84 protein-coding genes (1 of these 84 cut by a window edge) are annotated in these 94,072 nt (G+C 43.9%); 44 read left to right on the forward strand and 40 right to left on the reverse strand.

The annotated features are described in order from the left end of the window. The 5 genes from H9628_RS06050 to H9628_RS06070 all read left to right on the forward strand — a co-directional run. Positions 1-793, forward strand: partial view of an aspartate carbamoyltransferase catalytic subunit gene (locus H9628_RS06050; protein ID WP_251833225.1) — the 3' portion only. Its footprint begins 98 nt before the window's first position; 793 of the gene's 891 nt are visible here — the last part of the coding sequence; its start codon lies off the left edge, out of view; its stop codon occupies positions 791-793. Positions 794-1,022: 229 nt separating this feature from the next. Next, positions 1,023-2,129, forward strand: coding sequence for a carbamoyl phosphate synthase small subunit (locus H9628_RS06055; protein WP_251833226.1), 1,107 nt, complete (start codon positions 1,023-1,025; stop codon positions 2,127-2,129). Beyond that, complete coding sequence (locus tag H9628_RS06060) at positions 2,122-2,481, forward strand: four helix bundle protein (protein WP_251833227.1); 360 nt, start codon at positions 2,122-2,124, stop codon at positions 2,479-2,481. Before H9628_RS06055 ends, H9628_RS06060 begins: the two co-directional genes overlap by 8 nt. Before the next feature lie 34 nt (positions 2,482-2,515). After that, positions 2,516-5,695, forward strand: a complete 3,180-nt coding sequence (gene carB, locus H9628_RS06065; RefSeq protein ID WP_251833228.1) for a carbamoyl-phosphate synthase large subunit — start codon at positions 2,516-2,518, stop codon at positions 5,693-5,695. Positions 5,696-6,011: 316 nt separating this feature from the next. Then, on the forward strand, positions 6,012-6,689 hold the full coding sequence (locus tag H9628_RS06070; RefSeq protein WP_251833229.1) for a hypothetical protein: 678 nt from the start codon (positions 6,012-6,014) through the stop codon (positions 6,687-6,689). 426 nt (positions 6,690-7,115) lie between these two features. Here the strand turns inward: H9628_RS06070 and H9628_RS06075 are convergent, their stop codons facing one another. The 3 genes from H9628_RS06075 to H9628_RS06080 form a co-directional block, all read right to left on the reverse strand. Beyond that, entirely contained in the window at positions 7,116-7,745 is a 630-nt protein-coding gene (locus tag H9628_RS06075) for an alpha/beta fold hydrolase (protein WP_317172621.1), read from the reverse strand. Continuing rightward, positions 7,745-7,903, reverse strand: a complete 159-nt coding sequence (locus H9628_RS11980) for a DNA-3-methyladenine glycosylase (RefSeq protein ID WP_394368178.1) — start codon at positions 7,901-7,903, stop codon at positions 7,745-7,747. The genes H9628_RS06075 and H9628_RS11980 overlap by 1 nt, the downstream gene beginning before the upstream one ends. Positions 7,904-8,256: 353 nt before the next feature. Continuing rightward, complete coding sequence (locus H9628_RS06080) at positions 8,257-15,468, reverse strand: T9SS type B sorting domain-containing protein (RefSeq protein ID WP_251833230.1); 7,212 nt, start codon at positions 15,466-15,468, stop codon at positions 8,257-8,259. Between the two features lie 301 nt (positions 15,469-15,769). Here H9628_RS06080 and H9628_RS06085 point away from each other — a divergent pair, with 301 nt between their 5' ends. The 3 genes from H9628_RS06085 to H9628_RS06100 all read left to right on the forward strand — a co-directional run bounded on the left by H9628_RS06085 (position 15,770) and on the right by H9628_RS06100 (position 18,175). Beyond that, positions 15,770-16,369: a DUF2911 domain-containing protein gene (locus H9628_RS06085; protein ID WP_251833231.1), complete on the forward strand. Its 600-nt coding sequence runs from the start codon at positions 15,770-15,772 to the stop codon at positions 16,367-16,369. A gap of 153 nt (positions 16,370-16,522) precedes the next feature. Then, positions 16,523-17,566, forward strand: coding sequence for a bifunctional transcriptional activator/DNA repair enzyme AdaA (locus H9628_RS11945; RefSeq protein WP_317172614.1), 1,044 nt, complete (start codon positions 16,523-16,525; stop codon positions 17,564-17,566). Between the two features lie 51 nt (positions 17,567-17,617). Next, entirely contained in the window at positions 17,618-18,175 is a 558-nt protein-coding gene (locus H9628_RS06100; RefSeq protein WP_251833232.1) for a GNAT family N-acetyltransferase, read from the forward strand. Between the two features lies 1 nt (position 18,176). Here H9628_RS06100 and H9628_RS06105 read toward each other — a convergent pair whose 3' ends face one another. Continuing rightward, positions 18,177-18,338: a hypothetical protein gene (locus H9628_RS06105; RefSeq protein ID WP_251833233.1), complete on the reverse strand. Its 162-nt coding sequence runs from the start codon at positions 18,336-18,338 to the stop codon at positions 18,177-18,179. A gap of 107 nt (positions 18,339-18,445) precedes the next feature. Here H9628_RS06105 and amaB point away from each other — a divergent pair, with 107 nt between their 5' ends. The 3 genes from amaB to H9628_RS06120 all read left to right on the forward strand — a co-directional run bounded on the left by amaB (position 18,446) and on the right by H9628_RS06120 (position 21,747). Beyond that, a complete protein-coding gene (gene amaB / locus H9628_RS06110) occupies positions 18,446-20,029 on the forward strand; it encodes an L-piperidine-6-carboxylate dehydrogenase (RefSeq protein ID WP_251833234.1) in 1,584 nt (527 codons plus the stop codon). A gap of 36 nt (positions 20,030-20,065) precedes the next feature. Next, entirely contained in the window at positions 20,066-21,400 is a 1,335-nt protein-coding gene (gene lat / locus H9628_RS06115) for an L-lysine 6-transaminase (RefSeq protein ID WP_251833235.1), read from the forward strand. Positions 21,401-21,501: 101 nt separating this feature from the next. Beyond that, positions 21,502-21,747, forward strand: coding sequence for a putative signal transducing protein (locus H9628_RS06120; RefSeq protein WP_251833236.1), 246 nt, complete (start codon positions 21,502-21,504; stop codon positions 21,745-21,747). Positions 21,748-21,880: 133 nt separating this feature from the next. On the opposite strand, the gene H9628_RS06125 is transcribed toward H9628_RS06120, so the two are convergent. After that, complete coding sequence (locus H9628_RS06125; RefSeq protein ID WP_251833237.1) at positions 21,881-23,254, reverse strand: AraC family transcriptional regulator; 1,374 nt, start codon at positions 23,252-23,254, stop codon at positions 21,881-21,883. A gap of 399 nt (positions 23,255-23,653) precedes the next feature. On the opposite strand from H9628_RS06125, the gene H9628_RS06130 reads away from it, so the two are divergent. Beyond that, positions 23,654-24,022 carry a hypothetical protein gene (locus H9628_RS06130; RefSeq protein WP_251833238.1) on the forward strand — a complete coding sequence of 123 codons (369 nt, stop codon included), beginning with the start codon at positions 23,654-23,656 and terminating at the stop codon, positions 24,020-24,022. A gap of 4 nt (positions 24,023-24,026) precedes the next feature. On the opposite strand, the gene H9628_RS11930 is transcribed toward H9628_RS06130, so the two are convergent. After that, positions 24,027-24,149 (reverse strand): hypothetical protein, encoded by a 123-nt coding sequence (locus tag H9628_RS11930; RefSeq protein WP_262891789.1) that lies wholly within the window; start codon positions 24,147-24,149, stop codon positions 24,027-24,029. Positions 24,150-24,251: 102 nt separating this feature from the next. Between H9628_RS11930 and H9628_RS06135 the strand changes: the two genes are divergently transcribed. The 5 genes from H9628_RS06135 to H9628_RS06155 all read left to right on the forward strand — a co-directional run bounded on the left by H9628_RS06135 (position 24,252) and on the right by H9628_RS06155 (position 31,464). Then, the gene (locus H9628_RS06135) at positions 24,252-26,681 is read left to right on the forward strand and encodes an alpha-ketoacid dehydrogenase subunit alpha/beta (protein ID WP_251833239.1); all 2,430 of its coding nucleotides are present in this window, start codon (positions 24,252-24,254) and stop codon (positions 26,679-26,681) included. 88 nt (positions 26,682-26,769) lie between these two features. Then, on the forward strand, positions 26,770-27,396 hold the full coding sequence (locus H9628_RS06140; RefSeq protein ID WP_251833240.1) for a DUF305 domain-containing protein: 627 nt from the start codon (positions 26,770-26,772) through the stop codon (positions 27,394-27,396). A 62-nt stretch (positions 27,397-27,458) separates the two neighbouring features. Next, positions 27,459-28,850, forward strand: coding sequence for a dihydrolipoyl dehydrogenase (gene lpdA, locus H9628_RS06145; RefSeq protein ID WP_251833241.1), 1,392 nt, complete (start codon positions 27,459-27,461; stop codon positions 28,848-28,850). 1 nt (position 28,851) lies between these two features. Next, positions 28,852-29,430: a hypothetical protein gene (locus H9628_RS06150; protein ID WP_251833242.1), complete on the forward strand. Its 579-nt coding sequence runs from the start codon at positions 28,852-28,854 to the stop codon at positions 29,428-29,430. A 90-nt stretch (positions 29,431-29,520) separates the two neighbouring features. Next, on the forward strand, positions 29,521-31,464 hold the full coding sequence (locus tag H9628_RS06155) for a S9 family peptidase (RefSeq protein WP_251833243.1): 1,944 nt from the start codon (positions 29,521-29,523) through the stop codon (positions 31,462-31,464). A 65-nt stretch (positions 31,465-31,529) separates the two neighbouring features. Here the strand turns inward: H9628_RS06155 and H9628_RS06160 are convergent, their stop codons facing one another. The 9 genes from H9628_RS06160 to H9628_RS06200 form a co-directional block, all read right to left on the reverse strand. Beyond that, positions 31,530-31,883: a diacylglycerol kinase family protein gene (locus tag H9628_RS06160; RefSeq protein WP_251833244.1), complete on the reverse strand. Its 354-nt coding sequence runs from the start codon at positions 31,881-31,883 to the stop codon at positions 31,530-31,532. A gap of 114 nt (positions 31,884-31,997) precedes the next feature. After that, positions 31,998-33,242 carry a DUF1015 domain-containing protein gene (locus H9628_RS06165; protein WP_251833245.1) on the reverse strand — a complete coding sequence of 415 codons (1,245 nt, stop codon included), beginning with the start codon at positions 33,240-33,242 and terminating at the stop codon, positions 31,998-32,000. 7 nt (positions 33,243-33,249) lie between these two features. Further along, the gene (locus H9628_RS06170; RefSeq protein ID WP_251833719.1) at positions 33,250-34,209 is read right to left on the reverse strand and encodes a D-2-hydroxyacid dehydrogenase; all 960 of its coding nucleotides are present in this window, start codon (positions 34,207-34,209) and stop codon (positions 33,250-33,252) included. Between the two features lie 24 nt (positions 34,210-34,233). Continuing rightward, entirely contained in the window at positions 34,234-35,289 is a 1,056-nt protein-coding gene (gene serC / locus H9628_RS06175; RefSeq protein ID WP_251833246.1) for a 3-phosphoserine/phosphohydroxythreonine transaminase, read from the reverse strand. Positions 35,290-35,363: 74 nt separating this feature from the next. Continuing rightward, a complete protein-coding gene (locus H9628_RS06180) occupies positions 35,364-35,714 on the reverse strand; it encodes a 4Fe-4S binding protein (protein WP_251833247.1) in 351 nt (116 codons plus the stop codon). A gap of 126 nt (positions 35,715-35,840) precedes the next feature. Then, complete coding sequence (xseB, locus tag H9628_RS06185) at positions 35,841-36,035, reverse strand: exodeoxyribonuclease VII small subunit (RefSeq protein WP_251833248.1); 195 nt, start codon at positions 36,033-36,035, stop codon at positions 35,841-35,843. Beyond that, on the reverse strand, positions 36,019-37,422 hold the full coding sequence (xseA, locus tag H9628_RS06190) for an exodeoxyribonuclease VII large subunit (protein ID WP_251833249.1): 1,404 nt from the start codon (positions 37,420-37,422) through the stop codon (positions 36,019-36,021). Before xseA ends, xseB begins: the two co-directional genes overlap by 17 nt. A 125-nt stretch (positions 37,423-37,547) precedes the next feature. Continuing rightward, positions 37,548-37,745, reverse strand: coding sequence for a hypothetical protein (locus H9628_RS06195; RefSeq protein ID WP_251833250.1), 198 nt, complete (start codon positions 37,743-37,745; stop codon positions 37,548-37,550). Positions 37,746-37,767: 22 nt separating this feature from the next. Beyond that, complete coding sequence (locus H9628_RS06200) at positions 37,768-39,285, reverse strand: FAD-dependent oxidoreductase (RefSeq protein WP_251833251.1); 1,518 nt, start codon at positions 39,283-39,285, stop codon at positions 37,768-37,770. 92 nt (positions 39,286-39,377) lie between these two features. On the opposite strand from H9628_RS06200, the gene H9628_RS06205 reads away from it, so the two are divergent. Both H9628_RS06205 and H9628_RS06210 read left to right on the forward strand, forming a co-directional pair. Then, on the forward strand, positions 39,378-39,869 hold the full coding sequence (locus H9628_RS06205; protein ID WP_251833252.1) for a CinA family protein: 492 nt from the start codon (positions 39,378-39,380) through the stop codon (positions 39,867-39,869). Between the two features lie 51 nt (positions 39,870-39,920). After that, a complete protein-coding gene (locus tag H9628_RS06210; protein WP_251833253.1) occupies positions 39,921-40,955 on the forward strand; it encodes an acyl-CoA reductase in 1,035 nt (344 codons plus the stop codon). A gap of 11 nt (positions 40,956-40,966) precedes the next feature. On the opposite strand, the gene H9628_RS06215 is transcribed toward H9628_RS06210, so the two are convergent. Further along, positions 40,967-41,281, reverse strand: coding sequence for a DUF4286 family protein (locus H9628_RS06215; RefSeq protein ID WP_251833254.1), 315 nt, complete (start codon positions 41,279-41,281; stop codon positions 40,967-40,969). Between the two features lie 147 nt (positions 41,282-41,428). Between H9628_RS06215 and gyrA the strand changes: the two genes are divergently transcribed. The 3 genes from gyrA to H9628_RS06230 all read left to right on the forward strand — a co-directional run bounded on the left by gyrA (position 41,429) and on the right by H9628_RS06230 (position 47,412). After that, positions 41,429-44,080, forward strand: a complete 2,652-nt coding sequence (gyrA, locus tag H9628_RS06220; protein ID WP_251833255.1) for a DNA gyrase subunit A — start codon at positions 41,429-41,431, stop codon at positions 44,078-44,080. 26 nt (positions 44,081-44,106) lie between these two features. Continuing rightward, positions 44,107-45,495: a tetratricopeptide repeat protein gene (locus tag H9628_RS06225; protein WP_251833256.1), complete on the forward strand. Its 1,389-nt coding sequence runs from the start codon at positions 44,107-44,109 to the stop codon at positions 45,493-45,495. 144 nt (positions 45,496-45,639) lie between these two features. Then, a complete protein-coding gene (locus tag H9628_RS06230) occupies positions 45,640-47,412 on the forward strand; it encodes an aminopeptidase P family protein (RefSeq protein ID WP_251833257.1) in 1,773 nt (590 codons plus the stop codon). Positions 47,413-47,461: 49 nt separating this feature from the next. Here the strand turns inward: H9628_RS06230 and H9628_RS06235 are convergent, their stop codons facing one another. Genes H9628_RS06235 through H9628_RS06250 form a run of 4 tightly spaced genes read right to left on the reverse strand, consistent with a single transcriptional unit; the run spans position 47,462 to position 50,923 of the window. Beyond that, positions 47,462-47,893 carry a phage tail protein gene (locus tag H9628_RS06235; RefSeq protein WP_251833258.1) on the reverse strand — a complete coding sequence of 144 codons (432 nt, stop codon included), beginning with the start codon at positions 47,891-47,893 and terminating at the stop codon, positions 47,462-47,464. Between the two features lie 24 nt (positions 47,894-47,917). Next, positions 47,918-49,081, reverse strand: a complete 1,164-nt coding sequence (locus tag H9628_RS06240; protein ID WP_251833259.1) for a M20 aminoacylase family protein — start codon at positions 49,079-49,081, stop codon at positions 47,918-47,920. A 23-nt stretch (positions 49,082-49,104) separates the two neighbouring features. Next, positions 49,105-50,571, reverse strand: coding sequence for an MFS transporter (locus H9628_RS06245; protein WP_251833260.1), 1,467 nt, complete (start codon positions 50,569-50,571; stop codon positions 49,105-49,107). 19 nt (positions 50,572-50,590) lie between these two features. Next, a complete protein-coding gene (locus H9628_RS06250; protein ID WP_251833261.1) occupies positions 50,591-50,923 on the reverse strand; it encodes a hypothetical protein in 333 nt (110 codons plus the stop codon). A 250-nt stretch (positions 50,924-51,173) separates the two neighbouring features. Between H9628_RS06250 and mnmE the strand changes: the two genes are divergently transcribed. Next, positions 51,174-52,556: a tRNA uridine-5-carboxymethylaminomethyl(34) synthesis GTPase MnmE gene (gene mnmE, locus H9628_RS06255; protein WP_251833262.1), complete on the forward strand. Its 1,383-nt coding sequence runs from the start codon at positions 51,174-51,176 to the stop codon at positions 52,554-52,556. 7 nt (positions 52,557-52,563) lie between these two features. Here mnmE and H9628_RS06260 read toward each other — a convergent pair whose 3' ends face one another. After that, positions 52,564-53,799 (reverse strand): McrC family protein, encoded by a 1,236-nt coding sequence (locus H9628_RS06260; RefSeq protein ID WP_251833263.1) that lies wholly within the window; start codon positions 53,797-53,799, stop codon positions 52,564-52,566. 3 nt (positions 53,800-53,802) lie between these two features. Further along, a complete protein-coding gene (locus H9628_RS06265) occupies positions 53,803-56,250 on the reverse strand; it encodes an McrB family protein (protein ID WP_251833264.1) in 2,448 nt (815 codons plus the stop codon). A 311-nt stretch (positions 56,251-56,561) separates the two neighbouring features. Between H9628_RS06265 and H9628_RS06270 the strand changes: the two genes are divergently transcribed. From H9628_RS06270 to H9628_RS06320, 11 genes are all read left to right on the forward strand, one after another. Further along, positions 56,562-57,341 (forward strand): ADP-ribosylglycohydrolase family protein, encoded by a 780-nt coding sequence (locus H9628_RS06270; protein WP_251833265.1) that lies wholly within the window; start codon positions 56,562-56,564, stop codon positions 57,339-57,341. A 41-nt stretch (positions 57,342-57,382) separates the two neighbouring features. After that, a complete protein-coding gene (locus H9628_RS06275; protein WP_251833266.1) occupies positions 57,383-58,486 on the forward strand; it encodes a hypothetical protein in 1,104 nt (367 codons plus the stop codon). A gap of 117 nt (positions 58,487-58,603) precedes the next feature. Continuing rightward, complete coding sequence (locus H9628_RS06280) at positions 58,604-59,239, forward strand: VWA domain-containing protein (RefSeq protein WP_251833267.1); 636 nt, start codon at positions 58,604-58,606, stop codon at positions 59,237-59,239. A 254-nt stretch (positions 59,240-59,493) separates the two neighbouring features. Further along, the gene (locus H9628_RS06285; protein WP_251833268.1) at positions 59,494-60,207 is read left to right on the forward strand and encodes a 3-ketoacyl-ACP reductase; all 714 of its coding nucleotides are present in this window, start codon (positions 59,494-59,496) and stop codon (positions 60,205-60,207) included. A 391-nt stretch (positions 60,208-60,598) separates the two neighbouring features. Beyond that, positions 60,599-61,033: a DUF1810 domain-containing protein gene (locus H9628_RS06290; RefSeq protein WP_251833269.1), complete on the forward strand. Its 435-nt coding sequence runs from the start codon at positions 60,599-60,601 to the stop codon at positions 61,031-61,033. A 44-nt stretch (positions 61,034-61,077) separates the two neighbouring features. After that, the gene (locus H9628_RS06295; RefSeq protein WP_251833270.1) at positions 61,078-62,166 is read left to right on the forward strand and encodes an ATP-grasp domain-containing protein; all 1,089 of its coding nucleotides are present in this window, start codon (positions 61,078-61,080) and stop codon (positions 62,164-62,166) included. Between the two features lie 142 nt (positions 62,167-62,308). Next, positions 62,309-62,911, forward strand: coding sequence for a tRNA methyl transferase PRC-barrel domain-containing protein (locus tag H9628_RS06300; RefSeq protein WP_251833271.1), 603 nt, complete (start codon positions 62,309-62,311; stop codon positions 62,909-62,911). A gap of 14 nt (positions 62,912-62,925) precedes the next feature. Continuing rightward, complete coding sequence (locus H9628_RS06305; RefSeq protein ID WP_251833272.1) at positions 62,926-64,671, forward strand: endonuclease; 1,746 nt, start codon at positions 62,926-62,928, stop codon at positions 64,669-64,671. 316 nt (positions 64,672-64,987) lie between these two features. Next, positions 64,988-65,596 (forward strand): DUF4142 domain-containing protein, encoded by a 609-nt coding sequence (locus H9628_RS06310; protein ID WP_251833273.1) that lies wholly within the window; start codon positions 64,988-64,990, stop codon positions 65,594-65,596. A gap of 168 nt (positions 65,597-65,764) precedes the next feature. Then, complete coding sequence (locus tag H9628_RS06315) at positions 65,765-66,445, forward strand: DedA family protein (RefSeq protein ID WP_251833274.1); 681 nt, start codon at positions 65,765-65,767, stop codon at positions 66,443-66,445. A 145-nt stretch (positions 66,446-66,590) separates the two neighbouring features. Continuing rightward, entirely contained in the window at positions 66,591-67,421 is an 831-nt protein-coding gene (locus H9628_RS06320; protein WP_251833275.1) for a hypothetical protein, read from the forward strand. A 4-nt stretch (positions 67,422-67,425) separates the two neighbouring features. Here the strand turns inward: H9628_RS06320 and H9628_RS06325 are convergent, their stop codons facing one another. From H9628_RS06325 to ku, 8 genes are all read right to left on the reverse strand, one after another. Further along, positions 67,426-67,932 (reverse strand): YcxB family protein, encoded by a 507-nt coding sequence (locus H9628_RS06325; protein ID WP_251833276.1) that lies wholly within the window; start codon positions 67,930-67,932, stop codon positions 67,426-67,428. Positions 67,933-68,007: 75 nt separating this feature from the next. Beyond that, a complete protein-coding gene (locus H9628_RS06330) occupies positions 68,008-68,295 on the reverse strand; it encodes a hypothetical protein (protein WP_251833277.1) in 288 nt (95 codons plus the stop codon). A gap of 35 nt (positions 68,296-68,330) precedes the next feature. Next, positions 68,331-69,437: a DNA topoisomerase IB gene (locus H9628_RS06335; protein WP_251833278.1), complete on the reverse strand. Its 1,107-nt coding sequence runs from the start codon at positions 69,435-69,437 to the stop codon at positions 68,331-68,333. Positions 69,438-69,468: 31 nt separating this feature from the next. Continuing rightward, positions 69,469-70,326, reverse strand: a complete 858-nt coding sequence (locus H9628_RS06340) for an SDR family oxidoreductase (protein WP_251833279.1) — start codon at positions 70,324-70,326, stop codon at positions 69,469-69,471. Positions 70,327-70,331: 5 nt separating this feature from the next. Beyond that, positions 70,332-70,496, reverse strand: a complete 165-nt coding sequence (locus H9628_RS06345) for a phosphatidate cytidylyltransferase (RefSeq protein ID WP_251833280.1) — start codon at positions 70,494-70,496, stop codon at positions 70,332-70,334. 30 nt (positions 70,497-70,526) lie between these two features. Further along, a complete protein-coding gene (locus H9628_RS06350; RefSeq protein WP_251833281.1) occupies positions 70,527-70,964 on the reverse strand; it encodes a DUF6526 family protein in 438 nt (145 codons plus the stop codon). Between the two features lie 71 nt (positions 70,965-71,035). Beyond that, the gene (ligD, locus tag H9628_RS06355) at positions 71,036-73,588 is read right to left on the reverse strand and encodes a DNA ligase D (protein WP_251833282.1); all 2,553 of its coding nucleotides are present in this window, start codon (positions 73,586-73,588) and stop codon (positions 71,036-71,038) included. Positions 73,589-73,609: 21 nt separating this feature from the next. Continuing rightward, positions 73,610-74,389, reverse strand: coding sequence for a non-homologous end joining protein Ku (gene ku / locus H9628_RS06360; protein ID WP_251833283.1), 780 nt, complete (start codon positions 74,387-74,389; stop codon positions 73,610-73,612). A gap of 72 nt (positions 74,390-74,461) precedes the next feature. Between ku and xth the strand changes: the two genes are divergently transcribed. After that, on the forward strand, positions 74,462-75,232 hold the full coding sequence (xth, locus tag H9628_RS06365; protein WP_251833284.1) for an exodeoxyribonuclease III: 771 nt from the start codon (positions 74,462-74,464) through the stop codon (positions 75,230-75,232). A gap of 72 nt (positions 75,233-75,304) precedes the next feature. Here xth and H9628_RS06370 read toward each other — a convergent pair whose 3' ends face one another. Then, the gene (locus H9628_RS06370; protein WP_251833285.1) at positions 75,305-76,855 is read right to left on the reverse strand and encodes a M20/M25/M40 family metallo-hydrolase; all 1,551 of its coding nucleotides are present in this window, start codon (positions 76,853-76,855) and stop codon (positions 75,305-75,307) included. Between the two features lie 213 nt (positions 76,856-77,068). Between H9628_RS06370 and H9628_RS06375 the strand changes: the two genes are divergently transcribed. Together H9628_RS06375 and H9628_RS06380 are read left to right on the forward strand one after the other, a co-directional pair. After that, positions 77,069-77,416 carry a phage holin family protein gene (locus H9628_RS06375; RefSeq protein ID WP_251833286.1) on the forward strand — a complete coding sequence of 116 codons (348 nt, stop codon included), beginning with the start codon at positions 77,069-77,071 and terminating at the stop codon, positions 77,414-77,416. Positions 77,417-77,657: 241 nt separating this feature from the next. After that, positions 77,658-79,652, forward strand: coding sequence for a S9 family peptidase (locus tag H9628_RS06380; RefSeq protein ID WP_251833287.1), 1,995 nt, complete (start codon positions 77,658-77,660; stop codon positions 79,650-79,652). Between the two features lie 56 nt (positions 79,653-79,708). On the opposite strand, the gene H9628_RS06385 is transcribed toward H9628_RS06380, so the two are convergent. Next, on the reverse strand, positions 79,709-80,257 hold the full coding sequence (locus H9628_RS06385; protein WP_251833288.1) for a hypothetical protein: 549 nt from the start codon (positions 80,255-80,257) through the stop codon (positions 79,709-79,711). Positions 80,258-80,327: 70 nt separating this feature from the next. Between H9628_RS06385 and H9628_RS06390 the strand changes: the two genes are divergently transcribed. From H9628_RS06390 to H9628_RS06420, 7 genes are all read left to right on the forward strand, one after another. Beyond that, positions 80,328-80,816 carry a DNA-deoxyinosine glycosylase gene (locus H9628_RS06390; RefSeq protein ID WP_251833289.1) on the forward strand — a complete coding sequence of 163 codons (489 nt, stop codon included), beginning with the start codon at positions 80,328-80,330 and terminating at the stop codon, positions 80,814-80,816. Next, positions 80,813-81,418: a hypothetical protein gene (locus H9628_RS06395; RefSeq protein ID WP_251833290.1), complete on the forward strand. Its 606-nt coding sequence runs from the start codon at positions 80,813-80,815 to the stop codon at positions 81,416-81,418. The genes H9628_RS06390 and H9628_RS06395 overlap by 4 nt, the downstream gene beginning before the upstream one ends. Before the next feature lie 128 nt (positions 81,419-81,546). Then, a complete protein-coding gene (gene queA, locus H9628_RS06400; protein ID WP_251833291.1) occupies positions 81,547-82,596 on the forward strand; it encodes a tRNA preQ1(34) S-adenosylmethionine ribosyltransferase-isomerase QueA in 1,050 nt (349 codons plus the stop codon). 88 nt (positions 82,597-82,684) lie between these two features. Then, on the forward strand, positions 82,685-83,719 hold the full coding sequence (gene rlmN, locus H9628_RS06405; protein WP_251833292.1) for a 23S rRNA (adenine(2503)-C(2))-methyltransferase RlmN: 1,035 nt from the start codon (positions 82,685-82,687) through the stop codon (positions 83,717-83,719). Then, complete coding sequence (locus H9628_RS06410; RefSeq protein ID WP_251833293.1) at positions 83,719-84,441, forward strand: YoaK family protein; 723 nt, start codon at positions 83,719-83,721, stop codon at positions 84,439-84,441. Before rlmN ends, H9628_RS06410 begins: the two co-directional genes overlap by 1 nt. Further along, positions 84,434-85,309: a hypothetical protein gene (locus H9628_RS06415; RefSeq protein ID WP_251833294.1), complete on the forward strand. Its 876-nt coding sequence runs from the start codon at positions 84,434-84,436 to the stop codon at positions 85,307-85,309. The genes H9628_RS06410 and H9628_RS06415 overlap by 8 nt, the downstream gene beginning before the upstream one ends. Positions 85,310-85,414: 105 nt before the next feature. Beyond that, the gene (locus H9628_RS06420; RefSeq protein WP_251833295.1) at positions 85,415-86,392 is read left to right on the forward strand and encodes a polyprenyl synthetase family protein; all 978 of its coding nucleotides are present in this window, start codon (positions 85,415-85,417) and stop codon (positions 86,390-86,392) included. On the opposite strand, the gene H9628_RS06425 is transcribed toward H9628_RS06420, so the two are convergent. The 8 genes from H9628_RS06425 to H9628_RS06460 all read right to left on the reverse strand — a co-directional run bounded on the left by H9628_RS06425 (position 86,389) and on the right by H9628_RS06460 (position 93,581). After that, complete coding sequence (locus H9628_RS06425; RefSeq protein WP_251833296.1) at positions 86,389-87,123, reverse strand: DUF72 domain-containing protein; 735 nt, start codon at positions 87,121-87,123, stop codon at positions 86,389-86,391. The two genes, H9628_RS06420 and H9628_RS06425, sit on opposite strands and share 4 nt — an antisense overlap. Beyond that, complete coding sequence (locus tag H9628_RS06430; RefSeq protein ID WP_251833297.1) at positions 87,113-87,715, reverse strand: hypothetical protein; 603 nt, start codon at positions 87,713-87,715, stop codon at positions 87,113-87,115. Before H9628_RS06430 ends, H9628_RS06425 begins: the two co-directional genes overlap by 11 nt. Before the next feature lie 17 nt (positions 87,716-87,732). Then, complete coding sequence (locus H9628_RS06435) at positions 87,733-88,269, reverse strand: type 1 glutamine amidotransferase domain-containing protein (RefSeq protein ID WP_251833298.1); 537 nt, start codon at positions 88,267-88,269, stop codon at positions 87,733-87,735. Positions 88,270-88,365: 96 nt separating this feature from the next. Further along, on the reverse strand, positions 88,366-90,903 hold the full coding sequence (locus H9628_RS06440) for a copper-transporting P-type ATPase (RefSeq protein ID WP_251833299.1): 2,538 nt from the start codon (positions 90,901-90,903) through the stop codon (positions 88,366-88,368). Between the two features lie 72 nt (positions 90,904-90,975). Beyond that, on the reverse strand, positions 90,976-91,536 hold the full coding sequence (locus H9628_RS06445) for a helix-turn-helix domain-containing protein (protein ID WP_251833300.1): 561 nt from the start codon (positions 91,534-91,536) through the stop codon (positions 90,976-90,978). Then, positions 91,520-91,930: an acyl-CoA thioesterase gene (locus tag H9628_RS06450; RefSeq protein WP_251833301.1), complete on the reverse strand. Its 411-nt coding sequence runs from the start codon at positions 91,928-91,930 to the stop codon at positions 91,520-91,522. Before H9628_RS06450 ends, H9628_RS06445 begins: the two co-directional genes overlap by 17 nt. A gap of 149 nt (positions 91,931-92,079) precedes the next feature. Next, complete coding sequence (gene yaaA, locus H9628_RS06455) at positions 92,080-92,838, reverse strand: peroxide stress protein YaaA (RefSeq protein ID WP_251833302.1); 759 nt, start codon at positions 92,836-92,838, stop codon at positions 92,080-92,082. A gap of 131 nt (positions 92,839-92,969) precedes the next feature. Then, entirely contained in the window at positions 92,970-93,581 is a 612-nt protein-coding gene (locus H9628_RS06460) for an L-threonylcarbamoyladenylate synthase (protein WP_251833303.1), read from the reverse strand. Positions 93,582-94,072: the final 491 nt, after the last annotated feature.

Raw genomic sequence — 94,072 nt, forward strand, 5'->3', positions numbered from 1 at the left:
TGTGTTTGTTGCCAATCTTTTCTTCGAAGACAGCACGCGCACAAAAACCAGTTTTGATATTGCCCAGCGCAAACTGGGTCTTCAGGTAGTGCCGTTTGATATCACTACCAGTTCCCTCAACAAAGGAGAATCGCTGTATGATACGGTGAAGACTTTAAAAAGTTTAGGCATTGACCTGGCCGTGGTGAGGCATCCCAAAGACAAATTTTACGAAGAACTGAAATCAATCGGTTTACCCGTCATCAATGGTGGCGACGGTACCGGAAACCATCCTTCACAGAATCTGCTTGACCTGATGACGATACGTCAGGAATTCGGTCACTTTAAAGGTTTGAAAATCGGAATTGTAGGTGACGTGAAGCACAGCAGAGTAGCGAACTCTAACGCCGTAGCGCTGCGCAAAATGGGTGCGAAGGTATATTTTTCAGGTCCGGAAAAATGGTTTGACGAAGGCACGATCATCAACGGAACCTATCTGTCCATCGATGATCTGGTGAAAGAAGTGGATGTTTTGATGCTTCTGAGAATTCAGCATGAAAGGCACGGCGAAAAGATGAAGATTTCGCTCGAAAGTTATCACCGCAAATTCGGTCTGACGGTTGACCGTGAGAAAATGATGAAAGAAAAGGCGATCATCATGCATCCCGCACCGATCAACCGTGGTGTTGAAATAGCCAATAGCCTCGTGGAATGCGGTCGCTCACGGATTTTCAAGCAAATGCAGAACGGCGTTTTCGCGCGGATGGCAATTTTAAAAGATGCGCTGGAAGCGGAAGGTTTTCAGTTTGGGTAAGAGTCGAGAGCCAAGAGCCGAGAGCCAAGAGCCAAGAGTCGAGAGTCAAGAGTCAAGAGTCGAGAGCCAAGAGCCAAGAGCCAAGAGTCGAGAGTCAAGAGCCAAGAGTCGAGAGCGAGGAGTTAGGGGCCGAGAGCTAAAACGAAGAATCGATAACACGTGATCGTTGTATAATCTCCAGAGCTGAGTCTTGCATCTTGATTCTTGTCTCTAAAAATCTAAAATAAGAATGAAAAAGAAATTAATATTAGAAAGCGGTGACGTTTTCCATGGTGAAGGTTTCGGCGCTAACTTTGAAACCAGCGGGGAAGTGGTCTTCAATACCGGAATGACGGGTTACCAGGAGCTTATTTCTGATCCGTCCTACTGTGGACAGATCGTCTGCATGACGTATCCGCTTATCGGAAATTACGGCATCAACCGCGATGATTATGAAAGTATTGAGCCCGCAATCAAAGGACTGATCGTAAAGGAACTGTGCGATTATCCGTCCAACTTCAGGAACCAACTGACACTTGACGAATTTTTCCAGAAGAAAAAACTGTCTGGTATTTCAGGAGTTGATACAAGAAGATTGACCCGTGTTTTACGCAGCAAAGGCGTTGTAAAAGGTAAAATTGTTCCTGCAGATGCAAATGAAAACGAAGTAATCGAATATTTAAGAACTACTGATTTTCCAACCAATCAGGTTGAAAGTGTTTCTACAAAAACTGCGTACGCCAGTCCGGGAAGAGGATTAAAAGTTGTTTTAGTCGATTTCGGTTCTAAACTCGGCATCCTGCGCGAACTTACCCAACGCGACTGCGACGTAACCGTGGTGTCGCAAAATATCACTGCCGAAGAAATTTTATTGATAAATCCTGATGGTGTCATGCTTTCCAACGGTCCCGGTGATCCCGAAGATGTGAAAGGTGCCTCAGAACTCATCAACGGTCTGCTCGGTAAAGTGCCGATTTTCGGAATCTGCCTGGGACACCAGCTGATCGGTTTGGCGTGCGGCGCAAAGACATTCAAACTTAAATTCGGTCACCGCGGCGGAAACCATCCCGTATTGGACTTGAAGACCAATAAAGTTGCCATCACTTCCCAGAATCACGGTTACGCAGTGGACCAAGAATCCCTCAAAAACACCGATCTGGAAGAAACCCACATCGCCCTGAACGACAGAACCAACGAAGGACTGAAACATAAAATCCACCCGTGCTTCTCCGTTCAGTATCACCCGGAAGCCAGCCCGGGCCCTGAGGATGCGAATTATCTGTTTGATGAGTTTATTGGTTTAATGGAAGGGTTTAAGAACGAAGAGCCAAGAATCGAGAGCCAAGACTATGCATAATTTTGAAAAATTACTTTTCTGGCAGAAATCAATTCTTCTTGCAAAGAAAATTTATCTTATTTCTCATAAAATATCATCTGAAGAAAGATTTGGTTTGATTTCTCAGATGAAAAGATCCGCAGTTTCGATTCCGTCAAATATTGCTGAAGGTTCTGGCCGGAACAGCGAAAAAGAATTCAATCACTTCCTCGCAATCGCACTGGGATCTGCATTTGAGCTTCAGACACAGTTAATTTTATCTAAAGAACTTGAACTTTTGGACGATGTTTCTGCTAATGACCTGATTGCCGATGTGTCTGAAATTCAAAAAATGATTTATTCCTTTAGAAACAACCTTGTAAAAAAATCTTGAATCTCGGTTCCTGATTCTTGAATCTACTATAAAAATGAAAAGAAACGACATAAAAACAATCCTCGTCATCGGCTCCGGGCCAATAATCATCGGGCAGGCGGCTGAATTCGATTATGCGGGCACGCAGGCGTGCCTGTCTTTGCGGGAAGAGGGCTATAAGGTGATTCTGATCAACTCCAACCCGGCGACGATCATGACGGATGTTGAGATTGCCGATAAGGTGTATATCGAACCAATTTCGCTGCAGTTTGTGAGCCACATCATCCGAAAGGAAAGGCCGGATGCGCTTCTGCCGACACTGGGCGGCCAAACCGGTCTGAACATGGCAGTAGAACTGGAGAAATCCGGGATTCTGGAAGAATGCAAAGTGGAGGTTCTCGGAACGAAACTTTCTGCGATTAACCAGGCAGAAGACCGCGATCTCTTCCGTGAACTGATGCGCGAACTCAACGAACCGGTGCCGGATTCAGATATCGTAAACACCGTTCAGGGCGCACTGGAATTTGCGCATAACATCGGTTATCCGGTGATTGTTCGTCCTGCATTTACCATGGGCGGTACCGGAGGCGGAATTGCGCACAACGACGAGGAACTGAAGGAGATTGCCAGTTTCGGGTTAAAATATTCGCCGGTAACGCAGTGTCTGATCGAGAAATCCATCGCCGGTTTCAAGGAAATCGAGTACGAGGTGATGCGGGATAAAAACGACAACGCGATTGTAGTTTGTAATATGGAAAACATCGATCCTGTCGGCGTACATACCGGAGATTCCATCGTAGTAGCGCCGTCGCAGACGCTCTCGGACAGAGAATACCAGATGCTCAGAAATTCATCCTTAAAAATTATCCGTGCACTTGGCATTGAAGGTGGCTGTAATGTTCAGCTGGCTTTGGATCCGAATTCTTTTGATTATTACATTATCGAAGTGAATCCACGCGTATCGCGCTCATCGGCTTTGGCGAGTAAAGCGACAGGTTATCCAATTGCGAAGATCGCGGCGAAGATTGCTGTCGGTTTGACTTTAGATGAAATTATGAACCCGGTGACGGGAAAGACATACGCGTGTTTTGAGCCTGCTCTTGACTATGTCGTAACGAAATTCCCAAGATTCCCATTTGATAAATTTGAAACTGCTGACCGCCGGCTTTCGACTCAAATGAAAGCGACAGGTGAGGTGATGGCCATCGGAAGAAACTTTGAAGAATCCATTCAGAAAGCCATCCGTTCGCTTGAAACCGGTTTGAGACATATCGGTTTAAAAACCAAAGACGCCGAAGCTCTGACCGATGCTGAAATTGAAAGAAGAATCCGCGTCTGTGATGACGAAAGACTTTTCATCATCGGCGATGCTTTAAGAAGAGGCTATGATTGGGAGCAGATCGTGGAATGGAGCAAAATCGATAAGTTCTTCATCTGGAAAATTAAGAAACTGATTGATTTTGAAAAGGTGATTGCCGAAAATAAATTCGATAAAGAAACATTACTGCAAGCCAAGAAACTCGGTTTTGCAGACCTGCATATCGCGCATCTTTGGGAATCTGACCAGAAAACGGTGTTCGAGTTCAGAAGAACACACGGCGTGATGCCGGTGTATAAAATGGTGGATACCTGTGCCGCGGAATTTGAAAGTGAAACGCCCTATTTCTACGGAACTTACGAAGAGGAAAACGAAAGTGTGCCTTCAGAGCGCGAGAAAATCATCGTTCTTGGTTCCGGACCTATCCGAATTGGGCAGGGAGTGGAGTTCGATTACGCGACGGTGCATTCTGTTTGGGCTATTAAAGAATTGGGTTACGAAGCGATTATCATCAACAATAATCCGGAGACGGTTTCGACAGATTTCTCCATTTCCGATAAACTTTATTTTGAACCGCTGACGGAAGAAGATGTGATGAACATCATCGAACTGGAGAAACCCAAAGGTGTAGTGGTGCAATTCGGCGGACAGACCGCCATTAATTTGGCAGATAAACTTGCCGCGCATGGCGTTCAGATCCTGGGAACTTCCCTGGAAGACCTTGACCGCGCAGAAAACCGAAATAAATTTGAAGCCGCCCTGCAGGAATTGGGAATCCCACAGCCATTAGGTAAAACATGTTTCACCAAGGAAGAAGCATTGGTGATTGCAAAGGAAATCGGTTATCCCGTTTTGGTTCGTCCGAGTTACGTTTTGGGCGGCAGGGCCATGGAAATCGTGTACGACGAGAAAGATTTGGCGCATTACATGACGAATGCGGTGAAAGAAAACTCCGAACATCCGATTCTGATTGACCGGTACTTAACCGGAAAAGAAGTGGAGGTGGACGCTATTTCTGATGGCCACACCGTGGTGATTCCGGGAATTATGGAACATATCGAAAGAGCGGGCGTTCACTCCGGAGATTCCATCGCGGTTTATCCGCCACAGAATATTACGCAAAAGCAAATCGACACTTTGGTCGATTATACACAAAGACTGGCGAAAGGTCTGAATGTGATCGGACTGATGAACATCCAGTATGTGCTTTCTGACGGTGAAGTTTATGTAATCGAAGTGAACCCAAGATCGTCGAGAACCGTGCCTTTCCTATCCAAGATCACGGAAATCCCGATGGCTAATCTTGCTACGAAAGCTATCCTCGGCCAGAAACTGAAAGATTTAGGCTACGAAAACGGACTGGCGCCTGTGAAGGCAGGTGTGTTCGTAAAAGTTCCGGTGTTCTCTTTCTCGAAACTGACAAAAGTGGATACTTCCCTCGGTCCTGAAATGAAGTCGACCGGCGAGGTAATGGGCAAAGATACGACGCTCGAAAAAGCACTGTATAAAGGTTTCGTCGCAGCCGGCCGCAAAATGCCGACGCACGGATCCATTCTATTCACTGTGGCTGACAAGCATAAAGAAGAAGCTTCAGAAATGGCCAGACGTTTCCACGAAGTGGGATTCAGAATCTGGGCTACGGAAGGAACGGCAAAATTCTTCGAAGAGCAGGGAATTCCGGTGAAAATCGGGTACAAGATCGGTGAAGAAGATGTTAACCTTATCGACCTCATCCAAAAAGGAAAAGTGCAGTACGTGGTAAACACGACCACGAAAGGAAAACAGGCGGAAAGAGACGGTTTCCAGATCCGCAGAATGTCGGTGGAGAACGGTGTTCCGTGCCTGACTTCGATGGATACGGTAGAAGCTATTTTAAAAGTGATCGAGAGCATGAGTTTTAAGATGGAGCAGATGTAAAATCTGGTTCTTTATAAATGAAGACGCGCCGGGGAGGGCGCGTTTTTTTTTGGGTTGGGTGGCCTCGAGGCCTTCGAGTCCTGCGATGGCCTCAGGCACCGAAGTCAAGGGCCCTTCGAGATCTGAAGGGTCCGGGCTAAGCAGACACGACGGAATCGGGAGATCAGTAGCAGATCAGCAGCAGTTTTCCCCGTACCTGCTGCTTCCTATTAAGGATTTCTATGCAGGTTATCAGGGGAATACTACACTTTAGCATACTATAACCATACTATATCTATTCAAATGCGTACCTTAGTTTTACTTTTAATTTAAGAATATGGCGGAACTTAAAGGTATACTGAAAATTACGGGTAAATTTAAGGGACTTTCGTTCTACGAAATGAACGGAAAGATTATTGTGCGCACGCCGGGCGGTTTTGACGGCGAAAAGATCCGGAATGACGCAAAGTATGTGAATGTAAGAAATAATGCCGCGGAGTTTGGGCGGTGTTCACAATTTGGCGGACGACTGCGGCGTGCTCTCCAGCCTTTTGTGAAGGATCTGAATGATCACCAAATTCACGGGAGAATGGCGAAGATGCTGCATCAGGTAATGAAGCATGATAAGCAATCAGAAAAGGGAAAACGCAGCGTGCTGTGCGGCCTGCAGGCGATGGAAGGCAGGGCAGAACTGGCCAGCTTTGTCTGGAATCAGCGCGAGGGCAATAATTGCCGTTATGATTTTGAGAAGCGGATGCTTTATTTTGACCACATTCCAGCAGGCAGCATCAAATCTTTAGTGACGCTGAGGTTTATCCATCCGGATGGGGGCGAGGGTTCCCTGGAGTATCTGGAAAGTATATTTGAAGTGGTGTTGCCGTGTGCGGAGTTTTCGGTTCCCGAGCATGCGTGTTTTGCGGATGTAGAAGAAGCTATGCTGAAATTTGCTTTGATCCGGTTTTACGATGCCAAGGGCCAACTGCTGAGCCGAAAAACCGCAGTGGTGGTGGGGTAGAGGCGTGCGGTTACATTACTGATAAGCGTGGGAAGTATGGTATCGACCCCACTACCGGAACCTGATTAATTTCAGTAATGCTCCGCAGTGAGGATACTTTAAAGCGGGGCCTTCGAGAGCCTCAGACACCGGAGCCAGCGGGCTCGGAGCGCGGCGTTAGCATGAGATGAGCCAGATGGCCAAAAATTTTTTGTCATTGTAAATGAATCTTCCCAAAGGCAAGTTTTGGTTTTGGCAGAACCTCTTTTCAACGACTTCAATAGCTACCATTTAAGCCACCCGAATATCCGAAAAACATTCACCGCTAAAAAAAAAACCTCCTTTAAATCTGGTTTCTGAGCGAAGCCAAAGAATAAAAGAGGTTGTTTTTTTATAAGGTTGTCAAACCTAAGCCGGAAAATTAGGGTTGTGCAACAGTTACCAATGTTATTTGCGGTTTTTTTTATTTTCGAGGAAATTCACGAGTAAATTATTCAAGATTTCAGGTTGGTCAAACGGAACATTATGTGTGCTTTTTTCAATAATTTCTAATTTTGAATTTTCAATCATTTTAGCAAGTTGTTCGGTATGTTCTAATTTTATTTCGTCATCATCACCTGCAATAACTAATACGGGATTTTTTATCTTATTTAAATCGTCTAATGTAATATTTGGATAATTGATCATTAAATTCAGTCTTCTTTTTTCTTTTTCATCCGTTGTACTATCATGCCTTTTTCTGATCGATTTTAATAATTCTTCATTTACTCCGTCAGGATGTGTATTTGCCCCAATGGTAACCAGTTTATGTACAAGTCCAGGATTTTTTGAGTTAAAAATCAAACCCGTAATTCCGCCATCACTCCAACCAATAATATTTACTTTTTCCAATTTAAGTACTTCTACAATTTGCAGTAAATCATCAGCAAGTTTCTCGTAACCGTAGTCATTTTTGGCAAAGTCTAAACTTTTCCCCAGTGCCCTGGTATCCATAGCAATCACACGAAATTGCTTTGAGAGAAAAGGAATCTGGTTATAAAAATCAGAAATTAGCCCATTATTCCCCTCGAATAAAATTAAAGGTTCTCCGCTTCCATATTCCTGGCTACCTGGGAATTTCCTGGTTTGCTGGCATGACTGGCCAAATCGTCGGAACCGAAATACGTTTCGGTTTCAGTGATCTGCGCCCGCAATTCACGCCCATCCCGAAATCTGCGTACCAGGGTTTTGCCCAATAACAGTTGAGCGAGTGCACCGCGTCATGTTTTTGAAACGAGGAGACAGGGATTCGATCAGTCATTTCAGATATACTAAAGATGAAATTAAAAGGTGTTATACACTGTAAAAACCTCAAAGCCAGTACGTTGCGATTGAGGTCATGCTTTGCCAGTCGTGCAATTTCTATGTGGGTCTATTAGAAGAACTCGTGGTTCAATTACGAAACCATTTAAATTGAATACCGAATCCGCGCCTGCCTTTTAAATAATAGTAATCGGTTATTCAAGTCTAAATTGGTCCTAAAAAAAGACGCTCCGGAAAGAGCGTCTTGTTTATATTTTTAAAATACTTGAAGAGTAGGATTAAAACCTTAATTCCGGATTTTTATCATCACATAACCCGACAGGATTCGGCCGTCTGAAACCACGATATAGTACCAGTAATTTCCGGTCGGCAGATGGCGGCTGAGGTGGCGGCCGTTCCAGGAGAATGCGCCGTTCACTTTCTGGTCGAGCACCACGGTGCCGAAACGGTCGATGACCCGCACGTGGCTTCCCGGATAGTTCTCGATGCCTTCAACGACCCAGTTATCATTAATACCATCGGCATTCGGTGTGAACACATTACTGATGATAAAGATGGTAAAGGCTTTTTGCGCCGTCGCGCAGGGCTGGGTGCCACTTCTTACAAATGCGGTATGATTGCCGGCAGGAACGTTATGGAATGTATTTGATGCCTGCCAGCTAACGCCGTCGATAGAGTATTCAAACATTCCGTTTCCGGCCACGATGATATGGACCGTCGTGTTTTCAATCTTAATGTCGCTGATCACCGGAAGTTGGACCTGTTTTACATTCACCGATTTTGTAGTGCTGCAACCCACCGCATTAGTCACTGTAAGGGTATAGACTCCGGTACGGTCTGCGTTTACGGTCTGCTGACTGCTTAGCGCTGTGCCATTATAAGTCCAGACAAACGTAGTTCCGGTAGGTTGATTTCCCGGATCTAACTTCACAAAACTGCCCGGGCAGTATTCTGCATCTGTCGGCAGGTTGACGATGGGCGAAGCTTTCAGCGGAAGCGTGAGTTTAGCCCGCGCGGCACATCCGGCAGCCGATTTGATTTCCACATACACGATATTCTGCCCCACCGACAGGGTGTATTGCCCAGGATTGTTAATAAGCACATTATTCCGGTCATAATACGTGAAAGTATAGGCCGCCGAGTTCGGAACCAAGTTCTCCTGATATTGTTTCAGATCTGTCTTTTTAGTCCCGATCTCATCCGCACAGTCGGAAGGGGCCAGGTAGTCTGTTGCCGGAATATTGGTGACCACAAGCGATACGTTAACTGCCAGGCGGTTTATACTTTCGCAGCCTTTTTCGGTCTGCGTGGCAAAGTATGTTGTACCATCCTGCAGCAGCGTACTGGCAGGCAACGGCGTAGAGGAGGTCGGACTGCTGAACCATTTTATCAGACTTCCGGTTACGTTCAGGTCTGATAGTTTTGCCAACTGACTCACACAGAAGACCTGCGCGGCTGGCCCTGTGGGTGCGAGGGTACTGTAAATGATGATTTTTACCGGCGCCCTTTCACTTTCGCATGATGACAGCGTTTGAGTTACATAATAGGTTGCCCCATCTACAAGGGAAGTGGTCACAGGCAGAGTTGTGCCGCCAACGGCAGCTGAATACCATTTCAGTTGGGTTCCGCTCGCCGTGAGATTACCTACTGTAGCGTGTTGCTGGACGCAGAAATTCTGAGTTGCACTGACAAGAGGTTTCGGCGTCGGATTGCTGAATGGAGTTACCGTAATAAGGCTCGTTTCGGAAATGCATCCCAGGGTATTCTTAATTTTAATCGGATACGTATTCGGTGTCAATCCGGTGAAGTTATTGCCGGATTGCCAGGTCAGTCCACCATCTTTACTGTATTGGGCAGCGCTTTGATTGACTACGATGGTGGCTGACGGATTTGCACAGTCGATTTGCTGGACTGTTGCGCTTGGCAGTGGTGGCGTGTCTGAAGGTACATTCACCGTTACCGATACTGCACCCGATTCGCATCCCGCACTGTTCTTCACTTTCAGGCTGTAGGTTCCGGGCGCAAGCGGTCCTGAAACCGGATTAGCGGAATAGGTCACGCCATTGTCGAAACTGTACTGATTTTCTGTTGAAGTGATGGTCACCGTACCAAACGGACTGGTACACGATACGGGCTGAACTACTGAAAACAGCGGAAGAGTTGGCGCGTTGGGTGGAGGGGCCACGGTGGCAAGTGTTGCCGGTGAAGAACATCCCGTTGACGACAGCTTGATTCGCACCTTGTAAACACCCGGCGCAAGGTTGACCGAAGACTGTGAAACCCACGTAGCTCCATCATCAAAACTGTAGAGTGCGGCCGCAGAAATAACAGAAACTGTACCGTTGGCCACGGCACAGCCGGAAGGTGCCGAAACCGCGATCTGTGGCGCAGCAGGTGTAATCGGCTGCGTATTCACAGTTGCAATTCCGGCCACGGAAATACATCCCGCAGCATCTTTGATCATCAGGCTGTAAGTTCCGGGTGCCACACCGCTTTTGGTATTCGAAGTTCCGTAGGTGATGCCATTATCAAAACTGTATTCTGCTGCCGGTGTGGTAATCTGCAGCGAGCCTAATGCATTGCCACAGTCGGGTTGCTGTATCGTAAATGCCGGAGCAGGCAGTGGTGCCTGTGGACTTACAGTTACCGAAGTTACATCCGAGAGGCATCCGGCGGCGTTCTTGATTTTAATTTTATAAACTCCGGGTGCAAGGCCGCTTTTTGTATTTGAATAGACAAAGGTGAGTCCGTCATCAAAGCTGTACGTGGCGGCGCCGGTGGTGACTGTAACAGTTCCTGTGGCGACGCTGCAGGTAGGGTTTGTCACGGTAACAGCAGGTGCGGCGATGGTTGTCCCCGAATTCAGCGTAACGGCAACCGGTGCGGATTCACAGCCGTAGGTGCTCGTCCTTATCCGGATGATATAGGTGCCCGCACCGATGTTACTTTTTACCGGATCGGTGGTCCAGCTGGCACCATCGTTAAAGGTATAGCTGATACCGGTGGCGCTGATGGTGATTTTTCCGTCGGTCGCATCGCAGGCTGTCGGTTGGGAAACCGTAAACTGAGGGGTTGGAGGCGTATTCGGTGCCGAACTGATATACACATATGCATTCTGTGAGACACAGCCCGAAGTGTTTTTCACGAGGACGTTATAGCTGCCCGCGCTGAGGTTGTCTTTCACCGGATTGGTGGTCCAGGTAGCCCCGTTGTCGAAACTGTACTGGTCTGCAATGGTATTGATGAAAATGCTTCCTTTCGGAACTGCACAGGTAGGCTGTATGGCGGTAACGCTCGGCGGATTAAGGAAAAATTTATTAATTGAAACTGATGTTGCTGTGGAGATGCATCCTGCCGAATTTTTAATCTTAATATTATAATACCCCGGTGCAGGATTGAGCATTACGGGGCTTGTAACCCAGGTGGTGCCATTGTCAAACGAGTATTGCGCGGCCTGGGACACGACAGTAATACTGCCGGAATCTGCGCACGTAGGCTGCACGGTCTTTACAAATGGATTCGGCAGGAAAAACTGAGTGATCGATACACTCATATCGAACGGATTTGAGGTACAACCCTGCGCGTTCTTTATGACCACTCTGTAGTAACCGGAGGTAAGACTGTTAATCTCATTCGAGGTTCCCCAGGTCTGTCCGCCATCAAAACTGTACATCGCCGCCGGCGTCATGATTTTGATGCTTCCCTTTATGGTACACGTTGGCTGCACAATACTTACATTGGGTTTCGGAAGATAGTATTTCTGCAGGCTGACCGAGACACCGTATGAAACAGATTTGCATCCCTGGGCATTCTGGATCACCAGTGAGTAGTACCCATCAGTGAGGTTTGTGAAGACAGGATTGCTGCTCCACGTCTGGCCACCATCGATGCTGTACTGTGCGGAAGGCGTGGTAAAAGTGATGGTACCGCCCGTGCCACAGGTTGGCTGTACAAGGGTAAATGTGGGATTTGGCAGGTAAAACTGCTTGATATTGACTGATGTACTGCTTGAGATGCAGGTTCCGCTCTTTATCATCACATAATAATAACCGGAAGTGAGATTGTCTTTGATTGGCGAAGTGCTCCAAGTGTAGCCGCCATCAAAACTGTACGATGTACCTGGCGTCTTAACAGTAATACTGCCATTAACTCCACATGAAGGCTGGATTACGGTAACATCCGGGCTCGCGAGCGCTGTATCGCTAAGCGAGATATAAATGACCTGAGAAGTACAGCCCGCTGCATTTTTTGTCATCAGATAATAAGTCACATTCGGGGCCAGACCGGTGAATACCGGATTAGTGGTCCAAGTAGTTCCACTGTTGATACTGTAAAACGCCGCCGGAGAAGTGAATGTGATGCTTCCTACATTGCCACAGCTTGGATTCACCACTGTATATTGAGGTTGTGGAAGATAGGTTTGATAAAAGTAAATATAATTAGCATCTGAGACACAATTCTGTGCATTCTTAATCATTACCTGATAACTGCTGCCTGTAAGATTTGTAAACACATTGGAGGCAGACCATGTGGTTCCGCCATTGATGCTGTAGAACGCGGCCGGGGTATTTACGGTGATGCTTGCTGGGGTGGTACATGTGGGAGAAACAAAAGTAACATCGGGTTGTGGCAGTTTTACTTCCTGCAGATACACCCAGGTCCCGGAAGATTTACAGCCAAGGCTGTTTTTCACCATGATTTGGTGACTTCCCACTGGTAGGGTTTTGGTATTTGCTGTTTCCCATGTCACACCGCCATCATAGCTGTAGAAATCTGAAACTGAATTGATTGTGATGCTTCCGCTAACGCCGCAGCTCGGGTGAACCACGGTATAATATGGACTCTCGATCTGAGGTTCATAAAGATATACCGTCGAGGTCTGCGAAACGCATCCCGCCGCATTTTTAATTTTAATCCGGTAGGTGCCTGCCGGCAGGTCTTTCATATTGCTGGTCGTCCAGGTTGCACCGTTATCGAAACTGTACATATCAGCTTCGGTGCTGATGTAGATCGTACCATCGGCACCGCAGGTAGGCTGGATCACACTGTACTGTGCAGAAGTGTTTTGAAACGGCCTTAGATAAATACTTGAGAAATAAGAAGTACAGCCCAGGCTGTTCTTTATGCCCACCGAGAAGTTGCCGGACATCAGGTTCGAAAGTGTATTGCTGGTAACCCATGTTTGTCCCGCATCAAACGTGTAAAAATCTGCAGGCGTATTGATCGTAATCGAACCTGGTACTGAACACGCCGGTTCAGTTACTGTAAAATCCGGATTTCCGAGTGTATTGCTCGTAATATTCACCACCTGTGCATTTGAAATACATCCCGAGATATCTTTGGTGCGCACCGAATAATTTCCCGGTGCCAAGTCGGTTGCCGTGGAGCTGGTTCCCCAGGTCACACCATTGTCGAAACTGTAATATGCCGCAGAGTTACTTACGGTGATCGTGCCTTTATCACCACAAAATTTAGGCTGCACTGCGCTGCAGCTAGGGTAAGCGGTAAGAACGGGCGTGATGACTGCTTCCTGCGCATACGAGGTACATCCGGTAGCGGTCTTGATCATTACTTTATATGTTCCGGGGTATAAGCCTGTTTTTACAGGATTGTTTACCCACGTGTTCCCGTTGTCGAAACTGTAATGCAGGGCAGGCGAAGTCACTTTAATGGTTCCGCTGCTTACAAAGCAGGAAGGTTGGGTAATCTCCAGCGTAGGGCTCACCGCCGTCTGGCTCGGCTCAATGCTCACCTGTGCCGTGCTAGAGCAGCCAAAACTGTCGGTTACGGTAACTGAATAAATTCCTGTAGCTGAAACGGTGATGTTCTGTGTGGTTTCACTGGTGCTCCAGAGGTATGTAGCGCCCGATGAAGCTTTCAGAACCGTACTTCCGGAACATACGTTCAGGATTCCGGTGATGGTCGCGGTAGGGTTTTTGACTTCAAGGTTTACCGGAATGATTTTATAACAGCCGGGATCTTTGCTGACTCTCGCATACAGTACCGCAGAAGCAGAACTGTAGTTGGTAAAATTTGAAATTGCACCGGTATTGTTAAAGGCACCATTGTAATCTGTAAAATAGCTAAAGGTCATACCGCTGGTGGCGGGCACAATCAGCGCGTTCAGGTCACTGAGGTTGAAGTTTTCGCTGCCGTTATGATCACTGTCACATTTTGAAAGTTTCGCGGGGGTTACGGCGATGTCGCAGCCACCGGAACAGTTGAGGAAACTGATGTCCCAACCCGGATTGGCATCCGAATCGGTGGCTGATGCAAATATTGCCGTATTGCCCGCGCTGCTTCCACAGCCCGTTCCGCCGCCTGTTGCTGCCACATCGAAATCCGCAGTGACACTTACATTGTAATTTGCGTTCGCGGTATTGGGGAAATTCTGCGGCAATAGCGTAAAACAGAACTTTTTATTCACCGTATCCAGTGTGGTGGGTGCGGTGGTCGTGTAAATTGCATTTCCGGCCGGATCGAGGAGTTTCAGCGTAAGTGTTTTCAAACTGGCCGCGACACCACCCGAATTCGGAAGGGTATAGCTGCCGCAAACCTGCAGTGGCAAAGCCGGGCAGATTTTGTAGAGCGGATCGGTTTCCACAGAACCTACGAAGCTTTCAGTGGACTGCAGCATGCAGATATCATCCACATAAGCATAGCCGAAATGTCCGCCCAGGCCGCATCTCGACGCCATAAATTCTACCGTGAACTCTTCATTGTTGGGAATAGAGGAAATATCCAGAATTCCCGACTGCCACTTTGCGGTGTACAGCGTGACATAGCCGTAGCCGCCCGAAGGAACTTTGGTGAAAATACAGTTTTTCTCGTCGCCCACCAGGCAGAATTCGCTCACCACAATGCCGTCTTTATTTATCACTCTGGCTTTGAAGTAGGCTTGGTTATCGGTATGGCTACTGTCATATACAGACTGCAGTACCGCCTTGTAATTAAACTTTAACTGGTTCTCATTGTTGGTTTTAAATCTTTTGCCCTGTACAATGGAACCATAGGTGCTCGAATTGGTGTGATTGATCTTTAAAGCATACTGGTCAAAGGCTTTGATATCGCCCATGAACTCATCGATAAGATTGGAAGGTACAGACGTTGCCATCAGCTGGGTATTTCCCGGACTGTACTGCGGGATATAACTTATCGCGCTGTTGGATATCGATTTGCATTGCGTGGGACCCGGTGGTTGACCGATATTATAGAGGAAATTTTTGATATACTGCTTGCCGCCCACGGTTTCGGTCTGTTCGAAACCGCCGTTCGTACACATTTCCACCGCCGTCTGGGTCGCTTTGTGCAGATGCGAATGTTCCTGCTGAACCTTTACAGCCCTTTCTTTCAGGAATTTTTCCTGAGCAGCGGTACCTTTTATTATTTTTCCGTTCGAATCTTCGAAAATTCCTTGTCGAAGGTCGTTGGACGAAATGGTTTGAGCAAAAGTAATTTGAAATAAGAGAAGTGAAACGAACAGGTAAAAATTCCTCATCAGCGGTGTTTACAAATGGAACATTAAATGTTAAAAAAATCTTAAAATATCGGACGCTAATATATACAAATTTGGAAAAGCTGAGGGTATGAATTAATTCATATCGCACGGTCTTCTAATGATCTGAATCCGAACGGAATACCCCAAAAAATAAATGAGTTTAATACAGATTTCTGAAACTTTACGTTCCCTTCAGATGAAATGAACAATTCCCTTATGCCTAAAATTCAAACTAAAGCGCATGCAAAAAAAATTTACTTGTGTCTGCCTGAAAATTTTTATCTTTAAAAAAAAATATCCCATGAAAAAACTATTGATTGCAGCTTTCATCTCATCCTCGCTGTTTGCGTTCGCGCAGCACAATCTGCCGGCAGCCAGCCCGCGACAGTCAGTAGAACAGCAGTTTTCTACCACCAAGATTTCAGTAGATTATGGCCGGCCGGGTGTAAAAGGCAGAAAGATTTTTGGCGACCTGGTACCCTATAATAAGGTGTGGAGAGCGGGTGCCAACAGTTCTACTAAAATTACCTTTGCACAGCCTGTCAACTTCGGCGGAAAAACGGTGCCGGCCGGAACTTACGGTTTGTTCGTGATTCCGACAGAAAAGGAGTGGAAAGTCATCCTGAACAAAGATGCGCAGCAGTGGGGCGCTTACGCCTATGACGAAAAACTGAATGTCACCGAAATTACCGTGCCTGTACAGAAACTCGCGGAAAAGCAGGAGTGGTTCGGTATCGAGCTCAATCCCGTGGACGATAATTCTGTAGATATGGTGGTGAAATGGGACCAGACCAAGGTAACGGTTCCTGTAAAAGCAGCAAATCCTGATGCCGTGGCAAAAGTGGTTGAAAAGCTGAAAGAAATCCGCCAGATTGAACGTGATGCGGCAGCTAAGAAATAAACGGAATATATTCCCCTAGTTTACCAAACTACATTTCAATTTGAATGGTCCGAATTTTTGGGACATTTTTTTATTTAATCTTAAAAAAATACCTGTTCAGTTTTCGGTTGTAAAGATTTTTCCGCGCGCTTAAATTTGCTTTAAATTTACGTGATGGAAATTTCAAACGAAATAATGTATCAGGCCTCGTTCGCCAAAAACCCCGAGTTTGAAGGCGTTTTTTGGATGGGCGTGAAAACCACCGGAATCTTCTGCCGGCCAACGTGCACCGCGCGCAAACCGAAGTTTGAAAATGTGGAATTTTTCAATACGACCAAAGAGGCCATCCTGAAAGGTTACCGGCCATGCAAAGTCTGTAAACCTCTAGAAAATCCCGACGAGACCCCGGTCGGAATTCAAAGTTTACTAAATGAACTGGCGGCTGATCCGTCCTTGAAACTTAAAGATTATGATCTGGTGGTAAGAGGTCTGGAGCCCGCCACGGTTCGCCGCTGGTTTTTGAAACATCACGGAATCACTTTTCACGCCTTTCAGCGGATGTTTAAGCTGAATTCGGCTTTTAAAAAACTGAATTCGGGCGAGAATGTGACCGCAGCGGCTTTTGACAGTGGTTATGAAAGTTTGAGCGGTTTTAATGACAGTTTTAAAAACATCTTTGGCGTGTCGCCGAAAAATTCAAAAAGTGAGAAGGTTGTCGATTTGAAAAGAATCGAAACGCCGCTTGGAACCATGATCGCGTGCGCTGACGACAACGGAATCTGCATGCTCGAGTTTTCCGACAGAAAAGCGCTGCCCACAGAATTAAAGGAGATTTCGAAGCATTTTAATGCGAATATCATTCAGGGTGAAAATCCACATTTTAAAATTTTAGAACAGGAACTTGGCGAATATTTCGCAGGCAAAAGACAGATTTTCACCGTGCCGCTTTCCCTTGTGGGTACTGAATTCCAGAAGAAAGTATGGGAAGTACTTCGCGGAATTCCGTACGGGACCACCAGAAGCTACCAACAGCAGGCGAATATTTTAGGCAATCCGAAAGCGGTGCGTGCCGTGGCGAATGCAAACGGCCTGAACAAAATTTCAATCATCATCCCATGCCACCGCGTGATTGGGACCAATGGTACGCTCACCGGCTATGGCGGTGGCATCTGGCGCAAGCAGAAATTGCTTGAGCTCGAGCAAGCCATGCTTTTCTAAGGCAAACTGCTTAATTCTGGCCAAAAGCCTTTCTCAAAATCATTATCTTTAATGAAAAAAGGTATGGAAAACTTTCTGCAGCCAACACTTGAAAATGAGGAGGTAAAACTTGTTCCGCTTCAGGAAATTGATTTTGAAATGTTGTACGAAGTAGCTTCTGACCCGAAAGTCTGGGAAATGCATCCCAATAAAAACCGCTACGAACGCGAGGTCTTCAAAAACTTCTTTGAAGGTGCGATACTTTCCGGCGGTGCATTTTTAATTTTCGATAAAACCAGTGGGGAAGTGGCCGGAAGTACACGGTTTTATGATTTTGATGAAGCGGAAAATTCAATATTCATCGGATATACCTTTTACGGCACAAAATTTTGGGGCTCCAAAATCAATCCGAAGGTCAAGAAACTGATGCTCGATTATATATTTAAATATGTGCGATTGGTTAAATTCCACGTCGGAGCAGAAAACTGGCGTTCGCGAACGGCCATGGAAAGACTTGGTGCAGAGCTGAAGGGCGAAATAGTGGTGGCCTACCACGGCGAACCCGACCGTAAAAATGTAGAATACTGGATTTCTAAAGAAGACTGGCTCACCAAGCCCAATCTGCATTGAATTATTTGGCGGAACACTGCTGCAAAAATTCAGCACCGTAATAAAAGATGAAAAGCCAGGCGATGCCTTTCAGCGTGAAAAAGATCAGGCCGCCAATCCCGACGCGTTTTAGCCATATTTTCATTTTCGAATTGGTGTCGCCGTTTTGTTGCTGATTCTCCATTTTTAAATTTTCTGCGGCAAAGATAAAATGATATTTTTAAGGTTCATTTAAATTTTCCCGTTTGGCAAAAATTTGTAAATTAGGGCATCTTTAAAATAAAATTAAACATGACCGAACAAACCACGGATTACGGTATTCCGCAAATGCTGAAAAATTTAGGAATCTCAAATGAAAATAATGGTGTCTCTGCTGGCGGAGCTTTTTTTGCCACGGGCGACATGCTCGAAAGTTTTTCGCCAACTGACGGAAAACTGATTTCTAAAGTTAAAACCGCCAATCCTGAGGATTATCAAACCGTAATTGAGAAAGCAAAATCTGCTTTCAAGGAATTCCGCATGGTTCCGGCCCCGAAAAGAGGGGAGCTGGTTCGTCAGTTCGGTTTGAAACTCCGTGAGTACAAGGATGATTTGGGAAAACTCGTTTCCTATGAAATGGGGAAGTCCTTGCAGGAAGGTCTGGGTGAAGTGCAGGAAATGATCGATATCTGTGATTTTGCGGTAGGACTTTCGCGGCAGCTTCACGGTTACACCATGCATTCCGAACGTCCCGGCCACCGCATGTACGAGCAGTATCATCCGCTCGGAATTGTCGGTATTATCTCGGCGTTTAATTTCCCGGTGGCTGTTTGGTCCTGGAATACGGCGCTTTCGTGGATTTGTGGAAATGTCACCATCTGGAAACCTTCAGAAAAAACCCCGCTTTGCGCCATCGCCTGCCAAAATATCATCAATGAAGTATTAAATGAGAACAATATGCCTGAGGGCATTTCTACGATGATTGTGGGCGACCATAAAATCGGTGAAATGCTTGTTAGTGATAAGAATGTAGCTCTTATTTCCTTCACCGGATCTACGAAAGTTGGTCGTACTGTCGGAAAAAATGTGGCGGAAAGATTCGGCAAATCAATTTTAGAACTTGGCGGAAACAACGCAATCATCATTACCGAAAATGCCGATCTGGATATGTCGATTATTGGCGCTGTCTTCGGCGCAGTAGGCACTGCAGGGCAGAGATGTACTTCGACAAGAAGGCTCATCATCCATACTTCTGTGTATGACGAAATGAAAAACCGCCTGGTACAGGCTTACGGCCAGTTGAAGATCGGGAATCCACTCGACGAAAACAATCATGTAGGTCCGCTTATCGACAAAGATGCGGTGAAGCAATACCTTGATTCAATTGAAAAATGCCGGCAAGAAGGCGGAAATTTCATCGTAGAAGGCGGCGTGCTGGAAGGTGACGGCTATGAATCCGGATGTTATGTGAAACCCTGCATCGCAGAAGTTGAAAACTCGTACGGGATTGTGCAGCACGAAACATTTGCTCCGATCCTGTATTTAATTAAATACAAAACGCTCGAAGAGGCGATCGCACTTCAGAATGATGTTCCGCAAGGATTGAGTTCGGCTATCATGACGCAAAACCTTCGCGAAGCTGAACTGTTTTTATCCCAAGCCGGATCAGACTGCGGTATTGCCAATGTAAATATCGGGACTTCAGGCGCTGAAATCGGCGGTGCATTCGGTGGTGAAAAAGAGACCGGCGGTGGCCGGGAATCGGGTTCCGATGTATGGAAATATTACATGAGACGCCAGACCAATACCATAAATTATACAGCCAGCCTGCCTTTAGCCCAGGGAATCAAATTCGACTTAAGCGGTGAAGCGAAGAACGAAACTGACGCTGTTTAATCCTTTTATATCATCTAACTAATTCAATTTTCAGCTATGAACGACGTACTCGCTTCTTCACCTCAAACTACCAATAAAGTAAAAGAAACACTTGGCAAACATATGCTTGCAGACGGTTTTGATTTTGTAATGGATTTCGAAAAATCTAAGGGCAGCTGGATTCACGACAGCCTGAGCGGCCGGGATTTCCTGGATATGTTTTCAATGTTTGGCTCGGCTTCCATCGGTTACAACCATCCTTATTTAATGGAAAGATCTGCGTGGCTCGGCAAACTTGCCGTGAACAAACCCACGCTTGCAGATGTGTATTCCCAGGAATTTGCAGATTTTATGGAAGTGTTCTCGCGCGTTGCCATTCCTAAAGAATTGCAGTACACCTTTTTTATCGAAGGCGGGGCCTTAGCGGTAGAAAATGCGATGAAAGCGTGTTTTGACTGGAAGACGCGCAAGAATTTTGAGAAAGGTCTCGATCTGGAAGCCGGAATCTGCATCCATTTCAAGCAAGCTTTTCACGGGCGAAGTGGCTATACATTAAGCCTAACAAACACGTCGGATCCGCGTAAACATCAGTATTTCCCGAAATTCGACTGGCCAAGGATCACGAATCCGCATCTCACTTTTCCGGTTACCGAGGAGAATTTGGAAGAAACCATTAAAAACGAACAGCTTGCGCTGCTGCATATTCAGGAAGCAATCATCAGTAACCCAAATCAGGTAGCGTGCATCATTATTGAACCTATCCAGGCCGAAGGTGGTGACCACCATTTCCGCGACGAGTTTTTCACCGGCTTGCGTGAAATCTGCGACGAAAATGAAGTATTGCTCATCTTTGATGAAGTGCAGACCGGAATCGGAATCACCGGTAAAATGTGGGCGTTCGAACATTTCACGGCTAAACCTGACATTATTTCGTTTGGTAAAAAGACGCAGGTCTGTGGTGTGTTGGCTAATAAGGAAAAGTTCAACGAAATACCGCAAAACGTTTTCCGTGAAAGTTCGAGAATCAACTCTACATTCGGCGGAAATTTTGTGGACATGCTTCGTTTCCAGCTGACTTTGGAAGTGATTGAGAAAGAAAACCTTGTAGAGAACGCCAGAATTGTTGGTGAATATTTGCTGGAAGGCCTTCAAAAATTAGCGGCAGACTATCCGCAGACTTTCACGAACGCGCGTGGGCGCGGGCTCATGTGCGCCATCGATTTGCCAACCGGGATGATGCGTGACCGCCTTAGAGAGATTCTTTACGATGACGGGTTGATTCTGTTGGCTTGCGGCGACCGCTCTGTGCGCTTCCGTCCACACCTGAATGTAACAACAAATGAAATTCAGATTGCATTGGATAAAATAGCAGCAAATATTGAGAAAATTTAAATTATGATTTAAGAAATTTTAAATTTTTTCTAATTTAATATTACTTTAACATTTATTTCAAGATTTAAATTGTAATTTTAGAATTCAAAAGAGAGCAGTGTATGGAAAGAGAGACAAGGGTATCGGTTTTTGAAAGCGAAAATGCGTGGGAAATCCAATTAATGAGGTCAAAGTTGGAAAATCAGGAAATCCCCGTATTTGTAAATGATAAATATATGTCTTTCACTACGACGCCCACTGCCAACACGATCCGTCTTATGGTAAACCTGAAGGATGAGCAGAAAGCTTTTGAAATCATCGATGAATTTTTGAAAAATTCAGACATTAAAATGAATACTAACCCCTAATTATAGATTCATAATTTAAATTTTACGTTTTACAGAAACCGGAACTCAACTATTTGAGTTCCGGTTTTTTTACAGGGAAATGTGTTTTTGGAGTTAATTAATTGCAGAGCAAAATATTTGGATTAAAGTATCTCTACAATTTTTCCTTCATCATCTTGATGAATACAGAGGGTTTCAGGTCGAACTTGCGGCGGAAATTATCCGAAAAGTTTTCCGCACTGGAGAATCCGGCAATTGACGCCAGTTCTTTCACATCCATATTCAGGTATTTCACGTCGGTTTTCAGGTGCTCAATGATATAATCGAGTCGCAGATCGTTGATGTAAAGCGTGAAATTTTTGCCTTTGTAGGTATTTATGATTTTTGAAAAGTAAGTGGAATTGGTTCCAAGCTCCTCACTCAGCAGCTTTTGCGAAACCTGGGAATCGAGGAATTTGTTTTCCTTCTCAAAAATTTCAAGTTGTTGCAGGATGTTTTCTACAAAAATTGGGTTGAGCCCCGGAATTTTGTTGTAAAAATCATAATCCAGTTTCTGGTGGTCTTCGAATTTTCCGTCTTCAATCACCGGTGCGCTCACTTCGGCGGGGTGATCATCCCGCTGAGCCAAGATCTCTTCGAAGCGTTTCTTGTAATTCTGCTTTTCATTATAAATCCTGAAGCCAAAAAACACAAAACCAGCGATGAGCAGTGCGACAAGTCCCGCGAACATGATCCGCTGTTTCTGCAGGGTGTTCTCGATCCGGTTTTTTTCTGCCACCAGTTTGTTGGTATCATATTCCTTCACGATTCTTTGGTACAGATACTTATAATTTTTCTCGTAGGAACGGTCGAGTACCATCAGCTTGTCAATGTATTCGAGCTGCTTTTCAGTATTTCCGGCGGCTTTATAGTAGGTAATTAAAATTTCATAGGCCGAACGGAACTGCGGATCCAGTTTTTTAGTTTTGGTATAATGTTTATCGATTTCCTCGAGGTATTTTATTGCCAATTTCTGCTTTCCCGTGTGCCAGTACGAAAGACCGAGGTAATAGACTTCGGTGTTATGCGGCCATTGGTCGTTGTAGAGCCGGATGGCTTCGGAAAGTTTTGAGATGGCGGTTTCGTAATCTTTCTTGTAGTAAGCGTCTGTTCCCTGAGAAGAAATAAAATAGGGTAAATATTGAGCTAAGTTATGAGCCCGCAGATAGGTGAAAGCCTCATTAAGTAAAACTTTATTTTCATTAAATTCACCTAATCGGGTATTTGAATCAATTAAACTAAGTAATGAAAAGATATAATGAGCCTGATAATTTTTTCCTAAAGAAGCTTCTGCATCAAGGTTTGCTTTAAAATAATTATAACAAATTTTCAGTTCAGTCTTTGCTTCTTCATACTGACCTAAATAAATTTTATTTTGTGCTATATAATATATTGTTTTATTGTAAATATATTCATCTCCGGACTCCTGGGATAATCTATTTGCAATTAAAATATCATTCAGCGCTTTTTGGTAAAACTCCTCGCTCATATTTATATTACCGCGATTAAGATAACCGTCTAGTAATATTTTTTTTCTCTTTGACCTTTCACCAACAGCTAATGCACTATCAGCATATAAAATATTTTTCGGATAGTCACTCTTTACACTGGCATATCTATAAGCATAAAACAATGCTTCCGGATTTGATTCCTTTTTTGATTTTGCTATGTAAAATTGTATAAGATCCCAAGTCTTTTTGGGATTTGTGTGATAAGAATCGATGAGTTTTTCTATTTCTTCGTTGCTCAGTTTTGAAATATTAGATGTTTGAGCACTAATATTTCGCGTAAAACAAACAGAGATTAAAATGAATAAGAAGAATATATGTTTCAGCAGCATAGAACCGTAATAAAATGATTAGCAGGTAGATAAATCATTTTTCATCATTTGTTTTACAATAATACTGCTATTTTTTTTAAAATCCGCCATCAATTTTATGAATTACTTGTTATTTTTTATAAACTAACGGTTACAAAACTTGCGGTGCATCTGGTGGCTGTCCTACATTTGTCAAAAATAAAACGCATGAAAAAATTTGCACTTATCGCAGCCGTAGTTTTCACTACCTATACATTAGAGTCTTGCAGACAGCCAGACGAAGCATTATCACCAACAGAAGCCGCTACTTTAAAAAGAGTACAGGATTCTACAAGTAAATTAGACGACAGCCACAACGTACAGGGAACAAATACAGATCCAGCCGGTACTTCAAACTTAGAAGTCGATGGAGAAATTGTAATCCCTCCAAAAAAGTAACCCCCTAATCTATATATTTTTTTTTCATCATTTGTGTTTGGTTCTTCCGCGCTTGTTGCGGAAGAATCTTTTTTATACCAACCTGTACGCCACGGGCGTTTTGTGGCTGCAAAAATAAATATTCCATAATGATAATTTTTACCTTGTTAAATTATTATTTCCGTAAAATTGGGAATTGGGCTGTGGCAAACCATATCATTTATTTATATTTGTAAAAACGAAGATTCATATGGAAGCCCCTTATATAGAAACACAGGAAGTCTCCTTCCGTGATTTCAGAAACTCGGTGATTGAAGATTACAGACTCGGCAGAATATCCCGCGAAATGTCTTATCTGGGCCGCCGTGAAGTACTTACCGGAAAAGCAAAATTTGGAATATTCGGTGACGGTAAAGAGTTGCCGCAATTGGCAATGGCTAAAGTTTTCCGAAACGGAGATTTCCGCTCAGGTTATTACCGTGACCAGACTTTTGCGATGGCGATCAACGCTGTAAGCGTCGAAAGTTTCTTTGCTCAGCTTTATGCTGACACGAGCGTAGACCGGGAGCCGGCTTCGGCCGGCCGCCAGATGAATGGGCATTATGCGACAAGAAGTCTTAATGAAGACGGTTCCTGGAAAAACCTGATGCAGCAGAAAAACATTTCTTCTGATATTTCCCCAACTGCCGGACAGATGCCGCGTTTGCTTGGGCTTGCATTGGCTTCCAATATATATAAGAGTGTAAAATTTGAAGGTTCTGAAAAATTTTCTAACGGCGGAAATGAAGTCGCATTCGGTACTATAGGTGACGCATCCACTGCGGAAGGACATTTTTGGGAATCTCTAAATGCCGCGTGTGCGCTGCAGGTGCCAATGATTGTATCGATCTGGGACGACGGATACGGAATTTCTGTCCCGACACAAAATCAGCGTGCAAAAGCCGACATCGCTGAAATGCTGTCGGGTTTTCAAAGAAAAGAAGGCGAGAACCAAGGTTGTGAGATCATTCAGGTAAAAGCCTGGGATTATCCTGCATTGCTCGATGCTTATGCACGTGCAGAACATTTTGCAAGAACCGAAAGTGTTCCGGTAGTCGTGCATGTGATAGAAGTTACGCAGCCGCAGGGGCATTCAACTTCGGGTTCACATGAGCGTTATAAAAATGAAGAAAGATTAAAGTGGGAAGGTGAATTTGATGGCCTGGCGAAGTTCCGCGAGTGGATCTTAGACTATGCGATCGAAATCGAAGGAAAAGACGAAAGCCTTGCCACTGCAGAAGAGCTCGATGCAATTGATAATGAGGCGAAAAGGTTCGTAAAAGAAGGGCAGAAAAAAGCTTGGGAAAATTACCAGAAGCCCATTAGCGACCTTACAAACACAATCCTACCGCTTGCAGAAAAATTAAAGGAAGCGAATCCGGAGGTATCATCGGAAATTGAAAAATTCAGTAAAATAATTGCCGTAGCCAAGAAAGATATCTTCCATCTGGCGAGAAAAACGCTTCTACTGACCCGTGATAACGATTCAGCAGACAGACAGGCACTTGCAGCCAAACTTGATGAGATCTATGCTGTAGAAAAGGACAATTACTCCTCACATCTCTACTCGCAATCGATGCTGAAAACTACCAATGTACAGGAAGTTCCGGCAGTTTACAGCGATAATTCGGAGACTGTGGACGGACGTGTAGTTGTTCGGAATAATTTTGATAAAATCTTTGAAAAATATCCTGAAACCTTAGTTTTTGGTGAAGACGCCGGAAATATCGGTGACGTAAACCAGGGACTTGAAGGATTGCAGGAAAAATATGGTGACGTTCGTATCGCTGATACGGGGATCCGCGAGGCAACCATCCTCGGTCAGGGTATCGGTATGGCGATGCGAGGCCTTAGACCAATTGCCGAAATTCAGTATTTAGATTATATTCTTTACTGCCTGCAAGGCATGAGCGATGATCTGGCAACCGTTCAGTACAGAACGAAAGGCGGACAAAAAGCACCTGTTATTATCCGCACGCGCGGACACCGACTCGAGGGCGTATGGCATTCAGGTTCACCGATGGCCGGAATCATCAATCTGTCAAAAGGAATTCTGATCCTGGTTCCGCGGAACCTTACAAAGGCTGCCGGATTCTATAATACGATGCTGCAAAGTGACGAACCCGCGCTTATTGTGGAATGTCTCAATGGTTACCGTCTTAAAGAAAAACAGCCTGAAAACCTCGGCGAATTCACCGTTCCGGTTGGAAAAATCGAAATTACGAAAGAGGGCAGAGACGTCACGTTAGTAACTTACGGTTCTACCTGGAGACTGGTAATGGAAGCCGCTACGGAGCTTGAGAAAATTGGGATTTCGGCGGAAGTGATCGATGTACAGTCACTTATCCCATTCGATTTGACTCACGAAATTGCTGAAAGCGTGAAGAAAACCAACCGTCTTGTCGTAATCGATGAAGATGTGGAAGGTGGAACATCCGCTTTCATCCTTCAGCAAATCCTTGAAAAGCAGAAAGCTTTCCGTTATCTGGATTCAGATCCACTCACGATCAGTGCCGAAAACCACCGTCCGGCGTATGCTAGTGACGGCGATTACTTCAGCAAACCGAGTGTGGACGACATCGTGGAGAAGGTCTATGCGGTATTCAATGAAAGCGATCCCGCGAAATTTCCGCAGATTTAATTTTCAGAAAACTTAAAATAAAAAGCAAACTTCGGTTTGCTTTTTTTCTGGCAGAGAGGTTGCATGGTTTTTTTTAAATATTAAAATTATGAATAAACTTGTCGTTTCGCTGTTAGTTGCTGCCTTAGCAGTGTCGTGCAGTAAGAAAGAAGACCCAACCAATACTGCGGTAGCCGAACATACCGCCATGACAGAAAACAGGCCCGTGCAGCAGAATAAAATGATTGCGGAGATGGAAGACATGATGGAAGAGATGCACAGCAATGCAATTACCGGGAACAATGACGCAGATTTTTCGCGGATGATGAAGGAACATCATGAAGGCGCGGTAGACATGTCCGAACTGCTGCTCGAAAAAGGTAAGGATGAGGAGCTGAAGTCCTTTGCAAGAAAAGTGATCGAAACCCAAAATAAAGAAATCCACCTGATGAAAAAGTATGAGGACCGAAAAGATGCGTCAGCTGACAGTAAAGAATTCGTGCAGGCACTCAATCAGTCGATGTCCAGTATGATGGATAAAAATATACCGGTTCACAATGACATCGATAAAGATTATGCACAGCAGATGATTCCGCATCATAAGAGTGCGGTGGATATGGCTAAAGTTTATCTAAAATATGGCAAAGAAAAGGAACTGCTGCAACTTTCAGAAGATATCGTGAAAACGCAAAACGCTGAAATTACTCAGTTAAAAGATTGGCTGAATAAAAACTAACGCACCCACGGCACCGCTTAGACGCGAATTTTTCGTAAATTCGCACTAAATTTTTTTAACACATGAACTACGATATTATTGTCATCGGAAGTGGTCCCGGCGGATATGTTGCCGCTATCAGAGCTTCGCAGCTGGGTTTCAAAACTGCCATCATCGAAAAAGAAAATCTGGGCGGAATCTGTCTCAACTGGGGCTGTATCCCAACCAAAGCATTGCTGAAATCTGCGCATGTTTTTAATTATCTGAAGCATACCGAAGATTACGGTCTTAATAAAATTGAAAATCCGGGATTCGACTTTACCAAAGTCGTTCAGCGCAGCCGTGGCGTTGCCACGAAGATGAGCGGCGGGATTTCATTTCTGATGAAGAAGAATAAAATCGATGTCATCATGGGTACGGCCAAAGTTCAGAAAGGCAAGAAAGTTTCTGTGACAGACAAAGACGGAAAAGCCACCGAATACAGTGCTGAACATATTATCATTGCAACAGGTGCGCGCTCGCGTGAACTGCCGAACTTGCCGCAGGATGGTAAAAAAGTAATCGGTTACCGCCAGGCATTAGCACTTCCTGAGCTTCCAAAGTCGATGATTGTTGTCGGTTCCGGTGCTATCGGGGTTGAGTTTGCAGATTTCTATAATTCAATGGGAACTAAGGTGACTGTTGTAGAATTCATGCCAAATATCGTTCCGGTAGAGGATGAAGAAGTATCTAAACACCTTGAGAAGTCGCTTAAGAAATCTGGAATTGACATCATGACAAACGCTTCCGTGGAGTCTGTGGATACCAGCGGAGCCGGTGTAAAAGCAAATGTGAAAACCGCGAACGGAAACGTAACACTTGAAGCTGATATCCTGCTTTCAGCAGTTGGTATTGCTGCCAATGTAGAAGGTCAGGGATTTGAAGAAATCGGAATTCAGGTTGAAAAAGGCCGCGTATTGGTGAACGAATGGTACGAGACTTCTGTACCCGGCTATTATGCGATTGGCGATATCCTGCCAACGCAGGCACTGGCGCACGTTGCGTCTGCTGAAGGTATCACGTGTGTTGAAAAAATCAAAGGTCTTCACGTAGAAAAAATTGATTACGGAAACATTCCGGGTTGTACTTACTGTCATCCTGAGGTTGCATCGGTAGGTCTTACGGAGAAGCAGGCAAAAGAAAAAGGCTACGAAGTGAAAGTAGGGAAGTTCCCACTTTCTGCAAGTGGAAAAGCAACTGCAAACGGCAATACAGACGGTTTTGTGAAAGTGATTTTCGATGCGAAATACGGCGAATGGCTTGGATGCCACATGATCGGCGAAGGCGTTACAGATATGATCGCTGAAGCTGTAGTTGCACGTAAACTCGAGACTACCGGACATGAAATCATTAAATCAATTCACCCGCATCCAACGGTTTCGGAAGCGATTATGGAGGCAGCTGCCGCGGCGTATGGTGAAGTAATACATATATAAAATGAAAAGGATCGCAGTATTTTTCGGAATTTTGTTTTCAATTTTAGGCGCCGCACAAAAAACACATCAGTTTAAGGATCATCAGTTTCCGGCCAGATATGTTTTGAAAAAATCTAATGATACCGTGCAAAGTCACATTCAGAATATGGGTGCGTTTAAGCTTTCCACATATTCACCGGCTACAGTCATAAAGAAACTTTACATGATTGACGACTTCGGCAAGAAGTTTAATCTAAAAGAAAACGATGTTGCCTATATCGAATTTACAGACACAGAAGATTTAAAACATGTTTTTGTGGCAGCGCCTGACCATTTGGATTTGGGTCTTGTAAAATCGCTTCACAAAGGCCGAATGAGCTACTTTATAGATTACTATTTTACCAATTTGTACGGTAATTATAGCTCTACGGAGTATTTGGTTGAAGATAATAAAGAGTTAATAAAGAGCGGTCTTTTCAACGCTTCCGGGAAAAAACTGAAAGAGAGATTCGCTGATTATCCGGATCTTTTGACGCTGGTTGATACAATGAAAACACGTGAAGATCTTGTAAATATTCTGAAATTATATGATCAGAAATAAAAATTATTCTGAAAAAGATAATTCTAAACCACTGTTTCTGCAGTGGTTTTTTCATTCGTAAAAATTCATATCTTCATAAAAATTATAATTATGAAATACAGCCTTCTCGTTCCGGCGCTGATTTTTTCCGGAACCTTGTTTTTTGCCCAGGAAAAAATCGACCTTATTTTGCCTAATGAGAATCTGATTGCCGAAAATATCGCACCTATTCCCAAAAGTTTGAGCGAAAAGATTAAAAAATATTCCGAAAGCCGCAGTGCAAATTTCAGTGCGATTCATCCGAACGGAAGTGAAATTATTATGGTGACGCGTTTTGCATCCACCAATCAGCTGCACAGACTTTCACGGCCGATGGGCGCGAGAAAACAACTTACTTTTTTTGATGAACCTGTGAACTTCGCGACCTATGAACCTACAAAAGGCGAATATCTGATTTATTCCAAAGATATTGGCGGAAATGAATTCGGGCAGCTTTTCCGGCTCGACCTCAAAACGATGGAATCTACGATGCTCACGGATGGCCGCAGATCGCAGAACGGTGGCGTCATGTGGAAAAAGGACGGTTCAGGATTTTATTTTTCGTCAACAAAAAGGAACGGCGGTGATCGCGATATCTATTTCATGAATCCGCTGAAGCCTTCGGAAGCAAAACTCGTTCTCGAACTGAAAGGCGGCGGCTGGGGAATCAATGATATTTCGGATGACGGTAAAAAACTGCTGATCGGTGAATACGTTTCGGCCAATGACTCTTACCTTTATCTGTTTGATACCGTGACAGGCAAGCTTGAAAGCATCACCGACAGAAATGAAAAAAAGGTGGTTCAGGGCAGCGCAAAATTCAGCAAAAATGCAGACGAAATCTGGTACGTTACTGATCGCGATAACGAATTTGACCGTTTAGCTACGCTTAATGTTAAGACAAGAAAGATCAGTTACTTCACGTCCGCAATTCCGTGGGAAGTTTCGGACTACGAACTTTCAAAAGACAAATCGAAAATTGCTTTCGAAACCAATGAAAGCGGCCTCAACAAGCTGTATTTAATGGATGCGGATTCAAAAAAGTACAACGAAGTAAAAACGTTGCCGAGCGGACTGATCAATAATTTTGAATTTACCAAGGACGGAAAGTCGCTGTTCATGTCGCAGTCAACCTACGATTCTTCCGCAGATATTTATAAACTCGATCTGGCCTCCGGGAAAACCGAACGCTGGACAGACAGCGAGCAGGGCGGAATGCTGAAATCTGACATGTCTGAACCGAAACTCATCGAATGGAAAAGTTTCGATCAGATGAAAATTACGGGTTTCTACTATCCGGTTTCGAAAAAATTTACGGGCAAACGTCCTGTGCTGATCAATATTCATGGCGGTCCTGAAGGTCAGTCGATGGCGTCATCTTTAGGTTCGGGAAATTATTACACCAACGAGATGGGCGTGGCACTGATCTATCCGAATGTCCGCGGTTCCTCAGGTTTCGGCAAGACTTTCATCGCAAGCGACAACGGTTTTAACCGGATGAACTCTGTAAAAGACATTGGAGCTTTGCTGGATTGGATCGCAAAACAACCCGAACTCGACAAAGACCGGATCATGATCATGGGTGGCAGTTATGGTGGATTCATGACGTTGGCAACCGCTTATGAGTATGCTGACAAGATCCGTTGCTCGGTTGACATCGTGGGGATTTCAGATTTCAATACTTTCCTGAAAAACACGGAGGAATACCGCCGTGACCTGCGCCGTGTAGAATATGGCGACGAGCGCGACCCGGAAATGAGCGCATTCTTTACCAAGATTGCACCGCTTCACAATACAGACAAAATCAGGAAACCGATGTTTATTATTCAGGGTACAAACGACCCGCGCGTTCCGGTGACAGAGGCTACACAAATGCGTGACAAACTGAAAACACAGGGAAATACCGTTTGGTATCTCGAAGCGAAAAATGAAGGCCACGGCTTCCGGAAAAAGGAAAATATAGATTTTCAGCGACTTGCGGTGATCCGCTTTATGGAAGAATATCTTCTGAAATAATAAAAACTATAAAAGCCATTTCATGACTTGAAATGGCTTTTGTTTTTATGTAAATGTTTTATTTCTCACAAAACATATTTAGGATAGATTAAAATTCCAACCACAACTGCACCCATGGCCAACAACAGAACTGCGCCGGCTGAAATATCTTTGATAATACCGATTCGCACATCGTAATCAGGTTTAACGATGTCGCAGATTTTTTCAATGGCTGTATTTAAAATCTCTGCGCATAACACGGTGGCACACAGCATTATAATGAGTGCTGCTTCTGCAGCGGTAACTTGTAAAATTAATATTAAAATGATATTGATTATTAAAGCTAAAAGTTCCAGCTGAAAATTGCGTTCATTTTTCAGCATCCAAACCAATCCCCGCAGGGAATTCAGCACACTTTTGTAAAATGGCGGTTTTCTCATTACCGGTTTTTGTCGATCATATAGATCAGTTGCGCCATGGTATTTTTATGAAATTAATCGTCATTTAAAAAAAATATAGATTTCAATTCAAAAGTACCGTTTTTAAATAAAAATTTATTGCTTCATGTCATACATTACCAGTGCCGTTACGAGTTTTGGCTCTATATACGTGCATTTTGGCGGCATCTTGATATTTTTGTCCGATACTTTCCGCAGGTCATTGAAACTTACCGGATAAATCCCGAAACCTACCTTGAAATCGCCGGAATCTACTTTTTCTTTAAGTAAATGAATGCCGTCAACCGATGAATTACCTTTCACATAGGTGATTTTATCGGTGGTTTTGGCATCCTCAATTCCTAAAATATCCTTTAAGATAAATTCTTCAAGCAAAAAGTGGTCAAGGTCATTCAACTCGCTTTGCTTTTTTCTCAGGTCATGCTTTACGTGCAGCGAATAGAATTTTCCACCCAGATACATTGAGATATGGAATTTCTGAGACGGATAATATGGCGTTTCGCCTTTCTCGTGAATCAAAAAGTTCTCGCTGATCCTGTGCAGGAACTCTTCTTCTGAAAGCCCGTTCAGATCCTGAAGAATCCGGTTGTAATCGTGAATTTTAATGCTTTGGTTTGAAACCAGAAAGCTGAAGACATAGTTATAATGCTCCGCGCCCGTATGTTTTTTATTCTTTTCACGCATGTTTTCGGCATTCAGCGCAGTTGAACCAATCCGGTGGTGGCCATCAGCGATGTAGAATGAATCAATTTGCTCTAAAACCTCCTTAAACTGCTGCATTTTCAGGCGGTTATCAATCCGCCAAACTTTGTGTCGAACCTTGCTGTCATCCAGATAATTCAGGATCGGAACATTTTTTTCCTCATGGTTCAGCAGCATTTCCACCTTAGGATTCGCCATATAAGTGAGCAGAACGGGTTCGGCCTGTATGTTCACTTTCTCGAGATAATAAGCCAGTTTTTCCTTTTTATGTGTGATCGTGGACTCGTGTTTTTTAATCTTTCCGCTTCGGAAATCATCCACACTCACCAGGCCAAGCAGACCGCGGTGCACCATTTTATTTGGCAGAACCTGTTCGTACAAATAGTAGGCTGAAGGGTCCTGAACAAGGGTTTTATCGTCTAAAAGTTCTTCAAAATTGGTTCGGATTTTTCGCAGATTCCTGTCGAGATCTTTAGATTTGCTCACCACGTAAGGCTTGATCATCTGGATATAAGAACTCTCAAGTTGTGCTTTTTTGTTGATTTCGTCCTGTGAAAAGTTATCGAGTGGGTGAGTTGGGAATACGTCTACATAATCTTCGCTGGGACGAACTCCCCGGAAAGGCTTAAAAGTTGGCATAAATTATTTAAAGTTTGTGTTTTAATTCTATGATTTGCGCGGCAAGTTCGGCACCTATTTTTTCCTGTGCGTCTACTGTGTTGCCGCCAAGGTGCGGTGAAAGCGAAAGGTTAGGGTTCATCAGCAACGGAAGTTCAGGTGTGGGTTCACTTTCGAAAACATCTAATGCGGCGCCGGCGATTTTGCCGTTGTCGATAAAATCGATAAGTGCCACTTCATTTAATACGCCGCCTCGCGCTGTATTTACGATGAATACACCATCTTTCATCTTCATAAACTGTGGTGTATCGAGGATATAGCCGTCAGATTTAGGCGTGTTGATGCTGATGAAATCGGTATCGCTTAAGAATTCATCCCAGTCGTTGCCTGTGGTAATCTGGAAGCTGACGCTCTGACCGTCATAGAAATTCAGGGATAAAGTTTCAGTTTTAATATTTCGTGTGAAGACCTTGATCTTCATTCCTAGTGAAATGCCCATTTTCACGACTTCCTGTCCGATACCGCCGAATCCGATCACGCCCAAGGTTTTACCCTCGAGTTCTATTGCTTTCGAAAAAGATTTTTTCATCGCACTGAAGTGCGTTTCACCCTCAAGAGGCATCAGGCGGTTCGATTCATGCAGGAATCGGGCAAGTGAGAAAAAGTGAGCAAAAACCATTTCGGCCACAGACCGCGAAGAAGCTTTTGGCGTATTGATGATGTAAATTCCTTTATCAATCGCGTATTCTACATCAATATTATCCATCCCGACGCCGCCACGGCCGATGATCTGCAGACCCGGGCAGCCATCAATAAGTTCGCGGCTGACCTTTGTGGCACTGCGCACAAGCAGTACGTTGATATTGTTTTCGTTGATATAAGCCGTTAGATGTTCCTGTGAAACTTTTGCGTCCAGCAATTCTATGCCCGCTTTTGCAAGGGCATCAGCACCGGATTTTGAAATTCCGTCGTTGGCTAAAACTTTCATCATACTGTCTATTTGCTTTTGGATTTATTTTAAACTGCTCATCACGTCCACAAGCACCTGCACACTTTCGATCGGCATCGCGTTATACATACTCGCGCGGTAGCCGCCAAGACTGCGGTGACCGTTCAATCCACTGATTCCAGCCGCTTTCCAGGCTGCATCGAAAGCATCTTTTTTGGATTCATCGGTAAGTTTGAATGAAATATTCATCAGCGAGCGGTCTTCAGCGCGGCAAAAGGTTTCGAAATTTGGATTGCGGTCAATCTCGTCATAAAGCAAATGGGCCTTAGAGATATTCCGCTGTTCGGCAGCGGCTATTCCGCCGTTTTTCTCGAGATGCTGCAAAGTGAGTAGTGACGCGTAAACCGGAAATACCGGCGGCGTGTTCAGCATTGATTCTTTATCGATATGTTGCTGATAGTTCAGATAAGACGGAATCACGCGGTCGGTCTTGCCCAAAATGCTTTTCTTCACCACGACCAGTGTAACGCCTGCAGGACCCATGTTTTTTTGAGCGCCAGCGTAGATCAGATCAAATTGCGAAAAATCAATATCCCGCGAGAAGATATCAGAACTCATGTCACAAACCATCAGCGTATCCACTTTCGGGAAAGATTTCATCTGGGTTCCGTAGATCGTGTTGTTTGATGTACAGTGGAAATAATCATATTCACTTCGCACCTCATAATCTTTCGGAATGTAAGCGTAATTATCAGCCTTTGAAGAAGCGATGATATCTATTTCTCCCACCATCTTTGCTTCTTTTATCGCGCCTGCAGCCCAGGTTCCGGTATCCAGATAGGCAGCTTTGGTCTTTAAAAGATTAAAAGGAACCATTAAGAACTGTAAACTCGCGCCTCCGCCGAGGTACAGCACTTCATAATCATCACCAAGTTTCATGAGTCTTTTCACGATGGCACGCGCTTCATCCATCACTGCGACAAAATCTTTGCTGCGGTGCGAAATTTCAAGTATCGAAAGACCGATATCATTAAAATTCAGGATGGCTTGGGCAGATTTTTCGAAAACTTCCTGCGGCAGGATACACGGACCGGCGCTAAAATTGTGAACATTACTCATGAGTTTATTCTTAATGTTAAATTGACTAAATTAATTGTGAAAAAAAAGCGCCCACAATAATGTGAGCGTCTTATTTATTCGCCATGTAAAAAAGCTTTTTTCATCAGCAGGCTCTCCTCAGATTCTACATGGTCTTCATCCGGAACACAACAGTCTACCGGGCAGACCGCCGCGCATTGCGGCTCTTCGTGAAAGCCGATACACTCGGTACACTTATCTGTTACGATGAAGTAGATATCATCACTCACAGGCTCCTGTGGCTCGTCAGCATCTACCGTAAGACCAGATTTCATCACCACGCGGCCTTTCAGCGCGGTTCCTTCTGAAGCCTTCCAGTCTACCGCTCCTTCATATATTGCATTATTGGGGCACTCCGGTTCGCAAGCTCCACAATTAATACATTCGTCTGTTATTTTGATAGCCATTGCTATGTCGTTATTTTAAATTTGCGCAAAGTTACAAATAATTCCGTGCACCTTAAAGCGTTGCGCTGCCATGTATGCAATATTATCGGCGCTTTCAGGAAGTTTTGTGGATTATGGTATCCACAATCATTCGAGGTCTTCCAGAATTTTATTTACATCTTCTTCAGTACTATATAATTTTTTTCGGCAAATTTTAATCAGTTCTGTGGCTTTTTTCACTTTTATGGCTAATTCGTCCACAGAAATTTCACCGGATTCGATTTCCGCTACAATCTCCTGGAGTTGGCGGAACGCCTCTGTATAATTAATGTTTTCTTCCATCTGTAATTTTCTCTGTTACTTTACTTTTTATGGTTCCATCAAGTAAAATGCTCTCGATGGTATCGCCGCTCATCACATTTTTTAATGATGAAACAGCCGAACCGTTGTGTTTGGTAATACTGTAACCGCGCTGTAGGACGTTTTCGGGATCAAGCGCGCGCAGCTGGTTTTCGGTCGTGTTTAGTTTGATGATTTGCTCATTTAGGGTAACTAATGATTTTGACTTTAAGACTTCGGAAATTTTCGAAAGATTACCCGCTGTAGCTGAAATTCTCTGACTGAACGCTGCTGAAGTTCTCTCTTGAAAGCTTTGGAGGCGTTCATAAGCGGATCTAATGTGAAAGCGTGTAGCCTGCGCGATCTGTTTCTGCTCAGACATCAGCGATTCGCTATTGCGTCGCACAGCCGTTTTGGTTTTAGATTGTAGTGCTCCCACAGACTGGCGAATCAATTCCTTGTTCCGGGACAGCTTCAGTTCTGCCTCGCGCTGGATTTTTTTGACGGCTTCTTCAACCGGAACGGAGAATTCTTCAAATCTTTTTATTAAAAATCCTGCAGATTGGGTTGGCGTAATGGCATTATAATAGGAAACCATCTCGGAAACCGTATCGTTTGTCGCATGTCCGATGCCAGTGATGACAGGTAAAGGGAATGTGGCAATTGCTTTTGCGAGTTCAAAATTATTAAATGTAGACAATCCCACATCGCCGCCGCCCCCGCGAATGATGGCTACCACATCAAAATGGTCTTTAACCTTCTCCAGCTTTTGCAGCACTGAAACAATCGAATCAACAGATCTGTCGCCCTGCAGATACGCCGGAAAGAGCATGTGGAAAAAAGTAAAACGGTGTGGATTGGTATCAAGGATTTTAATGAAGTCACTGTAACCTTTGCTTGTTTGAGCCGAAATGATGGCGATCCGCTTCGGAAGTAAAGGCAGCGGTCTGGATTTATTTAAATCAAAAATTTTTTCAGATTTAAGCTTCGCAACCGACTCATTTTTCTCGCGTTCCAGATCACCGAGAGTGAAAACAGGATCGATATCCTTTATCTGAAGTTGAATTCCGGAGATGGGATTGAAAGCAACCTTTACCAGCATCAAGACTTTGATGCCATCCTTCAGCGGAGTTTGAAGCTGCGTAATAAACTGTTGGTTGATTCGTACAAAATCATCTTTCCAAAGCACAGAACGGATCTCAGCCAGAATCTTTCCGTTTACTTTTTCCACAAGCTCAGGGTAGCAATGTCCCGAATGGCTGTAATGATTAAGCCTGTTGATCTCCGCCGTCACCCAAAAATGGCTGCTGTACCTTTTCTGTATCGTAGCCTGGATGCTCGCAGTTACCTGCGAGAGTCGAAATATTTTGACGGTCTTGTCGGGAGCCATTAAAAACGGTTTTTCAAGTAATAAATGTACGTTATTTTGAGTGCTGATAGTGGTTTTGAATCTAATCATCCTAAAAAAGCCCCGGAAATTTCCGCGGCCTAAAAGGTGTTGTTATTTTTAAATACTTATAGCGCCATGATCACCACTCGAATCTGTTCCGGCGTACCACTGGCGGTTGTAATCATTAATGAGTTTTCGTCCAGAATGGTAACACCAGCGTTCAGTTCGTTACAGGTGGCGACATTGTAAAGTGCAACAATTACATCTATACTGCCAAGATTGTGCGTCACGGTTGTGGTTTTCCCCGGGATGACTGTGGACATGCCGCGTGGGGTTTGTTGGTCATTATTTTGCATTGTCAAGTCGTTTTAATCCTGTTAATGAAGGTCCCGTAAGCAGGTTTCCCTGCGTGTCAAAACGTGAACCGTGGCAAGGGCAGTCCCAGGTGGTTTCTGCAGTGTTGAAATTCACCACGCAACCCATGTGCGGACAAATAGCGGATACAAGTTCGAGTTCTCCGGATTTATTTCTGTAGGCCGCCACTTTTTGCGACTCGTGTTCTATCACTTTCGCTTCACCGGCTTTCAGTTCCTCGAGTTCGGTTTTTTTATCTGCGGTAAACTGATCTGCAATCAGATGAAAAACTGCGTCCGTGTTTTCTTTCACGAATTCCTGCGCGCTGGCCATGATCTCAATTCGGGACGGCGCTACTATTTCTCCAAGTTCACTTTCGATTCCATCAATTGTATCGGCCAGGATTTCTGCTGCTAAAGTACTCCAGGTCATTCCGTTTCCGTTGTACCCGGTAGCGATGTACACGTTTTGCTCTCCCGGCATCTTACCGATGTACGGCAACCCGTCAGACGGTGCATAAAACTGCGCGGACCACTTTGAAACAATTTCCTCAAATCTGAAATTCTCCTTTGCATACTGAATAAGGTCTTCAAATGGTTTATGCGTGTCGTCTTCATGACCGGTTTTATGATCGAAACCACCGATTATCAGGTAGTTTTCATTCCCCGACCGGTGATAGCGGAAATAGTGATAAGGATCGTAAAGATCCGCCGACTGCGCCATTTGTTCGGGCGTGTAGCCTAAACGGGCTGCTAAAGCATAACTTCGGTAAGGTGCATTCAGCATGCTGAATCTGTTGATTCCAGGTGGAATGTGTGTAGCCCAAACAAGATTCTTGCATGTGAAAGTTCCGCCATTTTGGGTCTTCAGCGTAATGTTTTCACCGCTGTGGTCGTCTTCGGTAACTTGCGTTCCGGTCAAGATAACGCCACCTTTTTCCTCAAAGACTTTTGCTAATGCGTTGATATATTTGAGCGGGTGAAACTGTGCCTGGCCGTCTATTTCAATAGCTTTCCTGAAACTGATGTCAAAAGGAATTTTATCTACCTCGCGTGTAGGAACATCGAGTTGCTGATGCGCATCAAGAATTTTTTCAAGCTGCTTATCCTGTTTCTTTTCGGCACTGAACAGGTAAAATTTGCATTCGGCGAAATCGCAGTCTATATTGTAATCCTGAACATTGTTGCGAACCATCGTCGAAACTTTCATCGCGTTATCAGCAATTGTCTGGGCTTTGTCTTCGCCAAATTTGCTGATTAAACGGTCATATGATTCATCAAAAAAATTGTTGATATGAGCTGTGGTGCCGCCTGTAGTGCCGAAACCGATATTGCCCTGTTCCAGAATCAGACATCGGTGACCGCGGTTTTGAAGTTCGAGGCCCAACGAAATGCCGGTGATTCCTGCACCTACAATTACCGTATCAAATTTGTCGGTGGTAGCTTTAAATGTTTCATGTGGAAAAATCTCATTTTCCCAAATACTTTGGTTGTTGCCGTCCCTGTTCATTTGGAATTATTTTTGTTAGTTTATTTTTTATTAAAAATAGTGACGAAGTACCGTCAATGGCGTTTCTACAGCGCATCTACAGACTATCACTTATGAAAACTGAAACTAACAAAAACCTTGCCCAAGTAGCTGAATTACTTATTAAAAATAAACTGACCATTGCATTTGCGGAAAGCTGTACCGCCGGACTTTTGCAGAATATTTTCTCCCTTGCCGAAGATGCCATGACCATTTTCCAGGGCGGGATGACCGTCTATAATTCGGGGCAGAAAGCAAAACATTTATACATAAATCCGGTATTTGCAGAGCAGTGCAATTCGGTTTCTAATGAAATTGCCGAAAAGATGGCGTTTGAAATCGCTAAAAAATTCAACGCTGAAATGGGCGTAGCTATTACGGGATATGCGCAGCCGGTTCCCGAGGATGGGATAGAACGGTCATTTGCGTACATCGCGGTAACCCTGCACGGGAAAACCGTTCTTTCAAAAAAAATCTATGGCAAGGAAAACTTAGGGCTCGCCGCGAACCAACAGATCTATGCAGACAAGATCCTGCTCGAACTCATCAACTTGCTCGGCAAATAACAATAGAAGCAGAAAGGATTTTGTATTTTTGCACCGATGCAAAATTACGCAATGAACCAAAAGGCGCAGGTCGAGGGACTTTCTAAACTAAGTGATTATATTAAAGCTTTCCTTACGAAAGAAGAACACGAATATTCTGACGACGACGGGCTTTTCTACGCGACGCTGAAGCGTTCAGAAATCGAAAATCCCTGGTTTACGATCGAAAACCAGCGATATGCACTTCAAGAATGGGCAGAACAGCTCACGACTGAGAATCTTGAAAACTGGCTCAAACAATACCGGGTTACCAATAATCCGAAGAAAGTAGGGCTGATTTTGGCCGGAAACATCCCGATGGTTGGCTTTCATGATGTGGTTTCGGTTATCCTGAGCGGTCACATCCCAATGATTAAATTTTCATCCAAAGACATTCGCCTGCTCCCGTTTTTACTAAATAAATGGGATGAATTTTCGGGCGGGAATATCATATTTGAAGTTGCTGAACGTCTTGCGGGTTTTGATGCCGTAATTGCCACCGGAAGCAATAATACCGCACGCTATCTGGAATATTACTTCAAAGATCAGTTGAGCATCATCCGTAAAAACAGGACTTCCGTCGCAGTATTGCGCGGCGATGAGAGCGAGACCGAACTAAAACTACTTGCAGAAGATATTTTCCGCTATTTCGGGTTGGGCTGCAGAAACGTGACGCGCCTCTTTTTGCCCGCAGATTTCCTGATTGACCGGCTATTTGAGAGTTTTATCAGCTTTAAAGATGTCATTAATCACAACAAATACGCGAACAACTATGAGTATAACCGCGCTATTTACCTGCTTAATCAGGAAAAATTCTGGGACAACAATTTTGTAATGCTGAAAGAGGACGAAAATCTGTTCTCACCGCTTTCTGTAATTAATGTTTCACGTTATGACGACATTGCGGAAGTCGAAAAATTCCTGGCAGAAAATTCAGAAAACATCCAAACCGTTGTTGCAAAACCCGAACTTGGTCTTGCATCGATCAATTTTGGTGAAACCCAGCATCCGTCGCTCTCTACGTATGCAGATCACGTGGACACGATGCGCTTCCTCGAGGTGATTTAGTTTCCGGAATTTTAAAGTTTATTAATCTGCGGATTCAAATAGGTGGTGAAAATCATGATGCTGTCACCAAACTTTTGTTCTATCAGTTCTGAAATATTCAGCAGTTCGATTTCGACGAAGTCTTTGCGCTTTTCTGCACTGTCGAATATCAGCAGGAGGTTCGTATTGTGACCTTCGTTGATCATTTCGCTTTCCACGTCAGACAGCATATATTTTTCCACGTCCATCAGATTGCCGATCATTTCGGGCAGTACGTTTTGCGTATACTCCTGCCAGGCTTCCAGCTGGTCCAGAGGGGAATGAAAGGTCACACTAAGAATGCTCATCGCTATGCTTTTTTGTAAGTTTTGTGCTTAATTATAGGCGCAAAAATCGGTAATTTTTTCGTAAATTAGCACGTTCTAAATTTTAAAGTAAATAGAGCGGCAGATGGCCACCATAAAGGTCTGGCTGTTATTATATTAATAAAAATTATGCAAAAAGAAGGAGAAAGGTTAATTCCCATCAATATTGTTGATGAAATGAAGTCCTCTTACATCGATTATTCGATGTCGGTAATTGTATCCAGAGCGTTGCCCGATGTAAGAGACGGTCTGAAACCGGTTCACAGAAGGGTTTTGTACGGTATGTACGGGCTCGGCGTTTTTTCCAACCGAAAACATCTTAAGTCTGCCAGAATCGTAGGAGACGTTTTGGGTAAATATCACCCGCACGGCGATTCCTCGGTTTATGATGCTATGGTACGTATGGCCCAGCCGTGGAGCTTGCGTTATCCGCAGGTAGACGGGCAGGGTAACTTTGGTTCAATGGACGGTGACCCGCCTGCAGCGATGCGATATACTGAAGCCAAGCTTAAGAAGATTTCGGATGAGATCCTCGCAGATTTGGATAAGGATACCGTTGATTTCCAGAATAACTTTGATGATTCGCTCACGGAACCTACCGTAATGCCGACGAAGATCCCAAATCTTTTGGTAAACGGAACCTCGGGTATTGCAGTGGGGATGGCGACCAATATGGCGCCGCACAACCTTTCGGAAAGTATAGATGCCATCGTCGCATATATCGATAATAATGAGATCACGATAGATGAGCTGATGAAGCACATCATCGCGCCCGATTTTCCTACTGGGGGGATCATTTATGGGTATGATGGGGTACGTGACGCTTTCCATACAGGCCGAGGCAGAATAGTGCTTCGCGCGAAAATAAATTTTGAAGAGGTTGGCAACCGAAATGCAATCATCGTGACTGAGATTCCATATCAGGTCAACAAAGCTGAGATGATCGCGCGCACCGCTGAACTCGTAAAAGAGGAAAAAATTCCGGGCATCTACGAAATTCGTGACGAATCTGACCGTCAGGGTCTTAGAATTGTCTACGAACTTAAAAACGATGCGATTCCGAATGTTGTACTAAATATGCTTTATAAGTACACTTCGCTTCAGACGTCTTTCAGTGTAAACAATATCGCACTGGTAAAAGGCCGTCCGGAACAGCTTAACCTTAAAGATATCATTCATCATTTTGTAGATCACCGACATGAAGTAGTGATCCGCAGAACGGAATATGAGCTGAAGAAAGCCAGAGAACGCGCCCATATCCTTGAAGGTTTCATGAAAGTGATCGGAACGCAGGATGACCTTGATAAGGCGATCCACATCATCCGTCACAGTACGAATCCCGCGGAGGCGAAAGAAGGTTTGATGAAGGAATTCGACCTGTCAGAAGTTCAGGCACAGGCAATACTTGATCTAAGACTTGCGCGGCTTACGGGTATGGAACTCGATAAAATCCGCGCTGAGTATGAAGAGATCATGAATTATATTAATGATTTGGAAGACATCCTCGCAAAAGTAGAGCGTCGCTTTGAAATCATTAAAAATGAAATGTTGGAGATGAAAGATAAGTACGGTGATGACCGCCGTTCTGAAATCGATTATTCCGGTGGTGAGATGTCAATTGAGGACCTTATTCCGGATGAAAAGGTAGTACTTACCATTTCGCATGCAGGTTATATCAAACGTACGTCACTTTCAGAATATAAGGTTCAGAGCCGTGGAGGAGTAGGAAACCGCGCCGCGACAACACGTGACGAAGATTTCCTCGAGTATATCGTAGCTGCTACGAATCACCAGTACATGCTTTTCTTTACTGAAAAAGGTAAATGTTACTGGCTGCGTGTATTTGAAATTCCGGAAGGATCTAAAACTTCAAAAGGACGCGCTGTACAGAATCTCATCAATATCGAGCCTGATGACAAGATCAAAGCTTACATCAGAACAGATGATTTGAAAAATACCGAATATGTAAACCGCATGAATGTGGTGATGATTACGAAGAACGGTACCATAAAGAAAACGTCGCTTGAAGCCTATTCCCGCCCAAGAACTAATGGTGTAAATGCGATCGAGATCCGTGAAGATGACCAACTGTTAGGCGCAAGACTTACGGAAGGTGATTCTGAAATCATGATTGCTACGAAAAATGGTAAATGTATCAGATTCCCTGAAGAGAAGGCTCGTGCCGTCGGCCGTGGTTCCATCGGTGTTCGGGGTATCTCACTTGAAGATAATGACGAAGTTATTGGTATGATAGTTGTCAATGACGTTGAAAATGAGACCGTTCTGGTAGTTTCCGAGAAAGGTTATGGCAAGCGTACAGCCGTTGAAGATTACAGGATCACCAATCGCGGTGGGAAAGGTGTGATTACGCTGAACATCACCGAAAAAACCGGTGAACTGATCGCGATTCAGAATGTGACTGATGAAGATGACCTGATGATCATCAATAAATCTGGTGTTGCCATTCGTATGAGCATGACCGAACTTCGCGTTATGGGTAGAAATACGCAGGGTGTAAAAGTGATTAACCTTAAAGGGAATGATTCTATTGCAGCCATCGCAAAAGTGGAAAAAGATGACGATGTAGAGGATGAAACGGAAGAAACCACCGGTGAACTTCCTGCTTCCGTAACCAGTGACCTTCCCGAATTCAGCGAGACTCCAAAAACCGGAGATAATGCATTCACCAATTTAGGTGATGAAAAAACGCTGAAAAAAATCGAGGAAGATGAAGAAAAACAGAACCGCGAATCACAGGATGATGTTGACAGCGCGGATTAAGAATACTAATTTTTAATTTTACTTTAATGAGAAAAATATTTTTAAGCATTGCAGTGGTTTCTACAGCCTTTGCATTCGCACAGAAAAAAGAAGTTGCTGCAGCTGTGAAGGCTGTAGATGCTGGTGACCTGGCAGCGGCGCAGTCGCAGATTTCTGCTGCAGAGTCTGTGATTGGCGACAAAACTTATCTGCTGGAGCCTGCACTTTTAGAGCAGTACTATTATGCTAAAGGTTTGTCTTTGCTGAAAGCCGGAAAAAATTCTGAAGGAGCAGCTTATTTAGCTAAAATGAGCGATTTGGGTAAAAATAAGATTTACACAGGTCGTGACAATTCGAAAAACCGTGTTTATTTTGTTGGTAAAGCTGAAGCTGACAAATCCGGTATCCAGGGTTTGAAAGAAGAAACTTACACCCCTACATTAAGTTCGAAAATCGGAAATACAATCAATCCGATGATCGAGAAAGCCAATAAAACAGCGATGGATGCATATTCGGCAAAGAATTATGCTACTGCCGCTCCGAAGTTCAAAGAAGTATACGATTTACTCAAAGCAGGTGGACAGGATAACAAGCAATATCTGTATTATTCAGCGCTTAATTATGCATTAGCTGACAAGAAAACGGAAGCGATCGATATTTACAGCGATCTTATCCAATCTGGCTTTACAGGTGTTCAGACGACTTACTCTGCGACAAATAAGAAAACAGGTGAGTTGGAACCAATGGATAAAGTAACCTGGGATCTCAACAAAAAACTGGGTGCGACGTCAGAATATTCTGATTTTAAAACCCATACATCGCCAAGTATCGAACTGGAGCTGTATGAGACCAATGCTGCACTTCTAGTGGAGGCTGGCAGAACCGACGAAGCTTTGAAACTGATTGAAGCAGGTATCAAAAAGTTCCCGTCTAGCGCAAAACTCACAGAACTTCAGGGAACGGCTTATTACAAATCCGGTAAGATGGATGAGTTTGTAGCCAACTTGAAGGTCCTGACTCAGAAAAACCCCAACGATGCAAACAACTGGTATAACCTCGGTGTCCTTCAAAGTAAAGATCCAGCTACCACAGCTGATGCGGAAGCATCTTACAAGAGAGCTGTTGAGTTAAAACCAGATTTTGCGCAGGCTTGGCAAAACCTTACCTATCTTACGATGGGTGATGATGCGAAAGCTATCGATGATTACAATGCTGCCCGCAAAGCCGGTAAAACCGAGCAGGCAAACAAAATTATCGAAGCCAGACGTGCACGCCTTGCTGCCGCGCTGCCTTATGCTGAAAAATGGTACGAGAACGACCAGCAAAGCCTTGATGCTGTAAGCTTGCTTAAAGGTTTGTACATGTCAAACAAAAAAGAAGCGAAATTCCAGGAATTCAAAGCAAAAGAAGCCGCCATGCAGGCTGCAGGAAAATAATTGGAATTAATATTAGACCAACACAGAAGCATCGGAAATATCCGGTGCTTTTTTTATTCTAAAACTACTGAGAAGCGATTTTTAGGTCTTTTAGGTTTTCTAAAATCCCATTTCTTCGTACATTCACATTAAAATATTTTAAATATGACTTCATCTGAAAAAATAGCGGCGCTGCGCCGGAAAATGCTTGAAAATAATGTTGATGCTTTCATCGTCTATTCTGCGGATCCGCACATGAGCGAATATTTACCTGATGAGTGGCAGGAGCGTTCGTGGCTTTCGGGTTTTACGGGTTCGGCAGGTTTCGTGGTTGTTACGCGGGAAAAAGCAGGTCTCTGGACAGATGGGCGCTATTTTGTACAGGCGCCGAAAGAACTTGAAGGTTCAGGAATCGTACTGATGAAAGAAGGTGAGGAGTCTACACCGAATTATATTGATTGGATCATTTCGCAAACGCCCGAAAATGGTAAAGTCGCCGTAAACGCACTCGCCACATCCAACACCAACTGGGAAACTTTGGAGCAAAAACTGGCTGCAAAAAATATTACGCTTGTAGATCTGCCTTTGCTTAAAGAAGTATGGCTCGAAAGATCCCAAAATAAGAAGAAAAACCCTGTATTCGTACATCCTGTTGAGCGAGCGGGCAAATCTGTGAAGGAAAAACTCAGTGATATACGTTCGAAAATGAAAGAAATGAACGCTTCGCTGCACATCATTTCAAGTCTTGATGATGTGGCGTGGACCCTTAATCTGCGCGGCAGCGATGTACAGTCGAATCCTGTATTTTTAGGTTATATCGTTCTTTCGATAGATGATGCTGTCTTATTCATTGATCAGGAAAAACTTGATGATAACGCAATTCAGCAAATGCAGGAATCATCGGTAAAAGTGATGGATTATGATGGATTTTTCGGTTATCTGAATGAAATAAACGAGCAGAAGATTCTTATTTCACCTAACAGCAACCAGTCGGTTTTCGAAGCGTTGAAAAACAACAATACTTTCATTAAAGCTCCGGTTCCGGGCAATCTGATGAAAGCCATTAAAAATGAGACCGAACTCGAAGGTTTCCGCACGGTGATGCAGCGTGACGGCGTGGCTATGGTGAAATTCCTGTATTGGCTTACCCACACAGCCGGAAAAGAAGCCATGAATGAGTATTCCATCGGTGAAAAACTCCGCGGTTTCCGTGCGGAAGGTGAAAATTTCGTCGGAGAAAGTTTCGGCAGTATTGTCGGGTTTAAAGAAAACGGCGCCATCATGCACTATTCGGCACCCAAAGAGGGCAGCAAAGAAGTTACTAATGAAGACACAATTCTGGTTGATTCCGGCGGACAGTACCTTGAGGGAACCACCGATATCACGCGAACATTTGCACTCGGAACTGCTTCTGACGAATTTAAGCGAAATTCAACATTAGCTTTAAAAGGTTTGATCCAGTTGTCCATGGTTAAATTCCCGAAAGGTACGCGCGGCGTTCAACTTGATGCTTTTGCGCGTCTCGCGCTGTGGATGGACGGGAAGGACTATAATCATGGTACCGGACACGGCGTGGGTAGTTTTATGAACGTACATGAAGGTCCGCAAAATATTAGAAAAGACATGAATTTTCAGGATTTAATCCCGGGAATGGTGCTGTCTAACGAACCCGGATTTTACTACGAAAATCATTACGGCATACGCCATGAAAACCTCATCGCGGTCCAGGAAGTTGAAAAAACCGATTTCGGAACTTTCTATGCGTTTGAGACTTTGACGGTTTGTCCGTTTGACCGCAACGTAATCGAAGTAGATTTGCTTACGGAACCTGAAAAAATGTGGTTGAACGAATACCACGATTGGTGCCGTGAAAAACTTGAAAAAGATTTGGAAGGAGAAGTAAAAGCCTGGTTCCTTGAACAGGTGAAACCACTGTAAATATTTAAATTAAATAGAAGCGGCTGCAGATTGATTTGCAGCCGCTTTTTTATTTCATCAGGTCTAGTCCGTCGTGTGAAAGAACCAGACTTTCCGTAGCCAAATGGCTGTCGCCGGACATCAGCACTGGCCCGATATAGCGTGAGGGAAAAGCATTTCGCAGGCGCCACGTCATCACGGGCTGATGTTGGTAATCGAGCAATCGGATGGTGACGTCGCGCCGTTCCACATTACCGAAGCTGTTTGTCCTGATCCAGTCGTAGAACTGCTGGTCACCCTGCACGATATTCCGTTTGAGTACGACATCGGCGAACTTTGTGAGGCCTGGAATCTTTAATTCTGAATTTTCCGGCGAACTTCCATTTCGCATATTTACGACATCAATGTAAATTTCGAGGCCGCTAATTTCAGTGAATTCGACGCGGTTGCCACCCCATTCAGCAAGGAAGTGATAGCGGTTGATTGTTTTTAGAGGAGCCATGGTATTAGTTTTGGTTGAATTTTTTTACTGAAGATAATTCTCCACCAGCGCCACCCAGTAGCGCGCGCCCACTGGCAGCAATTGCTGGTCAAAAACATACTGTGGATGATGTACCATATAGGTGTCACCGTTCCCGACCATGCAGTAGTTTCCTTTTTTCTTTTCAAGCATAAAGGCGAAATCTTCACTTCCCATGTACGGATGGGCATCTGTAATCACATTTTCTGCGCCAAAAGTCTTTTTCGCCACTTCGGCAGCCCAATGCGTTTCTTCCTCAGCATTTACCAGCACAGTTCCGGGAATACCTTCGCGGATTTCCACTTCACAGTTAAAAGATTCGGCCTGGGCTTTTGTGATCTTCCTCACCTTATCAAGCACCATTTTACGGTCTTGTGGATCCATATTTCGTATACTTAGCCGAAGCACAGCCTTCTGCGGAACGGCATTACCGGCAATTCCCGATTGAAAGGAGCCGACATTCACTACGGAATTATGCCAGGGCGAAAGATTTCTGGAAACGATGGTTTGAAGCGCCAACACGAGCGATGAACCACACACGATCGGGTCAATACCGAGTTCAGGCATCGAGCCGTGGCTGCCTTTCCCCGTAATCTCGATTTCCCAGTTGTCTACCGCAGCCATGAATTTTCCTGTGTTGAAATAGAATTTACCCAGCTCCAATCCGGGCATGTTGTGCATCCCGAATACCGCGTCCACGGGAAAGCTTTCGAAAAGCCCGTTCGCAATCATGGCAGGCGCACCCTCCATTGTTTCTTCACCGGGCTGAAAGATAAGGCGTACGGTACCGCTGAAATTTTTAGTTTCGGCTAAATATTTGGCTGCTCCTAAAAGCATGGTCGTGTGCCCGTCGTGTCCGCAAAGATGCGCTTTGCCCGGGATGGTGCTTTTATAAGGCAATTCATTGGTTTCCTCGATTGGGAGCGCATCGAAATCTGCCCGTAATCCAATTGATTTTGATCCATTACCCACTGTCATTGAAGCTACGATCCCGGTTTTCCCGATGCCTTCAGCAATCTCCCAACCACCGATTTCGCGAAGTCTTTCGACAATAAATTTTGATGTATTGGTTTCAGTCATCGCCAGTTCAGGTGTCTGGTGCATGTGGTTCATCCATGAGGTAAGCATTTCTTTTCCCTCTTTTATTCTGTCTAAAACAGCTGTTTCCATTTTATTGATTTTAAATATTTTAATTAATTGTTATTGGTTTTCACATGTTTTGGAACGGTCATCAGGATTGATATAATGGCCAGAATTACCATCAATAAATTAAGTCCCAAAGCAACCAATGCGCCCTGCCGAAGTGCCAGATTATCCTGGCGTCCAGCGAAGTTAATCAATCCGTCCATCCATTCGATAGGGCCGGTTTGGCCACTTAAAGCCGTAAATACGGCGGCAGAGACAGCCACGCCTAAGGCCACGCCAAGTGAGGAAGCCATTTTATAAATCCCGGAACCTGCACCTGCCTGGTCATCAGGAAGGTTAGAAAGAGCAGCATCTGTCGAGGGTGTTGCGTAGAAGGCCAGACCAAGGCCAAAAAGGGTGTAGGCGATGATCGCCAGAATCTTATAGGTCTCCGTCATAACCTGTGTCTGCATCAGCAAAATGATTGATAATCCGACAATCAAGGAACCCCAAATCATAGGTTTGCGTGCCCCAAATTTTTGCAGAAGCTTTTCGCCAACACGTATGAACGCTACTATTGCGATCGCGTATCCCAATGTCAGCAAGCCAGATTCCTGGGAGCTTAATCCCGCGCCGAGCTGTACAAGCGAAAGCGAAACAATCAGGATGCCGGCTGTGGCGTTAAGCAGGAAATTTGATATGGTGGCGCCAGTGTAAATTGAATTCTTAAATAATTTAAAATCTACAAATGCATTACCGTTACCGCTTTCAATTTTGTAGAAAATCAAACCAAAAATCACGAAACCAGCTAGAAGACCTAGCGATAACAGGCTTGTCCAGCCAAAATCACTTCCCTTGCTCAGCAAAATCTGCAGCGCGATGATGGAAATCATAAATGTAACGATGCCTGCAAGATCAAATTTATAGCCGGGTTTGGGTTCGCCTTTACTTTCGGGCGTACCTTTTACCATTAAAAATCCAATTATAGAAATCACTACTGTGGCCCAGAAAATATAGCGCCAGCCAAGGTTAGAGGCAACCAATCCGCCAAATAATGCACAGAAGCCTGAACCTCCCCACGAACCAATTGACCATAAGCTCACTGCCCGTTGTCTTGCCGCGCCGTCCCAGTACGCTTTCACGAGGGCTAAACTCGCCGGCATAATCGCTGCGCCCGAAAGACCCTGGAAGATCCTTCCGGTCATCAGAACCGGAGTTGCCAAAGAACCTGCGGGCGTGAGTGCCACCAGTGCTGAACCGATAATACTGAAAATAAAACCGATCTGGATCATCTTGACGCGTCCGACGCGGTCTGCCAAACCGCCGAATACAACGATAAAGATCCCGGAGAATAATGAAGTGATGGAGACCGCGATGTTCATTGCGTTTTGTTCCATTCCGAGGTCTTTTGCCATCCCGACGTTAATGTTGAGCGTTGTTTGCGCAAAAAGCCAGAATGCCAGGACGCCGAGTATAATGCCGTACAGCAGGCGGTCATTACCGCGGAAGGTGTGAACTTGATTTGAATTTTCCATGCTAGTTTAGTTTAAAGTCTTATTTAAATTTACCACCGTTCTCAGGTGTTTTATTGCGGGCAGTGGGCGCTGACAGCACCTGAAAGTTCAGCCGATTGTATTGAGACAGAGATTTGTTCTGAGAATTTTTGCGCGGCTCGTCTGATCGCCATTCCGCCGAAAACCACAACGAGAATTTCTGAAAAAGTGCAACTGGGGACACCGCAATATTTATTGAGCTGGCACCGATACCGAGATCTCGGTTCACGAGCGGCGCAATATTGAGAATCGAATTGACGAAAAGGTAGAACGTTAGCACTGCCTGAATGAAACCGGTAAGTATCCGGTCGGTGCCCTGTATTGGATTTTCCATAAAATTCAGATTTTGATGAGAGGCTGTAAACTGCTCAATACCAATATGAAATTACGTCTTTTAATGTAAATCGGAAGTGGTGGATTTAATTATTTATATAAAAATTAACAATATCTTAAGCTAAGAATGATATAAGTTGATTCCTGAACGGTCTCACGAAAACCTACCGTTGGGTTACGGCGGTTCGTAGTCTCTTTTCCTTAAAACTTTAAACTTTTAGCTACTCAAACCAAATCCGTAAATTTGCGGTATGAAGCAAGACACGATTTGTGCGATCGCGACAGCGAACGGTATGGGCGCACTCGGCATCATCAGGCTTTCGGGCGATGACGCGGTGGAAATAACTAACAGGGTTTTCGAAGGTAAAAATCTGGAAAAAGTGAAATCGCACACCGTTCATTACGGATTTATAAAAGATGGCAGTGAAAGTATCGATGAAGTGATGGTTTCGGTTTTTTTGGCACCGAAAACGTTTACCACAGAAAATTCCGTTGAGATTTCCTACCACGGTTCGCCTTTCATCGGTAAAAAAATCCTTGAAGTTCTGCTCAAAAACGGTGCGCGGATGGCTAAAGCCGGAGAATTCACCATGCGCGCCTTCATGAACGGACGGATTGATCTTAGCCAGGCCGAATCTATTGCAGACCTTATTGCGTCTGAAAACGAAGCTTCGCGAAAAGTCGCTCTCAAACAGCTTAAGGGCGGCATCACGGATGAGATTTCCATTTTGAGAACCGATTTGCTGAATTTTGTTTCGTTGGTAGAACTTGAACTCGATTTCGCTGAGGAAGACGTAGAATTTGCAGACCGCACGGCGCTGACGGCGCTGCTGAATAAAATCGAATTAAAACTAAAATCCCTGATTGAAAGTTTCACGTACGGAAATGCGCTCAAAAATGGGGTAGCGGTCGCCATTCTCGGGAAACCGAATGCGGGAAAATCTACGCTGCTGAACGCACTTTTAAAAGAAGAACGCGCGATTGTAAGCGACATTGCCGGAACGACGCGGGACACGATCGAGGAAGTGATTCATATAAAAGGAAATGCGTTCAGACTTATTGACACGGCGGGTTTGCGTGAAACTACAGATGAAATCGAGAAAATTGGGGTAGAAAAGGCCAAAGAGAAATCTGACAAAGCTGATATCCTTATTTACTTAATCGATGCAGCTTCAACCGACATTTCTGAAGATATCGCGATGCTGAAAAGCCTGTTGCGTGATGATTTGGAGACCGTCATCTGCTTTACAAAAATGGACAAAAACTCGGCAGCCACACATTCATTTGAAGAGAAAATTAAAGCGGAAACCGGCCAGCAGAGCTTAAAATTCCTTGAAATTTCGGCTAAGGAAAATGTTAATCTGGACGAGCTTAAAAATTCACTTACTCACTTTGTCGAAAGCTTAAAAACTGACGAAAATGTGGTCATCACGAACCAGCGCCACTTCGAAGCTTTGCAGAAGTCGCTTCAGGCAGTAAAGGCAGTGGAGGATGCGGTTACTGAAAAAATTACAACAGAACTTCTGGCTTACGAATTGCGCAACGCACTGGAATACCTCGGCGAAATCTCCGGTGAATTCACCAATGATGAAGTGCTTGGAAATATTTTTTCGAAGTTTTGTATCGGGAAATAAAATTTGCTTAATCAATTTGTGACTCGTAAATCAGTTTATCCAAAACTTCATTTGCCACTATTTTACCGTTTTTAATGGATGTCTTATCGGTGATATCAATAAATCCGAGTTTGCATTTTTTCCCTAAGTTGTCAAAATGAAAGTTGCCGAAATCGCTGTCTGTTTGATTGGTTTTCGGGTAAAGCAGCAAGGATTTTTCGGCTTTCCAGTGGAGATTGTACACGAACATTTGTTTCAGGTCCTCGTCCGAAGGATTATTGGATCCTATTATTTTCCATTTGGTGTCGATTACGAAAGTTTCATGTGCTGTTTTTAAAATGATGTCAGGACGGATGCGCTTGTTTTCCCAAAACCTGTCGGAATTTTGAAACGAGATTTCAATTTCATCTTTTTTGTGCTTTTGTAAGATTCGGAAGATATATTCTTCCCACAATGTATTCATATCGAATAAAAGCGTCAACAGATTTTCGTTTCCATACTTTAGACTTGGCGAGTAATTCAGAATGATGATTTTGGCAATATCAAATGCTTTTTGATAATCGTGAGTTTTTCTGTCAATGATTACTCTGTCAAAATGCTGTTTTTGAATTTTAATATTTTCAAATTCCTGAAATTCAAAAAGTACACGGTTTAATCTGTCTTGAAGTGAATCACTTATGAAAGTCTTTAAAACCAATAAGCCTTTCAGCAAAATCTGATGCAGCAAATGGTTTCTGTCATAGACCATATGTTCACAAAAAAAATGCTCCTTGTGAACCAGGTTCTGCTGAATGTTTTGAGCGAAAAGCAATTTACCTTTCAGAGCATTTTTATTAGACTGGTTCTTTCGGTATTTTTTCACCAAACCTTTCTTCACCAGCCGTTCCACTTCGGTTAAATACAGTTCAAAATAAACATCCAGAATCGACTGGTACCGTTTCGTAAGGTGCGTTTCGGAAACAGATTCTACCTGAATATGTTTGCAGACCTTCAGCATATTCAGCAAAACATTCTGCCACAGGTTTTTATCTGCATCTTCTTTGTTGTCAGCCTTTGGAAGAATCTCAATGGTTAACCCACCTATCTGAATTACACCTACATAACTTCCGAAACGTATCCCATTGTGAATGACCGTAAAATATTTGTTTTGATGCAGTTCATTGAATTTTACCATTGCGTCAAAGTGATGTTTTCGGAAATTACCCGAATCATCATATCGCAATTTTTGATACTCAAAAACCTGTATGAATTTTTTTTTATTCATTCCTTAATCTTCGTAAACGGAAATAAAAGTCTTTTCATTCCAGCTTTCAAAAGTCGTAAAACGGTACACTTTTTTATCTTCTGCAAAGTCGTGTTCATACGTGAAGTTTTTCGGGAATTCTGCCGTCTTTTCGTCTTGATAAATAAACCTACCTCCCAACACTAAACCGATTTTCCCGAAATCTCCGTAAAAATATTCTTCTAAAAGAGGAATGATTTTATCTTTAAAAACGGTTTTCAAATCTTCTAAACTTTTGACTCCTATAAAATAAGAATGACCGATTTGGTGGTCTTTGTCAATCAATATCTCAATGCGTTGGTTAATTGTATGCAATAATAGCTTTAGATCCACATCGCGATATTCACAATCCATCAGTATTTCAGGGTTAGGCTGCATTTCAATAAAAGAAAAACGCCTTCTCAATGCCGTGTCCAACGCCTCTACACTTCGGTCCGCGGTGTTCATTGTGCCGATGATGTACAAATTATTTGGGACAGAAAATTTCTCTTTACTATACGGTAATGTAACTTCTAAAGCGTCCGAATTTCCAGCGCGCTTACTATCTTCAATTAATGTGATTAATTCTCCGAATATGGCTGATACATTTCCCCGGTTGATTTCGTCAATAATGAGGACGAAAGGGCGATGAGATCGCACATAGTCTTTTGCTTCTTTATACTTTTCTAAATTAAAATTAGTTGTCATATACTCAACGATATCTCTCATATCCTTCTGGAAAGCGCCTGACGGTCTTGCTTGCCTGTCATGATAAGTATCAAAAATATTTTGTTTTGTGATAGTGAATGTATATTGAGATGGAGAATTAACGGAGGAATATTTAAGAGAATCTTTAGAGGACAAACCATACTCCCATGAACCAATTTTTAATAATTTATTTTGAGCAATTTTATTCTTTACTTCCTCAATTAATCTATTCCAAACTTCATCAAAATTGTTACATGTATTCTTTGCTGTATTTGTATTTGCAATATTGCATAATTCCTTAAAAATGCCTTCTTTAACTTCATAAGCAACAGTTTTTATTCCTTCTTCATTTTCGTCCATAGTGGGCTTTATCCCTTCAATAAAGTCCTCATAGCTCAAACTCTGGTGAAATGTGGTGAATACGATCTGTTTTGCATTTATCAAGTCTTCATATTCCCTATTTGTTTCCTCTCGGGACCTTTCTTTTTGACCATTAATAATTTCAACGGCTATTTTTTTTGTGTTGTACGTTTTCCCCGTTCCCGGCGCGCCGTACAAAATTTGGTTCAATGGCATTTTTACTTCAGTGTGTGGTTTCGTAGGTGCGTTATCTGCAGGATGATTATGGAGCTTGCCGAGAATTTCATTTCTAAAATCGATATCAAAAGCCATTTGTTCCAGATCACCGTTATTGTACTTTGAATATCCGGAATTTTGAGTCTTCGTAAGTTCTTTTTCTATCGCCTCAAATACCTTGTTCTGCTGATTTGCAATCTCTAAAATAGTATCAGATTTGTTCCAGTAGGCGAGTAGTTCCCCTTCATACCCTTCGTAGTGGGGAGTTATAGCTTCACTGGCGATCACACCAAAAGTCATTTCTTTACTTTTTTTATCACCAACCCGGAAAATGTAGCGTTGTCCTATGGTAAAAGCAATCCATTTCTTTCGGAAATTAAAAACAAGTCGTGGATCATTGTGTTGCAACCCGAAATTTTCAATGATCTTATCTAAAAATCCATAATATTCCTGCAAATCTTTTACATTAAAATCCTTCAGCAGACTGACTAAATCTGCCTCTTTCAAATCTCTGAAAACGACATACAGAATATTCTGAATCATCAGATATTTATCATCCCAGGCAGGTTTTTGATAGAATTTTCTATAGGATTTAAGGAAATCATCATCCAGTAACTTTTCCTTAATGATCTGTCCTGCTAACGCTTGTAAATGCAGAAATCGCTGTCCCGATTTTTGGGATTTAATATTAAGATAATTACAAAGATCCTTATAATAATCTGCCTTGTACAAAATATATTTTTCAGGATACCGGAAAGCCAGATAAACCGAGATTGTCCTTTCATCCTGTTGAGTTTTAATATTGGTTCGGTTTAATGCCTGTCTGACCTTAGACAATATGCTTTCTGATTCAGCTTGAAAAGTTTTTATCCTTAGTGAAATCTCATCCTCTTCGTCATACAGATTTCGAAACATTTCTTTTGTTTCGGTCGGAAAGTGTAAAGCTGCTTTTTCAATAAATCCCCACGAGTTTTGATATAGCAGATTCGAAACTTTGCTGAAAGAAGCGCGGAACATCTGATAGAAATCCTCTTTTTCGAGATTCCAATTATCTTGAAACGTATTGATTGCTAAATATTTGTAGTTTTCATTCGGGTCACCTGTTTGTTCTAGAATGTCGATGTATCTCTCAGTCAACTCGGACGTTCGTTCAATTAAATTCTGTACCATTTGGTCAATATGATCTTAGCTGTGTTAATGTATAAATTTAGCTTTATTATATGAATTTTCATAATTCCTGAGCAATATCGATTATTCTTAATAGGGACGAACTGACGACAGGGTATCATGGTTTTTGCATTTTTCTGTCTGTTTATCATTTTTTATAAAACACACCCTTACATGTTTTTTACCCGTTTAAAGAGATGCTTCTTTCAAAGCGTTGTCCTTTTAGGAATCTTTATGCCTCCTGCGAGCCGCTGCAACCTTGCAAAACTTCAATCGGCCCTTACGGCAGTCTACCTTTGCTCAAAATATTTGATATGAAAAACACAATTATCGGCGCAATAGCCGGCGACATTATCGGATCACGGTTCGAATGGAAAAACTACAAGTCTAAAGATTTTACGCTCCTTAATAAAGACTGCAAATTCACTGACGATACGGTGATGACGGTGGCTGTTGCGGATGCTATTATGAACCGGAAGGATCTCGCTACGACGCTGAAATTCTATGGCCGCCGCTATCCGAACCGTGGGTATGGCGGTCTATTTAACAGGTGGATCTACACAGATTGTGCTGAAACGTACAACAGTTTCGGCAATGGCTCCGCGATGCGCGCCAGTGCTGCGGGTTTTTATGCAAAAACACTGCGCGAGGCAATCAATCTTGGACATAAAACAGCGGAAATCACACATAGTCATCCGGAAGGATTGAAAGGTGCAGAGTCCGTGGCCGCAGCAATCTTTCTGGCCAAAAGCGGAAAGAGCCGCTCGGAAATCCAAGAATTCATCACCGTGCTTTTTGGTTACGACCTTAATTTTACCTGTGATACAATCCGTGAGAATTACAGTTTTGATGAGACCTGCCAGGGATCTGTACCGCAGGCTATCGTGGCGTTTCTGGACAGTACAGATTATGAAGATGCTATCCGCAATGCAATCTCGATCGGCGGCGATTCGGACACTATTGCAACGATCACCGGCGGTATTGCGACTGCTTTCTATGGCGGAATTCCGGATGAGATACGGAATTTTTCAATTAATAAACTATCACCGGAACTGCGTAGAGTAGTGCTCGAATTTGAAAAACGGTTGTCTTAGCCACCGTTTTTTTGCTATTTTTAAAGGGTAAAATTATCCTATTGAAAGTTTACCTTATTTATTCGCCTGAGGTGCATCCGCAATCTGTGGATGCGGTTCTCGAAATCCTTACGTCGGTCCCGGGACCGCTGGAATTCAAAGTGGTACACATGCCGTGGACCTACGGTGACAAATTTCAGATTGAACAGCAGCGCTACCGCCCCGATTTCCGTTTCCGGATTGAGTCTGAATACAGGCTTCAGCATTATAAGGCACATCTTGGCTACCCGCTGAGCTGGAGCGAGTTGTTTTATCTCTGCGACCGTGCGCGAATGGATGCCTCCATTTCACAGGATGATTTCGTCATACTGATCACCAACAGGCGGAATTCAATGAATTTTTTCAGCATGTTTGATATTGGTGGGAAACGCAATGCATTCGTGCAGGCGTCGGACTGGGAACACTTCCTGAAGTCGCCCGAGACGTATCCGGTAGCGTATGAAGTGGTAGCGAACATGTTGCGCATTCTGAGCGAATTTAAACTCGATCAGAATATTTCTGAGCATTTCCATACAGACGCAATTGGCTGTATGAACGACTTCTGCGAAAACAAAAGCCAGATTATCCTCAAGCTCCGCACCGCGGATCTGTGTCATAGTTGTCTGGAAGTTTTGGAGGAGCGCGGTGCCGATCCACAGATCGTGGCACAGTCGCTGCAGATTTTCGAGAAGATACGTACCCGCTTGAAGTTTTCACAGGGTTTTGCAGGCAACATTAAACCAAAAAAAATCTCCGTGAGCGGACAGGGTACTATCACTGTTGCTGATAATGATTTAACGCTGACACCACTTGAAAAAACCATTCTCATTTTCTTTTTGCGGAGCCCCGAAGGCATCCGCCTTGCCGAACTCGATGATTATGAGAGCGAAATTTTCACCATATACCAGCAACTGAAGGCAAATGCCGACCCTGTAAACATTCGCAGACTGGTGGATAATATTGATGGTAATTTTTCTTACAACAAGTCGCGCCTCAACCGGAAACTGCGTGATCAGATCGGGGAACCGCTGGCTAATTTTTATGTGATCAATGGTCTGCCGGGCGAGCGTTTTTCGGTTGCGGTACCGCGCGAACTCATTTCGATGCCGAAAGGTTTTACACTGTAAATCTTAAATTGAATATAGCCGGAGCGAAATCGTGCTGCAACCTTGCAGAAAGTAAAACGCTCTGTTCTCACAGGTAATTTTGTCGTGTACAAATTATTCACTTCAAAATTTCAAGACATGAAAAAAATTCTGGTTCACAATCTGATCATCCTTGATGCCAGCGGTTCTATGAGTTCGATGTATGACGCTACACTTAACGGTTTCAACGGTTTTCTAAAAAACATTAAAGCAACTGCCGCGGAATTTCCCGAACAGGAGCACCGCGTCTCATTCGTAAGTTTTAATACGTATGGAATCACGTATATATCCGAAAACGTAAAACCAGACGGAGTGCCGACGCTCAGCCAGGTAAATTATCGTCCCAACGGTGGTACGCCCCTGCACGACGCGATAGGAACCGCCGCAAACCGTCTCCGTGTAAAAACCGAGTATTTTCCGGAAACCAAAGTCCTCGTGAGCATTTTCACCGACGGTTACGAAAATGCTTCGGTGGCGTATTCCGCAAAAAGTATCCGCGAACTTATCGTCAGACTCGAACAGAAGGGCTGGACTTTCACCTACCTCGGCACCGATCACGACGTTACTGCAGTAACAAATGATCTCGACATTAAAAACACAATGTCTTTTCACAAAAGCCAGCACGGACTGAATGTTATGTTCGATGAAGAACTAAAGCGCCGTAAACGTTATTACAGCGACCTAAATTGCGGCCGCCAGAATCGAACCGGAAAGTATTTTGAAGACGGAGAGTAAGTGTAATGCGGAATCGCTTTTATTAAGGAAACAAACGGTAGGCAGCAGTGCATGTTGCATCCTTTTTTCTTTCGTGAAAACCATTATCTACGATCAGCTTCTTTGGCTGCCGGAAGAAAATATACCAACGAAAAAGTGAGCATGAAGACTGTGGCGGTGTATCAGCATGTGTACTCGTATAGTTTTTCGTGAGAAGGTATCATTATCCCCCGCAACCCGCTCCGAATCACTAAATTTGCACAAAACATATTGTTATGAACTTAAAAGGAAAAAATGCCGTCATTACTGGCGGCGGTCGCGGACTGGGTAAAGCGGTCGCTATAGCCTTGGCCCGCGAAGGGGCAAATATTGGTCTTACGGGCCGCAATGAAGAAAACCTCAAATCAGTAGTCAGCGAACTTCAGGATCTCGGCGTGAAAGCGGCTTATGCAGTCTTCAGCATTGACGATGAGGCGCAGGTACAGAAAGGAATCCAGACACTGGCGGGCGAATTGGGAGGTGTGGATATCCTGGTGAATAATGCCGGCATCGGCGACTTCGGAAAACTGAATGAAATGCCCACTGAAACATGGGAGCAAGTGATAAAAACCAATCTCTTCGGGGTTTATTACGCGGCAAAAGCCGTTTATCCTTACCTGAAAGAAGCCGGTGCCGGTGATATTGTTAATGTCGCTTCAACGGCCGGACTGAAAGGCGGACCGAATATGTCCGCGTATGCCGCATCGAAAGCTGCAGTAGTATCGCTCTCACAATCCATGATGGCCGAATGGCGCAAGGAAAACATCCGCGTGATTACCCTTACGCCGAGTACCATCGCCTCCGATATGTCCATTCAGGGCGGACTCACAGACGGTAATCCCGATAAAGTGCTCCAGCCGGAAGATTTTGCCGAGTGGGTGCGCGATATTCTCAAAATGAACCGCCGCGCGCTGATTGCCAACGGCTCTATTTTCTCCACAAATCCTTAACCGGAACTTATAGTGCATACAACGACATAACGCACTCCTCATTTACAGAACATCATATTAACCACTTGACATTTTGGGTCAGGTGGTTCTATTTTTAATAATTCAGCAGATCATCCACACACCAACTTAGTGTCTCTGTGGTCAATATCTTTTCGCCGCCCCGGCCACTTTTTCGGAGCTGATTTCCAATATTTTTCAGCCACGTAAAATACTTTAACCAACTTATTTCTTTCTTTAAATTATTCAATTATTTAAACTTTCACTAAACAGGACCTCGCTTTTTGTTGTTTAAGTCAGTGGCTAACGGTCTTTTTGCAAGTGTTTAAACTCCATTAACCGATTATACTAATACCTGCGGAATGCCTTTTGCTGCGCATCCGAAAAAAATAAGATGTCACTCCAAAGATTTATCACTGCCCAAAACAATACCTACGCTGATGCACTTAACGAAATCAGCAACGGAAAGAAACAATCGCACTGGATGTGGTTTATTTTTCCGCAGCTGACAGGTCTGGGCCGCAGTGAAACCGCAAATTTTTATGGATTAGCAGATCTGCAGGAAGCACATGAATATCTGAAACATCCACTGCTTGGCGGACGTTTGCGCGAGATTACCGGAGCATTGAACTCACAGTCCGGGCGGGATGCACATGCAATATTTGGAAGTCCGGACAATCTTAAGCTTCAATCGAGTCTTACGCTTTTTGCTCTCGCAGATGGAAGTGCTGAGTCGGTTTTCACAGAGGCGCTGGCAAAATTTTTCAATTCGGAACCAGACCAGCGCACCCTCGAAATTTTAAATTATAATCAGCCGGATCGGAGTTAATTGTTTAAATAAAGTATCAAGTCCAGGCAAAAACATGAGTGGAAATGGCTGCTTTATTTATCTTTACGATCGGTATGCAGCTAAGACCCATTCTACACAAAATCGCGCACTGGGAGACCTGGGACTGGCGTATAAAATACGTCCCGATTGTTCCCATATGGGTCTGGAACTGCTTCCGTGCGCGCTCCTGGTGGTTTTTCACACCATCAAATCCCAAACTTGAATTCGGCGGATTCGAAGGTATGACGAAAATGTCGATTTATGAGCATTTGCCGCCCGCAACCTATCCAAAAACAGTAGGCGTGAAGGCGAATATTCCGTTCAGTGAGCTGGAACAGACAGTTTCCGAAACTTTTCAGTATCCGTTCGCTGTAAAACCCGATGTGGGCCGGATGGGTTTCATGTTCAGGATCATCAGCAGCGCGGCACAGCTCAGATTGTATCATGAGGCGATGCTTGTAAACTATGTGGTGCAGGAATTTGTGACGTATCCGCTGGAGGTGAGTGTCTTCTATTATCGCTTTCCTAATGAGGCAAAAGGGACCATTACCGGTTTTGTTCGGAAAGAATTCCTTGATGTGGTAGGTGACGGCACTTCGACATTAGATGAACTGATGACAGCGTGTCCGAAGTTACGCTTCAGGCTTCCAGAAATGCGGGCAAAACACGCAGACAGACTGCATTTTGTGTTACACAATGGCGAACGCATCTGCATGAGCAATGCGCTGAACCTGAGTCGGGGATGCTCCCTTAAAAGTCTTGATGAGGAGATTGATGCCCGTTTGGTTTCGGTTTTTGATGAGATCAGTTCATATTCCGATACGCTTTATTATGGCCGTTATGATATTAAATGTGCTTCCATTGAAGATTTGAAGGCTGGCCGGAATTTTTTAATCCTCGAATACAACGGTTCCGGTGCCGAGCCTCATCACGTCTATGGAAATGGTAATACACTTTTCGAAGCCTGCCGCATCCTCGCGCGTCACTGGAACATTCTTTATCAAATTTCAAAAGAACACCGAAAACGCGGTGTGCGCTACTACCGGTTTAATCAAGGTTGGAAAACTATGCGGAACTGCAGAAAATATTTCCATGAGCTGAAAAAAATCGATGCCAATTTCCCGGAATTTTGATAACAGAACCCATTTCTGGGAGTTAATTTGTGCCAATTTTGGATTTCTTACGCCGGAAAAAATTCTTTATTTGATAACATTTATCAGCTATTGGTCGTGATTTGGCAGAATGTGAGTTCTGTCATTCGCATAGTAATTAAAAATGGGTACTTTAGCTGCCCGTTATTTCACCCTGATCATCATACGCGGCGTTTTTCGGTTTTTAATGATAAATGAGCAAGGACAATTAGTCGAGATTCCCGCAGTATCGCCGCTATACAGCCAAACCATACCTGCAGATTTACCGCTGAAAGAGAAACTTTACGCCAGTGCTAAGCCTTACGCGTATTCGCTGTTCGATGGATTTTTAGTGGGGGCACATTCCGGTTTCCGGAATTTCAGACTTGGCCAACGCAAAGGCATCAGCGTAGGTGGTAAAGATCAACCGCTTTATGTCATAGGCATTGATGAGCAGGAAAACCGTGTTTTTGTAGGTGAAGGAAGCGGACATCCGGGTCTGTGGACCGAAGTGCTGGCTTTCGGGCCGTTAAATCCAGGCTTTGATGCTTTTAAAAATATTCAAACGGATTCTGCACTGCAGGTATCAGTGTCGTCAAACTCCCTGCAAAAAGCAGTTCAGGCACAACTATATATTTTTCCGGACGTGCTTTTTCTACAAGGCCAAACGTTATTTCCGCTGACAATGCGGGACGAAAATGTGACGGTTTTTTACCAAGATAAAATTTACACTTTAGACAAAAAATAAAAATTCAATGCATTATGAAGCTTAAATTATCCTTATTGGTAAGTTTGTTTTCATTCTTACTTCACGCCCAAAGCGCTCCCGCGTATTACAACTCAGTAAATTTTAGCAAAACAGGTAACGCCCTGAAAGGTGACCTGGCAACCCTCATCACCAACACGCACACTAAAGTAATTTCTTACAGTGAACTTCAGACTTTGATGAAAACCAGCGATGTGGATCCCGCAGTTCCCGGCAACCTTTTGTTGATCTACGGATCGCAGGCTTCCGGAACACACCAGAGAAGCCGTCCTGTGGGCGGAAGCTGGAACCGCGAACACGTTTACGCAAAATCGAAAGGTACCCCGAACCTCGGAACTTCCGGTCCGGGAGCTGACGGACATCACCTGAGACCTGCTGATACCTCGCTGAACAGCACACGTGGCAACCTTTCGTTTGACGACGGAACAGGTGCGGCTGCTTACAAAACCTCACGCGGTGGCTGGTATCCGGGTAACGAATGGAAAGGCGACGTTGCCAGAATCCTGATGTACATGTATGTACGTTACAATAGCCGTTGTTTGCCGTTGAACATCACAATGAATCCAAGCACTTACTCTTCAGACTTCCCGGATATCCTACTTAAATGGAATGTGGAAGACCCTGTTTCAGCATTCGAAATCCAGCGCAACAATGTGGTAGCTGCGACACAGAAAAACAGAAATCCATTTATTGATAACCCATATCTTGCGACTGTAATCTGGGGTGGCCCACAGGCGCAGAACAACTGGCCTGATACTTTCAGCGGCGGTACAGAAGGCGACACAGAAGCACCTACTGCACCTACCAACCTGGCGGTGACTGCGAAGACATCGAACAGTATTTCTCTGGCCTGGACAGCGTCTACAGACAACAATGCAGTAGGCAGCTACGAGGTTTATGCTGACAATGTGCTGAAAGCTACCGTTTTCAATCCGTTGACCACCGTTACAGGACTGAACCCTGCCACGACGTATACTTTCCACGTGATTGCAAAAGACAACAGCGGAAACCTCTCTGCCAGCAGCGCAACCGTACAGGGCACTACAGAAACGGCTTCTACAGGCTCGGGCACGAGCTGTGGAACTGAGGATTTCGAAAACCTCCCAAGTGCGTCTTCATCTTATGCAGACAGAACCTGGAGCAGTAAATCAATCGTTTGGACTGCCACCAATGCACGTACAGACGGACAAATCAGTATTGACGGTGCAAGCCGGGCAATCTGCATCAGAAAAGGCAGCCTGAAGTCGAGCACTATTTCCGGCGGTATCGGTTCGCTTACTGTAAAGACCTATTTGCCGTTCAGCGATTCAGACGGAAGCTATACTCTGAAGATCAATGGTGTGGTAAAAGGACAGATTCCATATTCTAAAACTGCAAAATCCACTACCATCCAGAATATTGATGTAGAAGGTAACTTTACTATCGAGCTGGTTGATGACCTAACACAAAACCGTGTGTCATTTGATGACCTTACCTGGTCTTGTTATGCGCCGTTAGGAACAGATTCTCAGGCCATCGCACCGAAGAAAATCACACTTTACCCCAACCCTGCAACCACTCAGGCTGTATTCATCAGCGGACTTAGCGGTACGGAAACAGTGAAGATCTACAACGCGGCAGGCCAGGTAGTACAGACTGTTGCTAATGTGACCAATAATACACAGCTTTCACTTAAGAATCTTCCGAAAGGCTGGTATTTTGTAACCACAAAAACGCAATCAGCAAAATTGATTGTTAAGTAATCTAAATTTCATTTTATATATGCGCGGATCATTTATGGTCCGCGTTTTTTTTGATTTTAATTTTTTTAGAAGCAACACATTGGGTGCATCTTTCCACAGGCAGACCCGTCTTCTGCTGTATCCCCGCGCTCGGTTTACACCTCGCGCGGGGGATGCCGCGTCAGCCGGGGCTATGAAGGTTGGTCGTTTATCCTTTCGAGAGGTTTTTAGTGTGTTTATTTCAAGCCTTCTCAGAAGCCACCAGACACATTTGGCAAAATAGTTGTAGCGCTAGCGTATTGATAATCAATTACGTTAACATTAAAAAATAAAAAAGATGAAAAAGTCACTTTTAGCAATTGTATGCGCTGTAGCTCTTACAGCCTGCAAAAAGAATGAAACCACTACCAACGAAATGTCAACAGACAGTCTGGAGATGAACATGCCGGCTGACACCGCAATGATTCAGGACAGCATGGCAGTTTCAGGTGATACAACGCAAAGCGGTACCTTAAATGATCAGGACAGAACCTTCGCGATGGAAGCCGCTAAAAGCGGGATGATGGAGGTGATGCACGGACAGTTGGCTGCCACCAACGGTAACAACGCGAAAGTGAAAAGTTTTGGTGAGATGATGGTCCGCGACCATACAAAAGCCAATGATGAACTGAAAAGCCTCGCAACCGCCGCCGGACTTACTCTGCCAACCACTCCGGACGCTTCACAGCAGCGAATGCACGACGATATGAAGGCTAAAACAGGTGCAGATTTCGACAGAGCTTTTGCAGAAATGATGGTTTCTGATCACCAAAAAGCGGTGGATCTTTTCAAGAAACATGCTTCGCAGGGTAGTGATGCGGCACTGAAACAGTTTGCAGAAAAGACCCTTCCTACGCTTGAGCAACATTTAGCACAATCAAAGGAACTGCGTGACGCAGTGAAATAATTTTTACCTGCTTTATTATACCGAAATCCTGCCGGATCCGTCCGCAGGATTTTTTTTATTCCCAGAGAAAACCTAAAAACTTAAGCATCAGCAACAGATTTTCCCCACTTTTTCAAATCCCATTTCTTTAGACTATTTTTGCTGCCATTAAAACTTACATTTCTCATTATGGAATTAATTCAAAGCATCCTCGATTTCTTCTTAAACCTCGACAAGCATCTGTTCACTATGATCGTAGATTACGGTTTGTGGATTTACCTCATCCTTTTTCTCATCATCTTCGTAGAAACGGGACTTGTAGTGATGCCTTTCTTACCAGGCGATTCCCTGCTTTTTGCTGCAGGAACTTTCTGCGCAGGTGTCGTCGGCGCTTCGGGTGATGTGGCCAGCCTCAATCTGTGGCTCGTTTTGGGACTGTTGTTTGTTGCGGCAGTATTGGGCGATTCTTTAAATTATTATTTGGGGAAAAATATCGGTTTGAAAATCCTCGGCTGGAAAATTGGTGAGAAGCAGCTCGTAAACCCAAAATATATCGCTCAAACCCAGGAATTCTACGAAAAGAATGGTCCTAAGACAATCATCATTGCGCGGTTTGTACCGATAGTGAGAACATTTGCTCCTTTTGTGGCCGGAATTGGTTCGATGAATTATAAAACATTCATTAAATATAACGTGATCGGCGGTTTTGTATGGGTTTTCGGCCTTACATTGCTTGGTTATTTCTTCGGAAACATGCCGGTGGTGCAGGAAAATTTTGAGACCGTAATTATCGGTATCATCGTGATCTCCATATTGCCAATGATCTGGGAATTCATCAGTGCAAAAATTAAGAAAAACAAAGCAGAATAATCAGTTCTGAACATTATAAAAAATGCCGCGAGAAAGAACGCGGCATTTTTATTTAGACCGATTTATATATTATCAAATAAGCTATTTTAGCTAAGTTTGCGCCGGCAATTTATTTCAATTCCTTTTAATTTTAAACGTCCATACCATGATCGATAAGAATTTTTACCTTGAAAACCTTACGGCTTTTGATACACTGATCGAAACCGACAAAATCGAGGCTGAGAAAGCCATCTTTAAAGTATACTGCATCCTGCAGCGCGACAAATACTGGCTGAATCACGTTGCCACGCCCGAAGAAATAGGGGAGGAAGATGCTGAACTGCTTGATGAAGTAGAGACAGAACTGAATGATCTGGAAGTAGCGTACGGCTACAGGTTTGCTTATTTTCACCAACTTGTAATGGAAGAAATGCAGAAAACCGCCAATGTAAATCCTGCGGAAACCGATCTGAACGCCGCACAAACCACAGAATTTGACAGCGATTTAACTGCTGATGAAATGGATATGCCAGATGATGAGGAAAAATTTTTCAGCACAGATGATTTTGATGAGGACGATTTCGAAGAAGAGGACGACTATGAAGGTGAAAATTCAAACCAAATGGGAGATTTCAGCGATGAAGAGCTGAATCTCGTGGTAGATTATGTACTCAACAGTGCCAAGCAAAAATTTGATTATGAGGAATTCTTACTTACCTACGCAAACGCGACACCGGAATTTTTGGATGATCACGTCCTGCTGTATGTTATTGCGCGGAAAGCATATGGTGAGCCCGAAGAGGACATCGCAGAGTCTTTGGAAGAAACCTTTGCGGCCAACGGACTTGACGCCACAAGGGACGAATTGGTGGATTTAATCGACACTTTCGGGAAAAAACTGAGCAAGGAAATCCTGGCTTTCGGCATTGCGATGGACAGTCTGCAGCACGGGACACATCCGGTGGACGTGGTGGCGCATATTTCGGACATCATTTAAAAATTTAAATTTGATCCATCAGCTGCACAGGAACTTTTTCGAGGTCCTGCAATATCTTGCGGAATTCGGTGATTTCAGTATGTTCCATATCTTTTTTAGCGATGATGATGGCGGATAAACTGTTTTGATAAATCAGGAACCAGTCGCGCTTCTCAATGATCTTAAAGAGTTTCTCCCACTTCACTTCCATATAAAATGAGTTGCCACGAATCTTTATTTCATCAGATAAAAGCTGCATCTCCAGTGGTTCGCAAATTTGAAAACTGGAGTGATAAACCGTATAAATTGTGGTGAAAATCACTATGGGCTGCGCTACCAGGATAAGTGCAAGCGTGATATACTGATAGATGATGGGTTTAGGCAGATCTAAAATGCCTGTGTAATAAAACACGATCCATAAAATCAGCACGACGGCCACACCAAGAAGAAGTTTCAGCACCGGACGCTGGTAGGTAAGGCCAAACAGCAATCTCACATATTGCCGGAATGAAACCTTGGTTTTTATAGTCATCAAAATTGATTTTGAAATATTAAGGCATAAAAAAAACAGCCTGAAATCAATAGTTTCAGGCTTCGTGGGATTGTACTAAATACTGTTTGAGGCCCTGTCCCCATCTGCGTCGCGATGGTTGTAGAAATGATGTTCAGAGAGAAAAGTGACGAGTGCCGCATCTACCATCGCCTTGTTCATCATATAGAAATTCTCGGGGTCATCATAGTTTTCACCCGTATTGTTACGGTCAAGTATCACCCAAATTGTATATTCCTTTCCCTGAATTTCAAAAAAGATCTCGCGTTTCACAGTCTCTGCTTCAGATCTTGTTTCGCCAAGACGTAGCAGATTGATCTCGTTTTCCTGAATCTCGATTTTCATAATAGTATTATTTAATGTTTATTTAATTTTTAAATTCATCTGGGCTTCTCTGTTTCCAGAATTTTCATTACAATTTTTTCCTCTTTCGTTAATCCGGCTTTGCCGTCATCAACTTCAATCGCGTCGAGTTCATCCAGATATTTCCGGATAGAATTATTTTCGTAAAGATTGATGACCAGCGGATGTACATAATATTTCCGGCAAACGGTTGGCGTATTCCCAAGATTTTCAGCCACCATTTCCAATGCCTTTTTTACTTTGGATTTGTACGTACTGTCATTTTCTGCGGCCTCTATTTCTTTAAAAGCGATCAGCGCGTTCACCGTTCCCGACCAGGTTCTGAAATCTTTTGCCGTAAAATCTTCACCGCTGATCTCTTTGATATATTCATTCACCATTCCGGAATCTATCGGATGCCGTTTTCCTTCGTCGTCATAATACTGGAAAAGCTCTTTCCCGGGAATGTCTTTACAGTTTTGAACGGCTTTTGCGAGCTTTCTGTTCCTCAAATCTATATCGTGATAGATTCCTTTTTTTCCTTTGAATGAAAAATGGATCTTCTGTCCGCTAATCTCCACATGTTTGTCCTTCAGCGTGGTGATCCCGAATGACCCGTACAGCTTTTCATACACACTGTTGCCGATCCTGATATTCGTCCTCTCCATCAAGCTTACCACCACGGCCAGTACTTTTCTTTTTTCTAAAGTTTTAAGCGAAAGGTCTTTTTCCAAATTCAGCCTGATGTTTGGAAGTGCATATCCAAAATGCACCATCCGGTAGAATTTAGTATGGTTTCTCAATGCATTCCAAACCGGATGGTAGCGGTATTGCTTCCGTTTTTTGGCATCAAGTCCGGTAGCCTGCAGGTGACCGTTTTGTAAGCCGCAAATCCAAACGTTTTCCCATGCGGGCGGAATAGCCAGTTTATTGATCCGGCTTATTTCTTCCTTGTCTTTTATTCTCTCACCATCCATGAAGTAAGCGTACTTCTTGCCGCTTTTTTTCCGTACGATGCCCGCGCTGTCGCGGTCTGTGGTATAGACAAGACTCACGGCTTTCGCCGATTTCACCGGGTCTTTCATGATCTTCACGATTTTCGCCGGCGTAAGGGATTTTACAATTTCAGTTTCAGGGGTGTTCATTATTTTAATTTGTTATTCACAATCCCGAAACTTAGCTTCCCACAATTTCACCTCCGTTCGGATGCAAAACCTGGCCGGTCATATACGACGAATCTTCACTTGCCAAAAACAGGAAACAAGTGGCCACCTCTCGTGGCTCACCGGCGCGCTTCATCGGCACATCACTGCCAAATTCAGCCACAGACTCTTTTGAAAACGTGGAGGCAATAAGGGGTGTCCAGATAGGGCCGGGTGCAACAGCGTTGACCCGAATTCCTTTCTCCGCAAGATTCGCGGAAAGACTTCGAGTGAAGGAAAGTATCGCGCCTTTTGTTGCGGCATAATCAATCAGATGGTCACTTCCACGATAAGCGGTAACTGAAGTTGTATTGATGATACTGCTGCCTTTTTTCAGGTGTGGCATCGCATTTTTGGTCAGCCAGAAAATGGAGAAAAAATTAGCATTAAACGTGGTCATCAACTGTTTTGTGGTGATATCTTCTATGGAATCAGCTTCCCAGTGTGTTCCCGCATTATTAATTAGGATATCCAGTGAACCAAACTTTTTTAAGGTTTTACTGATCACCTTTTTACAATGCGTTTCGTTGCCCAAATCACCTTCGATAAGAAGGCATTTGCGACCGAGTTTCTCTACTACTTTCTTCGTTTCTTTGGCATCTGCAGTTTCGTTCAAATAAGCAATCGCAATATCAGCGCCGTGTTCTGCGAACAGCAGTGCAGTCGCACGTCCGATGCCGCTGTCACCACCTGTGATGAGAGCAACTTTTCCCGATAATTTATCGCCCGCAAGCGCAGGCTGACTTTTAGGTTTGGGTTTTAGGTTTTTTTCCAAACCCGGTTTAGCCTGCGACTGCTCGGGACGGATTTTCTTTTTTGAATCTTTCTGCATTGCAATCAATTTCTATTTCTAGTAAACAGCCAAAGAATTAAACCAATCACTGCAACTACAAGTATAATTCCCCACCACATACCTGCTTCGAAGATGGTTCCTATGACATCGCAACCCGTTAAAGTCATTAATGCTACTGTCATTAAACTGAACAATGTGAACTTTTTCATAATCTATTTTTTTAATGTTAGTTTATTGTTTTACACCCGATTATTATCCGGTCGCCATTTTTTGATGGCTTTTTTAATTTCATCACCCGAGATATTTTCCGAAAGCGCGCGCTTGATCAAAACCTTAAATTCATCATCATACGCAAAACGCAGTGCAGCCACTTGAGAGAAATTGAGTTTTTCAGCAACCTCATCCGATCTTCCGCCAAAGATTTCAAAGTAACGTTGCTTAAATTCAAGCCTGATAATGCGGTCCTGATTTCCAAGTGCATAATGCTGACGCAGCATGATTGCCAAATATGAGATGAGAAATACAACCACGGAAAATAAGATCCAAATTAACTGGTTATCCTCATCAGTAAAAAAATTCCATACACCTACGATCAGCAAAATCATCAGCAGCGGCAGGAAAATAAAATGGTGTGGCGCGTAGTACTTTTTGTGGTTGTTGTAGTTCTGTGTCTGCATATTGATGCATTATCAAAAATGCTTCCAAAGCCACTGTAAAACAAGATTTGAAGAATATTCCGAAGCAAATTTCAAGATTCTGCAAGAAAACCGATCGCTTTCAGCATGTCAAAACCCGGCCCGAGTACAGGTTTGAACAGGTCGCCTTTGGTCTGAACGCGTTCCAGGGCATTCTCAATATTAAAATCGGTGGGCGAAAGGTCTGACTTAAGTTCATCCCATTCAATCGGCATAGAAACCGGCGCGCTGTTTTTGGGTCGCAGACTGTAGACGCTTGCCAGCGTCTGGCCGCGGCGGTTTTGAAGATAATCCAGGTAGATCTTGCTTTTGTCGCGTTTCTGAAGTGCACGTTCAAGGGTGGTGATTTCGGGCAGTTCCTGCTGAACCATCTGCATCATCAGATGTGCAAAATTTTTCACCTGCTCAAAAGTATATTGTCCACCGGTTGGTACATAAATATGGATGCCGGATGAGCCTGAAGTCTTACACAAACCTTCGATTCCACCTTTATCGAGGATTTTTTTCACGGTTTGAGCGGTGAGGATGACCTCTTCAAAGGTGTTGTTTTCAGACGGATCCAGATCAAGCACAAGATAATCAGGCTGGTCTGAAGTGTTCGCACGGCTCGTCCAAACATTCAGTTCGATGCAACCGAGATTGTTCAGATAAGCAAGCGTAGCTCGGTCGTTACACAGGATATAATTGATCAGTTTGTCATTCGATTCTGAATATACTTTCTGTGTTTTAATCCAGGTCGGAGTTTCATCTGATGCATCTTTTTGGTAGAAACTCATTCCATCAATCCCATTTGGAAAACGGTTCATCGACTGTGGCCGGTCTTTGAGATGGGGTAGGATGTAATCCGCCATGCTTTGGTAATAGGCGATCAAATCACCTTTCGTAATGCCGTCTTTCGGGAAATACATCTTATTTTGGTTGGTAAGCCTCACATTCTGGTCGCCAAAATTCGTGAGTTCCTCCGCGGTCTTTTCCGGTGTTTTTTTTATCGGGACACTGTCTGGAAGTTCACTTTCAGTCTTTAATTTTTCCTGAGGTTTAGCTGTATCTAAATCTTCAGGTCTAAGGTCTTCGCGCAACCTCAAAAAAACCGGATGTCTGAAAATATGCTCCTCGGTAGTCTCCGTAAATTTAATCTCAGCAATAAGTTCAGGTTTGAGCCAGGTAGCGGTATCATTGGTTTTCGGTACTTCAGCAAAAGGTGATTTTTGAGTGATCAGCGGCTCCATCTTTTTGTGCAGTTCAGTCAGCGTCTTGTCACTGAAGCCGGTTCCGGTGTGACCGCAAAACTTCAGTTCACCATTGAAATATCGGCCTAATACGAGCGAACCGAATTTCTTCCGTCCACCTTTCGGCGCTGTGAAACCGCAAATCAAGACTTCATCGGTTTTCATGCTTTTAATCTTGAGCCAGTCGCCTGTTCGGGTGCCGCGCTGATAAGTACTGTCCGTTTTCTTGGCAATCATCCCTTCCAGCTGCAGGCTTTCCACAAGCCGATAAAATTCTTCACCATTTTCGAGGACGTGATCGTGATATTTAATGACATCAGTTTCCACCAATGCCTCTTTCAGCAACTCTTTCCGCTGCAGCAAAGTCATGTTTTCCGTAGAATGACCATTAAGCCAAAGCAGGTCGAAAACCTGATAGATGACGATTAAATTGGGGTTTTCCCCGATGCGCTGCAGCCACTGGAAATTCGGTTTTCCCTTATCATCGTAGGCTACCAGTTCGCCATCTAGGATCATTTCATGTTGCTGAAGCTTAAGCGAATTGCTGATTTTTCTAAATTTTTCAGTGTAGGATAATCCGTTTCTGGAATAAATCTGGATTTCATCGCGTAGGTCAGCGATGGCGCGATAACCGTCCCATTTAATCTCAAAAGCCCAGTCAGGTGAGCTGAAGGGCTTTTCGGTGATTCCGCACAACATCGGAGTGATGAAATTTTTCAGTTTTTTTTCGCCGGCGAGGGCAGGTGTATAGTTTTTAAAACCTTTTAATTTGTGCGTTTCACTACCGCTTTTACTTTTTTTTTTGCTCTGAAGATATTCAGAGACTTTTGAGTCAGGGCTCGTATTTTCCTCCGCGTCGTAATGATCGGTAGCGAATTCGTCTTTATGTTTGATGAGCAGCCACGGATTTCCTTCTTCCGAATTCTTAATTTTCACCAGTGCAAATTCACCATGCAACTTTTTGCCATGCATGACGAACTTGATCGAGCCGCTTTCGAGTTCGTTCTGCATCACCAGATCATCACTTTTATTTTTGATCTTTTTTAATGGTTCGTAGGTGCCTTCATCCCATATTTCTACCACGCCGGCGCCGTAGTTTCCGGCGGGAATTGTACCTTCGAAGGTGCGGTAATCAAAAGGATGGTCCTCCACCATCATCGCCAGACGTTTGTCTTCTGGGTCAAGCGATGGACCCTTCGGTATGGCCCAACTTTTTAGGACGCCATCCATTTCCAACCTGAAATCATAATGAAGGCGGCTTGCGGCGTGACGCTGCACTACAAATTTCAGCTTACCTTTGGAGCTTTTCAGTTCGCCTTCAGGTTCGATGGTTTGCGAAAAGTCACGCTTTTTGTTGTATTCTTCGAGGTTTTTCATTGCATTATGAATTAAATCCCGTTATCCGGCCTTGGCTTTCCCGGCTTCAAGACTTGCTTTCAGCTGCGCCATCAGGTCGGTTGCTTTAGATGAAACCTCTTCCTTAGCTTCGATTTTCTTGGTCTTACCCTTTGCTTTGGCTTCGATTATCTTCATCAAGTCCTCGTTGTAGGTGTTTTTAAATTTAGCCGGATCAAATTTTGTCGCGCGCTGTTTGATCAGTGATTCTGCCATCTCCAACTCGTCGTTATTGGGTTTTTTCGCAGAAGGAACCTTCAGGTCTTCAAAACTCCGGATTTCTTCCGGATAACGCATGCGGTTAAGTATTAAGATCTTGTCATCATACGGACGAACCAGACAAAGGATTTCTTTTTCTCTTAATATAAATGTCCCGATGCCGGCCATTTTCGTTTTGATCATGGCATTTAGCAGCAGTTTGTAGGCATCTTCTCCATTTTTCTGCGGCTCGAGAAAGTAAGATGACTCGAAGTAAACACTGTCAATCTCATTTATATCGACAAACTGTTTGATGTTCAGTAATTTGCTTTTTTCCGGATTCACCTGTTCGAAATCTTCCGGAGTCAGCACGATATACCGGTCCTCGAGTTTGTAACCTTTCACGATATCTGCGTATTTCACTTCTTTTCCTGTGGTTGCATTTACGCGTTTAAAATTGATGTTTGAAAGGTCATCTTTATCGAGCATATCAAGGTCGAGATTGCTTTCGCCGGTTGCGGTGTAAAGTTTGATAGGGATATTTACCAATCCGAAGCCGATGGCTCCATTCCAAATTGCTCTCATACTCGTGGTTTTGATTGGCTGTATCAAAAACTCTTCCAATCAAAAAACGAAAAAACTTTAAACAATCGTCAAATGAAAATTGCAACTTATAATGTAAATGGTGTGAATGGCAGATTGCCCGTGCTGCTGCGGTGGCTAAGCGAAACGCAGCCAGATATCGCCTGTCTGCAGGAACTGAAAGCACCGCAGGAAAAATTCCCTGAGGAAGCGATCCTCGAAGCGGGTTATGAAGCGTTGTGGCTCGGACAGAAAAGTTGGAATGGTGTTGCAGTCCTGTCAAAGATCGGGAAACCGGAGGTGTCGCGTACTTCTCTTCCCGGCGATGATTCAGACGATGCGAGCCGTTATCTTGAAGTGAAAGTAAAGGATTTAATTATCGCTTGTCTTTATCTGCCTAACGGAAACCCAGTGCCGGGACCAAAATTTGATTATAAGATGGGTTGGTTCGAACGGCTGGACGCCCACGCGGAAATGCTGATCAATTCAGGAAAAAAGGTTATTCTAGCTGGTGATTTCAATGTGATGCCGACTGAAAACGATGTGTACAAGCCGGAAAAATTTAAAAACGATGCCCTATTTTTGCCCGAAATCCGCGAAGCATTTCACAACCTGATCGGTCAGGGCTGGACGGATGCGATCAGGCATTTGTATCCGAACGAAACGATCTACACCTTTTGGGATTATTTCCGCAATGCTTACCAGCGAAACGCCGGCATGCGGATCGATCATTTCCTGCTTTCGCCTGAGGTTTTGCCCCAACTGAAAAAGGCAGGTGTTGACACCGATGTCCGTGGCTGGGAAAAATCGAGTGATCATGGGCCAGTGTGGATCGAACTTAAATGAAATTATTAAAATTTAATAAAAAAGAAAGACGTCTTCCTCGTGGGAGACGTCTTTCAATTAAAATCAAAAATCTTAATCCAAACCACCTTTTCTGGTTGGCTCTTTCACTTCGGGCCACTTCATCCGCTCGCCAGTACGTGAGTCAACCGGAAGTTTGATCTTCTCGCCGGATGCTTTTTCGGGATCTTCACTTGCCATGTAAGTCAGGATCGCGATAAGCGCCACGTTGCTTTTCACATCATCAAAAACAATCTTATCATACGTATCGCGGTTGGTATGCCAGGTGTAATTTCCATAGCTCCAGTTCAGCGACCCGAGCATGAAAGCAGGCACGCCAGCGGCCACAAAAGACGCGTGATCAGATCCGCCACCACCCGGAAAGCCCGGGAAGGTAGTCTTGATATCTTTTGTGAGTTCTTTCGGTACTGCGTTCAGCCATCGTCCTAAATAATCATAAGCGTGTAAAAAGCCCTGTCCGCTGATATTTGCGATACGCCCTGTACCGTTGTCCTGGTTAAATACCGCCTGGATTTTTGGCATCTGGTCTTTGTGCGCAGAAACGTAGCCGCGGGAGCCGTTCAGACCCTGTTCCTCGCTGCCCCAAAGTCCGACGATGATGGTACGTTTAGGATTTGGATATAATTTTTTAAGGATTCTCGCTACTTCCATCATGGTGATAGTTCCGGTTCCGTTGTCGGTAGCACCGGTACCGCCGTCCCACGAATCGAGGTGAGCGGACAGAATGATGTACTCATCCGGCTTGTCCGAACCTCGGATTTCAGCCACCGTATTGAAAGTCGGCGCCATACCGCGGTCATTCGAATTGGCCGTGATCTTAAGTTTCGGTGTAGTTTTGTGTTGGATCATGCGGTAAAGCTGTCCGTAATCTTCAAGCGAGATATCAACAACCGGGATTTTTTTCGTGCCCGCGGAGAAAATTTTGTTAACGCCAAAACCTCTGGACCAGTTGGAGGAGACAATTCCGGCCGCGCCGGCCGCTTCAAGCTTCGCATTCAACGTGCGAGATGTTTCGCCAGTCGCTTTTATAGAAGCTTGCCACTTTTCGGACGCCAGTTCTGATTCTTTTTTCATTTTTTCAAATGATTCGGGTGTCGCAAATTCCTTCCAGTTATATTCAGGGCGTCCCGTAGACTGATACTGAGAAACCATTACAAATTTGCCTTTAACGGTTGGGAGCCAGCTTTGAAACTGTTCTGCGCTTGTAAATTCTGGCAACATCATTACGTCAGCCGTAACGCCTTTTGAACCGGTTGCCGGACTGAACGCCAGTTGCATTCCTTCAATAGAACGGTTGTGTGGCGCTACCATTTCGATAGTGGAAGTTCCTCTTTCCCACGATTTCCATTCACCCCATTGCTCGTTTTTGGCGTTGATGCCCCAGTTTTTAAATCTTTCAACCGCCCAGTCGTGCGACTGCTGCATTTTCGGGCTACCGACCAAACGGGGCCCAATGCCATCGAGAAGTTCATACGCAAGCTGCTCGAGCTGCGAATTCTGGTAAGTCTCATTCATGATTTTCTGCACCATCGGATCGGTGGTCTGCGCATTCAGGTTTGCGGCAAACACCGTAGAAAGCATTATTGCTTTAACGTAATGTCTCATTATTAATAATTTTTGCGATGAAGATAATAAATTTAAGCCACGTTTTAAAACGAAGTTGTGCTGCAATCGGTTCTGGAAAGGCTTTCCTAAAGCAAATCGCGGTGAATTTTTTCCATAAAGGCATGCGTTTCGCTGTGTTTGAATTTTTGTAATTTTAATGGAAATGACTAATTTCAAACCTTTCAATAATAATCTTTAATTAAAAATTAAGCTATGAATTTAATTATCCGACTTCTGATTACGGCTGTTGTAGCGTTCTTTCTGACTAAAATTCTGTCCGGTGTACATTTCGAAGGATTTTCTACCGCGATTGTGTTTGCAATCGTTCTCGGTGTCTTAAACCTTATCGTAAAGCCGATCCTGAGCATCTTAGGTTTGCCGCTGACAATCATCACACTTGGATTATTCTCGTTCGTCATCAATGCTATCGTGATTCTGATCGCCGATTATTTCATTGACGGAATGACCGTAGACGGTTTTTGGTGGGCGCTGATTTTCAGTATCGCACTTTCACTGATCACGTCGTTACTTGGCGGGATCGCTGGGTCATCAGATGATTAGATCAAATATTTAAATATCAAGATTTAACCTGAAAACCGCGCGGTGCAACCATGTGTTGAGCTTCTACGCTTGCTTTGCTTCCAAACCACTTTTTAAGAGTTGAAAGTTTAACATCATTTCCCGCGGGAACATGAGATGTTTCCCGAGATTCTGCGCACACCGATTTTAGGTGTACCTTAATTTTTTATCTTTGTGCAGCACCGTCGTGCTATGCAGCACTTCATCATTTAATATATCCTTTATGAACTTTAAAAACTCATTGCTCGCGCTGGCCGCGCCTTTTCTAATGAACGCACAGAATGTGATGACGCCCGAAACTTTGTGGACACTGAACAAGATTGGCGTCAGCGCCGTTTCGCCGGATCATTCTTCACTGATCTACTCAGTTGGGAAAACCGATTTGAAAACGGAAAAAAACAATAAGACTAATTTTTTCTTTAACATTAAAAGTGCGGAAACTACCTCACTTGATTTAGGCAAAAAAGCGCTGATACAATGGGACGCAAACGGTTTATATGCGTCAGAAGGCGGTAAGATCTTCCTTTCCAAAGATGCCGGAAAGACGTGGACCGAATTTTACAATATCGGTGATGTCGACAACATAGTTGTTTCTCCTGACGGGAAGAAAGTAGCGTTCAGCAAGCAGGTTTTGGTGGAGACGGTCCTCGGTAAAGATAAATACAAGGACGTTCCGAAATCTACCGCACACATCTACACAGACCTCAATCACCGGCATTGGGATTATTTTAATGAAGGAAAATACAACCATGTTTTTGTGGTGAATGTGGCTGATGATGTGTCTTCAGCTAAAGATTTGCTCGAAGGAAAGCCCTGGGATGCACCGCAACGGCCATTTGGTGGCGCTGAAGATTTCATCTGGAGTCCGGATTCAGCGCAGCTTTTATATGTAACCAAACCTTTAAGCGGCGCTGAATATGCGAAATCGACCAATACCGATATTTTCGTCTATGAGTTGGCGAACGGTATCACGACCAATTTGACAGCCGATAACAAAGGTTATGATGTAGGTCCGAAATTTTCGCCCGACGGCAAGACGCTTTTGTGGCAATCTATGGCGCGCGACGGTTATGAAGCTGATAAAAATGATGTGAAAATCATGGACTGGAAGACACGCAAAGTGCAGAATCTCACGCAAAACTGGGATGAAAGTGTAGTAGGCGATGTTTTCTGGACAAAAGATTCGAAAACAATTTATTTCACGACCGCATTTCGTGGAACGCGCCAGCTGTTTTCATTAAATCCGAAAAATGCAAAGATCCAGCAGATTACGAAAGGAGACTTTGATGTTACCGAAATTTATGCGCAGGACAAAAACTCGCTTCTGGTAGGAAGAACAGACATGAATCATAACGCTGATCTCTTCAAAGTAAATTTGAAAAATGGTGAAATGGTGCGTGCGACGGACATCAATAAAGAGAATTACGCAAAGATCACACCTTCACGAACCGAACTTAAAATGGTGAAAACCACGGACGGTAAAGAAATGGGCGTGTGGTTCATTTACCCACCGAATTTTGATGCTTCAAAAAAATATCCCACCTTGCTTTATTGCCAGGGCGGACCTCAATCTGCGCTTACGCAGACTTTCAGCACACGTTGGAATTTTGCGCTGATGGCCGCTAACGATTACATCATCGTCGCACCTAACCGTCGCGGAATGCCAGGTTGGGGTACGAAATGGAACGAACAGATCTCTCAGGACTGGGGCGGGCAGGTAATGCAGGACTATCTGGCAGCTACAGATTACGCCAAAACACTTCCTTACGTGGATGGTGACCGAATGGGTGCCGTGGGCGCAAGTTACGGCGGATACAGCGTGTTTATGCTGGCCGGTATCCACGAGAACCGTTTCAAGACTTTCATCGCGCATGACGGGCTTTTCGATATGCAATCGTGGGCGCTGACCACCGAAGAACTTTGGTTTGCAAACTGGGATATCGGAAAACTGACGGACAAACCTTTGCCAAAAGCCTTCACCGATTTTAATCCGATCAATTTCGTGGATAAATGGAACAAACCTATCATGATCATTCAGGGTGGAATTGATTACCGCGTGCCTTACGAGCAGGGCCAGGAAGCTTTCCAGGCGGCAAAACTGCACGGTCTGAAAGCGAAATTCCTGTATTTCCCGAATGAGAACCACTGGGTGCTGAATCCGCACAATGCACTTGTTTGGCAACGCGAATTCTTCGGATGGCTGAAAGAAACACTTTAAAAACAAAATGGCTTTTGAGATTTCAAAAGCCATTTTTTTATGCGAAATATTTAAAACTAGAGCTGTACCCTAATCTTGAATCCGGAAGAGATACGCACCGTCAGCTGGTCTGCAGTGGGCGTGGAAGCCATCACTTCAAAGATGAGTGAGTTTTCGTTGGTCCTGAAATAATTGATCAGTTCCTCATCCACGACCGTGAATGTGATGGTATCAGGATTTGTGTTGTCGTAGGCAGTAGCGATCAACCTTTCCGGTTGATTGGGCGCTTTCACATAGATTCTTGCGTTTCTTATCGCATTTAGCCGTGTGTCTAGTGTTGAACTTACAAAGTCGACTTTCAGCGTGCTCAGTTTTACCGATTTCAGGTTGTTGATAGAGTAGTTGGGGTTGTTCTCTTTAATTTTTGCATCAAGATTGATGTTCATCGGGATTTCCGGTGTACGTGTATATGTGGTGGTACTCACCGCCGCAAGCGGCACGGGAACATTAGTGGAAAACGGCACGTCAAACGGTGGCAGAGCGTCCAGAACGGTATTTACGATATCGCGGCAGCTGCTCACGATCAGCATGGCGAATAATCCGAAGATCAGTGATAACTTTTTCATAACATAAATTTTTATATTTTTAGGTCTTACATTTATCATTCCATTATTTTTTATTCTTATTTAAAAATTTATGGCGGACCGCATCACATCTTTTCCTCCGATCATTTCCGAAACATCTAAGGTCCTGATTCTCGGTTCCGCGCCTGGCGTAAAATCGCTTCAAATGCAGCAATATTATGCGCATCCGCAAAACCAGTTTTGGAAGATCCTGTTTCACTTATTTGAGGAAGAATTTCAGATTGATTACGACGCCAGAAAGCAACTTTTAGCCAAATATGACATTGCACTTTGGGATGTCATTGATTCTTGCGAGCGTGAGGGAAGTTCGGATGCGAAAATCCGGAAAGAGGAACATAATGACGTACTTCAGCTTATTTCCGATTATCCTAATATAAAAGCTGTTTTCAGCAATGGGCAAAAATCGTCGAAAGAAGTTCAGAAAATACTAGGAAAGGATTCGCAAATTCCGTTTGGGGTTTTGCCTTCTACAAGTCCGCTTCATACCATCGGTTTTGAGAAGAAACTGGAAGCGTGGAAAGTCGTTAAAACATTTTTATGAGAAAATCTTTACTTGTATCATTAATGTTATTCTGTGCAGGCATAAATGCACAAACCTACGCATTCGATTTTCTCACTAAATATAAGTTGAAAACTAAAGATCCAAAACACGAAGGGGAATCGGTAAATTATTTTAATTCTGATGATTTCGCTTATTATATGCATTTAGTGAAAGGTCCGGATTCTTTCCGTGCATTATTAACCGACAGAGGAAGAATGCTCGCACATCGCTTTACCGTTACAGAAAGTAAGGTAAAGGGCGAAATATATTTTAGCTTCACGTACGATTCTTCATTTAAACTGAATGGTAGATCAAAAGAGACTGAAAAAAGAATTGAATTTATGGAGGTCCCGGGTTCAACTCACCAGGTCCTGATGAAGAAATACACCTCAAAAAAAGCCAAAAAACCAGAGTCCGAGGAACGGCTAACTTTAAGTCCTGCCAATAAGAACCTCTTCCGAATGTACAGCATCAGCCGCTCGAGCGAGGTTGACTACGGAATCAATTATCCGGGGAACCATATTGTAACCCGCGCCGAAATAACTGAAGGCAAGGAGAATTGCGAAGTTGTACTCGATGAATATATGAATGTGACCTTGTAGTGACGCTGCCTGGAGAACTTAAATTCTAGCCAGCATCCAAAAACTTGACTTTCCTCTTTCAAATCCGTACCTTTGCAGGCCGAAAATTATTCTTTCGGACCCTAATTTTTAAACCGTAATTTAAAAAAATGAAGACATCTGATTTTAACTTCCACCTGCCGGAAGAGCTTCTGGCCGAACATCCTTCTGAACACAGAGACGACGCAAAACTGATGGTTTTGGACCGTAAAACTGAAACCATCGAGCACAAATATTTCCGTGATGTGGTAGATTATTTCGAGGAAAAAGACCTTTTTATCTTTAATAATACCAAAGTATTCCCGGCAAGACTTTATGGAAATAAAGAAAAGACCGGCGCGAAGATCGAGGTTTTCCTTCTTCGTGAGCTTGACCGCGAAACCCGTGTTTGGGACGTTTTGGTAGATCCGGCGCGCAAAATACGTATCGGGAACAAACTTTTCTTTACTGAAGACGAATCACTTGTTGCGGAAGTTATTGACAACACCACTTCACGTGGACGTACCTTAAGATTCCTATATGACGGATCTTATGAGGAATTCCGAACCAAACTGAAAGAATTAGGTGAAACTCCACTTCCAAAATATATCAAAAGAGCCGTAGAACCCGAAGATGCTGAGCGTTACCAAACAATTTACGCCAAGCACGAAGGTGCTGTTGCTGCGCCAACGGCCGGGCTTCACTTCTCGAAAAACCTGATGAAGCGCCTTGAGATAAAAGGAATCGATTTTGCCGAAGTGACACTTCACGTTGGTCTTGGAACTTTCAATCCAATTGAAGTTGAAGACCTGAGCAAGCACAAAATGGAGTCGGAAGAAGCGATTATCGACCAGAAAAATGCGGATATCATCAACAATGCAGTAGCTGAGCAGCGACGCGTTTGTGCCGTGGGAACTACAACGATGCGCGCACTGGAAACCTCGGTATCATCAAATAAGAAAATCGGGCCTTACCACGGTTGGACGAACAAATTCATCTTCCCACCACATGATTTTGGTGTAGCCAATTCAATGATAACGAACTTTCACACGCCTAAATCTACGCTGCTGATGATGATTGCTGCGTTTGCGGGGAAAGACTTCCTGATGCATGCTTACGAAGAAGCCATCAAAAACGAGTACAAATTTTACTCGTACGGTGATGCAATGCTGATTCTTTAAGAAATTATAAATTATTGATTTTAAATTTTGGATTAAAGGAACAGACCTTTTTAATCCAAAATTTAAAATCTAAAATCTAAAATCAGGTTTGAAGGACATCCGCACCTTATCTCTCGAAGATTTACAGAAATATTTCGTAACGCTCGGTGAAAAACCATTCCGTGCGAAGCAGGTTTATGACTGGCTGTGGAGTAAGAATCTCCACTCCATCGAGGAGATGACGAATCTTTCGAAAGAGTTGCGGGAGAAAATTGCGCTTGAATATACCATCAACCCGATTTCGGTTGACCTTCTGCAAAAATCCAAGGACGGAACCATTAAAAACGGCGTGAAACTTCACGACGGTCTATTGGTAGAATCTGTTCTCATCCCTACAGAAACGCGCACCACCGCTTGTGTCTCATCACAGGTGGGATGTTCGCTCAACTGTGAATTCTGCGCTACTGCAAAACTGAAAAGGATGCGGAACCTAGAAGTTGCGGAAATCGTAGATCAGGTCGCACTTATCGATCAGCAAAGCAAAATGTATTTTGATCGGCCGCTCTCCAATATCGTTTTTATGGGCATGGGCGAGCCTATGATGAACTATAAAAACGTGGTGGAAGCCATCAGGAAAATCACTACACCCGAAGGTTTAGGCATGTCACCAAGACGGATCACGGTGTCAACCTCGGGCATACCGAAAATGATAAAGATGCTAGCGGACGAAAATCTGCGTGTGAACCTGGCACTCTCACTCCATTCTGCTATCGAAAGAACCCGGAACGAAATAATGCCTTTTTCTGAAAAGTTTCCACTGACGGAAATCATGGAGGCATTGCAGTATTGGTATCAAAAAACCGGCAATCCGGTCACTTACGAATATTGCGTTTGGGGTGGAATAAATGATGATGACGAACACATTAAAGCCTTGATCAGGTATTCTAAAAAAGTACCGTCAAAAGTAAATTTGATTCAGTATAACCCGATTGGTGAAGGAAAATTTGATCACAGAAGTGTGGAAGCCGAAGAAAGGTACGTCCGCGAACTTTCAAACGCAGGAATCAACGTGCTTGTGCGCCGCAGCCGCGGTGGCGATATAGATGCGGCATGCGGACAGCTTGCCAATAAAGCCGGTGACTGATGTTTTCGCACAAGGGTAAAACCCGCACAGAAAAGCACAATCTTGCGATCGCTTCACTTTTAAGTTTTGTGGCCGGGCTTGTGAATGTTGTCGGTTTCTTCTCTGTAAATACGCTCACAACCAACGTTACCGGTCATTTCGCATTCTTTATTGATGAAGCTTTTCACAGGAATATCTATCTGGCATTTAACGCCGCATTTTACGTCTTTTCCTTTTTCGTCGGCGCATTTTTCTCAAGTTTCGTAGTAGAAATTTACCTCCGCCGGCGTGAGAATCTAATGTACGTAATTCCAACACTGGTTGAAGCATTTATTTTAATTGGCATCGGTCTGTCGGGCAGTTGGCTGGTGGAAAACAATCCGGATATTGTGGCTTTTGCGCTTTTATTCGCGATGGGAATGCAGAATGCACTGGTGACCACCATTTCGAATGCAGTGGTCCGAACAACCCATCTCACCGGACTTTTCACCGATATGGGCATAGAATTTTCCCAACTTTTCTTTTACCGTGACCGGGCCAACCGCATTAAACTATTAAAATCAATCAGGCTGCGTCTAACAATCATCTGGATGTTTTTTGCAGGCGGTATTGCGGGTGGTTATTTGCATTCCGAATTCGGATTAAACGCCCTTCTGTTCGGTGCATTTCTTCTGTTAGCCGGCCTTCTTCTCGATTTTATTAAAATCCGTATCTTGCTCAGAAGACATGCAAACAATGTATAGACTGTTCATTTTCTCCTTCCTTTTTCTTCTACAGAGTTTCACGGCACAACAGACCAGATTTTTTAAACTAAAAAAGTATGAAACCGCAGCTTTTAGCGACACACTGAAAGAAAATTCGGGTCTGAGTTTCTTTAATGGCAAACTTTACACAATCAATGATGGAGGGAACTCATCCGAAATTTTCGAGATTGATCCAAAGTATGCAAAAATTAAAAGCAGCTTTCAAACATCAGTAAAAAACGTGGACTGGGAGGCCATTGCGAGTGATTCTGTTTCGCTGTACGTTGGTGACGTCGGAAACAACGCCGGCACGCGGAAGGATTTGAAGATATATAAATTCGCGGCGGACAGCCTGCGGACTTCCGGTTATCAGCCTAAAATCATTTCATATTACTATCCGGAACAAACCGATTTTACAAGGCGTATAATCAACAATGATTATGATGCAGAAGCGATGATTTTCCTGAACGGTAAAATCCATATTTTCACTAAAGAATGGGCTTCCAGGGCGACAAGTCATTACATCATCGATCCAACTTTAAAGTTTTCCCAGCCAGCCCAGAAAACTGAATCGTACAACACCGGTTTTGTGGTGACTGACGCTGAGTATTACGAAGGCAAACTGTATCTCATTGGTTATACAAAATCTACCGAAGTTTATCTGATGGTATTTGAAGAAACTCAACCGGGAATGTTTTTCGGCGGTCCAGTCAGGAAATATTATCTCGGGTCATCAGTCACCCTGGGGCAAATTGAAGGTATTGCGGCTGATGACCACGGACTTTATATTTCCGGCGAAGAATTCCGGCATCCGATGGGAAAGGTGAAACCGCGGTTGTATTTTGTACCGCATGAAAAACTGAGATAAGTTCGATGGCATTTGGGCTGCTTTGATTCTCAAAAAGTCCTCAGCTGACTTGATTTTAATTATATTTGTCATCATTTTTAAATAACCCCCTTTACCAGACATTTTGTGGCCAATACCGTAGAAGAAATCCGAACGCCCATTGCTGCGGAAATGAAACTTTTCGAGCAGAAGTTTTACGAATCCATGAAGAGTAATGTTCCGTTGCTCGACAAGGTAACGCGGTTTATTGTGACCACAAAAGGCAAACAGATGCGTCCGATGTTCGTGTTTCTATGTGCAAAACTGGTCGGGGAGGTGAACGAAAAGACCTTTCGTGGGGCATCAATGATCGAACTGATCCACACCGCAACACTTGTACATGATGATGTGGTAGATGAAAGTTTTAAACGCCGGAACTTCTTCTCGATCAATGCCCTATGGAAAAACAAAATTGCAGTTTTGGTGGGCGATTATCTGTTGTCAAAAGCGGTGCTTTTGTCTACAGACCATAAGGATTTTGATTTGCTTGCGGTAATTTCGCGCACGATCAGGGAAATGGCGGAAGGCGAGCTCCTGCAACTCGAAAAAGCGCGAAAACTTGATATCACGGAAGACGTTTACTACGAAATCATCCGGCAAAAAACGGCTACGCTGATTGCAGCCTGTTGCGAAATCGGTGTATTATCAAACGGTGTAGACGAAGCTTTAGGCAAAAAAATGATGGAATTCGGCACACTCACAGGCATGGCATTCCAGATCAAAGACGATCTTTTCGATTATCTCACTTCAAATTTTATTGGAAAACCTGTCGGCATCGATATCAAAGAGCAGAAAATGACGTTGCCGCTCATTTATACATTGAGTAATGCAACTCCCGAGAACCGGAAATATTACTTAAATACAATCCGCCGCTATAATAATGACACGAAACGTGTAAAGGAACTTATTGCGTTCGTGAAATCGTCCGGAGGGCTCGATTATGCGGTCGATGTGATGAAAAATTACCAGTTGCGGGCAAAGAATATTCTGGATGAATTCCCCGATGGTGAGGCGAAACAGTCTTTAATGTTGATGCTAGATTACGTGATTGAACGTAAGTTTTAATTACCCTTTTTCAATAACTCCTGCAAATGCTGTGCGTTTTTCAGCGCTGCTGTTCCCCAGGTATTATTAAAAAAGACATAGACATCGCGGTCACTTCCTTTGATTTTTTCGGCTAAATTCTGCAATTCAGCGTCGGTGTATTCAGATTTAAACATTACCGGCACGCCATGCAGGCGATAATAAGCTGTTTTTTCGTGATTTGTAATAAATTCATCACTGATTCCTTTCGGATAGCTCACGCCTGAAAATATGAGGTTGTTTTGTTTTAATATTTCAAATATATCCTCGCGCCACCAGCTGCTGTGCCTGAATTCGATAACATTCAGATAGTTGGAATTAACTGTACTGAGGACTTTTTGAAGATTTTCTTCACTATAATGATATGACGGAGGCAACTGAAACAAAAATCCCGCAAGTTTTTTCCCCAAACCTTCAGAAATATAATCGCAGAAAGCTGAAACTTCCTGCATGGTACTCTCGAGTTTAAGGATGTGCGTAATGGTTTTGGGAATTTTAATGAAGTAACGGAAATCCTCGTGTACCGCTGACCGCCACTTTTCAAGCGTTTGTTGCCGCGGTTTCCGATAGAATGTTGAATTGATCTCTACAGCATTGAACTTTGTAGAATAAAATGTGAGCTGTTCCTTCCCCGGCAGTTCTTCCGGATAGAAAATTCCTTTCCAGTCCCGGCCTGTGAAGCCGGAACAGCCCACATATATTTTATTCTTCATATTTGACGATAGCTGATGTGAGTGCTTTCCATTGAAATTCACTGGCGATCAGCATTCCGCCAAGTGCGACGATATTATTACGAACTTTTTCAATCATACCCACATCATCTTTATTAGGCACCTCGTTACGTCCGTGAACTTCTGCAATGACTTCGCGGCCTATGCGTTTTACAAGGAAATTCGATGTGGCTTTTGGGTCAAAGAAATGAGCGACGTGGTCATCCGGTTTTGTAGGGTTTGCGCAGGGCCGGACACGGATGTACACACACTCGTTATGCGCATCAGATTCTTCTTCGATATGCTCGATCTGTACCCAATCATAACCGTCACCCGTCTTATTGTGTAATCCGGGAGTTTTGATGCAAAAATAGTCCCCTCTTTTCGGTTCTTCGAGAAGGATTTCACCGTTACCGTCACGAAGCGAAAATTCAGCTTTTTCCTCACCTGCATAGAGCTCCCAGGAGTTCATGGCGAGAAATCTTTTCTTTACGGTTTGAAAATGCGCGATGGCGAGTTCTTCAGTTTCCAGCTCAATTTTGGAGGAAACATCGGTGGTTGCACCTGTTTGTTGTTTTGGGATTTTTTCGTCCATTGGTGTGTCAGTGTAGGTTACTTTGCGAATTCTTCCACAATTCTTTTGTTAAAGGCGGGAAGGTCAGCGGGTTTACGGCTCGTCGTCAGATTACCGTCTGTCACCACTTCCTCATCCACCCAGTTTGCCCCGGCGTTTTTGAGGTCAATTGCAACTGCTGCAAAAGAAGTCATTTTCTTGCCTTCAACCACGCCAGCGGTAATCAAGGTTTGTGGACCGTGGCAGATCGCCGCGACAGGTTTATCTGCACTGAAAAACTCCTTTACAAATGCTACTGCATCATCGTCCGCCCGTACTGCATCGGGATTAATGACACCGCCAGGAAGCAAAAGTGCGTCATATTTTGAAGCATCTGCATCAGACACCGTGCGGTCAACTTCTACAGAATCGCTCCATTCATGATCTTTCATCGATTTAATTTTTCCGGACTTAAGGGAAACGATTTCTACATCAGCACCTGCTTCTTTCAGTGCTTTTACCGGACTCTCAAGTTCTGACTGTTCATAGCCGTCAGCTGCTAAAACTGCAATTTTTTTGTTCGTAAGGTTTGCCATATTTAATATTTTAAAAAAAGGCTGCAAAAATATTGCCGCCTTTATTGCCAAAATTAAATGTGCCCACGTTTGACGAATTTTTAACGCATTTTTAAATTATTTCACATTTAAATCCACATTATTGAGCCTAAGTGAATTTAAAATGACCGAGACTGAACTTAAACTCATAGCCGCTGCAGCGATCATCGGACTTAGCAAAATTCCAAAGAAAGGGTAGAGGAGACCAGCCGCCACCGGAATACCAAGTGTGTTATAAATGAAGGCGAAAAACAGATTCTGCCGGATGTTTTTTACAAGATTTTCACTTAGGATCCGGGCTTTTGCCACGCCGGTGAGATCACCTTTCAGTAAAGTAATTTCTGAGCTTTCAATTGCCACATCTGTTCCCGTTCCCATCGCGATACCTACGTTTGCCTGTGCGAGGGCTGGAGCATCATTGATTCCGTCACCCGCCATCGCGACTATTTTTCCGGACTCCTGCAGGGATTTTATCCTTTCAAGTTTATCCTGCGGAAGCTGGGATGCATAAAACTTTTCAATACCGAGTTCTGCAGCGACGGCGGCAGCGGTCTGCTCGTTGTCACCGGTCATCATGATGACCTCTATGTTGTGCTTCCGCAGATACTTCAGTGCTTCTTTTGAGGTAGATTTTATCTTGTCGGAAAAACTTAAGAATCCGTAAACTTCGGTACCTTTCGTCAGGTAAGAAACGGTTTTGGCGTCCATCTGCATTTCCGTCACACGCTCGCGCACAGCCGCAGGAATTTCGATGTCAAACTGTTTAAGGAGTGCTTCATTACCGAGCAGAATTCGGTCCTGACCGATTATGCCTTTTATGCCTTTCCCTGAAATATTCTCAAAACCTTCAACTTTCGCAAACGTAAGGTTCTGCTTTGCAAATTCGGTTAAAACTGCATTTGCGAGCGGATGTTCAGAGTTTTGATTTAATGCGGCTGCCAAATGTAACACACTTTGCTGATCACCTGACGTTGAATAAATATGATCAAGGCTCGGTTTTCCTTCGGTAAGTGTGCCGGTTTTATCGGTTATAAGAATTTCTACTTTGTTCATCTGTTCCAGCGCCTCGGCATTTTTAATCAGAATCCCATTTCTGGCACCTTTACCGATTCCAACCATCAAACTCATCGGTGTAGCCAGACCCAGGGCACACGGACACGCGACGATAAGCACAGCGACAGAGTTTACTAGCGCTTTGATCAGCCTGTCTTCGCCGCCAAAAATGAACCAGGCAATGAATGTTAGAACTGCCACCGCGATCACGGTCGGGACGAATATCCGCGAAACTTTATCCACAAGCGTCTGAATTGGTGCACGGCTTCGGCTTGCATCCTGCACCATCCTGATGATGTGCGCAAGCAAAGTCTCATCGCCTACCTTTTCGGCAGTCATCAGGAAAACGCTGTTTCCGTTAATAGTTCCCGAAGTCACTTTGTCTCCGGATTTTTTCTCTACCGGAATCGGTTCACCAGTGATCATACTTTCATCGATACTCGAACTGCCGTCTGTAACCTTACCATCAACAGGTACTTTTTCGCCCGGCTTTACGCGAAGTATATCGCCGACCCTGATTTCTGAAAGCGGAACTTTCTTTTCAGTGCCATTCACCATTAAATTAGCTTCATCGGGCGAAAGATTCATCAGTTCCTTGATTGCATTTCCTGTTCGTCGGTGTGCTGCGGCGTCCATTAGCTGGCCTAAAATAACCAGCGTAAGAATTACGCAGACGGCTTCAAAATAGAGTGGTGCGCCTCCGCCATGACCCATCTCAGGAGGGAAAATGTTCGGGAAAAGCAGCGCGATAAGGCTGAATAGAAACGCTGCACATACACCCAACGCAATCAAACTGAACATATTCAGGTTCCAGGTCCTGAATGAATTCAAGCCGCGTTTTATAAGGAACCAGCCGGCATAAAAAAGTACGGGCAGCGAGAGAACTAATTCTATAAATCCGCGGACTTTTGGATCCAGTTGCAGATCAATGATCATTCCGCCCATTGAAAGAAGGAAAACCGGCAACGTGAAGGCAAGAGCAATGAAGAATTTACGTTTTAACAACTGATAAGTTCCGTCATCTTCGGCTTCACCTTTCGCCGGAATCTGCACCAGATCCATTCCGCAGACCGGGCAGCCGACATTTGAATCATAAACCCTGTCACCCTCGCAATACATCGGGCAATAGAACTTACCGGCGTTCTTGTCAGAATTTATTATTGGTTTAAGAACATCTGCAGGAGCATGAGCATGAGAATGTGAATTGGTCTGAGAGGCTGCTTTGAGGAGTTCCTCGTCAATCTTTTCCAAATGCATGTGGCAGACGGGGCAGCCAATATCTGAATCATAGGTTTTGTCACCTTCACAGAACATCGGACAAAAATATTCGCCCAGTTTATCATTAAAACTTTCCGGAAGATTGGTTTTGGAGAAAGTGACCGGCTTGTTTTGGTAATCTGCACGTTCCTCGATCGGGACCAGAAACATATTGCAGACCGGGCAGCGTTTTCCGGGTGTGAAATATACTTTTTCTCCTTCACATTCCATCGGGCAGTAGTAAACGGAGCTTGGTGAAATACGTTCAGAAGGTGGCGTGTGATTATGATGATTGTGGTTTTTCATAGAATCTTTTTTTCAAAGTTCGTGAAAGCACGCTGAAAACAGTTATAAATTTCAGGAACAATCTTATAGAATTCAGACTTGGTCTAGCGGAAACCGCTTCTGCGCTTTTATTTTTCTAAAATCGGATGGTGTGAAACCGGTGACCGTCTTAAACTGCGCTGAAAGATGCTGAACACTTCTATAGCCAAGCTTTCCGGCGATCTCGGTGAGCGAATCTTCGCCATACGAAAGCAGTTCCTTTACCTTTTCGATTTTTTGAAGTATAAAATACTGCTCGAGCGTGGTGGTTTCCAGCTGCGAAAAATTTTTAGAAATACTGCTGTAATCTTTGTTCAGATGTGTAGCGAGCGATTTCGACAGCAGAAAATCCTCAGAAATATCCAGCGAGTCAACTGTGAGGATGATGAACGTTTTCACCCGCTCGATTTCCTGGCGGGCGATATCTTCCAGAAGTTCGAAGCCGTTTGCATTTAATGCAGCTTCCACCATCATACGCTCAGCACCGGTCACTTCCCTCACGGTCTCAAGTTCTCCCAAATCAGCGGACAAAAGTTGAATTCCGGCATCGGCAAAAATTCGCTGCACCGCAGTGATGCAGCGGCCGCAAACCATATTTTTAATGAATACTTTCATCCTCGCTGCTCTTCAGCCGGTCTGCGATAAACTCTATTTTGGTTTTACCGTGAGGAGTGGGTTTGCCGTCCTCACTCACGCCTACGAAGATGATCTTTTCGATGGTGATAATAGTCTGCCGCGTCATCATATTCCGGACTTCGCAATAAAGCGTGATTGACGTACGGCCGAATTCCGTCGCTTCGATGCCGATTTCTATAATGTCGCCCTGCTTTGCCGAACTGATGAAGTTGATCTCAGAAATATACTTCGTCACGCACCGCGGTGTCTCCAGCTGAACGATTGCATAAAGCGCAGCTTCTTCATCAATCCACTGCAGAAGGCGGCCGCCGAAGAGCGTATGGTTTGGGTTAAGGTCTTCCGGTTTGATCCATTTTCGGGTATGGTAATTCATCTCGTAATTTTAATGTAAAATTACGGGAATGCGTTGAACTTTAGGTAAAATTAGCTGGCAATAAAGTTTTTTAAGCCGAAACTTCACTTATAAGGTGCTGTAAAGACTTAGATTATAATAAGTCAAAGTAAGTGCGTAAAAGCTCAGCTTCATCTTGTAAAGACCAATTTATTGTCCTTCGACATTTCTTCATCGATCCGATAGCCTTCCAGATTAAAGCCTTTCACTTCGTCCAGTTTCTGGATACTGTTTTCAGCGCAGTAACGAACCATCAGGCCACGCGCATGTTTTGTATAAACCACGATGGTTTTCGGTTTGCCGGATTTCATTTCGTAAAAATCGAAATCGATAACGGGTGCTTTCAGCTTCTTTTTGTCGAGAACTTTAAAGTATTCGTTGCTGGCCAGATTAAGGATGATGTCTTTTGATTTCAGCTCACTGTTGAACTGTTCTGTGATCCGGTGTCGCCAGAATTCGTACAGGTTTTTGTAGTTTTCGAATTCGAAATTCCGACCCATTTCAAGGCGGTAGAGCATTATTTTATCTGAAGGTTTCAGCAAACCGTACAAACCCGAAAGTATGCGGTAGTTTTTCTGCAGATATTTTATGGCATCGGCGTCTAAAGTTTTTGCGTCAAGTCCGCGATAGACTTCGCCGGTAAAAGCATACAGTGCGGCTGACGATTCTTTACTTGCCGGCTTTGGCGTCCACTGCTGGTTTCGTTCCCAGTTTTCATCGGCAAGTTTCGCAGATATTTCCATCAATTCAGACAGTTGGCGCGGAGTTTTTTCCTTTAAATAAGAATGTATCAAAGTTGCTTCCTCAATGAACGCCGGAGTAGTGGGTTTCAGCAGATCGCTTTTATAGTCCATGCTCATCAGTTTCGCGGGAGAGGTTACTATCTTCATTTATAAATATTAATTTTTCTGATATAATTCTTTGAAATGAGTGGAAATCCCGCGTCCCGACCTGAGTGGAGCTCTTTGCCGTTTACAAAACGGCAAAAGCGGGAACGGAGGGCGGATAAGACGCCCAAAAACTACAACTCGCCTTTGCCCTGACGAATGATTTCGGGCTCGCCAGTGGTAAGGTCTATAATGGTGGAAGCAACATTGTCTCCGAAGCCAGAATCGATCACGATGTCTACCAAATGGTCGAATTTTTCAGCGATAAGTTCGGGATCGGTCGAATATTCGATGACCTCATCTTCATCTTTTACGGACGTGGAGGCGATTGGATGACCCAGTTTCTCGACAATCATCTGCGGAATCATGTGGTCCGGTACACGAATTCCGACCGTTTTGTTGCCTTTATAAGCAAGTGGGAGACTTTTACCGGCTTCGAGAATAAAGGTAAAGGGTCCCGGGATTTTGCTTTTAAGGAATCTGAAAACCGGTGTATCAATCGGCCGGGTGAATGTAGAAAGGTGCCCGAGATCATTGCAGATAATAGAAAACTGAGCTTTTGCGAGCTTTAATTTTTTTATTGCAGCGAGCCTTTCCATCGCCCGGATATCAAAAATATTACAGCCAAGTGCGTAAACCGTATCAGACGGGTAGATGATGAGCCCGCCACTGTTCAGTGTTTTCACCACTTCATCGATCAGGTTTTCCTGAGGATTATCCGGATGTATTCTGATAATTTTTGCCATATTCAAATTTACAAAAAAGCCTTGAATTTGTTCCTCAGCAATTCCTCACAAAGAAAGAGAACCACTTTTGTGATTCTCTTTGCTTAGTAGTCCGCTTGGGCGGAACCCGAACGTGCGTTCGCCGCGGCGAATATGAGCCCTCCATCAGCCATAAAAAAAGAGAACCACTTTTGTGATTCTCTTTGCTTAGTAGTCCGCCGCGGCGGAACCCGGACGTGCGTTCGCCGCAGCGAATATGAGCCCTCCATCAAACAAAAAAAAGAGAACCACTTTTGTGATTCTCTTTGCTTAGTAGTCCGCCGCGGCGGAACTCGAACATGCGTTCGCCGCGGCGAATATGAGCCCTCCATCAAACAAAAAAAAGAGAACCACTTTTGTGATTCTCTTTGCTTAGTAGTCCGCCGCGGCGGAACTCGAACGTGCGTTCGCCGCGGCGAATATGAGCCCTCCATCAGCCATAAAAAAAGAGAACCACTTTTGTGATTCTCTTT

The sequence above is a fragment of the Kaistella pullorum genome, from assembly GCF_014837035.1.
GTDB lineage: Bacteria > Bacteroidota > Bacteroidia > Flavobacteriales > Weeksellaceae > Kaistella > Kaistella rhinocerotis.

Coding starts and splice junctions, on each gene's coding strand:
- H9628_RS06055 (WP_251833226.1), top strand. CDS start 1,023: ATGAAAAAGAAATTAATATTAGAAAGCGGTGACGTTTTCCATGGTGAA.
- H9628_RS06060 (WP_251833227.1), top strand. CDS start 2,122: ATGCATAATTTTGAAAAATTACTTTTCTGGCAGAAATCAATTCTTCTT.
- carB (WP_251833228.1), top strand. CDS start 2,516: ATGAAAAGAAACGACATAAAAACAATCCTCGTCATCGGCTCCGGGCCA.
- H9628_RS06070 (WP_251833229.1), top strand. CDS start 6,012: ATGGCGGAACTTAAAGGTATACTGAAAATTACGGGTAAATTTAAGGGA.
- H9628_RS06080 (WP_251833230.1), bottom strand. CDS start 15,468: ATGAGGAATTTTTACCTGTTCGTTTCACTTCTCTTATTTCAAATTACT.
- H9628_RS06085 (WP_251833231.1), top strand. CDS start 15,770: ATGAAAAAACTATTGATTGCAGCTTTCATCTCATCCTCGCTGTTTGCG.
- H9628_RS11945 (WP_317172614.1), top strand. CDS start 16,523: ATGGAAATTTCAAACGAAATAATGTATCAGGCCTCGTTCGCCAAAAAC.
- H9628_RS06100 (WP_251833232.1), top strand. CDS start 17,618: ATGAAAAAAGGTATGGAAAACTTTCTGCAGCCAACACTTGAAAATGAG.
- H9628_RS06105 (WP_251833233.1), bottom strand. CDS start 18,338: ATGGAGAATCAGCAACAAAACGGCGACACCAATTCGAAAATGAAAATA.
- amaB (WP_251833234.1), top strand. CDS start 18,446: ATGACCGAACAAACCACGGATTACGGTATTCCGCAAATGCTGAAAAAT.
- lat (WP_251833235.1), top strand. CDS start 20,066: ATGAACGACGTACTCGCTTCTTCACCTCAAACTACCAATAAAGTAAAA.
- H9628_RS06120 (WP_251833236.1), top strand. CDS start 21,502: ATGGAAAGAGAGACAAGGGTATCGGTTTTTGAAAGCGAAAATGCGTGG.
- H9628_RS06125 (WP_251833237.1), bottom strand. CDS start 23,254: ATGAGCGAGGAGTTTTACCAAAAAGCGCTGAATGATATTTTAATTGCA.
- H9628_RS11930 (WP_262891789.1), bottom strand. CDS start 24,149: ATGGAATATTTATTTTTGCAGCCACAAAACGCCCGTGGCGTACAGGTT.
- H9628_RS06135 (WP_251833239.1), top strand. CDS start 24,252: ATGGAAGCCCCTTATATAGAAACACAGGAAGTCTCCTTCCGTGATTTC.
- H9628_RS06140 (WP_251833240.1), top strand. CDS start 26,770: ATGAATAAACTTGTCGTTTCGCTGTTAGTTGCTGCCTTAGCAGTGTCG.
- lpdA (WP_251833241.1), top strand. CDS start 27,459: ATGAACTACGATATTATTGTCATCGGAAGTGGTCCCGGCGGATATGTT.
- H9628_RS06150 (WP_251833242.1), top strand. CDS start 28,852: ATGAAAAGGATCGCAGTATTTTTCGGAATTTTGTTTTCAATTTTAGGC.
- H9628_RS06155 (WP_251833243.1), top strand. CDS start 29,521: ATGAAATACAGCCTTCTCGTTCCGGCGCTGATTTTTTCCGGAACCTTG.
- H9628_RS06160 (WP_251833244.1), bottom strand. CDS start 31,883: ATGAGAAAACCGCCATTTTACAAAAGTGTGCTGAATTCCCTGCGGGGA.
- H9628_RS06165 (WP_251833245.1), bottom strand. CDS start 33,242: ATGCCAACTTTTAAGCCTTTCCGGGGAGTTCGTCCCAGCGAAGATTAT.
- H9628_RS06170 (WP_251833719.1), bottom strand. CDS start 34,209: ATGAAAGTTTTAGCCAACGACGGAATTTCAAAATCCGGTGCTGATGCC.
- serC (WP_251833246.1), bottom strand. CDS start 35,289: ATGAGTAATGTTCACAATTTTAGCGCCGGTCCGTGTATCCTGCCGCAG.
- H9628_RS06180 (WP_251833247.1), bottom strand. CDS start 35,714: ATGGCTATCAAAATAACAGACGAATGTATTAATTGTGGAGCTTGCGAA.
- xseB (WP_251833248.1), bottom strand. CDS start 36,035: ATGGAAGAAAACATTAATTATACAGAGGCGTTCCGCCAACTCCAGGAG.
- xseA (WP_251833249.1), bottom strand. CDS start 37,422: ATGGCTCCCGACAAGACCGTCAAAATATTTCGACTCTCGCAGGTAACT.
- H9628_RS06195 (WP_251833250.1), bottom strand. CDS start 37,745: ATGTCCACAGTCATCCCGGGGAAAACCACAACCGTGACGCACAATCTT.
- H9628_RS06200 (WP_251833251.1), bottom strand. CDS start 39,285: ATGAACAGGGACGGCAACAACCAAAGTATTTGGGAAAATGAGATTTTT.
- H9628_RS06205 (WP_251833252.1), top strand. CDS start 39,378: ATGAAAACTGAAACTAACAAAAACCTTGCCCAAGTAGCTGAATTACTT.
- H9628_RS06210 (WP_251833253.1), top strand. CDS start 39,921: ATGAACCAAAAGGCGCAGGTCGAGGGACTTTCTAAACTAAGTGATTAT.
- H9628_RS06215 (WP_251833254.1), bottom strand. CDS start 41,281: ATGAGCATTCTTAGTGTGACCTTTCATTCCCCTCTGGACCAGCTGGAA.
- gyrA (WP_251833255.1), top strand. CDS start 41,429: ATGCAAAAAGAAGGAGAAAGGTTAATTCCCATCAATATTGTTGATGAA.
- H9628_RS06225 (WP_251833256.1), top strand. CDS start 44,107: ATGAGAAAAATATTTTTAAGCATTGCAGTGGTTTCTACAGCCTTTGCA.
- H9628_RS06230 (WP_251833257.1), top strand. CDS start 45,640: ATGACTTCATCTGAAAAAATAGCGGCGCTGCGCCGGAAAATGCTTGAA.
- H9628_RS06235 (WP_251833258.1), bottom strand. CDS start 47,893: ATGGCTCCTCTAAAAACAATCAACCGCTATCACTTCCTTGCTGAATGG.
- H9628_RS06240 (WP_251833259.1), bottom strand. CDS start 49,081: ATGGAAACAGCTGTTTTAGACAGAATAAAAGAGGGAAAAGAAATGCTT.
- H9628_RS06245 (WP_251833260.1), bottom strand. CDS start 50,571: ATGGAAAATTCAAATCAAGTTCACACCTTCCGCGGTAATGACCGCCTG.
- H9628_RS06250 (WP_251833261.1), bottom strand. CDS start 50,923: ATGGAAAATCCAATACAGGGCACCGACCGGATACTTACCGGTTTCATT.
- mnmE (WP_251833262.1), top strand. CDS start 51,174: ATGAAGCAAGACACGATTTGTGCGATCGCGACAGCGAACGGTATGGGC.
- H9628_RS06260 (WP_251833263.1), bottom strand. CDS start 53,799: ATGAATAAAAAAAAATTCATACAGGTTTTTGAGTATCAAAAATTGCGA.
- H9628_RS06265 (WP_251833264.1), bottom strand. CDS start 56,250: ATGGTACAGAATTTAATTGAACGAACGTCCGAGTTGACTGAGAGATAC.
- H9628_RS06270 (WP_251833265.1), top strand. CDS start 56,562: ATGAAAAACACAATTATCGGCGCAATAGCCGGCGACATTATCGGATCA.
- H9628_RS06280 (WP_251833267.1), top strand. CDS start 58,604: ATGAAAAAAATTCTGGTTCACAATCTGATCATCCTTGATGCCAGCGGT.
- H9628_RS06285 (WP_251833268.1), top strand. CDS start 59,494: ATGAACTTAAAAGGAAAAAATGCCGTCATTACTGGCGGCGGTCGCGGA.
- H9628_RS06290 (WP_251833269.1), top strand. CDS start 60,599: ATGTCACTCCAAAGATTTATCACTGCCCAAAACAATACCTACGCTGAT.
- H9628_RS06295 (WP_251833270.1), top strand. CDS start 61,078: ATGGCTGCTTTATTTATCTTTACGATCGGTATGCAGCTAAGACCCATT.
- H9628_RS06300 (WP_251833271.1), top strand. CDS start 62,309: ATGGGTACTTTAGCTGCCCGTTATTTCACCCTGATCATCATACGCGGC.
- H9628_RS06305 (WP_251833272.1), top strand. CDS start 62,926: ATGAAGCTTAAATTATCCTTATTGGTAAGTTTGTTTTCATTCTTACTT.
- H9628_RS06310 (WP_251833273.1), top strand. CDS start 64,988: ATGAAAAAGTCACTTTTAGCAATTGTATGCGCTGTAGCTCTTACAGCC.
- H9628_RS06315 (WP_251833274.1), top strand. CDS start 65,765: ATGGAATTAATTCAAAGCATCCTCGATTTCTTCTTAAACCTCGACAAG.
- H9628_RS06320 (WP_251833275.1), top strand. CDS start 66,591: ATGATCGATAAGAATTTTTACCTTGAAAACCTTACGGCTTTTGATACA.
- H9628_RS06325 (WP_251833276.1), bottom strand. CDS start 67,932: ATGACTATAAAAACCAAGGTTTCATTCCGGCAATATGTGAGATTGCTG.
- H9628_RS06330 (WP_251833277.1), bottom strand. CDS start 68,295: ATGAAAATCGAGATTCAGGAAAACGAGATCAATCTGCTACGTCTTGGC.
- H9628_RS06335 (WP_251833278.1), bottom strand. CDS start 69,437: ATGAACACCCCTGAAACTGAAATTGTAAAATCCCTTACGCCGGCGAAA.
- H9628_RS06340 (WP_251833279.1), bottom strand. CDS start 70,326: ATGCAGAAAGATTCAAAAAAGAAAATCCGTCCCGAGCAGTCGCAGGCT.
- H9628_RS06345 (WP_251833280.1), bottom strand. CDS start 70,496: ATGAAAAAGTTCACATTGTTCAGTTTAATGACAGTAGCATTAATGACT.
- H9628_RS06350 (WP_251833281.1), bottom strand. CDS start 70,964: ATGCAGACACAGAACTACAACAACCACAAAAAGTACTACGCGCCACAC.
- ligD (WP_251833282.1), bottom strand. CDS start 73,588: ATGAAAAACCTCGAAGAATACAACAAAAAGCGTGACTTTTCGCAAACC.
- ku (WP_251833283.1), bottom strand. CDS start 74,389: ATGAGAGCAATTTGGAATGGAGCCATCGGCTTCGGATTGGTAAATATC.
- xth (WP_251833284.1), top strand. CDS start 74,462: ATGAAAATTGCAACTTATAATGTAAATGGTGTGAATGGCAGATTGCCC.
- H9628_RS06370 (WP_251833285.1), bottom strand. CDS start 76,855: ATGAGACATTACGTTAAAGCAATAATGCTTTCTACGGTGTTTGCCGCA.
- H9628_RS06375 (WP_251833286.1), top strand. CDS start 77,069: ATGAATTTAATTATCCGACTTCTGATTACGGCTGTTGTAGCGTTCTTT.
- H9628_RS06380 (WP_251833287.1), top strand. CDS start 77,658: ATGAACTTTAAAAACTCATTGCTCGCGCTGGCCGCGCCTTTTCTAATG.
- H9628_RS06385 (WP_251833288.1), bottom strand. CDS start 80,257: ATGAAAAAGTTATCACTGATCTTCGGATTATTCGCCATGCTGATCGTG.
- H9628_RS06390 (WP_251833289.1), top strand. CDS start 80,328: ATGGCGGACCGCATCACATCTTTTCCTCCGATCATTTCCGAAACATCT.
- H9628_RS06395 (WP_251833290.1), top strand. CDS start 80,813: ATGAGAAAATCTTTACTTGTATCATTAATGTTATTCTGTGCAGGCATA.
- queA (WP_251833291.1), top strand. CDS start 81,547: ATGAAGACATCTGATTTTAACTTCCACCTGCCGGAAGAGCTTCTGGCC.
- H9628_RS06410 (WP_251833293.1), top strand. CDS start 83,719: ATGTTTTCGCACAAGGGTAAAACCCGCACAGAAAAGCACAATCTTGCG.
- H9628_RS06415 (WP_251833294.1), top strand. CDS start 84,434: ATGTATAGACTGTTCATTTTCTCCTTCCTTTTTCTTCTACAGAGTTTC.
- H9628_RS06425 (WP_251833296.1), bottom strand. CDS start 87,123: ATGAAGAATAAAATATATGTGGGCTGTTCCGGCTTCACAGGCCGGGAC.
- H9628_RS06430 (WP_251833297.1), bottom strand. CDS start 87,715: ATGGACGAAAAAATCCCAAAACAACAAACAGGTGCAACCACCGATGTT.
- H9628_RS06435 (WP_251833298.1), bottom strand. CDS start 88,269: ATGGCAAACCTTACGAACAAAAAAATTGCAGTTTTAGCAGCTGACGGC.
- H9628_RS06440 (WP_251833299.1), bottom strand. CDS start 90,903: ATGAAAAACCACAATCATCATAATCACACGCCACCTTCTGAACGTATT.
- H9628_RS06445 (WP_251833300.1), bottom strand. CDS start 91,536: ATGAAAGTATTCATTAAAAATATGGTTTGCGGCCGCTGCATCACTGCG.
- H9628_RS06450 (WP_251833301.1), bottom strand. CDS start 91,930: ATGAATTACCATACCCGAAAATGGATCAAACCGGAAGACCTTAACCCA.
- yaaA (WP_251833302.1), bottom strand. CDS start 92,838: ATGAAGATAGTAACCTCTCCCGCGAAACTGATGAGCATGGACTATAAA.
- H9628_RS06460 (WP_251833303.1), bottom strand. CDS start 93,581: ATGGCAAAAATTATCAGAATACATCCGGATAATCCTCAGGAAAACCTG.